The sequence below is a fragment of the Bradyrhizobium sp. USDA 4510 genome (assembly GCF_054059095.1).
Genome location: NZ_JBSSBT010000001.1, coordinates 3,481,665 through 3,592,420 on the forward strand (window position 1 = coordinate 3,481,665; position 110,756 = coordinate 3,592,420).

107 protein-coding genes, 2 tRNA genes and 3 pseudogenes (2 of these 112 cut by a window edge) are annotated in these 110,756 nt (G+C 64.6%); 73 read left to right on the forward strand and 39 right to left on the reverse strand.

Features of this window, described 5'->3' with window-relative positions; all coding sequences use genetic code 11:
* From sufB to ACVMDN_RS15760, 7 genes are all read left to right on the forward strand, one after another.
* Positions 1–363, forward strand: partial view of a Fe-S cluster assembly protein SufB gene (gene sufB, locus ACVMDN_RS15730; protein WP_038380064.1) — the end only. 1,134 nt of this gene lie to the left of the window's left edge; 363 of the gene's 1,497 nt are visible here — the last part of the coding sequence; its start codon lies off the left edge, out of view; it ends in the stop codon at positions 361–363.
* A gap of 57 nt (positions 364–420) precedes the next feature.
* A complete protein-coding gene (gene sufC, locus ACVMDN_RS15735; protein WP_028332213.1) occupies positions 421–1,173 on the forward strand; it encodes a Fe-S cluster assembly ATPase SufC in 753 nt (250 codons plus the stop codon).
* Positions 1,174–1,190: 17 nt separating this feature from the next.
* The gene (gene sufD, locus ACVMDN_RS15740) at positions 1,191–2,513 is read left to right on the forward strand and encodes a Fe-S cluster assembly protein SufD (RefSeq protein ID WP_141343347.1); all 1,323 of its coding nucleotides are present in this window, start codon (positions 1,191–1,193) and stop codon (positions 2,511–2,513) included.
* Complete coding sequence (locus ACVMDN_RS15745) at positions 2,510–3,757, forward strand: cysteine desulfurase (RefSeq protein ID WP_141343348.1); 1,248 nt, start codon at positions 2,510–2,512, stop codon at positions 3,755–3,757. Before sufD ends, ACVMDN_RS15745 begins: the two co-directional genes overlap by 4 nt.
* Positions 3,754–4,125 carry an SUF system Fe-S cluster assembly protein gene (locus tag ACVMDN_RS15750; protein ID WP_141343349.1) on the forward strand — a complete coding sequence of 124 codons (372 nt, stop codon included), beginning with the start codon at positions 3,754–3,756 and terminating at the stop codon, positions 4,123–4,125. The genes ACVMDN_RS15745 and ACVMDN_RS15750 overlap by 4 nt, the downstream gene beginning before the upstream one ends.
* A gap of 158 nt (positions 4,126–4,283) precedes the next feature.
* Positions 4,284–4,673 (forward strand): HesB/IscA family protein, encoded by a 390-nt coding sequence (locus ACVMDN_RS15755; protein WP_050384272.1) that lies wholly within the window; start codon positions 4,284–4,286, stop codon positions 4,671–4,673.
* 177 nt (positions 4,674–4,850) lie between these two features.
* On the forward strand, positions 4,851–5,333 hold the full coding sequence (locus tag ACVMDN_RS15760) for a TfoX/Sxy family protein (RefSeq protein WP_076828718.1): 483 nt from the start codon (positions 4,851–4,853) through the stop codon (positions 5,331–5,333).
* Between the two features lie 274 nt (positions 5,334–5,607).
* On the opposite strand, the gene ACVMDN_RS15765 is transcribed toward ACVMDN_RS15760, so the two are convergent.
* The 4 genes from ACVMDN_RS15765 to ACVMDN_RS15780 form a co-directional block, all read right to left on the reverse strand.
* A complete protein-coding gene (locus tag ACVMDN_RS15765; RefSeq protein ID WP_141343350.1) occupies positions 5,608–6,675 on the reverse strand; it encodes a GGDEF domain-containing protein in 1,068 nt (355 codons plus the stop codon).
* 418 nt (positions 6,676–7,093) lie between these two features.
* Positions 7,094–8,587 carry a DEAD/DEAH box helicase gene (locus ACVMDN_RS15770; RefSeq protein ID WP_057018600.1) on the reverse strand — a complete coding sequence of 498 codons (1,494 nt, stop codon included), beginning with the start codon at positions 8,585–8,587 and terminating at the stop codon, positions 7,094–7,096.
* A gap of 251 nt (positions 8,588–8,838) precedes the next feature.
* Complete coding sequence (locus tag ACVMDN_RS15775) at positions 8,839–9,531, reverse strand: helix-turn-helix transcriptional regulator (protein WP_309143530.1); 693 nt, start codon at positions 9,529–9,531, stop codon at positions 8,839–8,841.
* Positions 9,532–9,781: 250 nt separating this feature from the next.
* Positions 9,782–10,735: a helix-turn-helix transcriptional regulator gene (locus ACVMDN_RS15780; protein WP_076828710.1), complete on the reverse strand. Its 954-nt coding sequence runs from the start codon at positions 10,733–10,735 to the stop codon at positions 9,782–9,784.
* 230 nt (positions 10,736–10,965) lie between these two features.
* Between ACVMDN_RS15780 and ACVMDN_RS15785 the strand changes: the two genes are divergently transcribed.
* The gene (locus ACVMDN_RS15785; protein WP_141341088.1) at positions 10,966–12,462 is read left to right on the forward strand and encodes a caspase family protein; all 1,497 of its coding nucleotides are present in this window, start codon (positions 10,966–10,968) and stop codon (positions 12,460–12,462) included.
* A gap of 72 nt (positions 12,463–12,534) precedes the next feature.
* Complete coding sequence (locus ACVMDN_RS15790) at positions 12,535–13,779, forward strand: FAD-dependent oxidoreductase (protein ID WP_456816152.1); 1,245 nt, start codon at positions 12,535–12,537, stop codon at positions 13,777–13,779.
* Between the two features lie 36 nt (positions 13,780–13,815).
* Here the strand turns inward: ACVMDN_RS15790 and ACVMDN_RS15795 are convergent, their stop codons facing one another.
* The 4 genes from ACVMDN_RS15795 to ACVMDN_RS15810 all read right to left on the reverse strand — a co-directional run bounded on the left by ACVMDN_RS15795 (position 13,816) and on the right by ACVMDN_RS15810 (position 18,357).
* Positions 13,816–14,586, reverse strand: a complete 771-nt coding sequence (locus ACVMDN_RS15795) for an SDR family NAD(P)-dependent oxidoreductase (protein WP_016842941.1) — start codon at positions 14,584–14,586, stop codon at positions 13,816–13,818.
* A 197-nt stretch (positions 14,587–14,783) separates the two neighbouring features.
* Entirely contained in the window at positions 14,784–15,575 is a 792-nt protein-coding gene (locus tag ACVMDN_RS15800; protein ID WP_076828706.1) for an outer membrane protein, read from the reverse strand.
* A 226-nt stretch (positions 15,576–15,801) separates the two neighbouring features.
* Positions 15,802–17,862, reverse strand: coding sequence for a DNA topoisomerase IV subunit B (gene parE / locus ACVMDN_RS15805; RefSeq protein ID WP_076828704.1), 2,061 nt, complete (start codon positions 17,860–17,862; stop codon positions 15,802–15,804).
* A gap of 126 nt (positions 17,863–17,988) precedes the next feature.
* Positions 17,989–18,357, reverse strand: a complete 369-nt coding sequence (locus ACVMDN_RS15810; protein WP_057018594.1) for a hypothetical protein — start codon at positions 18,355–18,357, stop codon at positions 17,989–17,991.
* Between the two features lie 185 nt (positions 18,358–18,542).
* Between ACVMDN_RS15810 and ACVMDN_RS15815 the strand changes: the two genes are divergently transcribed.
* The 6 genes from ACVMDN_RS15815 (at position 18,543) to ACVMDN_RS15840 (ending at position 23,972) form a co-directional block, all read left to right on the forward strand.
* Positions 18,543–19,073, forward strand: a complete 531-nt coding sequence (locus ACVMDN_RS15815; RefSeq protein WP_028332199.1) for a DedA family protein — start codon at positions 18,543–18,545, stop codon at positions 19,071–19,073.
* 148 nt (positions 19,074–19,221) lie between these two features.
* On the forward strand, positions 19,222–20,211 hold the full coding sequence (locus tag ACVMDN_RS15820; protein ID WP_076828702.1) for an MBL fold metallo-hydrolase: 990 nt from the start codon (positions 19,222–19,224) through the stop codon (positions 20,209–20,211).
* Positions 20,212–20,548: 337 nt separating this feature from the next.
* On the forward strand, positions 20,549–21,223 hold the full coding sequence (locus tag ACVMDN_RS15825) for an FMN-binding negative transcriptional regulator (RefSeq protein WP_076828700.1): 675 nt from the start codon (positions 20,549–20,551) through the stop codon (positions 21,221–21,223).
* A complete protein-coding gene (gene argC, locus ACVMDN_RS15830) occupies positions 21,220–22,266 on the forward strand; it encodes an N-acetyl-gamma-glutamyl-phosphate reductase (RefSeq protein ID WP_057018591.1) in 1,047 nt (348 codons plus the stop codon). The genes ACVMDN_RS15825 and argC (ACVMDN_RS15830) overlap by 4 nt, the downstream gene beginning before the upstream one ends.
* Positions 22,267–22,386: 120 nt before the next feature.
* The gene (gene argC / locus ACVMDN_RS15835) at positions 22,387–23,367 is read left to right on the forward strand and encodes an N-acetyl-gamma-glutamyl-phosphate reductase (RefSeq protein WP_076828697.1); all 981 of its coding nucleotides are present in this window, start codon (positions 22,387–22,389) and stop codon (positions 23,365–23,367) included.
* Between the two features lie 14 nt (positions 23,368–23,381).
* Positions 23,382–23,972, forward strand: coding sequence for a class I SAM-dependent methyltransferase (locus ACVMDN_RS15840; RefSeq protein WP_057018589.1), 591 nt, complete (start codon positions 23,382–23,384; stop codon positions 23,970–23,972).
* Positions 23,973–24,022: 50 nt separating this feature from the next.
* Here ACVMDN_RS15840 and ACVMDN_RS15845 read toward each other — a convergent pair whose 3' ends face one another.
* On the reverse strand, positions 24,023–24,421 hold the full coding sequence (locus tag ACVMDN_RS15845) for an MAPEG family protein (RefSeq protein ID WP_076828695.1): 399 nt from the start codon (positions 24,419–24,421) through the stop codon (positions 24,023–24,025).
* A gap of 73 nt (positions 24,422–24,494) precedes the next feature.
* The gene (locus ACVMDN_RS15850; RefSeq protein WP_076828693.1) at positions 24,495–26,303 is read right to left on the reverse strand and encodes a PHA/PHB synthase family protein; all 1,809 of its coding nucleotides are present in this window, start codon (positions 26,301–26,303) and stop codon (positions 24,495–24,497) included.
* Between the two features lie 290 nt (positions 26,304–26,593).
* Between ACVMDN_RS15850 and ACVMDN_RS15855 the strand changes: the two genes are divergently transcribed.
* The 7 genes from ACVMDN_RS15855 (at position 26,594) to ACVMDN_RS15885 (ending at position 34,421) form a co-directional block, all read left to right on the forward strand.
* Positions 26,594–26,869, forward strand: coding sequence for a hypothetical protein (locus tag ACVMDN_RS15855; protein WP_057018586.1), 276 nt, complete (start codon positions 26,594–26,596; stop codon positions 26,867–26,869).
* A gap of 216 nt (positions 26,870–27,085) precedes the next feature.
* Positions 27,086–28,306 carry an LL-diaminopimelate aminotransferase gene (locus ACVMDN_RS15860; protein WP_016842955.1) on the forward strand — a complete coding sequence of 407 codons (1,221 nt, stop codon included), beginning with the start codon at positions 27,086–27,088 and terminating at the stop codon, positions 28,304–28,306.
* Between the two features lie 38 nt (positions 28,307–28,344).
* Entirely contained in the window at positions 28,345–29,664 is a 1,320-nt protein-coding gene (locus ACVMDN_RS15865; protein ID WP_057018585.1) for a homoserine dehydrogenase, read from the forward strand.
* A gap of 79 nt (positions 29,665–29,743) precedes the next feature.
* Positions 29,744–30,742 carry a class II fructose-bisphosphatase gene (gene glpX, locus ACVMDN_RS15870; RefSeq protein ID WP_050420275.1) on the forward strand — a complete coding sequence of 333 codons (999 nt, stop codon included), beginning with the start codon at positions 29,744–29,746 and terminating at the stop codon, positions 30,740–30,742.
* Positions 30,743–30,869: 127 nt separating this feature from the next.
* Positions 30,870–31,589, forward strand: coding sequence for a haloacid dehalogenase type II (locus ACVMDN_RS15875; RefSeq protein WP_057018584.1), 720 nt, complete (start codon positions 30,870–30,872; stop codon positions 31,587–31,589).
* Positions 31,590–31,742: 153 nt separating this feature from the next.
* Positions 31,743–33,584 carry a single-stranded-DNA-specific exonuclease RecJ gene (gene recJ, locus ACVMDN_RS15880; protein WP_253639863.1) on the forward strand — a complete coding sequence of 614 codons (1,842 nt, stop codon included), beginning with the start codon at positions 31,743–31,745 and terminating at the stop codon, positions 33,582–33,584.
* A gap of 18 nt (positions 33,585–33,602) precedes the next feature.
* Complete coding sequence (locus ACVMDN_RS15885) at positions 33,603–34,421, forward strand: SDR family NAD(P)-dependent oxidoreductase (protein ID WP_076828684.1); 819 nt, start codon at positions 33,603–33,605, stop codon at positions 34,419–34,421.
* A 98-nt stretch (positions 34,422–34,519) separates the two neighbouring features.
* Here ACVMDN_RS15885 and ACVMDN_RS15890 read toward each other — a convergent pair whose 3' ends face one another.
* Positions 34,520–35,755 carry a lytic murein transglycosylase gene (locus ACVMDN_RS15890; protein WP_141341091.1) on the reverse strand — a complete coding sequence of 412 codons (1,236 nt, stop codon included), beginning with the start codon at positions 35,753–35,755 and terminating at the stop codon, positions 34,520–34,522.
* 55 nt (positions 35,756–35,810) lie between these two features.
* Positions 35,811–36,275: a MarR family winged helix-turn-helix transcriptional regulator gene (locus ACVMDN_RS15895; RefSeq protein ID WP_246786882.1), complete on the reverse strand. Its 465-nt coding sequence runs from the start codon at positions 36,273–36,275 to the stop codon at positions 35,811–35,813.
* On the opposite strand from ACVMDN_RS15895, the gene ACVMDN_RS15900 reads away from it, so the two are divergent.
* From ACVMDN_RS15900 to ACVMDN_RS15915, 4 genes are all read left to right on the forward strand, one after another.
* Positions 36,274–36,444, forward strand: a complete 171-nt coding sequence (locus tag ACVMDN_RS15900) for a hypothetical protein (RefSeq protein ID WP_456814398.1) — start codon at positions 36,274–36,276, stop codon at positions 36,442–36,444. The genes ACVMDN_RS15895 and ACVMDN_RS15900 overlap by 2 nt on opposite strands.
* A 37-nt stretch (positions 36,445–36,481) precedes the next feature.
* Entirely contained in the window at positions 36,482–36,961 is a 480-nt protein-coding gene (locus ACVMDN_RS15905) for a carboxymuconolactone decarboxylase family protein (RefSeq protein WP_057018579.1), read from the forward strand.
* 41 nt (positions 36,962–37,002) lie between these two features.
* Positions 37,003–37,509 (forward strand): cupin domain-containing protein, encoded by a 507-nt coding sequence (locus tag ACVMDN_RS15910; RefSeq protein WP_141341094.1) that lies wholly within the window; start codon positions 37,003–37,005, stop codon positions 37,507–37,509.
* Between the two features lie 148 nt (positions 37,510–37,657).
* Positions 37,658–38,551, forward strand: a complete 894-nt coding sequence (locus ACVMDN_RS15915; protein WP_141341095.1) for a dihydrodipicolinate synthase family protein — start codon at positions 37,658–37,660, stop codon at positions 38,549–38,551.
* A gap of 21 nt (positions 38,552–38,572) precedes the next feature.
* Here the strand turns inward: ACVMDN_RS15915 and ACVMDN_RS15920 are convergent, their stop codons facing one another.
* The 3 genes from ACVMDN_RS15920 to efp all read right to left on the reverse strand — a co-directional run bounded on the left by ACVMDN_RS15920 (position 38,573) and on the right by efp (position 41,623).
* Positions 38,573–38,995: a DUF805 domain-containing protein gene (locus tag ACVMDN_RS15920; RefSeq protein WP_159109549.1), complete on the reverse strand. Its 423-nt coding sequence runs from the start codon at positions 38,993–38,995 to the stop codon at positions 38,573–38,575.
* Between the two features lie 328 nt (positions 38,996–39,323).
* Positions 39,324–40,928 (reverse strand): M23 family metallopeptidase, encoded by a 1,605-nt coding sequence (locus ACVMDN_RS15925; RefSeq protein WP_141341097.1) that lies wholly within the window; start codon positions 40,926–40,928, stop codon positions 39,324–39,326.
* Positions 40,929–41,056: 128 nt separating this feature from the next.
* Positions 41,057–41,623, reverse strand: a complete 567-nt coding sequence (gene efp / locus ACVMDN_RS15930) for an elongation factor P (protein ID WP_016844580.1) — start codon at positions 41,621–41,623, stop codon at positions 41,057–41,059.
* Positions 41,624–42,039: 416 nt separating this feature from the next.
* Between efp and epmA the strand changes: the two genes are divergently transcribed.
* Genes epmA through ACVMDN_RS15950 form a run of 4 tightly spaced genes read left to right on the forward strand, consistent with a single transcriptional unit; the run spans position 42,040 to position 44,689 of the window.
* Positions 42,040–43,092, forward strand: a complete 1,053-nt coding sequence (gene epmA / locus ACVMDN_RS15935; RefSeq protein WP_141341098.1) for an EF-P lysine aminoacylase EpmA — start codon at positions 42,040–42,042, stop codon at positions 43,090–43,092.
* Entirely contained in the window at positions 43,089–44,180 is a 1,092-nt protein-coding gene (locus tag ACVMDN_RS15940) for a lysine-2,3-aminomutase-like protein (RefSeq protein ID WP_141341099.1), read from the forward strand. Before epmA ends, ACVMDN_RS15940 begins: the two co-directional genes overlap by 4 nt.
* Entirely contained in the window at positions 44,149–44,400 is a 252-nt protein-coding gene (locus ACVMDN_RS15945; RefSeq protein ID WP_225644190.1) for a hypothetical protein, read from the forward strand. Before ACVMDN_RS15940 ends, ACVMDN_RS15945 begins: the two co-directional genes overlap by 32 nt.
* Positions 44,401–44,443: 43 nt before the next feature.
* Positions 44,444–44,689 (forward strand): hypothetical protein, encoded by a 246-nt coding sequence (locus tag ACVMDN_RS15950; RefSeq protein ID WP_225644401.1) that lies wholly within the window; start codon positions 44,444–44,446, stop codon positions 44,687–44,689.
* A 66-nt stretch (positions 44,690–44,755) separates the two neighbouring features.
* On the opposite strand, the gene ACVMDN_RS15955 is transcribed toward ACVMDN_RS15950, so the two are convergent.
* From ACVMDN_RS15955 to ACVMDN_RS15970, 4 genes are all read right to left on the reverse strand, one after another.
* Complete coding sequence (locus ACVMDN_RS15955) at positions 44,756–45,841, reverse strand: 3-deoxy-7-phosphoheptulonate synthase (RefSeq protein WP_057018573.1); 1,086 nt, start codon at positions 45,839–45,841, stop codon at positions 44,756–44,758.
* Positions 45,842–46,077: 236 nt separating this feature from the next.
* On the reverse strand, positions 46,078–46,650 hold the full coding sequence (locus ACVMDN_RS15960; protein ID WP_057018572.1) for an HdeD family acid-resistance protein: 573 nt from the start codon (positions 46,648–46,650) through the stop codon (positions 46,078–46,080).
* Between the two features lie 88 nt (positions 46,651–46,738).
* On the reverse strand, positions 46,739–48,598 hold the full coding sequence (locus tag ACVMDN_RS15965) for an acyltransferase family protein (RefSeq protein ID WP_141341100.1): 1,860 nt from the start codon (positions 48,596–48,598) through the stop codon (positions 46,739–46,741).
* Between the two features lie 79 nt (positions 48,599–48,677).
* Positions 48,678–49,715 (reverse strand): PrsW family glutamic-type intramembrane protease, encoded by a 1,038-nt coding sequence (locus tag ACVMDN_RS15970; protein ID WP_028342108.1) that lies wholly within the window; start codon positions 49,713–49,715, stop codon positions 48,678–48,680.
* Between the two features lie 351 nt (positions 49,716–50,066).
* Between ACVMDN_RS15970 and ACVMDN_RS15975 the strand changes: the two genes are divergently transcribed.
* A complete protein-coding gene (locus tag ACVMDN_RS15975; protein WP_057018569.1) occupies positions 50,067–50,972 on the forward strand; it encodes a sulfite exporter TauE/SafE family protein in 906 nt (301 codons plus the stop codon).
* A 7-nt stretch (positions 50,973–50,979) separates the two neighbouring features.
* On the opposite strand, the pseudogene ACVMDN_RS15980 reads toward ACVMDN_RS15975, so the two are convergent.
* A pseudogene (locus ACVMDN_RS15980) lies at positions 50,980–52,213 on the reverse strand (hydantoinase/carbamoylase family amidase).
* A gap of 153 nt (positions 52,214–52,366) precedes the next feature.
* Between ACVMDN_RS15980 and ACVMDN_RS15985 the strand changes: the two are divergent.
* The 5 genes from ACVMDN_RS15985 (at position 52,367) to ACVMDN_RS16005 (ending at position 53,982) form a co-directional block, all read left to right on the forward strand.
* Positions 52,367–52,711 (forward strand): hypothetical protein, encoded by a 345-nt coding sequence (locus ACVMDN_RS15985; RefSeq protein WP_141341101.1) that lies wholly within the window; start codon positions 52,367–52,369, stop codon positions 52,709–52,711.
* An 84-nt stretch (positions 52,712–52,795) separates the two neighbouring features.
* A complete protein-coding gene (locus ACVMDN_RS15990) occupies positions 52,796–52,945 on the forward strand; it encodes a hypothetical protein (RefSeq protein ID WP_016844593.1) in 150 nt (49 codons plus the stop codon).
* A 158-nt stretch (positions 52,946–53,103) separates the two neighbouring features.
* Positions 53,104–53,178 (forward strand) — tRNA-Glu (locus ACVMDN_RS15995).
* Between the two features lie 167 nt (positions 53,179–53,345).
* Positions 53,346–53,603, forward strand: a complete 258-nt coding sequence (locus tag ACVMDN_RS16000) for a PilZ domain-containing protein (protein WP_057018566.1) — start codon at positions 53,346–53,348, stop codon at positions 53,601–53,603.
* Positions 53,604–53,733: 130 nt separating this feature from the next.
* Positions 53,734–53,982 (forward strand): hypothetical protein, encoded by a 249-nt coding sequence (locus ACVMDN_RS16005; protein WP_057018565.1) that lies wholly within the window; start codon positions 53,734–53,736, stop codon positions 53,980–53,982.
* 18 nt (positions 53,983–54,000) lie between these two features.
* Here the strand turns inward: ACVMDN_RS16005 and ACVMDN_RS16010 are convergent, their stop codons facing one another.
* The 5 genes from ACVMDN_RS16010 to ACVMDN_RS16030 all read right to left on the reverse strand — a co-directional run bounded on the left by ACVMDN_RS16010 (position 54,001) and on the right by ACVMDN_RS16030 (position 57,145).
* Entirely contained in the window at positions 54,001–54,642 is a 642-nt protein-coding gene (locus ACVMDN_RS16010) for a glutathione S-transferase family protein (protein ID WP_456835870.1), read from the reverse strand.
* 346 nt (positions 54,643–54,988) lie between these two features.
* Positions 54,989–55,441: a VOC family protein gene (locus tag ACVMDN_RS16015; RefSeq protein WP_016844600.1), complete on the reverse strand. Its 453-nt coding sequence runs from the start codon at positions 55,439–55,441 to the stop codon at positions 54,989–54,991.
* Between the two features lie 841 nt (positions 55,442–56,282).
* Positions 56,283–56,462 (reverse strand): hypothetical protein, encoded by a 180-nt coding sequence (locus tag ACVMDN_RS16020; protein WP_141341102.1) that lies wholly within the window; start codon positions 56,460–56,462, stop codon positions 56,283–56,285.
* A 213-nt stretch (positions 56,463–56,675) separates the two neighbouring features.
* Complete coding sequence (locus tag ACVMDN_RS16025) at positions 56,676–56,903, reverse strand: hypothetical protein (protein WP_076828658.1); 228 nt, start codon at positions 56,901–56,903, stop codon at positions 56,676–56,678.
* A 68-nt stretch (positions 56,904–56,971) separates the two neighbouring features.
* Positions 56,972–57,145, reverse strand: a complete 174-nt coding sequence (locus tag ACVMDN_RS16030; protein WP_018271496.1) for a hypothetical protein — start codon at positions 57,143–57,145, stop codon at positions 56,972–56,974.
* A 75-nt stretch (positions 57,146–57,220) separates the two neighbouring features.
* Between ACVMDN_RS16030 and ACVMDN_RS16035 the strand changes: the two genes are divergently transcribed.
* Entirely contained in the window at positions 57,221–57,661 is a 441-nt protein-coding gene (locus tag ACVMDN_RS16035) for a GrlR family regulatory protein (RefSeq protein WP_244558847.1), read from the forward strand.
* A 254-nt stretch (positions 57,662–57,915) separates the two neighbouring features.
* Positions 57,916–58,101: a hypothetical protein gene (locus ACVMDN_RS16040; protein ID WP_057018561.1), complete on the forward strand. Its 186-nt coding sequence runs from the start codon at positions 57,916–57,918 to the stop codon at positions 58,099–58,101.
* 435 nt (positions 58,102–58,536) lie between these two features.
* On the opposite strand, the gene ACVMDN_RS16045 is transcribed toward ACVMDN_RS16040, so the two are convergent.
* Positions 58,537–58,698 (reverse strand): hypothetical protein, encoded by a 162-nt coding sequence (locus ACVMDN_RS16045; RefSeq protein WP_162832435.1) that lies wholly within the window; start codon positions 58,696–58,698, stop codon positions 58,537–58,539.
* A gap of 252 nt (positions 58,699–58,950) precedes the next feature.
* Between ACVMDN_RS16045 and ACVMDN_RS16050 the strand changes: the two genes are divergently transcribed.
* The 5 genes from ACVMDN_RS16050 to ACVMDN_RS16070 all read left to right on the forward strand — a co-directional run bounded on the left by ACVMDN_RS16050 (position 58,951) and on the right by ACVMDN_RS16070 (position 62,969).
* Entirely contained in the window at positions 58,951–59,712 is a 762-nt protein-coding gene (locus tag ACVMDN_RS16050) for an SIR2 family NAD-dependent protein deacylase (protein WP_076828654.1), read from the forward strand.
* A gap of 209 nt (positions 59,713–59,921) precedes the next feature.
* Entirely contained in the window at positions 59,922–60,584 is a 663-nt protein-coding gene (locus tag ACVMDN_RS16055; RefSeq protein ID WP_057018559.1) for a cold-shock protein, read from the forward strand.
* A gap of 122 nt (positions 60,585–60,706) precedes the next feature.
* Positions 60,707–61,186 carry a DUF192 domain-containing protein gene (locus ACVMDN_RS16060; RefSeq protein ID WP_057018558.1) on the forward strand — a complete coding sequence of 160 codons (480 nt, stop codon included), beginning with the start codon at positions 60,707–60,709 and terminating at the stop codon, positions 61,184–61,186.
* Positions 61,187–61,306: 120 nt separating this feature from the next.
* Positions 61,307–61,383 (forward strand) — tRNA-Pro (locus ACVMDN_RS16065).
* Positions 61,384–62,192: 809 nt separating this feature from the next.
* The gene (locus ACVMDN_RS16070) at positions 62,193–62,969 is read left to right on the forward strand and encodes a cyclase family protein (RefSeq protein WP_076828652.1); all 777 of its coding nucleotides are present in this window, start codon (positions 62,193–62,195) and stop codon (positions 62,967–62,969) included.
* 339 nt (positions 62,970–63,308) lie between these two features.
* Here the strand turns inward: ACVMDN_RS16070 and ACVMDN_RS16075 are convergent, their stop codons facing one another.
* Positions 63,309–63,590, reverse strand: a complete 282-nt coding sequence (locus ACVMDN_RS16075; RefSeq protein WP_076828733.1) for a hypothetical protein — start codon at positions 63,588–63,590, stop codon at positions 63,309–63,311.
* Positions 63,591–63,956: 366 nt separating this feature from the next.
* Here ACVMDN_RS16075 and ACVMDN_RS16080 point away from each other — a divergent pair, with 366 nt between their 5' ends.
* Complete coding sequence (locus tag ACVMDN_RS16080) at positions 63,957–65,774, forward strand: carbamoyltransferase family protein (protein ID WP_076828650.1); 1,818 nt, start codon at positions 63,957–63,959, stop codon at positions 65,772–65,774.
* A gap of 187 nt (positions 65,775–65,961) precedes the next feature.
* Here ACVMDN_RS16080 and ACVMDN_RS16085 read toward each other — a convergent pair whose 3' ends face one another.
* Positions 65,962–67,125, reverse strand: a complete 1,164-nt coding sequence (locus tag ACVMDN_RS16085; RefSeq protein ID WP_050384313.1) for an OpgC domain-containing protein — start codon at positions 67,123–67,125, stop codon at positions 65,962–65,964.
* Between the two features lie 243 nt (positions 67,126–67,368).
* Between ACVMDN_RS16085 and ACVMDN_RS16090 the strand changes: the two genes are divergently transcribed.
* Positions 67,369–67,674, forward strand: a complete 306-nt coding sequence (locus tag ACVMDN_RS16090) for an ETC complex I subunit (protein WP_016846428.1) — start codon at positions 67,369–67,371, stop codon at positions 67,672–67,674.
* Between the two features lie 33 nt (positions 67,675–67,707).
* On the opposite strand, the gene ACVMDN_RS16095 is transcribed toward ACVMDN_RS16090, so the two are convergent.
* A complete protein-coding gene (locus tag ACVMDN_RS16095; RefSeq protein WP_057018554.1) occupies positions 67,708–68,202 on the reverse strand; it encodes an Lrp/AsnC family transcriptional regulator in 495 nt (164 codons plus the stop codon).
* 2 nt (positions 68,203–68,204) lie between these two features.
* Positions 68,205–68,858, reverse strand: a complete 654-nt coding sequence (locus ACVMDN_RS16100; protein ID WP_076828648.1) for a TetR/AcrR family transcriptional regulator — start codon at positions 68,856–68,858, stop codon at positions 68,205–68,207.
* A gap of 192 nt (positions 68,859–69,050) precedes the next feature.
* Here ACVMDN_RS16100 and ACVMDN_RS16105 point away from each other — a divergent pair, with 192 nt between their 5' ends.
* The 4 genes and pseudogenes from ACVMDN_RS16105 to ACVMDN_RS16120 all read left to right on the forward strand — a co-directional run bounded on the left by ACVMDN_RS16105 (position 69,051) and on the right by ACVMDN_RS16120 (position 74,905).
* Positions 69,051–70,223 (forward strand): isovaleryl-CoA dehydrogenase, encoded by a 1,173-nt coding sequence (locus ACVMDN_RS16105; RefSeq protein ID WP_028332150.1) that lies wholly within the window; start codon positions 69,051–69,053, stop codon positions 70,221–70,223.
* Between the two features lie 141 nt (positions 70,224–70,364).
* Complete coding sequence (locus ACVMDN_RS16110; RefSeq protein ID WP_038386820.1) at positions 70,365–71,969, forward strand: carboxyl transferase domain-containing protein; 1,605 nt, start codon at positions 70,365–70,367, stop codon at positions 71,967–71,969.
* A 14-nt stretch (positions 71,970–71,983) separates the two neighbouring features.
* On the forward strand, positions 71,984–73,993 hold the full coding sequence (locus ACVMDN_RS16115; RefSeq protein WP_076828731.1) for an acetyl/propionyl/methylcrotonyl-CoA carboxylase subunit alpha: 2,010 nt from the start codon (positions 71,984–71,986) through the stop codon (positions 73,991–73,993).
* A pseudogene (locus ACVMDN_RS16120) lies at positions 73,990–74,905 on the forward strand (hydroxymethylglutaryl-CoA lyase). The gene ACVMDN_RS16115 and the pseudogene ACVMDN_RS16120 overlap by 4 nt, the downstream one beginning before the upstream one ends.
* Before the next feature lie 252 nt (positions 74,906–75,157).
* Here ACVMDN_RS16120 and ACVMDN_RS16125 read toward each other — a convergent pair.
* Positions 75,158–75,340, reverse strand: a complete 183-nt coding sequence (locus tag ACVMDN_RS16125; protein ID WP_016846867.1) for a hypothetical protein — start codon at positions 75,338–75,340, stop codon at positions 75,158–75,160.
* Between the two features lie 477 nt (positions 75,341–75,817).
* On the opposite strand from ACVMDN_RS16125, the gene ACVMDN_RS16130 reads away from it, so the two are divergent.
* The 3 genes from ACVMDN_RS16130 (at position 75,818) to ACVMDN_RS16140 (ending at position 80,241) form a co-directional block, all read left to right on the forward strand.
* Complete coding sequence (locus ACVMDN_RS16130) at positions 75,818–77,470, forward strand: sensor domain-containing diguanylate cyclase (protein WP_253623902.1); 1,653 nt, start codon at positions 75,818–75,820, stop codon at positions 77,468–77,470.
* A gap of 223 nt (positions 77,471–77,693) precedes the next feature.
* A complete protein-coding gene (ilvD, locus tag ACVMDN_RS16135; protein WP_018271516.1) occupies positions 77,694–79,418 on the forward strand; it encodes a dihydroxy-acid dehydratase in 1,725 nt (574 codons plus the stop codon).
* Entirely contained in the window at positions 79,405–80,241 is an 837-nt protein-coding gene (locus tag ACVMDN_RS16140; protein ID WP_026192730.1) for a tetratricopeptide repeat protein, read from the forward strand. The genes ilvD and ACVMDN_RS16140 overlap by 14 nt, the downstream gene beginning before the upstream one ends.
* 21 nt (positions 80,242–80,262) lie before the next feature.
* On the opposite strand, the gene xth is transcribed toward ACVMDN_RS16140, so the two are convergent.
* Both xth and ACVMDN_RS16150 read right to left on the reverse strand, forming a co-directional pair.
* Positions 80,263–81,060, reverse strand: a complete 798-nt coding sequence (gene xth / locus ACVMDN_RS16145; protein WP_076828641.1) for an exodeoxyribonuclease III — start codon at positions 81,058–81,060, stop codon at positions 80,263–80,265.
* 45 nt (positions 81,061–81,105) lie between these two features.
* The gene (locus ACVMDN_RS16150; RefSeq protein ID WP_057018546.1) at positions 81,106–81,531 is read right to left on the reverse strand and encodes a GNAT family N-acetyltransferase; all 426 of its coding nucleotides are present in this window, start codon (positions 81,529–81,531) and stop codon (positions 81,106–81,108) included.
* 237 nt (positions 81,532–81,768) lie between these two features.
* Between ACVMDN_RS16150 and ACVMDN_RS16155 the strand changes: the two genes are divergently transcribed.
* Entirely contained in the window at positions 81,769–82,902 is a 1,134-nt protein-coding gene (locus ACVMDN_RS16155; protein ID WP_057018545.1) for an efflux RND transporter periplasmic adaptor subunit, read from the forward strand.
* A gap of 3 nt (positions 82,903–82,905) precedes the next feature.
* On the forward strand, positions 82,906–86,034 hold the full coding sequence (locus ACVMDN_RS16160) for an efflux RND transporter permease subunit (protein ID WP_141340441.1): 3,129 nt from the start codon (positions 82,906–82,908) through the stop codon (positions 86,032–86,034).
* A 63-nt stretch (positions 86,035–86,097) separates the two neighbouring features.
* On the opposite strand, the gene erpA is transcribed toward ACVMDN_RS16160, so the two are convergent.
* Entirely contained in the window at positions 86,098–86,427 is a 330-nt protein-coding gene (gene erpA / locus ACVMDN_RS16165) for an iron-sulfur cluster insertion protein ErpA (RefSeq protein ID WP_016846874.1), read from the reverse strand.
* A gap of 138 nt (positions 86,428–86,565) precedes the next feature.
* Here erpA and ACVMDN_RS16170 point away from each other — a divergent pair, with 138 nt between their 5' ends.
* From ACVMDN_RS16170 to surE, 12 genes and pseudogenes are all read left to right on the forward strand, one after another.
* Positions 86,566–87,774, forward strand: coding sequence for a deoxyguanosinetriphosphate triphosphohydrolase (locus ACVMDN_RS16170; protein WP_141340440.1), 1,209 nt, complete (start codon positions 86,566–86,568; stop codon positions 87,772–87,774).
* 9 nt (positions 87,775–87,783) lie between these two features.
* Complete coding sequence (gene argS / locus ACVMDN_RS16175) at positions 87,784–89,580, forward strand: arginine--tRNA ligase (RefSeq protein WP_141340439.1); 1,797 nt, start codon at positions 87,784–87,786, stop codon at positions 89,578–89,580.
* Between the two features lie 118 nt (positions 89,581–89,698).
* Positions 89,699–91,165, forward strand: a complete 1,467-nt coding sequence (locus tag ACVMDN_RS16180) for an SPOR domain-containing protein (protein WP_456835108.1) — start codon at positions 89,699–89,701, stop codon at positions 91,163–91,165.
* 46 nt (positions 91,166–91,211) lie between these two features.
* A complete protein-coding gene (nagZ, locus tag ACVMDN_RS16185; protein ID WP_141340438.1) occupies positions 91,212–92,234 on the forward strand; it encodes a beta-N-acetylhexosaminidase in 1,023 nt (340 codons plus the stop codon).
* Complete coding sequence (locus tag ACVMDN_RS16190; RefSeq protein ID WP_050420355.1) at positions 92,231–93,052, forward strand: segregation and condensation protein A; 822 nt, start codon at positions 92,231–92,233, stop codon at positions 93,050–93,052. Before nagZ ends, ACVMDN_RS16190 begins: the two co-directional genes overlap by 4 nt.
* A 22-nt stretch (positions 93,053–93,074) precedes the next feature.
* Positions 93,075–93,965, forward strand: a pseudogene (gene scpB, locus ACVMDN_RS16195) (SMC-Scp complex subunit ScpB); the annotation flags it as partial.
* A 156-nt stretch (positions 93,966–94,121) separates the two neighbouring features.
* A complete protein-coding gene (locus ACVMDN_RS16200) occupies positions 94,122–94,355 on the forward strand; it encodes a twin-arginine translocase TatA/TatE family subunit (protein ID WP_016846882.1) in 234 nt (77 codons plus the stop codon).
* 160 nt (positions 94,356–94,515) lie between these two features.
* Positions 94,516–95,037 carry a Sec-independent protein translocase protein TatB gene (tatB, locus tag ACVMDN_RS16205; RefSeq protein WP_141340437.1) on the forward strand — a complete coding sequence of 174 codons (522 nt, stop codon included), beginning with the start codon at positions 94,516–94,518 and terminating at the stop codon, positions 95,035–95,037.
* Positions 95,034–95,831 (forward strand): twin-arginine translocase subunit TatC, encoded by a 798-nt coding sequence (tatC, locus tag ACVMDN_RS16210; RefSeq protein ID WP_038381092.1) that lies wholly within the window; start codon positions 95,034–95,036, stop codon positions 95,829–95,831. The genes tatB and tatC overlap by 4 nt, the downstream gene beginning before the upstream one ends.
* Before the next feature lie 202 nt (positions 95,832–96,033).
* Positions 96,034–97,365 (forward strand): serine--tRNA ligase, encoded by a 1,332-nt coding sequence (gene serS, locus ACVMDN_RS16215; protein ID WP_141340436.1) that lies wholly within the window; start codon positions 96,034–96,036, stop codon positions 97,363–97,365.
* Positions 97,366–97,465: 100 nt separating this feature from the next.
* Complete coding sequence (locus ACVMDN_RS16220) at positions 97,466–98,422, forward strand: hypothetical protein (protein ID WP_456814399.1); 957 nt, start codon at positions 97,466–97,468, stop codon at positions 98,420–98,422.
* A gap of 70 nt (positions 98,423–98,492) precedes the next feature.
* Complete coding sequence (surE, locus tag ACVMDN_RS16225; protein WP_028332131.1) at positions 98,493–99,260, forward strand: 5'/3'-nucleotidase SurE; 768 nt, start codon at positions 98,493–98,495, stop codon at positions 99,258–99,260.
* A 108-nt stretch (positions 99,261–99,368) separates the two neighbouring features.
* On the opposite strand, the gene ACVMDN_RS16230 is transcribed toward surE, so the two are convergent.
* Positions 99,369–99,746: a response regulator gene (locus ACVMDN_RS16230; protein WP_026192734.1), complete on the reverse strand. Its 378-nt coding sequence runs from the start codon at positions 99,744–99,746 to the stop codon at positions 99,369–99,371.
* A 536-nt stretch (positions 99,747–100,282) separates the two neighbouring features.
* Here ACVMDN_RS16230 and ACVMDN_RS16235 point away from each other — a divergent pair.
* Together ACVMDN_RS16235 and ACVMDN_RS16240 are read left to right on the forward strand one after the other, a co-directional pair.
* Positions 100,283–100,939: a protein-L-isoaspartate(D-aspartate) O-methyltransferase gene (locus tag ACVMDN_RS16235; protein WP_057018533.1), complete on the forward strand. Its 657-nt coding sequence runs from the start codon at positions 100,283–100,285 to the stop codon at positions 100,937–100,939.
* A gap of 110 nt (positions 100,940–101,049) precedes the next feature.
* Positions 101,050–102,441 (forward strand): LysM peptidoglycan-binding domain-containing M23 family metallopeptidase, encoded by a 1,392-nt coding sequence (locus tag ACVMDN_RS16240; RefSeq protein ID WP_076828627.1) that lies wholly within the window; start codon positions 101,050–101,052, stop codon positions 102,439–102,441.
* Between the two features lie 242 nt (positions 102,442–102,683).
* Here the strand turns inward: ACVMDN_RS16240 and ACVMDN_RS16245 are convergent, their stop codons facing one another.
* A complete protein-coding gene (locus tag ACVMDN_RS16245; protein ID WP_141340434.1) occupies positions 102,684–103,667 on the reverse strand; it encodes an ATP-binding protein in 984 nt (327 codons plus the stop codon).
* A gap of 190 nt (positions 103,668–103,857) precedes the next feature.
* Here ACVMDN_RS16245 and yajC point away from each other — a divergent pair, with 190 nt between their 5' ends.
* The 5 genes from yajC to ACVMDN_RS16270 are packed head-to-tail and all read left to right on the forward strand — an operon-like array spanning position 103,858 to position 108,150.
* The gene (gene yajC / locus ACVMDN_RS16250) at positions 103,858–104,214 is read left to right on the forward strand and encodes a preprotein translocase subunit YajC (protein ID WP_026192737.1); all 357 of its coding nucleotides are present in this window, start codon (positions 103,858–103,860) and stop codon (positions 104,212–104,214) included.
* Between the two features lie 39 nt (positions 104,215–104,253).
* Positions 104,254–105,855: a protein translocase subunit SecD gene (gene secD, locus ACVMDN_RS16255; RefSeq protein WP_141340433.1), complete on the forward strand. Its 1,602-nt coding sequence runs from the start codon at positions 104,254–104,256 to the stop codon at positions 105,853–105,855.
* Positions 105,856–105,865: 10 nt separating this feature from the next.
* Positions 105,866–106,900, forward strand: coding sequence for a protein translocase subunit SecF (gene secF, locus ACVMDN_RS16260; RefSeq protein ID WP_141340432.1), 1,035 nt, complete (start codon positions 105,866–105,868; stop codon positions 106,898–106,900).
* Between the two features lie 6 nt (positions 106,901–106,906).
* On the forward strand, positions 106,907–107,290 hold the full coding sequence (locus ACVMDN_RS16265) for an Mth938-like domain-containing protein (protein WP_141340431.1): 384 nt from the start codon (positions 106,907–106,909) through the stop codon (positions 107,288–107,290).
* Entirely contained in the window at positions 107,287–108,150 is an 864-nt protein-coding gene (locus tag ACVMDN_RS16270) for a phytoene/squalene synthase family protein (RefSeq protein WP_141340430.1), read from the forward strand. Before ACVMDN_RS16265 ends, ACVMDN_RS16270 begins: the two co-directional genes overlap by 4 nt.
* On the opposite strand, the gene ACVMDN_RS16275 is transcribed toward ACVMDN_RS16270, so the two are convergent.
* The 3 genes from ACVMDN_RS16275 to trmFO all read right to left on the reverse strand — a co-directional run.
* The gene (locus tag ACVMDN_RS16275) at positions 108,147–108,431 is read right to left on the reverse strand and encodes a DUF1488 family protein (RefSeq protein WP_057018527.1); all 285 of its coding nucleotides are present in this window, start codon (positions 108,429–108,431) and stop codon (positions 108,147–108,149) included. The two genes, ACVMDN_RS16270 and ACVMDN_RS16275, sit on opposite strands and share 4 nt — an antisense overlap.
* Before the next feature lie 87 nt (positions 108,432–108,518).
* Entirely contained in the window at positions 108,519–109,622 is a 1,104-nt protein-coding gene (locus ACVMDN_RS16280) for a serine/threonine protein kinase (RefSeq protein ID WP_141340428.1), read from the reverse strand.
* Between the two features lie 5 nt (positions 109,623–109,627).
* Positions 109,628–110,756 carry the 3' portion of a methylenetetrahydrofolate--tRNA-(uracil(54)-C(5))-methyltransferase (FADH(2)-oxidizing) TrmFO gene (trmFO, locus tag ACVMDN_RS16285; RefSeq protein ID WP_141340427.1) on the reverse strand. 305 nt of this gene lie beyond the right edge of the window, so only the last 1,129 of its 1,434 coding nucleotides appear in the window; its start codon lies off the right edge, out of view; it ends in the stop codon at positions 109,628–109,630.

Sequence of the window (110,756 nt, forward strand, 5' to 3'; positions counted from 1 at the left end):
GGCATCGCCGCCGGCAAGTCGCAGAACACCTATCGCGGCCTGGTCAGCGCGCACCGCAAGGCCACCGGCGCGCGCAACTACACCGCCTGCGACTCGCTTCTGATCGGCGACAAGTGCGGCGCGCACACCGTGCCCTATGTCGAGGCCAAGAATTCCTCGGCGACGTTCGAGCATGAAGCGACGACGTCGAAGATTTCCGAGGACGTGCTGTTCTACTGTATCCAGCGCGGGCTCTCGCAGGAGGAAGCCGTCGGCCTCGTCGTCAACGGCTTCGTGAAGGACGTGCTGCAGCAACTGCCGATGGAGTTCGCGGTGGAAGCGCAGAAGCTGATCTCGATCAGCCTTGAAGGTTCGGTTGGCTAATCCATCCCGCCAACGGCGCGGCCGACGCGCCTCGTGGTGATGCTCAGGAAAAATCAGATGTCTCTGCTTGAAGTGAAAGATCTGCAGGTTCGTGTCGAGGAGCGTGAGATCCTCCACGGGCTGTCGCTCACGGTGAACCCGGGCGAGGTGCACGCGATCATGGGGCCGAACGGCTCCGGCAAGTCGACGCTCTCCCACGTCATCGCCGGCAAGCCGGGTTATGAAGTCACCGGCGGGCAGATCCTGTTCAGGGGCGAGGACCTGCTGGAGATGGAGCCGAACGAGCGCGCCGCCAAGGGTGTGTTCCTGGCGTTCCAGTATCCGGTCGAGATTCCCGGCGTCACCACCTGGAATTTCCTGCACGCGGCGCTCAACGCCCAGCGCAAGGCGCGCGGCGAGGACGAGATCTCGTCGCCGGCCTTCCTCAAGAAGGTCCGCGAGGTCGCCAAGTCGCTGAACATTCCGCAGGACATGCTGAAGCGCGGCGTCAATGTCGGCTTCTCCGGCGGCGAAAAGAAACGCAACGAGATCCTGCAGATGGCGCTGTTCGAGCCGGCCGTCTGCATCCTCGACGAAATGGATTCCGGCCTCGACATCGACGCGCTGCGGATCGCGGCCGACGGCGTCAACGCGCTGCGCTCGCCGGAGCGCGCGATGGTCGTGATCACCCACTATCAGCGGCTGCTCAACTACATCGTGCCGGACTTCGTGCACGTGATGTCGAAGGGCCGGGTGGTGAAGAGCGGCGGCAAGGAACTGGCGCTGGAGCTGGAAGAGTCCGGTTACGCGCAGTTCGAAGACGCTGCCTGACAAACGCGGGTTTTGTGATGAACGTTGTTGCAAAGACCGAGACCGGGCGCGCGCTGGGCGATGCATTCGCCGTGGTGCGCAACCGTCTGCCGGGCGAGGGCAAGATCGCCGATCAGCGGCGCCAGGCCTTCGAGGCTTATGAACGATCAGGCCTGCCGCATCGCCGGATCGAGGACTGGAAATACACCGACCTGCGCGCGTTGATGCGCGAGGTGCTGCCGCTCGCGGCGGCACCGGATGATGCCGCGCTGAGCCGCGCCAGGGCCGTCGTACAGGCCCGCGCGATCGAAGGCGTCCGGCGTCTGGTGCTGGTCGACGGCGCGTTCGCGCCTGATCTCTCCGATTGGCGAGATCTGGAGAAAGGGCTCTCGATCAATCCGCTGCGCCTCGCGCTGGAAGCCGGCGACGAGATCGTCGCGACACAGGCTCTCGCGTCTGATGTCGCCAACCCCATGATCGCGCTGAATGGCGCGATGGCGACCGACGGGGTCGTCATCGACGTCGCCAACGGCACGGTGCTGACCCAGCCGCTGCACATCGTGCATGTCGCATCCGGCACTGCGCCGGCCTCGACGTTCACGCGGTCGCTGCTCCGGCTCGGCCGCGATACCGGCGTGACGCTGGTGGAGAGCTATCTCGCCGCCGACGGCGCCAAGGCCTACCAGACCCATGACGGACTGGTTGTTGCGATCGGTGACAATTCACGGCTCGATCACGTGCGCCTGGTCGAAGACAGCGTCGATGCCTTCAACATTTCCTCGGCGACGGTGTCGCTCGGCGCGCATGCCCATTTCAACACCTTCGGCCTGACCTCGGGCGGTCATGTCAGCCGCTATCAGCTGGCGGTGACCTGCGCCGGCGAGGGCTCGACGGTCGAGACCAACGGCGTCAATCTGATCAACGGCAAGCAGCACGCCGACACCACGCTGTTCATGGATCACGCGGTGCCGCACTGCGCGAGCCGCGAGATCTTCCGTGCCGTTGTCGACGACCGCGCCCATTCGGTGTTCCAGGGCCGCATCATCGTCCGCCCCGACGCGCAGAAGACCGACGCCAAGATGATGACCCGTGCGTTGCTTCTGTCCGACGACGCGGAGGCCGACAACAAGCCCGAACTCGAGATCTTCGCCGACGACGTCACCTGCGGTCACGGTGCGACCACCGGTGCGCTCGACGAAAGCCTGCTGTTTTACATGCGCGCCCGCGGACTGCCCGAGAAGGAAGCGCAGGCGCTCCTGATCCAGGCCTTCGTCGGCGAGGCGATCGAGACCATCGCCAGCGAAGCGTTGCGCGAGGTCGCAATTGCCACCGCGCAGCGCTGGCTTCAGGCGAGGGCGTGAGCATGCACAAGGCGGTCGCCAACGGCAGTTACGACGTCGCGCTGGTGCGGCAGGATTTCCCGGCGCTCGCCATGCAGATCTACGGCAAGCCGCTGGTCTACCTCGACAACGCGGCCTCGGCACAGAAGCCGAATGCGGTGCTCGACCGCATGACCGAGGCCTACAAGAGCGAATACGCCAATGTGCATCGCGGCCTGCATTACCTCGCCAATGCCGCGACCGAGGCCTATGAGGGCGCCCGCGGCAAGGTCGCGCAGTTCATCAACGCCCGCCGCAATGAAGAGATCGTCTTCACCCGCAACGTCACCGAGGCGATCAACCTGGTGGCGTCGTCCTGGGGCGGGGTGAACATCAAGGAGGGTGACGAGATCGTCCTCTCGATCATGGAGCACCACTCCAACATCGTGCCCTGGCATTTCCTCAGGGAGCGCCATGGTGCCGTGATCAAGTGGGCACCGGTCGACGACGAGGGCAACTTCCTGATCGAGGAGTTCGAGAAGCTTCTGACCCCGCGTACCAAGATCGTCGCGATCACCCAGATGTCGAACGCGCTCGGCACGCTGGTTCCGGTCAAGGAGGTGATCCGGCTGGCGCACGCTCGCGGCATCCCGGTGCTGGTCGACGGCGCACAGGGCGCGGTGCACCTGCCGATCGACGTCCAGGACCTCGATTGCGATTTCTACGCCTTTACCGGTCACAAGGTGTACGGACCGACCGGCATCGGCGCGCTCTATGCCAAGCACGAGCATCTGGTGGCGATGCGGCCGTTCAACGGCGGCGGCGAGATGATCCGTGAGGTGGCCAAGGACTGGGTCACCTATGGCGATCCGCCGCACAAGTTCGAGGCCGGGACGCCGCCGATCGTCGAGGCGATCGGGCTGGGGGCTGCGATCGACTACGTCAATTCGATCGGCAAGGAGCGCATCGCCGCGCATGAGCATGAGCTGCTCACCTATGCGCAGGAGCGCCTGCGCGAGATCAACTCGCTGCGGGTGATCGGAACCGCTCGCAACAAGGGTCCCGTGATCTCGTTCGAAATGAAGGGCGCGCATCCCCACGATGTCGCGACCGTGATCGATCGTCAGGGCATTGCGGTGCGCGCCGGCACGCATTGCGTGATGCCGCTTTTAGAGCGGTTCAACGTGACGGCCACCTGCCGTGCATCCTTCGGGATGTATAATACCAGGGAAGAAGTCGACCATCTGGCGCAGGCGCTGATCAAGGCGCGGGAATTGTTCGCATGACCGATACAGCCGAAGTCAAGACGGCCACCATGGAAACCACCTCGGCACTGCCGGTGGAGGAGACCGAGCGCATGAGCGGCGAGATCGTCGCGGCGCTGAAGACGGTGTTCGACCCGGAAATCCCGGCCGACATCTACGAACTCGGCCTGATCTACAAGGTCGATCTCAAGGATGATCGCTCGGTCGACATCATGATGACGCTGACCACGCCGAACTGCCCGGCCGCCGGCGAGTTGCCGCAGATGGTGGAGAACGCGGTCGCCAGCGTTCCCGGCGTCGGCGTCGTCAACGTCAACCTGGTGTGGGATCCGGCCTGGACGCCGGACCGGATGTCGGACGAGGCGCGCCTCGTCCTCAATATGTGGTGATGCGTCGCAGCGTTTTCGAGCGAAGTGGATGCCGGTTCGCGTGAAGAAAACGCGTCAGAACAAGAGGTAAAGGTTCTGATCAAGAACCTTTACGGATTGGACTTAGGCTCAAGAAGATCGGCAATTGATTTGCCGCTGGGACTGACCACATGAGTGACATGACGCAAGCTTCACCAACCCCGGCCAAGCCGAAGCGGCCGCGCCCGCAGGTCATGAAACTGACCGATGCCGCCGCGGAGCGGATCACCGAGCTGACCAAGCGCGCGGATTCCGAGATCGTCGGGCTGCGCGTCGGCATCAAGAATGGCGGCTGCGCCGGACAGTCCTATACCGTCGAATACGCTCACGAGATCCGTCCGACCGATGAAGTGGTCGAGGACAAGGGCGTGAAGATCCTGGTCGATCCGAAGGCCGTGCTGTTCCTGCTTGGAACCGAGATGGACTATGTGGCCGACAAAATGCAGGCCCAGTTCGTGTTCAACAACCCGAACCAGGTCTCCGCCTGCGGCTGCGGCGAATCGGTGCAGCTCAAGCCGGCCACGGTCTAGAGACGTCCGCATATCGATTGTTGTGTGATCGGCACCTGTGTTGCCCGTCATTGCGAGCGTGGCGAAGCAATCCATGTTTCCGCTTGTTGCGCGATGGATTGCTTCGCTACGCTCGCAATGACATGGATGGAGACGTGCTCCTTACCATGAGGCGACAGAAACGGGGGCGATCGGCACATGGACCGCGAATTCCTCACCGACCTGTTCGCCGATTTCGGCCCGGTCACGCTGCGCCGGATGTTCTCCGGCTACGGCATCTCCGCGGACGGCACTAACTTCGCGCTCGCCTTGCGTGCCGGGCTCTACTTTCGTGCCGACGAGCAGACCATCCCGCAATTTGAGGCGGAGGGCTGCGGGCCATTCCAGTATCAGACACGGTCGAAGACCGTCACGGTGAACTCCTACTGGCAGCTGCCGGCACGGCTGTTCGATGATTCGGAAGAACTCGCAGTCTGGGCACGGTCGGCACTCGGCGCCGCCCAGCGCGCCGCCCTGCGCAAGCGGCCGAGGAAACGAGCGGCTGCGCGAAAGTCGAAGGCGCCTGCGAAGAAGACTGCAGGCAGGAAGACCGCAGGGAAGAAGGTGGCCGCGAGCAAGGCGACTGCGAAGCAATCTTCGGCTCGGAAGAAGCGCACAGGAAAGAATCGGTCCCGATCCTGAGAGACCGTGAATGTATGCCTCTCGATGACGCAACATGCTCGATGTCGTCCCGGCGAAAGCCGGGACCCATAACCACCGAAGGTCATTGTTGCACGACGCTGGGGCCACAACCTTCTAACAACTCAACCCTGTGGTTATGGGTCCCGGCTTTCGCCGGGACGACGAGGGGAGAGATTGCGCTGCATCCCCATCACCCTGAAAGGATGAGCGAATTTGTCCATGTCATTGCGAGGAGCATGGGCGACGAAGCAATCCGCAGACCCGCATATGCGGCTCACGCCACGCGGGTCTGGATCTCGGTGCTGTATTCCGGATCGGCCTCGCAGATCACACGGTTGCGGCCGGCGCGCTTGGCGGCATAGAGGCAGGCGTCGGCGCGCTCAATCAGCGAGTCGGTGTCGTCAGTCGGCTTCAGCATGGAGACGCCGACCGAGATCGTGACGCGGCCGAGGATCTCGCCGGTCGACTTCTTCTTCAGCTCCTTGGCCATCACGGCGCGGCGGATGTGGTCGGCGACCGTCAGCGCCTGCCGCAGCGCCGTGTTGGGAAGCACCACTGCGAATTCCTCGCCGCCATAGCGGGCGGTGATGTCCTGGCCCTTGATGTTCTGCTTCAGCGACTGTGCCACCAGCCGCAGCACCTGGTCGCCGGTGAGATGGCCGTAGGAGTCGTTGAACGATTTGAAGTGGTCGATGTCGAACATCAGGAGCGACAGCGGCTCGCCGCTGGCGAGCGCGGCTTGCACCGCCATGTCGATCGAGCGGTCGAAATATTTCCGGTTGCCGAGGCCGGTGAGCGGATCGGTCAGGCTCTCGGCACGGATCGCCTCGAGGCTATGCTGCAGGTCGCTGATCTCCGACTTCGACAGCGCGAGCCGGTTCTCCAATGCCTGATTGGTCTCGCGCATCTCGCGCGTCGATTTCGCCAGGCTATCGACGATTGGCTTGATGTGATCGCGGGTGGTCGCGCTCGCAAGCTTATCGCTGGCGCCGACGAGGCTGGCGTCATAGGTCGCGGACACGCCGAGCGCATCGGTGATCAGCTTCATGACGGCGTCGATCTCGCCGATGACGCGCGCGCCGACCTTGTCGATGCGGTCCGAGGTCTTGATGTGCGAAAGGTAGGTTTCGTAGATCTGCTCGAGATCGGATTCAGAGAGCTTGCCACTGCGCGCCAGCGTCTCGTTGATGACCTTGTTGAGCGGCGCGTTGTATCCGGTCGCGTAGACGTACCAGATTTCATAGTTGCGGGGGACTGCGGTCTGGCGAAGCGAGCGGATCTGGCCAAGCGCCACTTCGGCAAAGGCCAACGTACGTTCGTGTTCGTCCAGCAGCTTGACCACTGTCACGTCCTCAATGCACGCAATGCCGATTAAACCCGGCAGCAATGACTAAACTATTGGGGCGAGGGTACGGGACGAGAGTGAAGGCAAGGTAAACAGTGGAACTACGGGGAAGCCGGCTGCGGCGACCATGCGGCGCGCCCGATGTTTGTCCGCCTTGAGCGCCACTTTCGGGCGCTTTTCGTTTGCTCGCTACAGCATGATCCGGAAAAGTGCGCAGCGGTTTTCCGAAAAGATCATGCACAAACAACGAGCTAAGGCGCGATGACGCTTCGCGCAAATCTCATCGCGCTTTGGTGCGAGGCGCAAACTGGGCGCATTTGCTTCAAACGCTGAGGAATCAGCGCGTGCGCCGGTCGTGGGCGGTAACAGAAGTGTCCGGAATACCGCCGCTGGCGCGGCGGCATCAGAGCAGGCCTTATGCGCGTGCGCGCACAGGTCGTAGCAGGAAGGCGGGCAGGTGCGAATGATCGGCGGGCTCATGGTCCACCTCGCGCTGCGGCCGCCGTGGCTCGGCACGCCCGATCGACGGCACGTGCGACGGAGCGGCCTGCGGAGCCGAATTGCGGCCGTGGCGCGGTTCACGCTCCGGCTTCGCTGCGCGCTCCTCGCGGGGCTCCCGCTCGTGACGCGCTTCGCGTTCACCGTGACGCGGCTCGCGTTCACCGTGGCGCGCCTCGCGCTCGCGGCGCGGCTTGCGGCCGCCGCGGGCACCATCGCGCGAACCTTCGCGGCCACGCGAGCGGCGCGGCGCGGCGTCCTCGTCGGAGGCTTCGCTGTGAACGGTGTAGTCGCCCTCAGCGCGCGGGATCGGCTGGCCGATCAGCTTCTCGATCGCGGTCATCGACTTGCTATCGAGCGAGGTGACGATGGAGATCGCAGTACCGGTGCGTCCGGCGCGGCCAGTACGGCCAATGCGGTGGACATAGTCGTCGGGGTGGTGCGGTACGTCGAAATTGAAGACGTGGCTCACCGCGGGAATGTCGAGACCACGGGCGGCGACGTCGGAGGCGACGAGCAGCGGAATCTCGCCCTTCCGGAATTGATCGAGGGCCGCGGTGCGGGCGGATTGATCCATATCGCCGTGCAGGGCACCGACGCTGAAGCCGTGCTTCTGGAGTGACTTGTGAAGGACGGCGACTTCGCGCTTGCGATTGCAGAAGATAATCGCGTTGTTGAGATCCTTGGCATCGCGCAGCAGGCGGCGGAGGATCTCGCGCTTGTCATGCGCTTCGCGACCGGCCGGGACCTGCAATTGCGTCACGGTGACGGCGGTGGTCGCGGGCCTGGAGACTTCGATCCGCGCAGGATTGTGCAGGAAGGCCTCGGTGATGCGGCTGATCTCCGGAGGCATCGTCGCGGTGAAGAACAGGGTCTGCCGCGTGAACGGGACGAGCTTGCAGATGCGCTCGATGTCGGGGATGAAACCCATGTCGAGCATGCGATCGGCTTCGTCGATCACCAGCAGCTCGACGCCGGTGAGCAGCAATCCGCCGCGTTCGGTGTGGTCGAGCAGGCGGCCGGGCGTAGCGATCAGGACGTCGACGCCGCGCATCAGCTTGGAGTCCTGGTCGCCGAACGAGACGCCGCCGATCAGGAGCGCCACGTTCAATTTCTGACCGGCGCCGTATTTGTCGAACTGCTCCTTCACCTGCGCGGCAAGCTCGCGGGTCGGCTCGAGGATCAGGGTGCGCGGCATCCGTGCCCGGGCGCGGCCCTTCTCGAGCAGGGTAAGCATCGGGAGAACGAAGGCAGCGGTCTTGCCGGTGCCGGTCTGGGCAATGCCGAGGACGTCGCGCCGGGCGAGAACGTGCGGGATTGCCTGTTCCTGGATCGGAGTGGGATTGGTGTAACCGGTGGCCGCAACTGCGGCGAGGACCTTATCGGACAGGCCTAGATTGGAAAAAGACATTGAGCCTCTGGTCGAAACCGCCGTTCGGCATCGCAGGTAAAAGGCTGTCGCGTTCGGCCCCGAAACGGCTCGCTTTTCTATAAAGCTCGGGGGCTCTGACTAACGCCGACGGACGGCAAACCTGACGAATCGCGTTTCGATCCGAGGGCCGCGTTGCCCGCAACATAGGGGCGAAAGCGGTAAAGTCAATCTTGGAACCAGCCGGATGGCCGAAAAAGCTTAACGTTTTGACTGAAATACGCGTCTTTTCGTCATTTGGCGGTCAAATGAATCACGACCCCCGCCCCGGACGGCGAGGTCACAGCGGGGGCCTCCGCGCTGTTTTTCATCCTGAATCCGCCGGGCGTCAGGCCTTCGGAATCGCCGAATATCCGGTAGAAGGTGGCGAGGCTGCCGAACCCGCAGGTGAGGGCGATGTCGGCGATCGGCCGCGGCGGCTTCTCGCAAAGCAACCTTCGGCTCTCGCTCAGGCGCTGGGCGGTGACGGTCTGCGAAAAGCTTGCCCCGGTCGCCTCGAACAGGACGTGCAGGTAGCGGACCGAGACGCCGAGCATGCCGGCGACCATCCCTGGCGACAGGCTTGGCTTGGCAAGATGGCGCGTGATCAGGTGGCGCGCGAGGCTGAGCCGGCCGACGCGCAGCGCCTGCTGCGCCCGGCGGCTGCCCGGCCTGATCACACCGCGCTCGATCAGCGCAAGGTCCGCCACGATCTTGACCAGCGCAGGAATGCAAGCGGTATCACCGGCCTTCGTCGCTTCCTTGAAGTCGGCGAGGCAAGCTTCGAGCAGCGGCGTCCAGCCGTGATTGCCGGTCGCCGCTGAGCCCTGACGGGCTGGCTCAGATGCCGGGATTTGATCCGCTCGCAGGTCCGCGGCATCGAGATAAATGCGCGTCGCGCCTGTAGCTGGCGTTTCCTGGCTGTGATCCCCGTGCTTACCGCGCATCGTGACTGATCCCTCGCTCTGCATGAGCGCGCGCGTCGTCGGTAAGGAAATTTGCGGTGCCGAACCCGGGCGAAGCGCCGCAGTGGTTCTGGCGAAATGGCCGGAAAATATCTTCTCAATGCGCGCAGGCTGATCACTTCGGTTCAACGAACGTCGGATCGCGCGGCGGTGTGAAGTTCAAGGAGTGAAGGGGGCGCGGCGGAGCTCGGCAAACTGCGAGCGCGGTGTCCCGGCCGGTCCGGACGGGCGCTCAGGCCGTTCGCGCGCGGTAGTCGCCCGGTGTCATGGATTCGGATGCATTGAAGAGGCGGTAGAACGTCGCAAGGCTCTCGAAGCCGCAGGCAAAGGCGACCTCGGCGATCGTCTGCCTGGGCTGCTCGCGGAGCAGGCGGCGGCTTTGCTCGAGCCGGAGCGCGGTGACGGTCTCCGAGAAGCTCATCTCGGTTTCCTCGAACAGGATGTGCAGGTGACGGACCGAGATGCCGAGCAGGCCGGCAATCAGGGTTGGCGACAGCGCCGCACGCGCCAGGTGGCGCCGGATCAGGCGCCGGGCCAGCGACAAATGGGCGGTTCGCAAGGCCTGCTGCGCGAGCCGGCTCTTCGGCCGCATGATGCCGCGCTCGATCAGCGCGATATGCGCCAGCGCCTGCACCGTCGGCGCCGTGCCCGCCGCCGCGGCATCATTGCTTTCGATGAGGTCGCGGAAGCATGCTTCCAGCAGGGCCCGCAGCGCGGTCTCATCCTGCACGGGCCTGGGGACGAGTTCGCCGAGCTCGGCGCCCGGCGGGACGATGTTGGCCACCGGGACCTTGATGATGCGCAGGTGGAAGCCGTCATCGTGCAGGGGGACAGTGCGATAGGGCAGGTCCGAATAGCTGGTCGCGAACATGCCGTCGCGAACGGCAAATTCATCGAGCCGCGCGCCGCCGAACCAGCCGCCGCCGCCAAGCTGCTGGTAGATGCACAGGCTGTCGCTGGCCGCATCGGCGATGTCGCCCGTGCGCCGCTCGACGCGGTACGGCGAGGCCCGCAGCTCGACCAGCCCGGCATCGCCGAGCTTGCGCAGCGAGAACTCGCCGAAGAAGTCGCGGCGCCGGTCGGCTTCCAACTCGGCGGTGACGCCGAACAGCCCCTTGGCGCGGACCTCGCGCCAATAGTCGAAGCGATCCTTGGGATCGACTTGATCAGTAGACCATGTGTGCACGGAAAAGCCGTTGCGACGTGCGGAGAGCTCGAACCGGATGGAGCTTCGAATCTATCACGCGGGCCGTAAAAAGAAACTTGACCTAAGACAAATCGGATCCCTCATTTCGGCCTGGCGTGGCCGGCCGGAACGGCCGTCCGCGGCCGGCCTTGAACCGGCGAAACGGCTGGTCCGACTATTAGACGGCGGTCGCACGGGCGGCGCATTTGTCGTGCAGGCGGGGAAACGGGATGAAGAGCTGGCTTTCGAGACTTTCGGCGATCCTTTGGGCGGTTGCATTTGTCGCATCGGCCGCACCCGCCCAGGCCGAAAAGCGCGTCGCGCTGGTGATCGGCAATAATGACTACAGGAACGTGCCCAGGCTGCAGAAGGCGGTCAACGACGCCCGCACCATGGGCGACACGCTGAAGCAGCTCGGCTTCAGCGTCATGGTAGCCGAGAACCTCAACCGGCAGGCGTTCTCCGAGACGCTGCTCGCGTTCGACCGCGCCGTCGAACCCGGCGATACCGCGTTCTTCTTCTATGCCGGCCACGGCTTCGAGATCGCCGGCCAGAATTTCCTGCTACCGACCGACGTGCCGGCCGCCACCGAAGGGCAGGAGGAATTGGTGCGCGACGCCTCTGTTCTCGCCGACCGCATCGTCGAGCGCTTGCAGAACAAGAAGGCGCGCACCTCGATCCTGGTGTTCGACGCCTGCCGCAACAATCCGTTCGAGCGCGCCGGCACGCGCGCGGTCGCCGGCGGCGGTGGCCTCGCGCCGATGACGCAACTGCCGGAGGGCGTGTTCTCGGTGTTCTCGGCGGGGCCGCGCCAGACCGCGCTCGACCGTCTTTCGAACGATGATGCCAATCCCAATTCGGTATTCACGCGGACCTTCGCCAAGGAGCTGCTGCAGCCCGGCGAGAATCTCGTGCAGGTCGCGCAGCGCACGCGGCGCCTGGTCAGTGAGATGGCCGAGACCGTGAAGCACAAGCAGATCCCGGTCTATTTCGACCAGATGGTCGACGATGTCTTCCTGAACGGGATCGCGAAGGGGCAGGCCGAGGCGACCAAGCCGTCCGCGCCGCCGCAGCAGGTGGCCGCGCTGCCGCCGGTCGCGGTGCCGAAGCTGCCTAAGGAGGATTCGATCAACGCGCCGATCGCGAGCTTCTCGCGGCACAATGGCGGCTGGACCGTGGTGTTCTCGATCGCCGATCCGACGCTCGGGATTTCCTGGCGGATCGGCGACAGCGGCGATTTCCGCGAAACCGGCTTCATCGACACGCTCGATCCGCGCACGCGCAAGCGGATGCCCAATCCGTCGGTCGAGCTGCCGGCCGATGCGCCGGCCGCAACGATCGAGATTCGCTATGTCGATACGCAAGGCATGATGCAGGGGCCGTTCCCGATCAAGTTCGATCCCGACGCCGCGCTGATCCGCGACCAGCGCAAGATCCTCGACATGACCGCGACCAGCTGGCTGTCATTCCGCGAGTTCAACGGGCTGCTGGTCTACTATACGCACCTGATGTCGTATCGCTGCGCGATCCGCGAGGTGCGCATCGGCATCGACACCGCGGTGCCGGACAAGGTCCTGAAGATGCCATCCTGCAATTCGCGCGATCCCAGCGCGATCCCGTCTGACGCGCAGCCTTATCTGAAGCTTGCGCCGCAGACCAGGGCGGTCTCGGTCGAGCTGACCTATCGCGACGGCAGCGTGTCGGAAATCAAGACCTTCAGGCGATAGCCTTGCATCCTTGCCGCCAGATCCGCGTTACAATCGGATTCTGAGGGGCGAGGCAGCGGTGAGGACGGCATCATGGATGCAGGCAATCCGGCAGGACCGAACACGCGTCAGATCAGGGCGCGCTGCTGCGTGGTCGGTGGTGGGCCGGCCGGCATGATGCTTGGCTATCTGCTCGGACGCGCCGGAGTCGATGTCGTGGTGCTGGAGAAGCACGCCGACTTCTTCCGCGACTTCCGTGGCGACACCGTGCATCCGTCGACCCTGCAGGTGATGGACGAACTCGGCCTGATCGACGGCTTCCTGAAGCTGCCGCATCAGGACATCCAGACGCTCGACGGCATGTTCGGCGGCACCTCGGTGCGGATCGCCGATCTCCGCCGCCTCAGCGTCAAATACCCCTTCATCGCGATGATGCCACAGTGGGACTTCCTCAATTACCTGCGCGAGAGCGGCAAGCGCTTCCCCTCGCTGAAGGTGCTGATGAAGGCCGAGGCGACCGATCTGATCCGGCGCGGCGATGCTGTCGCGGGCGTGCACGCGAACACACTCGACGGCCCGGTCGAGATCGAGGCGGATCTCACCGTCGGCTGCGACGGACGTCATTCGATCGTGCGCGAGCGCGCCGGCCTCGACGTCGAGGAGATCGGCGCGCCGATGGACGTTTTGTGGTTTCGCGTCGGCCGGCGTCCGGATGAGACCGAGAATTTGTTCGCCCGCGTCGAGCACGGCAAGATGATGGTGACGTTCGATCGCGGCGACTACTGGCAATGCGCCTATGTGATCGCCAAGGGCCAATACGAGGCGGTGAAGGCGAGGGGATTGCCGGCGCTGCTCGACGACGTGCTGCGGCTGGCGCCGATCCTCAAGGCCGGCCTTGCCGACGTGAAGAGCTTTGACGACGTCAAGCTGCTCACGGTCGCGATCAATCGCCTGACGCGCTGGACCCGTCCCGGCCTGCTTTGCATCGGCGACGCCGCGCATGCGATGTCGCCGATCGGCGGCGTCGGCGTCAACCTCGCGGTGCAGGATGCGGTCGCGACCGCCAACATCCTGGCGGCGAAGCTCGTTCACGGCGTGCCGTCGGAAGACGAGCTCGATGCGGTGCGGCGGCGCCGCGAATTCCCGGTGCGCGTGACGCAGCGCATGCAGGTGATTGCGCAGAACAACATCATCAGCGCGGCGCTGAAGGCCGGCGATCAGCCGGTGCCGTTGGCGCTGCGGTTGATCACGGCAATGCCCTGGCTGCAGGGCCTCACCGCACGTCTGGTCGCCGTCGGGGTGCGGCCGGAGCACGTGCATTCGCCGGCCGCGGGCTGAACTGCGCGCCGCGCGACCGGAAGAGCGCCCGTGTTTTCAGGCCATCACCGAATAGCCGCCGTCGACGGGGATCGCGGTGCCGGTGACGAAGTCCGACGCCGGCGACGCCAGGAACACGGCGATGCCGGCGAAGTCGTCGATCGCCCCCCAGCGTGCCGCCGGCGTGCGCGCAAGCACGCGCTCGTGCAGCCCGGCCACCTGCTGGCGCGCGCCTTTGGTCAGGTCGGTATCGATCCAGCCGGGCAGGATGGCGTTGACCTGGATGTTGTCGGGAGCCCAGGCGTTGGCGCAGGCGCGGGTGTACTGTACGATGCCGCCCTTGCTCGCGGCATAGGCCGCGGCGAAGCTCGCACCGAAGATCGACATCATCGAGCCGATATTGATGATCTTGCCGTGCCCCGACGCCTTGAGCGCCGGATAAGCCGCCTTCGAGCACATGAACGCGCTGGTGAGGTTGGTGTCGATCACCTTGCTCCACTCCTCCAGTTCGAGCTCGTGCGGAGGCTTGCGGATGCTCATGCCGGCGTTGTTGACGAGAATGTCGATCCGGCCGAGCTCGCGAACGACCCGTTCGACCATGGCCGCGACGGCGGCCTTGTCGGTCACGTCGGTTGCCACCGCGATCGCCTTGGCGCCGCGCTTGCCGAGATCCTCGACGGCGGCCTTTGACTTCGCCTCGTTGCGGCCGACCACGGCAACCGCCGCGCCGGCGTCCGCCAGGCCGCGCGCCATGCCAAGCCCGATGCCGCCATTGCCGCCGGTGACGATGGCGACCCGGCCCGAGAGATCAAACTGTCCGTTTTTCATTGTTGTTGTCCGTTGAGGTTTGAACCGGGCGCGAGAGTGCCCGATCGTCACGGCGCTGACCAGATCGGCCACAGCCGGTCCGCCCTGCGCCGGCGGGCTTGCGCGTCGGGCGATTTCCATGACGTTCGGGCAACAAAAAAGCCCCGGACAATGCCGGGGCTTTTGCTCTGCTATCTCAGCAGGGATCAGTACGCAGCTCAGTACTTGGCGACAACCGGACCGGTCCAGTTGAAACGGTAGACCAGCGAGGTGCTGATGGTCTGGACAAGCGGCTTGAAGGTGATGTCGCGGCCGTTCGAGAGGTTGGTGCCGTCGACCAGCTCCGAGATGTTCTTGTTGTCGTAGTAAGCGGCGCGATACTCGGTCTTCATGAACCAGCCCGGCGCGGTGATGCCGAAGATGTTCAGGTTGTTCTCGACGCCGCCGCCGACGAACCAGCCGCCGCGATCGAAGTCGTTGGTGTGCAGACCCGAGGGAAGCGCGCTCGCGGTGTTGAACAGCGTGGTGCCCTTCCAGTGCGAGCTGGAGTAACCGGCGTTGACGTAGGACAGGACGTTCGGCGCGATCAGGTAGCCGAGGCGCGCACCAGCCGCCCAGCTGTAGTCGTTCTTGATGTTGCCGGCGACGAACGGACCCTGATCCTGGATGGTGCCCTTCAGGCTGCCGAACTGACCGTCGGCGAACACGCCGATGACCCAGCTGTTGGCGGTCTGCCAGTCATAACCGGCACCGACGGTGCCGTACCAGCCATCGCCGCCCTGGCGCTGGTTGAAGCCGAGGATCGGCGCACCCGTAACGGTCGACTGGACGCCCGTGTCAGCATCCCAGACGCCGCCGCCGCCGCCGCCGAAGATGTAGAAGCCGGTCCAGCTCGGAGCGACCGGAACCGGGGCAGGAGCCTTGGTGTAGGGGCGGGCGGCCAGATCGGCAGCCGACGCCGATGCCGTCATCGCAGCAACCGCGGTCAGAGCGAGCAAAATCTTCTTCATATCCAAATCCTCGACTAGCGTTCGATCAGGTCGCTCAGGGGAGTGCGCTGGCACCGATTCCCGAAACTCATGGTCGAACTATACGTGGTTCCGCCGGAAATGCTGTTGCTGGTGAGACACATCCGGCCGAAAACGAAGCCACTGGGGCTCTCCGAACGGGCAAAATGGCAACGCCCGCCCCAATCTGGGGGCGGCCGGAAATTCATTTCAGATCAATCGGTTGGGCCTAGACGTCGAGTAGGTCGTCGCTGGCGAATTCGGCCTTGTCGGAAATGAAGGCGAAGCGGGCTTCGGCCTTGGTGCCCATCAGCCGCTCGACCGAGTCGGCGGTGCCCTCGCGATCGTCGGCCAGCAGCACCACGCGCAGCAGCGTGCGCTTGGCCGGATCCATCGTGGTTTCCTTCAGCTGCGCCGGCATCATCTCGCCGAGGCCTTTGAAGCGGTTCACCTCGACCTTGGCGTTGGCGTTGAACTCGCTCTTCAGCAGCTCGTCCTTGTGCGCGTCGTCGCGGGCGTAGATCGACTTGGTGCCGTGCTTCAGCTTGTAGAGTGGCGGAACCGCCAGATAGAGGTGCCCTTCGTCGATCAGCCGCGGCATCTGCCGGTAGAAGAAGGTGATCAGGAGCGATGCGATGTGCGCCCCGTCGACGTCGGCGTCGGTCATGATGATGATGCGCTGGTAGCGCAGATCCTCTTCGCGGTAATGCGCGAGCGTGCCGCAGCCGATCGCCTGCACGAGGTCGGAGAGCTGCGCGTTGGCGGTCAGCTTGTCCTTGCCGGCAGAGGCGACGTTGAGGATCTTGCCGCGCAGCGGCAGCACGGCCTGCGTCTTGCGGTCGCGCGCCTGCTTGGCGCTGCCGCCGGCCGAGTCACCTTCGACGATGAAGAGCTCAGAGCCTTCGGTACCGGCGTCGGAGCAGTCGGCGAGCTTGCCGGGCAGACGCAGTTTCTTGCCGGCCGTCTTGCGCGCGGTCTCCTTTTCCTGGCGGCGGCGCAGCCGCTCCTCGGCGCGATCGATCACGAAATCGAGCAGCCGGTTGGCCTGGTTCGGATTGCCTGACAGCCAGTGATCGAACGGATCCTTCATCGCCTGTTCGACGATGCGCTGCGCTTCGGCGGTGGCGAGGCGGTCCTTCGTTTGGCCCTGGAATTCAGGCTCGCGCACGAACACCGAGAGCATCACGGCCGCGCCCACCATCACGTCTTCCGAGGTGATGGACGCCGCGCGCTTGCCCTGGCCCGCGCGTTCGGCGTGGTCCTTCAGACCGCGCAACAATGCGCTGCGCAGGCCGGATTCATGCGTACCGCCATCGGGCGTCGGCACCGTGTTGGTGTAGGACGACAGGAAGCCGTCGGCATCGGCCGTCCAGGCCACGGCCCATTCGCAGGCGCCATGCGCGCCGCTGCGGCCGGATTTGCCGGAGAAGATATCCTGATGCACCAGCGTATCGGCGTGGATCGCCGCGGCCAGATAATCCTTCAGTCCGCCGGGGAAGTGGAACTTGGCTTCCGACGGGACGTCTTCGACGCCCTTCAGGAGCTCCTGGTCGCAGTGCCAGCGAATCTCGACGCCGCCGAACAGATAGGCCTTCGAGCGCGTCATCTTGAACAGACGCTGCGGCTTGAAAGCCGCCTTGGCGCCGAAAATGTCGGTGTCCGGCTTGAAGCGGATGCGCGTGCCGCGGCGGTTGTTGACCTTGCCGAGGTCTTCGAGCTTGCCCTTGGGGTGGCCGCGCTCGAAGGTCATGCGATGCAACTGCCCGCTGCGCGCAACCTCGACCTCGAGCCGCGAGGAGAGGGCGTTGACCACGGAGACACCGACACCGTGCAGGCCGCCCGAGGTCTCGTAGACCTTGGAGTCGAACTTGCCGCCCGAGTGCAGCGTGCACATGATGACTTCGAGCGCCGACTTCTTCGGGAATTTCGGATGCGGGTCGACCGGAATGCCGCGGCCATTGTCGGTCACGGTCAGGAAGCCGTCGGCGGTCAGCTCCACGTCGATGAAGGTGGCGTGGCCCGCCAGCGCCTCATCCATGCAGTTGTCGATCACCTCGGCGAACAGGTGGTGCAGGGCCTTCTCGTCGGTGCCGCCGATATACATGCCGGGGCGCCGGCGGACCGGTTCCAGCCCTTCCAGCACCTCGATGTCAGCCGCCGTATAACCGGCTTCGGCGCTTCCAGCGGATCGCGAAGCAGCCTTCGCCGGGGCGCGTCCCTTCGGTTCCGGGGCTCCGAACAGATCGTCGGCAGATTTACTTTTGGCGTTCGACTTCAATGATTTGGCCATGGTTCTTCAAGTGACGCGCCGGTCACGGCGCGGCGAATCGGTTGCTCTGACTATGCCACGGATGGGCTGCCAATGGGGACGGCCGCGCCCTGGAGCCCGGCCATCCCCATAGATAGGAAACCGCGATTACGCCTGCGAGGTGCGGATTACAATGACCGTGAACAGGGCCATGGCGGCGACCACCAGCAGTGACCCGACGATCGGCGCCGCCTCGAACGACGGTCCCTTCAGCAGCACGGCGGCCACGCCGGCCGGGAACAGGACGCCGCCGACGATATGCAGCCAGCCCTGGATTCTGGCGAGCAGCATGCTGCCCGCTTCCGGCACCAGCCGGTAGTAGAGGCCGAACAGGAACAGCAGCACGCCGCCGACCAGATTGAGATGCGCATGCGCCGGTCCCAACGTGAAGTCGTGCTGGATACCCATGGCGATGCCCGCGAGCATTCCGAACAGCAGGACGAGAACGCTCACGCACATCATCAGCGATCCGATCATCCAGTAATTCCTTTTTCTTGTGAGGGAGATGCCAACCTGGACCTCAGGGGCCTTACGGGAAATCACGGTCGATCCCCGCCTTTGTGACTTGATGTCACGCAATCGGCTGGCTTACCTGTTCTTAGGCTGCGTGCCGCTAGAAAGGTTCATTCGAGGTTCAACGGAGCGGGAAGGCACACGACGAGATGGAAGACCTTGCGCGGGCCCTGGCCGAATTCGTGCGGCACCACCAGGCCTGGGCCGCTCCGATCGTCATGCTGCTGGCGTTCGCTGAATCGCTCGCCTTCATTTCATTGCTGGTTCCGGCCTGGGGCGCGCTGGTCGCGATCGGCGCCCTGATCGGCGTCAGCGGGATCAGCTTCTGGCCGATCTGGATCGCGGGCGGCGTTGGTGCCGCGCTCGGCGACTGGGTCTCCTACTGGTTCGGCTATCGCTACAAGGAGCAGGTCGCGCAGATGTGGCCCCTGTCGCGCTACCCGGAGATCCTGCCGCGGGGCGAGGCCTTCGTGAAGAGCTGGGGCGTGCCCAGCATCTTCATCGGCCGCTTCTTCGGTCCACTGCGCGCCTCGGTGCCGCTTGCGGCCGGCATTTTCGAGATGTCGTACTGGCAATTCCAGATCGCCAATTTCGTCTCCGCGCTGGTCTGGTCGGCGGCACTGCTGCTGTTCGGCGACGTCATTGCCCATGCCATCGAGTGGGTGTGGCGGGTGGTGTAGCAAGCTCCGGAATAAGGCCGACCTGCAGGGGTTAGGCGGGAGGGTAACCGCTCGAGCTGTCGGCATCGCGCGAGTATCGAAACGCTGATACAACCGCGCCCACCGGGCGCGAATTCATCGGGCGCAGTTTCACTTGGAAGGACAGCACATGGAATTGACACGACGTCATGCTCTCGCCGGCGCTGCCGGCATCGCCGCCGCACCGTTGCTATCAACCGTTCCTGCGGGCGCTGTGGCGCCGGTTGCCGACAAGCAGGCGCCGAGCTTCTATCGTTACAAGGTCGGCGACATCCTCGTCACCGTTGTGTCCGATGGCAAGAATGTCTTCAAGCTGGAAGACTCCTTCATCTCCAATGCAAAGCGGGACGACGTCAACGCGGCGCTTGAGAAGGCGTTCATGCCGCGCGACATGATGACGATCTGGTTCGCACCGCTGGTGCTCAACACCGGCGGCAAGCTGGTGGTGATCGACACCGGCAATGGTGCGCTGGCGAAGGCCAGCACGAAGGGCGCCAATGGCCTGTTCGCCGACAATTTCGTCGCCGCCGGCTTCGATCCCAGGAATGTCGACATGGTCGTGATCTCGCACTTCCACGGCGACCACGTGAACGGCCTCTTGACCGCCGAAGGCACGCCGGCATTCCCGAATGCCGAGGTGCTGGTGCCGGCGACCGAGTGGAAGTTCTGGATGGACGACGGCGAGATGAGCCGGGCGCCGGCCGGCCGCATGCAGGGCCTGTTCAAGAACAACCGCAATATCTTCGAAGCCGGCCTGAAGAAGAAGGTCACGCCGTACGAGTGGGGCAAGGAGATCGCGCCGGGCCTGACCTCGGTCGAGACCGTCGGCCACACGCCGGGCCACACCTCCTACGTGCTGGCCTCGGGCCCGGACAAGGTCTTCATCCAGTCCGATGTCACCAACAATCCGAACCTGTTCGCGACCAACCCCGGCTGGCATGCGTTCTTCGACCAGGACGGCGACGTGGCGGAGAAGACCCGCCGGCGCATCTACGACATGGTGGTTGCCGAGCGGCTCCAGGTGCAGGGCTTCCACTATCCGTTCCCGGGCCTCGGCCATGTGGTGAAGGACGGCAGCGGCTATCGCGTCGTGCCGGCACCGTGGAATCCGGCGATCTAGCCAGTCATTCCCCGGTGCGCCATTGCGCACCTGAGGGCGCGCGGAGCGCGAACCCCGGAATCTGGAGGTCCTAGCGCGAGATTCCGGGTTCGATGCTGTGCATCGCCCCGGAATGACAAGCAACAACTTGACGTCAAGGGGGCGCGGCCTTATAGCCGCGGCCATGATCAACGCCGCGACCATCATCATTGCCCGCCGCCGCCGCATTATCGCGGTATGGGCGGTCGCTCGCGTTTAAGACCATCGCCTCTGCCGCCGGACCCGATCCCGCGGCGCTCTCCTGAAAAAGACACGCGGTTCGATCTGGCGGCTCCTTCGTCATGCAGGAGCTTTGACCATGTATACGCCACCGCCCTTCAAGCCTGACCGTGCCGCGAGCCTTGCCTTCGCGGAAGCGCGTGGTTTCGGCATGGCCTGCGCGTGGGACGGCGGCAAGCCGATCGCCTCCGCGCTCCCGTTCTACTTGACTTACGCCGCCGACGGGACGCCGCGGGCGCTGTTTCATGTTGCCCGTCACAATCCGCTGGTAAAGCTGGCGGGCGGGTCACCTTGGCTGCTGGCCGTTACCGGCGCCGACGCCTATGTTTCGCCGGACTGGTACGTGTCACCCGATCAGGTGCCGACCTGGCTCTATCAGGCGGTGCATCTGACCGGGCCGGTGCGGACGTTGTCGGATGACGAGCTTGCCGTTCAGATCGACGCGCTGAGCGCCAAGTTCGAGGACCGGCTGCTGCCGAAAAAGCCGTGGGTGTCGGGCAAGATGACCGCCGCGAGGCTGGAAACCATGAAGAAGGCCATCGTGGGTCTCGAGATGATGGTGGAAGAGGTGGAGGGCAGCTTCAAGCTGAACCAGCACAAGTCTGAAACCGATTTCGCGGCGGTCGGCAACACGCTCGCTTTGCAGGCCGAACCCGGTGCCCAAGACATCGCGGCCTTGATGCGCGAGGTGCGCCCGCAGGCTTTCGCGCTGATACAGACCGAGATGACTACGCTTCCGAGGAGCGAGCAATGACGAAGAAGAAAATCGGAATTTTGGGCGCGTCCGGCTACACCGGCGCCGACGCGGTGCGCCTGTTGGCGCGGCACCCGAATGCCGAAATCACCGCGCTTACCGCTAACACCCATGCCGGCAAGACGATGAGCGAGGTGTTTCCTCACTTCTTCATGCTCGACCTGCCAAAACTCGTGGAATGGGAAAAGGTCGACTGGACGCGGCTCGATGCCGTGTTCTGCGGACTGCCGCACGGGACGACGCAAGAGATCATCGCCGCGGTGCTGAAAGCCAATCCCAGAATCAAGATCCTCGATATGTCCGCGGATTTCCGGCTGCGCAACAAAGACAGCTACGCGCAATGGTACGGGCATGAGCACCGGGCGCTCGAATTGCAGGACGAGGCGGTCTATGGGCTGACCGAACTCTACCGGGAGGAGGTCACGGCCGCGCGGCTGGTAGCCTGTCCCGGCTGCTATCCGACGGCGGTGCTGCTGGCGCTTGTTCCGCTGGCGAAGGCAAAGCTGATTGACGTCGACGACATCATCATCGACGCAAAGTCGGGCGTCACCGGCGCCGGACGCGGACTGAAGCAGAACACGCTGTTCAGCGAGGCCGGCGAAGGGTTGTCGCCCTATTCGATCGGAAGCCATCGACACTCGGCGGAGATTGAGCAGGAGATTGGCGCGGCCGCTGGCTCGGCTGTGACGGTGAACTTCACCCCGCATCTCATTCCGATGGCGCGGGGTGAGTTCTGCACATCCTATGTCAAGCTCAACGGGGCTACGCCGGACGATTTGCGCGCCGAGCTGGAAAGGGCCTACGCCAACGAGCCGTTCGTATATGTGACGAAGAAGGGTGTGCTGCCACAGACGCAGAACGTGCGTGGTTCGAATTATGTTCAGATCGGCGTCGTCGCCGACCGGATCAAGAACCGCGCCATCGTGCTCTCGACGCTCGATAATCTTGTGAAGGGTTCGGCCGGACAGGCGATCCAGAACATGAACCTGATGTTCGGCTTGCCCGAAACCACCGGACTGGAGCAGATCGCGCTGTTTCCATGAGCGGGGGTTGTTGTCGCTGGCGAGGGGCGCTCAATCTAAGGATAACTGCTTATCCCCGTTGGCGGCGCAGGCGCGGCCAGATGTGTTAAACGAAACGAACGAGCTCGAAAGGAACGTGCCATGACCCTCACCGACACCAACCAACCGAAAACCAGGAGCGGTGCGACCAAGGCCACCGTGTTCGTCGATGGCGCGTCCGGCACGACCGGCCTCGGCATCCAGGAGCGGCTGCTCTCGATCGGCGACGTTGCGGTGAAGCACATCGCCGAGGACAAGCGGAAGGATGCCGGCGCCAAGCGCGCGCTGATGGAGGAGGTGGATCTCGTGATCCTCTGCCTGCCTGACGAGGCCGCCAAGGAGACTGTGGCGCTGATCGACACGATGGGCAATGCCGCGCCGAAAGTGCTCGACGCCTCGACGGCCTATCGCGTTGCGCCCGACTGGGCCTACGGTTTTCCTGAGCTCGCGCCCGACCAGGCCGACAAGATCCGTAACGCGAAGAAGGTCTCCAATCCGGGTTGCTATCCGACCGGCGCGATCGCGCTGCTGCGGCCGATCGTCGATGCCGGCGTGCTGCCGGCGGATTATCCCGTCACCGTCAACGCGGTGAGCGGCTATTCGGGCGGCGGCAAGTCGATGATCGCCAGCTTCGAGGACGGCTCGGCGCCGGCCTTCGAACTCTACGGCCTCGGCTTCGAGCACAAGCACGTTCCGGAGATGCAGCTCTATTCGCACCTGACGCGAAGGCCGATCTTCATCCCGTCGGTCGGCAACTACCGGCAGGGCATGCTGGTCTCGGTGCCGCTGCAACTCGACGCGCTGCCGGGCAAGCCTGATGGTACCGATCTGCAAGCGACTCTGGCGAAATGGTACGCCGGCAGCAAATATGTCTCGGTGATGCCGCTGCAGAACGAGGCCGCCAAGGGCGGGCGGCTCGAGCCGGAGGCGCTCAACGAGACCAACCAACTCGAGCTCTACGTCTTCGCCAGCGACAAGCACCACCAGGCGGTGCTGGTCGCGCGGCTCGACAATCTGGGCAAGGGCGCCTCGGGTGCCGCGGTCCAGAACATGCGGCTGATGCTCGGGCTGGCCGACAGCTGACGGCGACGCGGATCGTGGACGACGCCACGCTGCAGTTCTATCGGCGCAATGCCGAGGCCTATGCCGGGTGGGCGAAAGCCCCGTCCACCCGGCTGATCGGCTTTCTGAAGCTGCTGCCGCCGGGCGGCGCGATCCTCGAACTCGGCTGCGGCGCCGGCAATCATGCCGCCGTCATGCTCGCCGAAGGCTTTGTGCTGCGTGCGACCGACGGGTCGCCCGAGATGGCCGAGGTCGCGGCGCGCCGCATCAAACATCCCGTCGAGGCGATGCTGTTCGATGAGCTCGAGGACCGCGAAGCCTATGACGGCGTCTGGGCCAGCGCCTGCCTGCTGCACGTGCCGCGCGACGAATTGGCCGACATCATCGGCCGCATCCATCGGGCGCTGAAACCCGGTGGCGTTTTCTACGCGAGCTACAAGATCGGCCATGGCGATGGCCGCGACAGCATCGGCCGCTACTACAATTATCCCGCGGCGGACTGGCTCGCTGCGACCTACGCCGCGTCAGGGGCGTGGACGCAAGTCTCGTCCGACACCAGCGAGATCAAGAGCTTTGACGAGGCGCCCGCGACGATGCTGCACATCGTGGTGCGCAAGGGCGGGTAGTTGAGGCCGCGCCGGCGCGGCTGTCGCCGCAACCGGCGGGAATATCTGGATCAGAGGACCTTGAAGATCGCGAGCGCCAGCACCGCCTGGGCGAGGAAGCCGACCGTAAAAGCCAGGGTGCGGAACACCGGCAGGCCGAGCGTGTACACGATCAGGTGTGCGACGCGCGCCCAGAAATAGACGGCGCAGGCGAGCACGGTCCACTTGGTGGAATAGTCGGCCGCATTGAGGATCAGGACCAGCGGCGCGAAGATCACGAGGTTCTCGACCGCGTTGTCATGGGCGAACATCAGCCGGTTGGCCCATTCCGCGTGCGGCTTGTCGTTGCGCGAGGGGTTGCCCATGGCGGCGGAGAGGCCGCGCACCTGGCAGCGGTTGATGATGTAGGGGATCCACAACAGCCCGGTCAGGATCACCGTCAGTGACAGCCAGAACAGTTCGCGCGTCATCGTCTCCCCCTCACGTGAATTCGATTCCCGACCGTCGGGACCGTCTGTTTATAGCTGAGCGGAAGAGTTGGCGCTACGCGCGGACGCGGACATAGCTGCCCGGGGCGTCCTCGAGCACCTGCGTGCCGTTGGAGCCGACCATGCGCGCCGGGACCGTCTCCGGGTCATGGCTTTCCAGCCAGCCGCGCCAGTCGGGCCACCACGAGCCCTTGTGCTCCTCGGCTCCCTTCAGCCAGTCGGCGAGCTTCATGTCCTTGATGTTGTCGTTGGTCCAGTACTGGTACTTGTTCGACGCGGGTGGATTGACCACGCCGGCGATATGGCCGGAGCCGGACAGCACATATCTCACCGGGCCGCCGAAGAACTGCGAACCGTAGAGCACCGATTCCGCCGGCGCGATGTGATCCTCGCGGGCGGCGAGGTTGTAGACCGGCACCTTCACCTTCGACAGATCGAGCAGCGTGTTGTCCAGCACCATGGTGCCGGTCGACAGCCGGTTCTCCAGATAGCAGTTGCGCAGGTAGTAGGAGTGGTTCGACGACGGCATCCGCGTCGCATCCGAATTCCAGTGCAGCAGGTCGAACGAGGACGGCGTCTGGCCTTTCAGATAATTGTTCACGACATACGACCAGATCAGGTCGTTCGAGCGCAGCATGTTGAAGGCCATCGCCATCTTGCTGCCCTCGAGCACGCCGGATTCCTGCATGTCGCGTTCGAGCGCCGAGATCTGGTCCTCGTCGACGAACACCAGGAGATCGCCGGCATGGGTGAAGTCGACCTGCGCGGCAAAGAACGTCGCCGACGTCACGCGCTGGCGGCGCTTCTCGGCGAGATAGGCGAGCGTCGAGGCGAGCAGGGTGCCGCCGACGCAATAGCCGGCGGTATGCACCTTCATCTCGCCGGTGACCTTCTCGATGACGTCCATCGCCGTCAGCGGGCCTTCGGTCATGTAGTCGGCCCAGGTCTTCTTGCCGAGCTCCTTGTCCGGATTGACCCAGGAGATCACGAACACCGTGATGCCCTGGTCGACGCACCATTTGATGTAGGATTTCTCGGGGCGCAGATCGAGGATGTAGAACTTGTTGATCCAGGGCGGCACGATCAGCAGCGGCGTGCGCAGCACGTTCTCGGTCGCCGGCGAATACTGGATCAGCTGCATCAGCTCGTTCTGGAAGATCACCTTGCCCGGCGTCGTCGCCATGTTGACGCCGACCTCGAGATTGCTCGAGTCGGACTGGCGGATCCGCAGCGTGCCGTGGCCGGCCTCGATATCCTCGGCCAGCATCTTCATGCCGCGCACCAGATTGTCGCCATTGGTCTCGACGGTGGCGCGCAGCACCTCCGGATTGGTCAGCACGAAATTCGACGGCGCCAGCGCGTTGGTGATCTGCTGGACGTAGAATTCGGCCTTCTTGCGCGTGTGGGGATCGATCCCGTCGGCGTCATGGACCAGCTGCTGCGCCCATTTCGCGGTCAGCAAATAGAGCTGCAGGATGAAGTCGAAGAACTGGTTCGACTTCCATTCCGGATCCTGGAAGCGCTTGTCGCGCGGGGCCGGGGCGATCGCCGGCTTGGCATCGGCCTCGCCGGCCATGCGGCGCACCGCCGAGCCCCAGAGATCGAGATAGTCCTTGCCGAGCTGCATCTGCAGCGACGAGGCGCGCTCCTTGTCGGACAGCCAGTATTCGGCGATCACGCTGAAGGTCTTGATGACCTCACCGAGCTCATTCGGCGGCTTGTCGCGGACTTCTCCGGTCTGGCGCGGCTTGAGATAGGCTGCCAGCGCCTGGCCGCTGCTCTCCATCGCCCGCGCGATGTTCATGGCGAAGGCTTCGGCGTTGAATTTCGGGGTGGCCTGGGTGTCGGTACTAACGTTGCTCATCTGAGGTACAATATCGCGTCGTTTGGAGGGCGTCATCGCGCGGTGCGGCAACGCAAATCAGTCAAAATCCAGCATTTCGCTCTGTTGCGGTGCGAGAAAAAATCTTTGTTCCGTCATATTGAAGCCTCAGGGGTCGCTTTTGGTGTTCCCGCTTTAAGCGTTTCGGGCGACAATGGTTTGAAACGCTAAAGTCGAAATTAACGCAGCGGGACGCTGCAAGGCTCGTACCAGTGCGACCCGTGTCGGCAACGTGCGACGTGCGCGCTAGCTTGTTGGGGACAATTCGGCGCATGCCGATCGATCGAATGAACAGGGGGCTCGCGGCCGCAGTGCTGCTCGCGTCGTTGGTGGCGCTGAGCGGGTGCTCGAGCACGATCGCCGATATGACGATGCCGGCCGATGCGCCGGCGCGCGAGAAGGACGCCGCCGGCTACCTGCCGGTCCATGATCTTCCGCCCGACCGCGCCGACCCGACGATCAAGCCGGCGGACCAGGCCAAGATCGAGCAGGAGCTCATTGCCGCGCGCGCGCGCCAGGCCTCGACGGCTGCCCAAAGCGGGAAGTAGCGCCCGACAAACGGCCGATCAGCGCTGGCGCCGCCCGGTGTCCGTGCTAAAAGAAACCCAGTTCAACCGCAGATCCGGCCGCAGCCCCCAGATCGTGCGCCTGAATTCGCTCTAAGTCATTGATTCAGTGCGATTTCTGTCAGAGGCCGAGCCGGCTTCCGCAAACTACGCCAAGGGGGTCGATTCTGGCATCGCGGTTGTCGGAGCAAGGGTCCCATGGAAGATTTTTACCGCATTCGCCGTCTGCCGCCTTATGTCTTTGAGAAGGTCAACCAGGCCAAGGCGGCCGCGCGCAACGCCGGGGCCGACATCATCGACATGGGTATGGGGAACCCGGACCTGCCGACCCCGCCGCATGTGATCGAGAAGCTCAAGGAGACGCTGGGCAAGCCGCGGACCGACCGCTACTCGGCCTCGCGCGGCATCAACGGCCTGCGCAAGGCCCAGGCCGCCTATTATGCGCGCCGCTTCGGCGTCAAGCTCAACCCCGACACCCAGGTGGTTGCGACGCTCGGCTCGAAGGAGGGGTTTGCCAACGTCGCGCAGGCGATCACGGCGCCGGGCGACGTCGTGCTGTGCCCCAATCCGAGCTACCCGATCCATGCCTTCGGCTTCCTGATGGCGGGCGGCGTGATCCGCTCGGTGCCCTCGGAGCCGACGCCGCAGTTCTTCGAGGCGGTCGAGCGGGCGATCATCCATTCGATCCCGAAGCCGATCGCGCTGATCGTCTGCTATCCGTCGAACCCGACAGCCTACGTCGCGGACCTCGACTTCTACAAGGATCTCGTCGCGTTCGCGAAGAAGCACGACATCTTCATCCTGTCCGATCTCGCCTATGCCGAGGTTTATTTCGACGAGAACAATCCGCCGCCGTCGGTGCTGCAGGTGCCCGGCGCGATCGACGTCACCGTCGAGTTCACCTCGATGTCGAAGACGTTCTCGATGGCCGGCTGGCGCATGGGCTTTGCGGTCGGCAATGAGCGGATCATCGCGGCGCTGGCGCGGGTCAAATCCTATCTCGATTACGGCGCGTTCACGCCGGTCCAGGTGGCGGCGACCGCGGCGCTGAACGGTCCCGACGACTGCATCCGCGAGATGCGCGACACCTACCGCAAGCGCCGCGATGCGCTGGTCGAGTCATTTGGTCGCGCCGGCTGGGACATTCCGCCGCCGCAGGCCTCGATGTTCGCCTGGGCGCCGCTGCCCAAGGCGTTCGAGGCGGTCGGCAGCATGCAGTTCGCGACCCTGATGGTGGAGAAATCCGGCGTCGTGGTGTCGCCCGGCGTGGCGTTCGGTGAGCATGGCGAGGGCTATGTCCGCATCGCGATGGTGGAGAACGAGCAGCGCATCCGGCAGGCTGCGCGCGGCGTGCGCCGCTTCCTTGAAAGCGGCATCGAAACGTTGCACAACGTCGTTCCTCTCGCCAACCGACGCTAATCCTTCCAGGTTGCTTAATCTCCAGGTCCCTTAAATCCATGGTCGCACCCCTGAACGTGGGCATAGCGGGGCTCGGCACCGTCGGTGCCGATGTCGTCCGCCTCATCGAAACGCAAGGACGTGCGCTGGCCGAGCGCAGCGGCCGCGGCGTTCGCGTCGTCGCGGTCACGGCGCGCTCGAAAGCCAAGAAGCGCGGCCTCGACCTGCGCGGCATCGCCTGGGCGAAGAGCCCCGAGGCGCTCGCCGAAGATCCCGATATCGACTGCTTCGTCGAATTGATGGGCGGCGCTGGAGATCCCGCGCTGTCCGCGATCGAGACCGCGCTGAAGGCCGGCAAGTCGGTCGTCACCGCCAACAAGGCGCTGATCGCCAAGCATGGACTGCGTCTCGCCGCGGCTGCCGAGAAGCATGGCGGCGCGCTGAATTTCGAGGCGGCGGTCGGTGCGGCGATCCCGGTCATCAAGACGCTGCGCGAGGGCCTCGCCGGCACCAGCGTCAACCGCGTCTACGGCATCCTCAACGGCACCTGCAATTACATCCTGACCCGGATGGAGCAGGAGGGCCTATCGTTCGAGGAGTGTCTGAAGGACGCCCAGCGTCTCGGCTATGCCGAAGCCAACCCGTCGTTCGACGTCGATGGTCATGACACCGCGCAGAAGCTCGCGATCCTGGCCAGCCTCGCCTTCGGAACCAAGGTTGCGGAAAGCGCGGTTTACGTCGAAGGCATCTCCTCGATCACGCCGGAAGACCTCAAGGCCGCCGCGGAACTCGGTTACCGCGTCAAGTTGCTCGGCGTCGCGGTGCGCACGGCAAAGGGCATTGAACAGCGCGTGCATCCGACCATGGTGCCGAAATCATCCTCGATCGCGCAGGTGATGGGCGTCACCAACGCTGTCGCGATCGACGGCGAGGGGATTCCGCCGATCACGCTGGTGGGGCCGGGCGCCGGCGGCGGCGCGACGGCCTCCGCCGTGGTCGCCGACATCGCCGACGTCGCCCGCGGCATCCGCGCCAAGCCGTTCGGCCGTCCGGTGGAGCGGTTGCGCGACACCACCAAGGCGCCGATGGAACGCCATGAGGGTGGCTATTATATCCGCCTGATGGCGCGCGATCTTGCAGGCACTGCCGCAACAATCGCCACCCGGCTGGCGGAACAGAAGATATCTCTGGAATCCATCGTGCAACGGCACCCGGATGGCGTCGATGTGAACGGTGCGGCCAAAAAACCTTCACCGGTCCCGGTCATTCTGATTACCTATGCGACCAGCGAGGATGCCGTGCATCGTGCGCTGGCCGCAGTGCAGCGCGATAAGGTCATCAGCGGCCGGCCGCAGGTGATCCGGATCGAGAAAAACTAGCGCATGGCCTGAACGGGTCGGGCGTGAGACGATTGATGCGGGCAGGCTGGCCTGTCCCAGAGGCTTAAGGAGTACGCCGATGTCGACCCATATTTCCGTTCCGCCGCAGATGCTGCTCGAGCGCATCCTGACGCTCGAAATCGTGCGCGTGACGGAGCGCGCGGCGGTGTCGGCCGCGCGGCTGCGCGGCCACGGCCAGGAGAAGGCCGCCGACAAGGCCGCGGTCGACGCGATGCGGCGCGAGCTCAACAAGCTGCCGATCGAGGGGACGGTCGTAATCGGCGAGGGCGAGCGCGACGAGGCGCCGATGCTGTTCATCGGTGAGAAGGTCGGCCTCAATGCCGGCCCCAAGGTCGACATCGCGGTCGACCCGCTCGAGGGCACCACGCTGTGCGCCAAGAACATGCCGGGCTCGATCGCCACCATGGCGATGGCCGATGGCGGCACGCTGCTGCACGCGCCCGACGTCTACATGCAGAAGATCGCGATCGGCCCGGGCTACGCCAAGAACGTGATCGAGCTCGACGCGCCGCCGGCCGACAATGTCCGCCGGCTCGCCAAGGCCAAGGGCGTCGACCCGACCGCCATCAACGTGCTGGTGCTCGATCGTCCGCGCCATGCCGACATCATCAACAGCGTGCGTTCGACCGGCGCTGCCGTGCAACTAATCACCGACGGCGACGTCGCCGGCGTCATTCACTGCGCCAAGCCCGATGAGACCGGTGTCGACATGTATATCGGCACCGGCGGTGCGCCCGAGGGCGTGCTCGCGGCGGTCGCGCTGCGCTGCATTGGCGGCCAGATGCAGTGCCGCCTGATCCTCGACACCGAGGAGAAGCGCGAGCGCGCGCACAAGATGGGCGTCACCGATCCGAAGATGATCTACGGCATCGAGGACATGGCCAAGGGCGACTGCCTGTTCGCCGCTACCGGCGTCACCACCGGCTCGCTGCTGACCGGCGTGAAGTTCAAGAAGGACGTGATCGAGACCGAGACGGTCGTGATGCGCTCGGTCACCGGCACCGTGCGCTACATCAAGGCCGAACATCGGCAGCTTGAGAAATTCCACCTGGATTGAGGACGAGCCTACAACAACCGTCATTCCGGGGCGCGCGAAGCGCGAACCCGGAATCTCGAGGTTCCGGGTTCGATGCTTCGCATCGCCCCGGAACGACGGACCAAAAACAACAACAAGGGAGACGCGCATGTCCGATCTGTCCGGGGTCAAGGCGCTGGTGTTCGACGTGTTCGGGACCGTGGTCGACTGGCGCACCAGCCTGATCAACGACTTCACCAGATGGGGCGAGACGCGCGGTATCAAGGCCGATTGGACGGCGCTGGTCGACGGCTGGCGCGCGGTCTATGCGGCCTCGATGGACGAGGTGCGCAAGAACCCGCAGAACGGCTACGTCATCCTCGACGTATTGCACCGCCGCTCGCTGGAAAAACTCGTCGCGCAATTCGACATCAAGGGGCTGAGTGAGGCCGATTTGCAGCATCTGACGCTGGGCTGGCATCGCCTGCACGGGTGGCCCGACAGCGTCGCCGGCCTGACCCGGCTGAAGACCAAATACATCATCTCGCCGCTCTCCAACGGCAACGTCGCGCTGCTCACCAACATGGCGAAGTTCGCAGGCTTGCCCTGGGACCTCGTGATGTCGGCCGAACTGTTCGAGCACTACAAGCCCGATCCGGAAACCTATCTCGGCGCCGCGAAGCTGCTCTGCCTGCCGCCGGAGCAGGTGATGATGGTCGCCGCCCACAATTACGACCTGAAGCACGCGCAGAAGCTCGGCCTGAAGACCGCCTTCGTGGCGCGTCCGACCGAATACGGTCCGCTGCAGAAGTACGATTTCGAGGCCACCGGCGAGTGGGACATCGTGGCCAAGGATTTCGGGGAAATCGCCAGCCGAATGGGCTGCTAGAACTGGTCCACAAATCATCGAAGCGTTACGATTCCTGCCGGACGCATCGGCCCTGATTGGATCAGGACCGATGTTCCGGATTTTTGTTTGACGCGTTTTCTTCACGCGAACCGGTGCCCACTTCGCTTGAAAACGCTCTGTTCGGAAGGGCTCATGACGCTGCACGCATCCGCACTGCCCGTCGAGGCGCCACAGGCGTTCCTCGGCGTGACGCGGTCGCTGACCGGAAAACTCTGGCGCGACCGGCTGGATGCGCGCGGGGCGGCGCGGGCGCTCGCGATCGTGCAGCGCTATCAATTGCCGGAAATGCTGGCGCGCGTGCTGGCGGGGCGCGACGTCGGGATCGACGAGGTTCCCGACTTCCTCGACCCGACCATCCGCAAGCTGATGCCGGATCCTCACACGGTCACCGAGATGGAGCACGCGGCCAAGCGCATCGCGGATGCCGCGGTGCGCGGCGAGAAGGTTGCGATCTTCGGCGACTATGATGTCGACGGTGCGACGTCGGCCGCGCTGCTGACCTGGCATCTGCGCCATTGCGGGCTGGACCCGCTGATCCACATTCCCGACCGCATTTTCGAAGGCTACGGGCCGAACGTCGACGCCGTGCGTGCGCTGGCGGCGAAGGGCGCGACGCTGCTGGTCACGGTCGATTGCGGCACCACCAGCATCGAGCCGCTGGCGGAAGCCAGGAAGCTCGGGATGTCGGTCGTCGTGATCGATCATCACCAGACCGGCGATGTGTTGCCCGAGGTCGATGCACTGGTGAATCCGAACCGGCCCGACGATCTCTCCGGGCTCGGCCATCTCGCAGCGGTCGGCCTCGTGCTGGTGACCTTGGTCGCGGTGAATCGCGAACTGCGCCAGCGCGGCTTCTGGACCGGCGAGATGCCGGAGCCGGACCTGCTCAGCGTGCTGCATCACGTCGCGCTCGGCACCGTGGCCGACGTCGCGCCGCTGATCGGGCTCAACCGGGCCTTCGTCGCCAAGGGCCTGATCGCGATGCGTCGCCGCGACCATGTCGGCCACACCGCGCTGATGGATGTCGCGCGCCTGAACGGCCCGCCGGAGGCCTGGCATCTCGGCTTCATGCTGGGACCGCGCATCAATGCCGGCGGCCGGATCGGGCGCGCCGATCTCGGCGTGCGGCTATTGCTCGAAGGCGATATCTCGGAAGCTGCGCGGATCGCGGCCGAGCTCGATCGCCTCAATGCCGAACGGCGCGTGATCGAGCAGGCGGCCGAGGCGCAGGCCGAGGCCGAGGCGCTGGCTTCGCTCGGGCTCGAGGACAAGGGCGCTGTCATCGTCACCGCGGCGGAAGGCTGGCATCCCGGCGTGGTTGGGCTTGTGGCGGCGCGGCTGAAGGAGAAGTTCGCGCGTCCTGCGTTCGCGATCGCGCTGGAGCCCGGCGGCATCGGCACCGGATCGGGCCGCTCGATCGGCGGCGTCGATCTCGGGAAGGCGGTGCGGCAGGCGGTGCACGACGGCCTTTTGATGAAGGGCGGCGGGCACGCGATGGCGGCCGGCGTCACGCTGCGCAAGGAGAAGCTCGCCGAATTCCGCGCTTACATGGAGAGCGCGCTGGCGGCCGACGTCGCCAATTCGCGGCACGAGAACGAGCTGTTCATCGACGGCGCCGTGACCGCGCGCGCGGTGACGCCGGAGTTCGCCGCGACACTCAATCGTGCTGGCCCGTTCGGCAGCGCCAATCCGGAACCGGTGATCGCGCTGCCGTCGCATCAGCTGGTCTATGCCGACGAAGTCGGGCAGGCGCATCTGCGGCTGCGCTTCAAGTCAGGCGACGGCTCCATCGTCAACGGTATCGCGTTCCGTTCCGTCGGACAGAAGCTCGGCAGCGCCTTGACGCAAAATCGCGGCCAGCAATTGCACGTGGCGGGCTCTCTTGCGGTCGACCGTTGGCAAGGCACCGAACGTGTGCAATTCCGTGTCCTCGACGTCGCGGTGCCGGATCAGGGCCCGACGGTGATCCGATAAGAAACGTTGGGAGAGGACATGTCAGGACAGGTTGAAGGCAAGGTTGCGCTGGTGACCGGCGGCGCATCGGGCATTGGCGAGGCCATCGTTGAATTGCTCGCGCAGGAAGGCGCGACCGTTATTGCGACCGATATCGATGAGTTGAGGGGACCCGAGCTCGCCGCGCGGCTCACCAAGGCCGGGCGGAACGTGACCTTCTTGCCGCAGGACGTCACCAGCGAGGAGCGCTGGATCGAAATCATCAGTGAGATCGGCAAGCGCCATGGCCGCCTCGATATCATGGTCTCGAATGCCGGCATCGGCATCGGAGCGCCCTCGATTGTCGAGATGTCGCTCGCGGACTGGCGCCGCCAGACCGCCATCAATATCGATGGCGTATTCCTGTCGGTGAAGCACTCGCTGCCGCTGATGCGCAAGCATGGCGGCGGCTCCATCATCATGATGTCGTCGCTGGCCGGCCTGCGCGGCGCGGCGACGCTCTCCGGCTACAGCGCGACGAAGGGCGCGGTGCGGCTGTTCGCCAAGTCGATCGCGATGGAATGCGCGCAGATCGGCGACGGCATCCGCGTCAACTCGGTGCATCCCGGCATCATCGACACGCCGATCTGGGGCAAGATCCCGACCGGCGCGACCGGCGCCGGCCAGAACGCGCCGATCGATCCGGAGGAGCGCGCGAGGTTCGCCACACCGCTGGGCCGCGCCGGCCAGGCCATCGAGATCGCCCAGGGCGTGCTCTATCTCGCTTCCGACGCGTCGCGTTACGTCACAGGCAGCGAGCTCGTGATCGACGGCGGCATGAATGCCGGCGGCGTCGTGCGGCAGCCTGCGAGCCGGTAGGAGCGAACTGTCGTAGCCCGCATGAGCGGAGCGATATGCGGGAAATGCGTCCCCGGGTATCGCTTTCGCTCACCCGGGCTACGCGGATCGCATGATGGCTAGCCGCCTTGGCGCAACCGCGCCAGCACCTTGAGCCCGCCGTAACCATCGGCGGGCAACAGGCCCGTCTTGATTTGAAAATCCTTGATCGCCTTCATGGTGTCGTTGCCGACGCGGCCGTCGGTGCCGCCGGTGTCGAAGCCGGCCTTGGTCAGCCGCGTCTGCATCTCCTGCACCTCGGCGAGCGTCAGCGCGCGCTCCGAGCCCGGGAAGGGTTGGATGAAGGGCGGCCCGCCGAGGCAGCGATCGCCGAGATGGCAGATCGCCAGCGCGTAGTTCATCGACGGGTTGTAGCTCTTCACCGAATTGAAGTTCGGACCGAGCAGGAAGGCCGGGCCGCCCGAGACGGGGATCCACAGTTGCGCTGATGCGTTCGGCTGCGGAAACGGCTGGCCGTCGGCTCTGACGACGCCGGCGCTGGCCCAGGCCGCATAGGTGCGGCTGCCGCTGCCGCCGCCGCCGGGCGCGCGGACCTCGTAGCCCCAATGCTCGCCGCGGTGCCACTTGCCGCGGTTGACGAGATATTTCGCGGTCGAGCCCAGCGCGTCGTCGGGCCGGCCGAACGGCGAGACCTTGCCGTCGCCGTCATAGTCGAAGCCGACATTGAGCCAGACTTCCGGCATCCACTGCGAATGACCCATCGCGCCGGCCCAGGAGCCGTTCATCTCCTGGGGCGTGCTCCAGCCGCGCTGCACGATCTTCATCGCGTTGATCAACTCGGTCTCCCAATAGGCCTTGCGACGCGGCTCGTTCCAGGCGAGCGCCGCCAGCGAGGGAAACACCGGCGTCATGTGGTTCTGCTGCACCAGCGGATCGCCATAGGCCGACTCGACGCCCCACAGCGCGAGCAGCGTGCCGCGCTCGACGCCGAAATCGCGTTCGATCCGGCCGAACAGCGCCTCGTTCTTCTTCAGCGCCTCCTTGCCGTGAATGACCCGCCAGTCGGAGACGCGGCGGTTGATGTACTGCCAGATCTGCTCGTGGAATTCAGGCTGGTTGCGCATCTGCCTGAACACGCTCATGTCGGGCTCGATCCGCCCCATGCAGCGATTCCAGGTCGCCTCCGAAATGCCCTTGGCGAGCGCGCGAGCGCGAAAATTGTCGCGCCACTGGTCGAAGCCCGGAGGGGCGGCCGCGAGCGCGCCGAGCGGATTGACGAGCACCACGCCGGCCGCGAGCCCGGCCTTAAGGGCGGCGCGGCGGGCAGGGGATTTCGGAGAATCAGGCTGTTTCATCGGGCCAGTGTAGCGGCGCCGATCGGGTGAGCCAAAAGCCACGCCGCCGCAGGAGCTATGTGTCTTGCAAATCTGTGGCGATTTTTGACAGCCATTGCCGGACAATTTGCTCCGACCTCGCGTCGAGGCTAGCGGCGAGCCGCCGCTCCTGGGCCTGGGCGATCTGCCGGCATTTCTCCAGCAGCGCGGTTCCATGGCCGGTCAGGGTCCATTGCAACACGCGGCCGTGGACGGGGTGCGGCGTCTTGCCGATCGCGCCGTCGCGCTCGAGGTTGCGGATGATCACGCTCACGGTCTGCGGGGTCAGCAGCGCGACGCGAGCCAGATCGGCGCCTGAGAGCCCCGGATAGGCTTTCAGCATCGTCAGCACGACGAATTGCGGCGAGGTGACGCCGAGCTGTCCCAGCTGGCGCTCCATCGACAGCCGCGAGGCCGCGTGGGCCTGACGCAGCAGATAGGCGAGATAGCCCTGCTCGCCGCGCTTGCCTTCGCCCGGCGCCGGAACGGAAGGGGCGAACATGACGTCGCCTGCGCTCGATCCCGCATTCGCTGCGGCCCGTCGACCGGCGGCTTTTCCGACCGGGCGCCGCTCGGCGGTGCCCGATTTGCCTCGTTTCCGCATTGCCGCCATGTCGCGTGCTGCCGCCTTTGCCGATGCCCGCATCTTGCCGACGATATCAGAGCTCTGATAATATCTCAGTACACTGATAACATGAGGCCAGGCCAATGTCACATGCCCGCAAGGAATACACCGACTTCGAGAAGCTCGCGCCCGACGTCTTCGCCGCGGTGCGCGCGCTCGGCCAGTTCGCGGCGAAGGCCGGCCTCGACAAGCAGCTGCTCGAACTCGTCAAGCTGCGCGCCTCGCAGATCAACGGCTGCGCGTTCTGCGTGCAGTATCACATCCTGCAGGGCGAGAGCCTCGGCGTGCCCGCCGACAAGCTGAATCTCGTCGTGGTGTGGCGCGAGGCACCGCAGTTCACGCCGCGCGAGCGCGCCGCGCTGGCCTGGACCGAAGCGTTGACGACCCTGCCGAACGGCGTCAGCGACGAGGTCTATGCGCAGGCCACCACCGAATTCTCCGAGCAGGAGCTGACTTACCTGACCTCGGCGATCGCATCGATCAATGTCTGGAACCGGTTCGGCGCGGCCTATCGCTGGACGCCGCCGCCGCGCCGGCAGCGTGCGGACGCGGCGGCTTCGTAACGTCGAGGCGGATCAAACGGCAACCGACAGGGAGAAAAGCAATGACCTCGATGGCAATGACACCATCCCTTCCATTCGCGCGGCCGCCGCGGCCGGTCGCGCTGGCCGTGATCGCGGGACTGGCCTCCGCCTTCGTGATCGGCAAGGCAGTGCCGACCCCGATGGACGCGATCTCTTCTGTGATCGCGCCGCTGTGCGCCAGCGCCAATGCGGCGTCACCGCTCGACAAGGTCGAGGTCATCACCTCGCACGCGCTGCCCAATGTGGCGGGCAAGCGTGTCACGGTGGTGCGCGTGTTCTATGGTCCCGGCGGCTTCACGCCGCCGCACCGCCATTCCGGTTCGGTGACTGCCTACATCACCAAGGGTGAAATCCGCTCCCAGCTCGGCGACGGGCCGGTCGAGACCTTCAAGGTCGGCCAGTCGTTCTTCGAGCCGCCGGGCTCGACCCACATGGTCTCGGCCAATGCGAGCACGACGGAGCCGGCGGAACTGATCGCGGTGTTCGTGGCGGACGAGGGCGCGCAGCTGACCACGATGCTCGAATAGCGATCGGTTGGGCGCTCGTTTCTGCAAGACGTGCGCACTGGACCAGTTTGGTGCCCAGTTCGCGTGAAACTGGACCTTGCGCGCAACGGGGCGTGTCGATTGATTGCACGACACGTTGCGGCGACGGTTGCCGACGAGGGACAAATCGATGATCAGCCTGAAGGGGCTCTCTGCCTTCCCGATAACACCTTCGAGCCGGGATGGGCGGGTCGATGTAGGCGCGCTCCGCGCCTTGCTCGACCCCTTGATTGCGGCGAAGGTGGATTCGGTCGGGCTGCTCGGAAGTACCGGCTCATATCCCTATTTCAGCCGTGATGAGCGGCGGCGCGCCGTGCAAGCGGCCATCGCCTCGGCGGCCGGCAACACACCAATACTGGTTGGCATCGGCGCACTGCGCACCGACGATGCGGTGCGGCTGGCTCAAGATGCGCGTGATGCCGGCGCGACGGCGGGCCTGTTGGCGGCGGTTTCCTATACCCCGCTAACCGATGACGAGGTCTTTGAGCATTTTCAAACCGTGGCCCGCGAGAGCGGGTTGCCGATCTGCATCTATGACAATCCCGGAACGACTCATTTTCAATTCACGCCGGCTCTCATCGGCCGTCTGAGCCGGGTCGAGGGAATCGTCGCGGTGAAAAGTCCGGCGCTGGATGCTTCGACCGTGGCGGGCCATCTCAGGGAATTGCGGGCTGTGGTTCCGGACGGCGTTGCGTTGGGTTACAGCGCCGACTGGAATTGCACCGAGGCGCTGCTGGCGGGCGGAGATACCTGGTACAGCGTTGTCGCAGGAATCTTCCCGAAGGTCTGCGTGGACATCGTTCGCGCCGCGAGGAGCGGCGATGCGGCCCGGGCGCGAGAGTTCAACGCGCGTCTGCAGCCGATTTGGGATCTGTTCAGGACATATTCCAGTCTGCGTGTTGTCTACGCACTTGCCAATCTCAGAGGGGTCTGCGCGGCCGAGCCTCCACGTCCGATATTGCCGCTGCCCGCGGACGCTCAGAGGCGCGTCAAGGAGGCGTTGGCTGCGATGGAGATCGACTGATCGCAACCACGGCGGAGGGCGCTAGATGCCGGCGCGCGCCAGCGGGTCGCGGCCGAACCGGTTGTCACCCTTCGATCCCGGCAGCACGCTCAGCGTTGCGACGAGCGCCAGATAGGGGACCCAGTATTTGACGTGCAGCGCGGCGGCGAGGTGGGGAACGGCGAGGATCGTCAGCGCCCACCAGCCCGAGACGTTGAGGTCGTGCAGCCGCTTCACCAGGATCGCGGCGAACGGCCACAACGACAACATGAGCAGCAAGCGCAGGACGGACAGGTCGTCGGCGGGCGGGCTGCTGTCATAATACCGCGGACCGTGGTCGAGCCTTACGCCGATGCGAATGATGAGCATGTCGACCAGCACGAGACCGAAAAATCCCAGGCCGAATTCCTGCCGGCTGATGCGGCCTTTCACCGAAAGAAAGAACCAGCGGAAGGTCGAGAGCATGCTTGGTTGTGGTCCAGCCTGAATGGGCATCTGATAGAGACTTGCGTCCGACGGTCAAAGCGGGACAGGTTCCCGCGGATTGCTGCTTCCATCATGATCATTCAAGCTGGCAATTGTCGCCGCGACATGGCGCGCATCGATGCGATTCCGAATGGAACCTGCGGTGGGCGTTTGCACAATTTCGGAATAATGGAATAATGCCGCTGATTTGCCCGACGTGTCAAGTTGTCGTGTCGAACGACGGCAGCCGCCGGCTACTTTGCATGGGGTTGTTTTCGATATTTTGGCAGTGCGCCCCGAACCGGTGTCCCCTTCGCTCGACAACACTCTAATTGCCGCCGCCTTCCTGGGTGTCGATGCGATGCACGACGTCGTCGGGCAGGGCATGGGCCACGGCGGCTGCAAGCCCGGGCTCCGGTCCGATCTCGCGGCCGCGGCCACGGATCAGCCGCTCATAGGCCGACACCAGCGTGGTGTAGGGATTGACCCACAGCCAGCCGTCGCGCGTAAACAGCTGGACGTCGAAATGCAGATGCCGCGATGTGCCGTTGGGGTGGTCGAGATAGTTCGAGACCACGCCGATCTTCTCGCCCTCGCTGACGCGGCGTCCGTTGAGCAGGCCGTCTGCATCCATCACTGACGGGTTCATGTGCATGTAGCGGAAGCGGACATGCTCGGTGCGGGTGTTGACCTGCAACGTCGCGGCCTGCTGCTGCGCCGAGCGGATCACGATACTGTCGCGCACCGCAACGACCGCCTGCTGCTTGGGGTCGCAGCCATCTTTGCTGTCGACAGGACATGCGCCGGGGCGGATGTCCTGGCCCTGATGGCCGTAGCCGCTGGCGCATTGGCCGACCTCGAAGCTGCGCGCCTCGCAGAAATTGTCTTGCCAGGGATACGTGTCGATGGCCGCGCCGGGCTTGCGCTTGGCGAAGGATTGCGAGTGGGCGAAGGCCGGCGCCTTCTCGAGCGGAAAGCGGATCTGCGAATAGACGGTGAAGTCGGCGTGGCCGCCTTGTTGCCTGCGGCCGCCGCTGCCCGCGACGATGTCGCCGCTCGGGTGGTAGGTGAAGTCGGCGGATTGCGCGGCCGGCCGCTCGGCGATGTCGGAGGCGACGTCGCTGCGTGGCCGTGACGGCTGGCCGCCGACAATGCGCAGGGCCCTCAGAAACCGCTCGGCGACCGGATAGGCCTCGCGGCAGGCCAGCCGCTTCGGCCGCGGCGCGCTGTCGAGGCACTGGATCGAGACGACATAGGGAATTCCGAAGCGGGTGAAGGCGTAGCGGACATAGCCCTCGCGAATGAAGCGGCGCAGGTCCGGAAACTGCGCGGCCAGCGTCCTGACCGGCTCGCCCTTGCCGCCGAGCCGGTCGGCGAGGTCGTAAACCAGGATCGAGCCGGAAATCTGCACCTCGACCGGCTTTGCAAATGTCCGCGGCGGCAGGCCGTCGCCGGCGCCGGGGTCGAGCGAGAACACGGCATCGTAGCCCGATGCACCGGCATGGAAGAAATCGACCGCGCGGAAGTCGGCCTGGTAGCGCGCGATCGACAGGCTGTCCAGCGCACCGTTTTGCCGCGCGTCGAGATAGCTTGCGGGGTCGAGCGGCAGCAGCACCGGGATCGGGCTCTGCGCAATGCCGGGAAACAGCGGCGCTGTCACCGCGTTCAACTGCACCAGCGCAGGCGTCGCCCGCGGATCGGTGGCGGGCACGCGGCGCTGGCCTGCGAAAGTGAAGCCGGCGGCGATGGCCGGGCGGCTGCCGATCTCCTGCCGCAGCTGGTCGAGCACGGCGCGCCATTCGACCCGCATGGCCGAGATCGATGGCGTTCGGAATTCGTCGGCATGGGCGCCGGGAAGAGGCGAGAGCAGGGCTGCCAGCCAGCAACTGACGAAGCTGACCACCTTCCTGTTCACTGCACACCCCGGGCTCATGTCGGATCGCCCGTAAGACTAAAGCAAGTTCCGGAAAAGTGTGTAGCGGTTTTCGCTAAAGTTGATGCTTAACCAACAAGTTGAGGCGCGGTGACGATTCATTTCAAATCCCACCGCGCCTCAAGCGCTCAGTCCTTGGCGCGTTCGACGTAGGAACCGTCTTCGGTCATGACCACGATGCGCGTGCCCGTGGTGATGTGCGGCGGCACGCCGGTGCGCAGGCCGTTGGACAGCATGGCCGGCTTGTAGGACGAGGAGGCGGTCTGGCCCTTGGTCACAGGCTCGGTCTCGACCACTTCCAGCGTCACGCGCTGCGGCAGCTGGATCGCGACCGGGTTGCCCTCGTGCATCGAGAGCTTCACGGTCATGTTCTCCTGCAGATACGGCGCGGACGAGCCGACGATCTCCTTGGAGACCTGGACCTGGTCGTAGTTGTCGTTGTTCATGAAGTGGAAGCCGTCGCCATCTTCATAGAGGTAGTTGTAGTTGTGGTCCTCGACGGTGGCCTTCTCGACCTGGTCGGTGGTCTTGTAGCGCTCCGAAACCTTCACGCCGTCGCCGATGCGGCGCATTTCGATCTGGCTGACCGGGGTGCCCTTGCCGGGATGGATGTTCTCGGCGGACAGGACCACATAGAGCTTGCCGTCCTGCTCGATGACGTTGCCCTTGCGGATGGAACTGGCGATGACTTTCAAAGGTGTTTTCCTGAATTTGAGAGCCTAAGGGCGCCAACCGGATCGGCAGCCCCTCGGCCATGGCGGCGATTTCGGGCTGCAACATACTGATTTGTCCCTGAGATGCCAGTCTTTTGCGGCCGAATTCGCAAGGTTGCCAACCGTCCCGGCCGTCCCGATCGGCCCTATTTTTCGGCCATGGGCTCATCCGTTTCAGCGAAACTGCGGATGGGACGCGCGAGCCGTGGTTCAGGTTCAGCCACGCGCGCGCATGGACAAGGTGCGCGTCTTTCGACAAGAAGGGATCAGCCTCGCTGCGTTCCGCGGAGGCTCGGGCTGTGTAGGCTTATGAATTTGTGTGGAATCAATCGGTTGCGCGGGACTCTTGAGTGCGGATGGCGGCTCGTTGATGTTGAATCCGTGAGGATGCTCTGGCGATGACAGCTCATGACCGGCCGTCGCCCTGGTGGATGCCGCAGCGCTATGCCGACCGCAGGCCGTTCCTGCAGGCGCGGACGGCGATCACGCGAGCGCTGCGCGCCTGGTTCGAGGAGCAGCGATTTGCCGAGGTCGAGACCGCGATCCTGCAGATCTCGCCGGGCAACGAGACCCATCTGCACGCTCCTCGCACCGAGCTCAGGCAGGCCGATGGCTCACATGCGCCCCGCTATCTGCGCACCTCGCCGGAGTTCGCCTGCAAGAAGCTGCTCGCGGCCGGCGAGCCGAAGATCTACGAGTTCGCGCGGGTGTTCCGCGACCGCGAGCGCGGCGACCTGCATCTGCCCGAATTCACGATGCTGGAATGGTACCGCGCCAATGCCGGCTATGACGCCATCATGGCCGACACGATCGTGGTGATCGCCCATGCGGCTCAGGCGACCGGGATCGGCCGGTTTTCATTCCGCGGCAGGACGGCCGATCCGTTTGCGGAGCCGGAGTTGTTGACGGTCGCGGCAGGTTTCGAGCGCTTCGCCGGCATCGATCTCCTGGCGACGATCTCAGGCGGCGAAGGCGACCGCGAAGCGCTGGCGTCGGCTGCAGCAGCGCGGGTGCGGGTTGCAGATGACGACACCTGGTCCGATATCTTCAGCAAGGTGCTGGTCGAGCATATCGAGCCTCATCTGGGACAGGGCCGTCTGACGGTGCTGTTCGAATATCCGTCGCCAGAGGCCGCGCTGGCGCGCACCAAGGCCGGCGATCAGCGCGTCGCCGAGCGTTTCGAGGTCTATGCCTGCGGCGTCGAGCTCGCCAACGGCTTCGGCGAGCTGACCGACGCGGCCGAGCAGCGCCATCGTTTCACCGCAGCGATGGATGAGAAGGCCCGCCGTTATGGCGAGCGCTATCCGCTCGATGACGATTTCCTTGCCGCGGTCGGCCAGATGCCGGAGGCCAGCGGCGTCGCGCTCGGCTTCGACCGGCTGGTGATGCTCGCGAGCGGCGCGCCACGAATTGATCAGGTGGTCTGGACGCCGCCTGCGGGAGAGACATGAACAGGATCGATCCAAAACTGGCGGCGACGCTGCGACAGCCGCGCGAGCTGGTCGATGCCGGGCTCGCGCCGGTCGCAGCACTGGCCGGGCTCGAGCGGGTTGCTGCGCGCTACGCGGTCGCGGTGACGCCGGAGCTCGCCGCGCTGATTGATCCGGCCGATCCCGCCGACCCGATCGCGCGGCAGTTCATCCCGAGCGCCGACGAACTCGTCGAGCAGCCGGGCGAGAACGCCGATCCGATCGGCGACGAAGCGCATTCGCCGGTCGCCGGAATCGTGCATCGCTATCCCGATCGGGTGTTGTTCAAGCTCGTCCATGTCTGCGCGGTGTATTGCCGGTTCTGTTTCCGGCGCGAAATGGTCGGGCCGGGAAAGGCCTCGGCCTTGTCCGATGACGCCTACCGTGCGGCGCTGGATTACATCCGCAGCCATCCGGAGATCTGGGAAGTCATCCTGACCGGCGGCGATCCCTTGATGCTGTCGCCGCGCAGGCTGACCGAGATCATGGCCGATCTCGCCGACATTAATCATGTGAAGATCGTTCGCCTCCACACCCGTGTTCCGATCGCCGATCCGGGCCGTATCAATCCCGAGATGATCGCGGCACTGCGGGTCGAAGGCGCGACGACCTGGATTGCGATCCATGCCAACCATCCGCGTGAGCTGAGCAACAATGCCCGCGCAGCGTGCGCGCGCCTTGCAGACGCCGGCATTCCCTTGGTAAGCCAGTCCGTCCTGCTGCGCGGCGTCAATGATGATGCTGCGACGCTCGAGGCGCTGATGCGCGGCTTCGTCGAGTGCCGGATCAAGCCCTATTATCTGCATCACGGCGACCTTGCGCCCGGCACAGCGCATTTGCGCACCACGATCGAAGCCGGGCAGGAACTGATGCGGGCGTTGCGCGGGCGTGTGTCCGGACTTTGTCAGCCGGATTATGTGCTCGACATCCCCGGCGGCCACGGCAAGGCGCCGATCGGCCCGAGCTATTTGTCGCAGCCGGCTTCCCGCGAACGTGAAGATCCGATGGAACGGCGCTACCGTATCGTCGATTATTGTGGTGACGTTCATCTTTACCCGCCGCAATCCTGAGGCGGCGATGAGCGGGGCCGGGGACGGACGGCAGGAGCCGCCCGAGGATGAGGGCAACCGCAGCATCGAAAATGCTGTGATGTTCGGCTTCTTTGTGGTGCTGGTCGCCGCGGGAATCTGGCTCCTTGGCACGATGGCCGATATACGGAAGGTACAGGATTGCGCAGCGCAGGGGCGACGCAACTGTGCTACCGTCGAGGTGCCGGAACGGGCGCGATAGGGTTGAGAAGCGGAGACGCGAGATGCGGAAGACAGTTTTGTTGATGGCTCTGATGATGGTTGCGGCCGGAGCGCCCCAGCTTGGCATCTCCCAAGCCTGGGCGCAGCAACAGGGCGGATCGTCCTCCATGCAGAAGGGCGGGACGGTCCCGGAGGCGCCGATCGGACATCGTCAGCCGCGCCGCGGCGACGTTGGCAGCGAGAAGAATATCAGCGATCCGAACAGTCAAGCCAACAAGGAAGACGCGGCGCTCGACAGGAAGATCAAGAGCATCTGCCGCGGTTGCTAACCCACGCAGCTGACCGGCGAGGCGCGATATTCGCCCCGCCGGCAACGCTCAATCCGTTCGGCCGCGTCAGGCCGAACGCTCCTGCAGGCCGTCACGCCGCACGCTGCGCCTTGCGTCGACGGCATCGGCCAGCTGCTTCAACACGTCAGCCGTCGTCCCGAGGTCGATGCAGCCATCCGTGATGCTCTGGCCGTAGGTCAGCGCCTTGCCTGGCACGACGTCCTGGCGTCCCGCGACAAGATTGCTCTCGATCATCACGCCGATGATGCGCTGTTCGCCGCCTGCGACCTGGCGCGCGATGTCGGAGGCAACCGCTGGCTGGTTCTCCGGCTTCTTGCTGCTGTTGGCGTGGCTGGTGTCGATCATCAGCCGCGCCGCGACACCGGCGCGGCCGAGCTCGGCGGCGGCAGCATCGACGCTCGCGGCATCATAGTTCGGCGCCCGGCCGCCACGCAGGATGACGTGGCAGTCTTCGTTGCCGCTGGTCGCGGCGATCGCTGAACGGCCGCCCTTGGTGACCGCCATGAAGTGATGCGGGTGCGAGGCCGACTTCACCGCGTCCGCCGCGATCCGCACGCCCCCGTCGGTGCTGTTCTTGAAGCCGACGGGGCAGGACAGGCCGGAAGCCAGCTCGCGATGGATCTGGCTCTCGGTGGTGCGCGCGCCGATCGCGGCCCAGGAAACCAGATCGGCGATGTATTGCGGCGTCGTCATGTCGAGGAATTCGGTGCCGGCCGGCAGGCCGAGATTGTTCACCGCCGACAGCACGTTGCGGGCGAGCCGCAGGCCCTTGTTGATGTCGAAGCTGCCGTCGAGATCGGGATCGTTGATCAGCCCCTTCCAGCCGACGGTGGTGCGCGGCTTCTCGAAATAGACCCGCATCACGATCTCGAGGCGGTCGGCGAGCTGTTCGCGCAGGCTGGCGAGGCGCTCGGCGTAATCGACGGCCGCCGCGGGATCGTGGATGGAGCAGGGGCCGACGACGACCAGCAGGCGGTCATCGGTGCCGTTCAGGATCGCGTGGACGGCGTTGCGGGCGCCCATCACCACCCGGGTCGCCGTCAGGGTGCGCGGGACCTCCCGCATCACCTCCTCGGGCGTACTGAGCTCTTTCAATTCCTTGATGCGAAGATCGTCTGTCGTACTCAACACGGCTGGCTCCTTTGGATTTCGGGACCTGCCGGCACACAAAAAAGCCGCCAGGTCTGGCGGCTTGTTTTGGACGTTTGCTGCAATTCTTCAGATTGAGCGCGATCCTCCTGCCGCCAGCGAGCTGTCGTAGCTAAAGTACCAAAAATAGCTGGTGGCGACGGTGATCATGGGGCGGCTCTATAGCGCAGGGATTTGGGGCTGTCACCCCCCAAATGCAAGCCCCCCGCGGTTCGGCGTCAGGTGTTGCGCGCCGCCAACGCCATGCCGATCAGGGTCGCCCCGCCGAACATCAGATTGAGGCCGACGAGGAGGCCGATCGCCCATCCCGCGGATTCCGGCAAGCCCGCGATGATGAAGAAGGCGATCACGATGTCCATCAGGCCGGCGATCAGCAGCCAGGACCAGCGTCCCGACAATTCGCGGCGGTGCTCCAGCGCGTACATGACGGTGGCGACGCCCTCGGCGACGAAATAGGCGCCGACCACGATGGTCAGCGTCAGCACACCCTGCATCGGACGGGCGAGCAGCACCATGCCGGCCAGCACGGCGAGCGCGGCCGAAATCAGCGACCACCAGAAGCCCGGCATGTTGCGCGCCCAGAACGTCACGATCAGCCCGCCGATCCCTGAGATCAGGAACATCCAGCCGAGGAAGATGGTGACGGCGAGGCTCGCGAAGGTCGGCACGATCATCGCGGCGATGCCGAGGATCACCAGCAGGATGCCTTCGAACAGGAACGCCTTCCAGTGCGCCTTCACCGCGGCCTGCATTTTCGATCGCAGCTTGTCGAGGTCGTTGGACAGGGTCATCGCGGCTCTCCGGATCTGCGCGTGTGCAGTCTATCCTAACCGGTTATAAATGGTCAGCCCGTCAGTTGCGGCGGCAATAGCTGTGCGCTCATCTTTCTGCATGGCGGTTTTCGACAGCCAGAATCCTTGGCACAAGCCTGGCCGCCAGATATCGCGAGGCGCGCGGCGACAGATGCAGGAAGTCGGCCGATACCAGGTCGTTTGCGCTGGTCCCGACCCTCGTCAGACATCCGTCCGCGTTGCAGAGCTCGTCATAGGGCGACAGATATTCGATCCCGAGATCGGCGGCGAGCTGCCCAATCCTGTCGTCAGTCTGCTTGGTCGATCGCACATCGTGGCTGCGTTCCGGGATCAATGTATGATGGCGCAGGAAATATTGCACCGTCAGATGGGGCACCGTGTCGGTCCAGACGGGGACAGGGCCGACCAGGATGACACGGGCGGCGCCGGCCTGTCTGAGGGCGACAATCGTCGGGCGGAGATCGTCGGCGGTGGGTTCTTTGCTCCACGCCAGGTGCAGAAGCACGACATCGGGGTGCGAGCGGGCAACCGCAGCAACGATGTGGCGATTGGTTTGAACACAAAACGGAATGGTCTCGGCCTGCGCGGTGAAGAGTGGCGGGCAGGAATTGACGGTGAGCTGGGCTAACCCGAATTGATCGCCCTGGACTTGCCGCAGCCCGGCGGCAAGCATGCCGGCGGTCGAATCGCCCCATACGAAAACAAGCGGGCGCTTGCTGGCGTCAACGCAACTCGGATCAAACGCGGGATCGGCGGAAGCGGAGATATGACATTCGCCGTATCTCAGGAAGTCCCTGGATACGGTCATGGCGCCGGCTTCGCGAACGATCGCCGGAAGCCGAAAGGCAAAGCCGTCGACGATCGCCAATGCTCCCACCGATGCAACGGCCACCATCGATGCCGCAAGGACCGGCGCCACCCGCCACTGCCCGAACCTGATTGGGCGCTCGACGTAGCGATAGGTTGCCCAGGCCAGAATGAAGCTGGCCCCAACGGCCAGCCCGTTCTCGGCCAAAGTCAGGGGACGACCTTTGAAGCTCGCCGCAAAAACCAGGATCGGCCAATGCCAGAGGTAGAGCGGATAGCTCATCAGCCCGATCGCGACCGCGGTACGCGTCGAGAGAAATCGATTGCGACCTGACATGATGAGGGCGGCAGCTGCGGCGACCGGCGCCACCGCTGCGATCCCGGGGTAGGTCATGGAGGGCGAATAGAATGCGGTTACCGCAGCGATCACCGCGAGCGCGAACCATCCGAGAAGGTCGCGCGCCGCGGAGAATCCGTTGGGCAGGCAGACGGCCACCAATGCTCCGGCCGCGAGCTCCCACGCCCGCGTGAACGGCTGGTAGAATGCGGCTTCAGGGTTGGTTCGAACGACCAGGATATTTGCGACAAGCGATGCGATGAAGATCAGGGCAAGGGGAGCGGCGGCGGCGATCCGCCATCGCATCAGCGCCCACAGCAGCAAAGGCCAGACAAGATAGAACTGTTCCTCGATGCCGAGCGACCAGAGATGGAGCAGCGGCTTCGTTTGCGCGGCCGCATCGAAATAGCCACCCTCCGAATAGAACAGCAGGTTTGCCGAGAAACCCGCGCCTGCCGCAATCTCCTTTCCAAGGGCCACCAACTCGCTCGGCATCAGAAGTTGCCATCCGGCGATGAAGGCGGCGATCAAGACGACGATCAGGGCGGGAAAAATCCTGCGAATGCGACGCGCATAGAACGTCGCAAGGCTGAAGCTCCCGTTCTGAATGTCGCTATAGATGATCCCGGTGATCAGGTAGCCGGAAATGACGAAGAAGATGTCGACCCCGACGAAACCGCCGGGAACATATTGCGGGAACGCGTGGCCGAGCACGACCAACGAGACGGCAACGGCCCGCAGGCCGTCGATATCCGGCCGATAATTCTTGTAGTTGTGCCCCATCGTCCTCTCGCGCCTGGTCTGTGTCTCTCCCTGAACCCGCCGAGGTTGTTTTGCAAGGGGAGCGGTGCCGGCCGGGGCGCTAGCTTTGACCGGGAGCGGACGGAAAGCCCTCCGAGGCGGTCCGCATCCGGTTGCGGCCGAGGAAGTAGACGGCGGTGGTCGCGATGAGCAGCGCCAGTCCGATCAGGATCGAGGTGAAGCCGATCGGGACCAGGATGAACGACGCATTGCGCTCGGGATTGACGTACCAATGATGCAGCGAGGTGAGCAGGAAGGAGACGCCGGCAAAGCCGGCGCCGCCGCCGATCAGCAGCAGCGCCCACATCCGCCGCAGCTGGCTGAGCCGCTCGCGCGCAACGTCGGTGCGCGGCGCATGATGCTTGCCGAGGCGTCGCACCAGGCGGATTGCAAAGCCGATCGAGGAGAAGCCGATCAGCACGCTGGCCGAGCCGAGCAGCAGCCGCGTGGTCGAGCCGAGATCGGGGATGCGCTGGAGCGCGAGCAGCGGAAAATCGAACGCCGCGTGCAGCGCGACCGGCGCGACCAGCACCAGCGCCCAATTCGTCATGCGCGCCCAGTCGCGGTGACCCCGGTAAGCGCCGAGCGCGCCGCCGGAGCGCGCGATCGCAAGATAGGCGCCGGCGATGATGCCGAGCGCGCCGTGGAACGGCACCGTGAGCACGCTGCGCAATGCCGCGAGCGCGCGCCACATGTCCTTGTGCTGGACCAGATAGGCGAGGTTCTCATAGGCGGCAAATCCAAGTCCGGCGGCCGCGCCATAGACCACCGTATCCATCGGATCGGCGAAGGCGCGGCGCCGCGTCGAGATGACGACGATGACGAGCACCTTGACGATCTCCTCCGGTGCCGCGACTCCGAAAGCTGCACGCACCGCCTGCGTCGCCCAGGGATTGTCGGGAATGGCAAGCAGCGCATTGAACGGAATTCGCGCCAAGCCGAGCAGGGAGATGCTGGCCGCGCCGAGCACGAAGGCGAGCCACACCTGAACCGGCGGTCCGGGGCGCTCGTCAGCGGCGATGACCAGCCACAACACCAGCAATGCGGGGGCAATGGCGGCGGCGCCGATGACGGTTGGAAGCGACTCAAGCAACAACATGAGCCGGACGGGCCCCTTTAATGGCACCAAAGCGATGCGTGCCGAAGAAATGGCAGCAAGTTCAGCGGATTGCAAATCGGTCTGATGCCGTTCTCGTGACCAATATGCCACGGTGCCTTACGAAAGCGGGTTGGAAAGTGCCGTTGCGGACCTTGATCAGCTAAGGGCCGAGGGCGGCTCCCGGACAGGTTCCTGCCAAGCGCCAGGTCCATGGCGTTCCAGGCGCAGGAGCTTTGGTAGCCCGACGATTCCGGGATCGCGGCCTGTGGGTCCGATCAGCTTTCGGCACCGCGTCCCCGTCGTTGGGCTATAATGCGGTGGGCAAGGCGACCGATCCGGTAAAAGCCAGAGATGCTTTCGATTGATTTTGCTGTGATCGTTCTTGCCGTGATCGCGCTGTTTGCGGCGTTTGTAAATGGCGCGCTTGGTTACGGGTTTTCCTCGCTCACGGTGCCGGTCGCACTCGTCTTCTACACCAACCGCGTCCTCAATCCCGCGGTGGTCATCGTCGAAGTCTTCGTCAATCTGTATGTCCTGTGCATCAATCTGAGCGGCGTTCCGGCCGTGTGGCGGCGCGTGCTGCCTATTCTCATCGGCATGCTGCCCGGCATCGCGGTCGGAGCCTTTGCGCTGACGTCGCTTCAGCCCGGCTGGACCAAGTTCGCCACCTACTCGATCATTCTGCCGCTCATTCTGCTGCAGGCGGCCGGTTGGCGGAGGCCGATCCAGTCGAAATGGCTGGTCGGTTTGCCTTTCGGAACGATGCTCGGGATCTTGTACTCGGTCACGACCATTTCGGGCCCGCCGCTGGCGATCCTCTTCAACAATCAGGGCCTCGTCAAAGATGAGTTTCGGGCCGGTCTCGCACTGGTTCGGGTGACGGAGTCCAGCCTTACTGCAATCGCGTATTACAAGCTCGGTCTGTTCATCGACGAGAGCCGGAGCATCCTGTTTGTGCTCGTTCCCTGCGTTGTCCTCGGCATACCGCTCGGTGCCTGGCTGATCCGGCGGCTGGACGCCGAGACGTTTCGCCGGATCTGCATGAGCTTTGATGCGTGGGTCGTGGGATTCGGCCTGTCGCGCGTATTGATCGAAGTGAAGCTGATGGAAAGCCCGTGGGCCTACAGCGTCATGGCCGGCACGATCCTGATCGACATCTGCTTGCTGTACGTCTTCTTCACCGCAAGGAGAAGCACCGTGCAGGACTCGCACGCGTTGGCTTCGCTGAAGTCGGGCAACCGGGGCGGTCCGACCTGAAGGCGATCTAACCTGCGAGCAGGCGCCGGCAGGTTTCGACAAAGACCTCGGCACCCGTGACGATATCGGCGTCGTCGGTGTTCTCGCTCCAGTGATGGCTGATGCCGCCGATCGACGGCACGAACAGCATCGCCGCCGGCATGATGGTGGCGAGGACCTGGGCGTCATGGCCGGCGCCGCTCGGCATGCGGATCGATTTGCCGCCGGCGCAGGCTGCGCTCGCGGCTTCGATCGCATCCTGGAATGCAGGCGTCATCATCGCGGGCACCCCGGTGCGGATGCGCTCAACCTTCACACCCGCAACGGCCCTGAGCGGTGGCCTCGGCCGCCAGGCGATGCAGCTGTTGTTCGAGGCGGCCGATCACTTCGGGATCGTCGTCGCGAATCTGGAATAGCATCTCGGCGCCGCCTGGAATGATGCTCGGTGCGCCTGGGTCCAGCGTGATGCGGCCGGTGGTCCACACCGTGCGCGGTCCCGACAGGGCAGGGAAGCTGTCGTCGATCGCGACGCAGAACCGCGCCAGCCCGAGGCCGGCGTCCCTGCGCACCGCCATCCGCGTGGTGCCGGCGTGGTTCTGCTCGCCGGCGAACGTGATGCGGTACTGCCAGATGCCGACGATCGAGGTGACGACGCCGATCTTGAGTCCGCTGCTTTCCAGCGTGTCGCCTTGCTCGATATGCGCTTCGAGATAGCCGATATGGCGGCTGGCCTCGGCATTAAGGCGCGGGCGGCCGGCGAAGCCTGCGTCGCGCAATGCATCGCGCATGGTGCGATCGCTGGAGCGGTCGCGGGCTGCGTCGATGTCGGCTTCGGTCACCGCGCCGACAAACGACCGGCTGCCGAGGAAACTGCCGAAATGTCCTTCCTCGTCGCACCACGCGGCGACCTCGACCGCGCCGTTCGCGTCCGGGTCGGTGTTGATGACGCGCGCCGCCTCGAGCGCGTAGATCACGCCGAGCGGCCCATCGAGCCAGCCCGCATGGTTCTGGCTCTCCAGGTGCGAGCCGGCGAGCAGTTTTGGCCCCGCCTTCGCGCTGGAGCCGAGCACATTGCCGATGCCGTCGATCGTTGCGGTGAGATTGGCGTCGGGCAAACGCGTCGCGAGCCAGTCGAGCGAGCGCAGATGCGGTTCCGAGAATGTCGGCTTGTGCACGCCGGTCTTGTAGGCGCCGATCGCGCGCAGCGCGTTGAGATCGGCGAGCACGCGCTTGCCGTCGAAGCGACCGTTGATGCCTGGCATGATTGGACTCCGGATTGCCGTCTTGATTTGCGCCTTGGCGCCTCAATCCCGTCTTGATGCCGACGCGGTTGGATGCGACGGAACAATCAGGGCAAACGATTTCTTAGCGGTTCTGCTCTTAGGTCGCAGTACGAATAGCGTGAGAGTGTGATCATGTCTGCATTCCGGAACTGGGCTCGCAAGGCCGCTGTGCTGTTTCTTCCGATCGCTGTCGGCGCCTGCGCGCAGGTCTCGCAGCAATACAGCATGACCACGCCGCCGCCGGGGACAGGTCCGCTGGCCTGGGACGGTGCCGGACAGGATCCCAATCTCCCGCAGCCGCGGCGCCATGCGCGGAATGCGTCGCCTGCGGTGGCGGAGACATCGCCGGCGCGACTGTCGGAAGCGGATGCCGACGACCGGCTGGCGCGCAAGCTCGTGATCTGCAGCACCTGCATCAAGCGGACGCCTGTGGCGGCGCAGCCGAATAATCGTCAGGACGTCGCCAGCAATCACTAGCGGCTGGCGCTGAGCGCTGTTCCTGGACATCCAGCCGGCTCGCAGGCCTTAGTTAGGCCACGATGTCGGTCGATGCGCAGGCCCATGTCGATCCGAAGATTCATTGTTCCCGTCGTCGTCGTCGCGCTTGCTGCCGCAATCCTGATTCACGTCGGGGGCTCGCGGGCGCATGCGCATGTGCCGACGCATTGCGGCTTCTGGACCTCGATCGAGGCCGGATTGTCCTGCAGGTGATCTCCAGATGTCCTTCCCTGTGACCTGCAAGCCGGGAAAAGCGTTCTGAACGCTTGCCCGCCCGGCCAATCGCCACTATACGTTCGCCCGTCGCGGCTTGAGGGCCGTGGCCAGTCCGGCGCATCTCACGTCTAACGTATTGATTTGCCGGGAGTTTTGCTCCCTTCGTCTATCGGTTAGGACGCCACCCTTTCACGGTGGAGAGAGCGGTTCGATTCCGCTAGGGAGCGCCATCATGGCCAGCCGGAAATCCAGCCAACTCAACGCATTGTGCTCGGACGGACGCTTTCGCCGCGCCGTCTCGTCCGTTGTGCACGGGTCGGCGGATCGCTGCAATCCGCAGCTGTTTCGCAACCCTTTGGTAAGTTAGCGGCGATACGGCTAGGCTCGGGATGATGTGATGTCTCCAGGGACCAGGAAGCGCGAAACGCGCAAATCGCTGCGCCAATCCGGCTGGATCACGCTCGACGGCGGATTTGCCGCGCGGCCCTGCGTGGTCGAGGACATGTCCTCGTCGGGCGCCAAGATCACGGTCCAGGACAACAACACGCTGCCGGCAAAGCTGCGGCTGGCGTTCTCGCGCGACGCCCGCACCGGGCGCGCCTGCGAAGTGGTGTGGCGCGAGGGCAGGACGTTCGGCGTCAAGTTCGTGCGGTAGAGCATGATCCGGAAAAGTGGATCCGGTTTTCCGAACAGATCATGCTCAAGAAAAGAGCTAGCTCATGCTGCGATCCTTCCCGATCGCATCATGAGCTAGCCTCGTCCGGCGGCGTGGGATAAAAGGCCGGATGCGCAAGACCTGCATTGCCATCATCGCCGTCCTGCTTCCCGCCGCCGCGTTCGCGCAGCAGGGCGACCGCCGCAATTTCCAGATGCCCACGGACGCCGGCAAAACCTTGCCGTCGAAATCCGCGACGCGGAGCAATCCATGCGCATCGTACGGACCCGGCTTCGTCAAGGTGGAGGGCTCCGACACCTGCGTGAAGCTCGGTGGCGCCGTCAGCGTCGGTGGCGGGATGTCCAGCGGCGGGCGTTGAGCGGCTTGCCTCCCGCGCTCACGACATCGGCGGCGCGATGAAGCGCACGAAGGCCGGCCGCCCCGCGATCTCACCGAACCAGCGTTCGAGATGGGGCAGCTTCGGCTTGGTGACGCCCTCGACGCCGAGCCAGCGCCGCGCAAAGGCGCCGAGCGCGATGTCGGCGATCGTGAACTGATCGCCCTCGATGAAGCGGCGCCTTGCAAGCTGCGCCTCGACGACGCGCCACACCACGCCCTCGGCATCGGCGTCCTTCTGGAGCTGGACCATATCGCGCTTCTCCGGCGGCGTGCGCACCAGCCGCCAGAACACCGGCCGGTCGACCGGCTGCAGCGTCGACAGCGTCCAGTCGAGCCAGCGGTCGACGGCGGCGCGCGCCTTCGGCGCTTGCGGATAGAGCGGCGCGCCATGACCATAGGCCATGCAGAGATAGCGCATCACCGAATTGGATTCCCACAGCACATAGTCGCCGTCGACCAGCGTCGGGACGCGGCCATTCGGATTCATCGCGAGATAGTCGGGCTGATCGTTCTTGCCGAACTGCATGCCGGCATCGATGCGCTGATAGGGGAGGTCGAGCTCGGCGAGACACCAGAGCACCTTCTGCACGTTGACCGAGTTGGCCCGACCCCAGATCGTCAGTTGCGGCTTACCGTCCATCACGCGTTTCTTCCCGCTGTTGTGCTTTGCGCGCGTTCATAGCTGAAGCGTCGGGGAAAAGCGCGGGGTGAATTGTACCGAGAGCAAAAAAAGGCTCCACCGCATAGCGGCAGAGCCTTGTTGATAGCGATGCATCAAGACGCCGTCAGTGACCGAACAACAACCACAACACGATGATCACCGGGATCGGCACACCCAACAGCCAAAGCAAAATTCCTCTTCCCATCGTTGCCTCCTCGCATGCTTGTGAGGGAGCAACGTCAACGATCGTGTCGCGTTCCTCGCGATCGTTCGGCGCTTCAGCAAGGGCGAAACGCCGACAGGAACGTAGGAGCGGGCGCGGTGTTTACCAATGGCCGGTGTTCGGCATCGATGCCCACGGCTCGGCCGGGGCTTTCGGCTCGCCCTTTTGCAGGATCTCGATCGAGTGCAGGTCGGGCGAACGCACGAACGCCATGTTGCCGTCGCGCGGCGGACGATTGATGGTGACGCCCATCTTCATCAGCTTCTCGCAGGTCGCGTAGATGTCGTCGACCTCGTAGGCGAGATGGCCGAAATGGCGGTCCTCGCCGTATTTCTCCTCATCCCAATTGTAGGTCAGCTCGACAAGCGGCGCGCCGCGGGTCTGCGGCAGGGACTTGAGCAGATGGAGGTCTTCCTCTGCGCAGAGAAACACCAGCGTGAAGCGGCCCTTCTCATTGTCGATGCGGCGCACTTCCTTCAGCCCCAGCGCGTCCTGATAGAATTTCATCGCGACATCAAGATTGCGGACGCGCAGCATGGTGTGCAGATAGCGCATTTTCTTATCCTCCTGCAGATTCAGAGATTTTGTTTGGGCTCGGGCGAGACGGGGCAAGGAATAGCAGCAAAACGCGACGCGGGGCAGGGGTTAGCGCGAGTTTTGCCGATCGCATTTCGCCTTTGCATGCTCACGCCTTCGCGAGCGTTGGCTCCGGTTGCGCCGCGCGATCACGCGGCCGGATATGGACGGGACGTGCCGCGACACGCTTGCGCAGCAGCGGATGCAAGAAAGCCCCGCCCAGCGAAATTTCTGGGACGGGGCTTGTGGTCGAGCCTTGGAGGCGCGGCCTCTATCGCACCGATTGCCGATCACGGCCAATCAAGGACGCGCGAGGTTGGACGGCCTCTAAAGCGCAAAACCCCGCGAGTGGGCTCGCGAGGTCTATGCCGACCGGCCTTGGGGAGATCGTGCCGGCAACCGGGCAGACAATGTCGCTGCGCGCGGAAGGTTCCTGGGTCCGGAAAATAGAAAGCCCCGCAGGCTGGATGCGGGGCTTTCCCAGCTGACGGACTGGGGATCTCTCAGGGCGTGAGCCGTCAACTGTTGGACACCAAACTTAAGGTTGAATTTGTAAAATGCAACAGCGCCGCGTAGACGGAGTATGTTCGTCCCACAGCGCTGCGCCGGATGCTGGGCCCTGAAATCCCCCAGCGCCCTTTATGTCTTCGCGGCGCGCGAAAGGTTCAAAAGAAAGACCCCGCGAGGGGGATTCGCGGGGCCTTCCAAAGCCGACAGGGCGGTGAGCTGTCGGCACCACGCGCGATGTGCATGTCGTTTCGGCCGGCTGGTTCCTCCAATTGGCTGACCGGCGTCAGGAACGTCCGGGTTTCCAATCGGGCTACGGCTCGTATTCATCGACCCGCTCGACGCGATAGCCGGCGGGCAGGATCTGGCCACCGAGTTCGTCTGCGACCGGAACATCCTCGACAAGACCGTCGATCAGCGCCGCCTCCCAAACTTCCTTCTCCGTCGCGAACGATCTTCCGAGCTGAGTCTTGCCGCGGAACAGGGCGTACATGGGCGCCTCCACAAAACAAAACCCCGCCAGTTACCGAAGTAAGCTGACGGGGCTTGTTGAGCTGATATTTCCGGTGGATTTCTCCCTCGTTGTACCGCTCGCCAAAATAACGGCGGAACGAGAGACTCGTTCCTTCCTTTTTTTGATGGTCGCGTCTTTTTTTCAAGGTCGTTTTTTAAGGTCGCAGCTTCCCGGACGTTCCGTCGTGGGAACCTACTTTTTTGCGTCGTCCCTTTTTGCCGCGCCCTTTGCCGTGTTCTTCATCTCGGATTTGTTGGCCCGCTTCACATCCATCCCCGTGGTGTCCATCGCGCCGCTCTGAGTGGCTCCGTTGGTGTTTTCAGGCCGTTCCATGCCGCTCTGCGGCGCTGGACCAATATCCTGGGCAAAGGCCCCGCCGCATATCAGGGTGAAGACGGTGACCGCGATCAGCTTGCACATGGGTGCCTCCTGGCGTCACCAGGATGACCCGTGCGCAGTCGAGAGGTTCCTGTCGGCTACTGCCGCTCTCACACCTTGATGTCGAGGATGGTCTCGACCGCTTCACGGTCGGCCTGGTTCTTCGCGGCGAAGACATCCAGCACATCCTCATTGATGATGCGCGGCTGCTCCTTCGCCGTCTGGTCGACGACGAGCTGCACTCTGGCTTGCGTCACTTCGACAGGTACGGGGTATACGAGCATGGCTCTCTCCCTCCGGAGGATCGAACCTTGTCAGGGGTTTCTTAACGATTTGTAAGCGCCCGGGGAGCTGCCTTTTTGCGCCGATTCGGAGGGCCGGGCGGTATCGGCCTCGCACGCCGGCCGGATTGGAGCCATACTGCGGGCCGCCAGGACCGGGCGGCGCGATCGATGAAGAACGGGCTCTATTCGATCCACATCCACATGACCGACGGCGTGAGGGGCCGCGACAGCGGCATCCTGATCCTGCGCGACGGTCTCTTGATCGGCGGCGGGCCATATTTCTGGTCAATCGGGGCCTATACGGCCGGCGAGGGCACCTGGAAGGGACATCTCAGCACCAACCAGCATTCGCCCTTCGCGGACCCGTTCACCCGTCCGCTGTTCGCCGGACAGGAAGTGACGAGCGGGTTCTCCGGCACATTCAGCGGCGACGAGGCTGAGGTGTTCGGAACCGTGCTGGTTGGAACCCGCAGCCTGGGTTTCCGGGCCACCCTGAAATGGCTCGCCGATGCCTGAATGCGCGCACGCGGCGCGAGGCTGTGGACAAGCGCGCAGCAAGATGCGTATTTCGTTGGATAATTGGACCCGCTGGCGTTGTGGATTTGCTGCGGACAAGCAGGGGATATCGCTGTGAATCCCGCTGCGGCCGCCGATCGGGAGATCCGGACGAGGCGTTACCCGGCCACCGCTAACCCTACCTGGTTAGGTTAAGAGCAGCATCGTGTTGTCTCCACCTGCGATTGCGATTGGGATGGCTGCGGGTGACAGCCATGATGCCATCGTTCCACAGTGCTGATCGACCGACCCACCGGCGCGTGATGGTGGTGGGGCTGCTGTTCTGCTCGGCTTTTGTCGTGATCAGCTTCTGGCTGCGGCCGCAGCCGGAGAGCGGCAAAGTGCTGGTGAAGTCGGACCGGTTGGTCCGGACCGCGGGAGAGGCCCGGAAGGCAAACTGAAGACGGCAAGCCGGGGGAGCGGCAAGCCGAGACGCGCCGCCGACGCTCAGTCGGGCAGCTTCCCATTCGGATGCTTGTGATACATCGCGATGCCGATGAAGCCGGCAAAGCCCATCACGTTAAGCAGCAGTTCCATCCATGCCGGCATTGATGCCAACCTCGTTCACCGCCAAGCTAATCTCTGAGGTTGTATTTTTGTTCCAGCGCTAACCGATGGTAGCTTTGCGCTATCGTATGGCTGGCGCGTTTTCGAGCGATCCGATCGGAACGGAAAACGCTCGAGGGAACCGGAACTGCGTTTGCGGCAACCATCGCACGGCGGCACTGGCAATAGCCATAAGCCCGGAGCACGCCGCTCGGGGCTTTCTCACTTGCGCCTCATGGCGCCCGGACCATGAACGCGGTCGCCTGGCAAGGACATCAAGCGGTCTTGCGTCAAGCGGTCTTGCGTTGAAATCCACTCCAGGCATTGCCGAGCGTGTTGTCGTAATATTCCTGGCGATCGCGCTCGAACTTCTGCTGCGTCGCCCTGAAGCTGGCAACGCGTGCGACGATCTCCTCGCGCTCGCGCGCGACGCGGTCTTCCTGATCGGTCATGCCCATCCTCCTGGCCGTGGTCCTGTCCCGGGCGCATTGGCGTCGGCGAATTGGGCGTCAATGCGGAGCAGCCAGTGCAGGAATGTGATGATGCTGAGGCGCTGGAAGAGCGACCAAGCGGAGGCGCCGACGCAGCTGATCGCAAGCCGATCGATCAAGACACGCCGCTCGCAGCCGATCGCTCGCGCAACGGTTGAGCTCGCAATCGGTCGGGCCGTGCTATAGTCGCTGCGGCCAACCGGATTGTTTTTAGTGATCGCAAAAGACTTGCGCAGCGGCGTCGAGCAGCTCGGCAACATGATTGCGGAGGCGTCGTCCATCGTGCCCTTCACCGGGGCGGGCATCTCCACCGAGTGCGGCATTCCCGATTTCCGCTCGCCCGGCGGGTTGTGGACCCGCAACCGACCAATTCCGTTCGACGAGTTCGTCGCCAGCCAGGACGCGCGCGACGAGTCCTGGCGGCGCCGCTTTGCGATGGAACAGACGTTTGCGGCGGCCAAACCCGGTCGTGGGCATCGCGCGCTTGCGTCGCTCTACCGGGCCGGCAAGGTTCCCGGCATCATCACGCAAAACATCGACAATCTGCATCAGGCGTCGGGCTTCAAGGCCGACGACGTGATCGAGCTGCACGGCAACACGACCTATGGCCGCTGCATCGGCTGCGGCAAGGACTACGAGCTGTCGTGGGTGAAGCAGCAGTTCGACAAGACGGGCAGCGCCCCCGACTGCGCGGACTGCGGCGATCCGGTGAAGACCGCGACGATCTCGTTCGGGCAATCGATGCCCGAGGATGCGATGCGCCGCGCGGCGGAACTCTCCCGGCACTGCGACCTGTTTCTGGCGATCGGATCATCGCTTGTGGTGTGGCCCGCCGCAGGCTTTCCGATGATGGCGAAGGAGAGCGGTGCGCGGCTCGTGATCATCAACAACGAGCCGACCGATCAGGACGACATCGCCGATCTGGTGATCCGCCACGACATCGGCGACACGCTTGGTCCTTTCGTAGGCAATTGATGCCTGATTGATTCGCGGCTCTGCAAGTCTGTTCATAGTTCCCGCAAGAATCGTTTTTTAGCTATGCCCCGCAAGCGGGAGTGTTATCTTTTGGTTGAGAGATTCGCGCCGCGTCCAAATCAGTCCGAGTGAGTTGGTCATGGAGAGCAGCGTGTACAGGGTGCGCCGCAACGACGGCGATCTGCATTTGATGTGTGGGGTCCGGGGTCATGGGGTCGGACGGATTTGAGTCCAAGAAGCTCGGCGGACCGCCGATGGGCGGAGTTGGGCAAAGCAGGATTGGTCAAGGCGAGTATGGAAGCGCGCCACGCGATCCGGCGATGGATGCTTTCTCAGGCCTCGGCGACGCAGCGGCCAACCTCGTCGAAGTTTCCGGCGTCATCAAATGGTTCGACGCCTCGAAGGGATACGGCTTCATTGTCCCCGACAATGGCTGGCCCGACATCCTGCTGCACGTGACCGTGCTGCGGCGCGACGGTTATCAGACCGCCTATGAAGGCGCGCGGCTGGTCGTCGAATGCGTGCAGCGCGCGAAGGGCTACCAGGCTTTCCGCATCGTCTCGATGGACGAATCGACGGCAATCCATCCGGCGCAGATGCTGCCGCCGCGCACCCATGTCACGGTGACGGCAACAAGCGGGCTCGAGCGCGCGCAGGTCAAGTGGTTCAACCGGCTGCGCGGCTTCGGCTTCGTGACTTGCGGCGAGGGCACGCCCGACATCTTCGTGCATATGGAGACGCTGCGCCGCTTCGGCATGACCGAACTGCGCCCCGGCCAGTACGTGCTGGTGCGGTTTGGGCCCGGCTCCAAGGGCATGATGGCCGCCGAGATCCACCCGGAGACCGGTCCGTCGGCGCTGTCCTCGCACTGATCCGGGTCTGATCCTCCCTGACGGAAACGTGAGCCGCCGGCGAGCATTCTCGGCTCTGGCATTTGCCGCAATCGTCGGGTTAGGGTCCGCCGGAAAATCTTCCCCGGTGTGAGTATTTGTCGATGAATTTCGTTCGCATTGTTGGGCGCCATCGTTCGTGGCTGATGGCCTGCCTCGTGATCATGTTCGGTGCGCTGCTGGCTCCGGCCGCGCAGGCTGCCAGCGTCCAGCCGCTCGAGATCGTCACCAAATCGGGCGTGCACGTCTTCTCGGTCGAAATGGCAACCACAGAGCAGGAGAAGGAGACCGGCCTGATGTACCGGAAGGAGCTCGCGGACGGCAAAGGCATGCTGTTCGACTTCTCACCGGAGCAGGAAGTGTCGATGTGGATGAAGAACACCTACATCTCGCTCGACATGATCTTCATCCGCGCCGACGGGCGCATCCTGCGGATCGCGGAAAACACCGAGCCGCTCTCGACCCGGATCATTCCGTCGCGCGGGCTCGCCAAGGGCGTGCTCGAGGTGATTGCCGGGACCGCGCAGAAATACGGCATCCAGCCCGGCGACCGGGTTGCCCATCCGCTGTTCGGCGGCCGTTAGCAGCCGGTTTCGACGCGATTTCCGGGCGGAAACCGATGCCGGATTCGCCGCACGAAGCCCCGCACCGGTGCCTTGCTGGCGCTGGCTGAAGCGTGTATCCACGGGGCTTCTCGGAAATGTCGGGGTATAGCGCAGCCTGGTAGCGCGGCAGTTTTGGGTACTGCAGGTCGTTGGTTCGAATCCAGCTGCCCCGACCATCCCAATCAAAGACTTAACAGAGACGCTCCGTCGGTAGATGAGGCGGACGCGATGTTTATGGTCGGCGCGTGCTCGGCACTCGCGCCTGACCTGGTCCACAAATCGCGGTCAGTTGGCACCCTGAAATAGCAAGCGCGGGACCGAAGCCCCCGCGCTCCACTGCTCGCAACTTCAGCCGCCCGGGCGCTGACCAGATCAACGAGCCGGCGGGTTGTAGCGATCGAGGATCACGGTTCTTGAGCCACCCTCCGGCGGTCGCGAGATGGGGTCGTCGAATTTGTGATAGCGGTCGAACTGCTGCTGCTCATCGCGCAGATGTGGCGCTTCGGCGGACGAGTAGGCTCTATTTGCACCGTTCCAGTGATCAAATCCCGACACGACGCAACCCCGTCTTGGTTCAGATGCAGGTTGGTTAGCATCGTTGCGGGGGTATCTCTGTATCGGCGTGGCAACACCACCAGCAATCCGCGCGAAATGAGCACACGTATTGTTTCTGTGGCTCTCTGTGCGTGAACAGCGTTCCGGTACGGGTAACCAAGCTTCGGCCGAGATTGTCTCGCCTGAGGCAACAACGCCGCCTGGACGGAATATGCTCGTCCAGACGGCGCCGTCGAAATACTGGGCCCTGAAATCCCCAGTGCCAATGGGTCGTGCCGGCGGGGGATAGGTTCAACGTTGCGCCGCCTTGCCGCAGTCCAAGCCACGACATCGTGAGCTGCGCGATCTCGAGCGGATGTGGCTTGCCGATAACGCGCGCGCGCTGGCAGGGTAGTTCGGCCCGACAAGACCAATCCGCGAGAAAAGCACCATGGCGCGCAGACTGATCGATATCTCCGTTCCCCTGCAGAACGACGTTCCGGCCGATCCGCCCGGCAACCATCCGACCATCCAGTATATCGATCACCAGCAGGGGCTGCCGCGCATGCTGCAGTTCTTCGATGGACTGAAGGCGGAGGACCTGCCCGACGGACAGGGCTGGGCCGTCGAGCAGGTCTCGCTCTCCACCCACAACGGCACGCATCTCGATGCGCCCTGGCATTTCCATCCGTCCATGAACCGCGGCGAGCGATCCTGGACCATCGACGAGGTGCCGCTGGAGTGGTGCTTCCAGCCGGGCGTGAAGCTCGACTTCCGCCATCTGCCTGACGGTTATGTCGCGACCGCCAAGGATGTCGAAGCCGAGCTGAAGCGCATCGGCCACACGCTGTCGCCGCTCGAGATCGTCGTCGTCAACACCAGCGCGGGCGCGAAATATGGCCAGCCCGACTACGTCAATTCGGGCTGCGGCATGGGCTACGAGGCGACGATGTATCTGCTCGAGCGCGGCGTGCGGCTGACCGGCATCGACGGCTGGAGCTGGGACGCGCCGTTCGTCTTCACCGCGAAGAGATACGCCGAGACCAGGGACGCCAGCCTGATCTGGGAAGGCCACAAGGCCGGGCGGCACATCGGTTACTGCCACATCGAGAAGCTGCACAATCTCGAGCAGCTGCCGTCGACCGGATTCATGGTGTCGTGCTTCCCGGTGAAGATCGAGCGCGCGTCGGCGGGCTGGACGAGGGCGGTCGCCATCCTCGACGGCTAGGCGCGCCGGGGTTGTGATCGGCCAGCTTCGGGAACCGGTGGACAGGCTGTGCATTACGGCGGGTTGTTGCGGCACGGCTACAGCCTGAGGCAGCCGAATCTGCTTTAATGCACGCAGTAGATGCATTGGGTGATCGGGCCGCCGGCTCGTCCTCGCGTCCCGATTTCGGAAGCGTTCTCTCCCGTGACTAGAGCCCCGGCGTCTCCGGGGCTCTTTCTTGCGTGCCGCAGCTGAGCCAAGCCCGGCAGGTGAACCAACCCCAAAAAGCAAATCAGGTGCGTCGGGAACGACGCACCTGATTTCATGTCTTTAATATCGCTTGTGTCGACCGGGCGGTTGTTACCACCGGCAAACGCGAACGCCACGCGGGGTCCACCAGCAACGGGGCCCACCACCGTAGTAGCCATAGCCGCGTCCGTATCCATAGCCGCGACCATAACCCCATCCGCGGCCGCGACCCCAGCCGCCGCCGCGATAGCCCCAGCCGCCGCGTCCGCGCCATTGCGCTTGCGCAGACGACGTAGTGGCGCCGACCAGGATGGCGGAGGTGCTTGCGACATAGACGAACAACAAAGCGACTGCTGCCAGGCAACGAGTCAGGATATTGTAGCGTTTAGTCATTCTGAAGATCTCCAGTCCACTTCCAAACATCTGAACTGATGCTGGCTGTCTCGCTTAGACGCGCGACACCGGCATTCGGTTCGTGCATGCTAAGACAATATTTTCACTAAGGTTCTTGCGAGCTTTAACGACTCTATTGAGACCAACAGGTAAGGTCAAGTTACAGTCCCGCCTGCAGAGGATGCTGTCGTTGCTGCGCTCATCTTGTCGTTCATCCGCCGTTCATTCTGTTCATCTTGCGTTGCGCCGATTTGATTTGTGCATCGCAGAAGCAGAGGTTTGAGAACCTCGGAAAATGCCGGCGAGAACTTGAAGTCGACACGATCCTGTTCTCTGAGCGTTGCTGTATCCTTCCAAAGAGTGCCCATGCCGAAACAACACACTTACGTCCTTGGTCTCAACGTCTACGACCATGACGTCAGCGCCTGCCTGCTGCGTGACGGCGCGATCGCCTACGCGATCTCCAAGGAGCGCATCACCCGCGAGAAGCACGCCTCCGGCTTCTACAAGGAAGTCGTCGACTACTGCCTGTCGGCCGAGGGCATCACCCTCGACGACGTCGATCTCGTGGTGCGCAACAGCTACATCCTGCCGGTGCCCGAGATGGAGGAGCGGATGCTCCACCAGGATATGCCGGGCTTCTTGCCGATCGCCGAACGCAACGAGGCAATCAAGCACCCGCTGTTTCGTTCCAAATCCGACAAGGTGGTGTCGATCTCGCACCACCTCGCGCATGCCTACAGCGCGTTCGCGGTGTCCCCATTCAAGGACGGCGTCGTGATGATCGTCGACGGCGTCGGCAATTATCGGGCCGACGCGATGGAGTCCTGCTCCGAAGATGAGGCGTCGCCGCTGGCCCGCGAGTCCGAGAGCTACTACAGGTTCGACGACGCCAGGCTCGAATGCCTGAAGAAGGTCTGGATGGAGCCGGCGCGGGGGCTGTTGTCGGACGAGTTCTACAACATGCCGGGACTGGGGGCGCTGTACAGCCGGGTCTCGACCTATGTGTTCGGCGACTGGAACAAGTGCGGCGAGTTGATGGGGCTGGCGCCCTATGGCCGCCATGAGCAGGTCGGCCATCTGCTCGAGATGAAGGACGGCAAGCTGCACGTGCCGTTCTGGGGCGCCGAGAACCAGCAGCCCTTCGTGCTCGACAGCGGCAGCTGGGACAAGAGCCCGACGATGCGGCACTGGGAGGACATCGCCTGGCGGGTGCAGGACGATACCGAGAACGTGCTGCTGGCGCGGGCGCGCTGGCTGCGCGAGACCACGGGGGCGAAAAATCTCTGCATCGCCGGCGGCGTCGCGCTGAACTGCGTGGCCAACGGGCGCATCGCGCGCGAGTCGGGTTTCGAAAACATCTGGATCCAGCCCGCCGCCGGCGACGACGGCATCGCGATTGGTTGCGCTTATTACGGCTGGCTCGAGGTGCTCAAGCAGCGCCGCTCGTTCGTGATGGACCACGCCTATGTCGGGCGGCGCTACAGCGACGCCGAGGTGGCCGCCGCGCTGCAAAGCTTCCTGGTGCGCATCCAGGTCGACGCGAAGCGCAGCGACAATATCTGCCGCGACACCGCAAAGCTGCTCGCCGACCAGCGCGTGATCGGCTGGTTTCAGGACCGTTCCGAGTTCGGTCCGCGCGCGCTCGGCAACCGCAGCCTGATCGCCGATCCGCGCAGGGCCGAGATGAAGGATATCCTCAACAGCCGGGTCAAGCACCGCCAGGCCTTCCGGCCGTTCGCGCCGATCGTGCTGGCCGAGCGCATGAAGGAGATCTTCGAAGGCGAGGAGGACTCGCCCTACATGCTGATCGCAAAGCCGGTGCGGCCGGAATGGCGCGACAAGATCCCGGCGATCGTGCATGTCGACGGTTCGGCGCGGGTGCAGAGCGTGCGGGAAGAGACCAACCCGATGCTCTATCGCCTGCTGAAGGAGTTCGAGGCGCTGACCGGCGTGCCGGTCCTGATCAACACCTCGTTCAACGTCAAGGGCGAGCCGATCATCGAGACGCCGCAGGACGCGGTGAGTTGCTTCCTCACCACCGGGATCGACAACCTCGTGATGCATGACACGCTGGTGTCGAAGACCGCCATGCACAAGGTCGTCACGCCCGTGATGACGACGTTCGGCGACGTCGCCACCATCGTCTCCTCGACGACGCAGGATACCAGTCGCGGCGGCTAGAGAGCGTTTTCGAGCGAAGTGGGCACCGGTTCGCGTGAAGAAAACGCGTCAAAACAAGAATCTAGAGCTTCGGTTCTGATTCAATCAGAACCGAAAATGCTCTAGAGCATGGCCCGGAAAAGTGCGAAGCGGTTTTCCCCGCGACAAACGCGAAGCGTTTGCGCGGCCTTGCTCAAAAATAAGGGACTTACGCCGCCTTCGCCGGCGCCGTGGGTTTTGCCGCCGGCGGCTTGACCGGCTTGTCCTGCCGCTTCGACCACGAGATGTAATAGGCCACGATCGTCATGATCGCGATGCCGGAGATGCTGACGAAGATCTGCGCGAACAGCGAGCCCGAGCTCATCGAGAGCTCGAAATGTCCGACAAAGGACAGGAACACGCCGACGCAGAACACCGCCAGCGACTGCTGGCCGCAGACGATCAGGGGATCGAACACCTTCCACTCCAGCGCCGCCCAGTCCTTCGGGATGAAGCGGATCACCAGCACCGTGATCACCACGAAGTGCAGGAAGCGATACGGCGCGAGGTTGGTCTTGTCGTTCGGGTTGAAGGCCGAATAGAGCCAGTCCGGGAACATGGCGCCGAAGTCCGGGAAGCGCCCGGCCATCGTCATGATCAGCGCGAAGATCATATAGGCGATGCAAAACCACAGCGTGTAGCGCGAGTTGATGATGCGCATGTTGTTGCGGGCGCCGCCCATCGCGCACCATGAGCCGAACACGAACAGCACCTGCCAGGCGAACGGATTGAAGTACCAGCTGCCGGCCGGGTAGGCCGGCAGGTTCCAGCCCTGGTGGCGCGACACCAGCCACAGCACGAGCGAGGCCGCCATGGTCCAGTTCGGCCGCCGCAGCATGAACCACAGCACCGGGGGGAACAGGCCCATCAGCACGATATAGAGCGGCAGCACGTCGAGATTGACCGGCTTGAATTTCAGGAACAGGCCCTGGCGCAGCGTCTCGGTGGCGTTGTCGACGAGGCCGGCGACGTTGAACTCGTTGATGATCTCGGAATCGCCGAAGCGCAGCGCCAGATAGCTGATCGAGGCGATGTAGATCACGAACAGGATGATGTGGGCGACATAGAGCTGCCAGACCCGCTTGGTCAGCCGGGTGGCGCCGACGATGAAGCCGCGCTCCAGCATCATGCGGGCATAGACGAAGGAGGCGGTGTAGCCGGAGATGAAGACGAACAGGTCCGCGGCGTCGCTGAAGCCGTAATTCCGCGTCGTGATCCAGTTCACGACGTTGTCGGGGATGTGATCGAGGTAGATCGCCCAGTTCGCGACCCCGCGGAACAGGTCGAGCCGGAGGTCACGTCCTTTTTCGGGCAGGGTAGCGTGGATTTCCATGGCGCGCCGTTTCCTCGAGGTGATGCTTGTCGAGAAGATCGCGCCGCGGGCCCGGGGGACTGCTAAGGGAAGCCTCCCGAGGCCAGATTGTCACAGCGCGGTAGAATGACTATACCGGTCCGGCGAAGGCTGCCTCCGAGATCGAGGAATCACCGATCAGATCGTTGATAGGTGTCTCTATACTATCCCGGCGGTTTCCTTCAAATCGCTTCCATGTCGCACATCCCACGGGGCCGACCATCCATGACCGCACGCATTTTTAAGCCCGCCAAAAACGCGATGCAATCGGGACGTGCCAAGACCAAAGAGTGGCAACTGGACTACGAGCCGGAGCAGCCGCGCTCCGTGGAGCCTTTGATGGGCTGGACCTCGTCCACCGACATGAAGCAGCAGCTGACGCTGCAGTTCGAGACCAAGGAAGAGGCGGTCGCCTATTGCGAGCGCAAGGGCATCGCCTACCAGGTGATCGAGCCGAAGGATTCGGCGCACCGCCAGATCGCCTATGCCGACAATTTCGCGTTCCGCCGCTGGGAGCCTTGGACCCACTAAGGTTGGACCCACTAAGTCCAGACTAGCGCCCGATCAGCTCGCCGCGGGCGCGGCGAGGGCGCCCGGGATCGGCAGCGGCGCGTCCTTGGAGACGCCGAGCACCGGAAAGCTTCTGATCTTACGCACATTGGGCAGGCCGGCGAATTGCAGCAGCTGCTGGCGCATCTCGTCGACGCTGGGCGCGACGCATCGGAGCATGAAGTCGGCATCGCCCGAGATCCGCCAGCATTGCAGGAAGCGCGGCACGGCCGCCACATCAGCCTCGAACGCCTCGATCGCGCTCAGGGTCTGGCTGTCGAGCTGGATCAGCACGAAGGTCGTCACCTCATAGCCGAGCAGCCGCTCGTCCAGCGTGGCGCGGATCGCCTGGATCACGCCGCGGCTGCGCAGGGCGCGAACCCGGCGCAGGCAAGGCGGGGCAGTGATGCCGACCCGCTCGGCGAGCTCGTTGATCCTGATCCGGCCGTCCCGCTGCAACTCGGACAGGATCCGCAGATCGATGTCATCGAGCTGTGGGCGCTCGGTCACGGTCACGAGCCCGCCACGGCGGCGCGCCGGCTGTCGCTGCCGTGGCTCGCCTGGCCGATCGCAGCCCGCGGCGCCACGCCCGACAGCACCAGCTTCTCATGCGCCGCGATGATGGCGTCGCGGGTCAGCCGGCCGCCGGGGCGGTACCAGGTGCACAGCCCGGTGAGCAGCGCCAGGATCGCGAAGGTCGCGACCTGGATGTCGACCACCTCGAACGCGCCGTCCGCCACCCCGTCGGTGAGGATCTGCGCCAGCCGCTGCTCATAGGCGCCGCGCAGCGCCACCACCGCGTCGTAGTTCTTCGCATCGAGGCTGCGCAGCTCGGAATTGGCGATGAAGACCTCGCGCTTGCGGGTCATGTGATAGGTGACGTGGAACGCGACAAAGGCGCGCAGCTTCTCGCCCGGATCGGCCTTGCCCTCGAGCGCAAGGTCAAGCTCGCGCAGCAAATCGTTGATATGGTCCTGCACCAGATCGAACAGCAGGTCCTGCTTGGTTGAGATATGGTTGTAGAGTGAGCCCGCCTGGATGCCGACCTCGGCGGCGAGCTGGCGCAGGCTCATGGCCTCGTAGCCGTGCTCGAAGATCAGGCGCACGCCGGCCTTGCGGATCGCCTCCAGCGTGGTGGGGCCGTGTGAGCCGATCGTGCGTGCCATCGGGGCCTCGGAGGGTGTTGGCTTGCCAGGGAGGACCAGGAAACAAGCGAACGACCGTATGTATATCGCATGAAATCCCAGTGAATTCAATGAACTGCGGATTTCGCGCACAAACCATAGCACGATTGCTTGCGAAGCCAAGAAAAAAACGTATGATCGTTTAATTGCAAGATGAATCTCACGGGAGGGATCATGGCCTCGAACCAGGCGGCAATCTTCAATTTCGACCTTGGCGAGACCGCAGATGCGATCCGCGAGACGGTGCATGATTTCTCGACCAACGAGATCGCGCCGCGCGCCGCCGAGATCGACCGCAGCAACCAGTTTCCGCGCGACCTCTGGCCCAGGATCGGCGCGCTCGGCCTGCACGGCATCACCGTCGAGGAGGAGTATGGCGGCTCGGGCCTCGGCTATCTCGAGCACTGCATCGCGGTCGAGGAGATCTCGCGGGCGTCGGCCTCGGTCGGCCTGTCCTACGGCGCGCATTCCAACCTCTGCGTCAACCAGATCCGCCGCAACGGCAACGAGGCACAGAAGCGCAAATACCTGCCGAAGCTGATCTCGGGCGAGCATGTCGGCTCGCTCGCGATGTCGGAGCCGCAGGCGGGCTCGGACGTGGTCTCGATGAAGACGCGCGCCGACAAGAAGGGCGACCGCTTCGTCCTCAATGGCAACAAGATGTGGATCACCAACGGCCCGGTCGCCGATACGCTGGTGGTCTACGCCAAGACCGATCCGAACGCCGGCCCGCGCGGCATCACCGCGTTCATCATCGAAAAGGGCATGAAGGGATTTTCCACCGCGCAGAAGCTTGACAAGCTCGGCATGCGCGGCTCCGACACCTGCGAACTGGTGTTCGAGGATTGCGAGGTGCCGGAGGAGAACGTGCTCTCCGAGGTCGGCCGCGGCGTCAACGTGCTGATGAGTGGTCTCGACTATGAGCGCGCGGTGCTGGCGGCCGGGCCGATCGGCATCATGCAGGCCTGCATGGACGTCGTGCTGCCCTACGTGCACGAGCGTAAGCAGTTCGGCGAGCCGATCGGCTCGTTCCAGCTGGTGCAGGGCAAGGTCGCCGACATGTACACCACGATGAACGCCTCGCGCGCCTATGTTTACGCGGTGGCGAAGGCCTGCGATCGCGGCGAGACCACGCGCGAGGACGCCGCCGGCGCCATCCTCTATGCCGCGGAGAAGGCCACCCAATGCGCGCTGGATGCGATCCAGCTGCTCGGCGGCAACGGCTACATCAACGATTATCCCACCGGCCGCTTGCTGCGCGACGCAAAGCTCTACGAGATCGGCGCCGGCACCAGCGAGATCCGCCGCATGCTGATCGGCCGCGAACTGTTCGCCAAGACAGCCTGATGTCTTCTCCCTCGCCCGCGCTTGCGGGGAGAGGGGCGGGGTGAGGGGCTGTCACCGCACCAGTGGTGGCAGTTGTGCTCACCCCGGCACGATGATTGACCTTGAACCCCACCGATACTCCAACGAAACGTGCAAACACCGATGCCGCTTCATTCGACGATCGATCCCACATCTTCTGAATTTGCCCGCAACGCCGAGGTGATGCGCGGCCTGGTCGCGGAGCTCCGCGGCAAGCTCAACCAGGTGGCCGGCGGCGGCGGCGAGACCTCGCGCAAGCGGCACACCTCGCGCGGCAAGATGCTGGCGCGCGATCGCGTCGATCTCCTGGTCGACCCCGGCACCGCATTTCTCGAGCTGTCGCCGCTCGCCGCCAACGGGCTCTATGGCGGTGACGTGCATTCGGCCAGCGTGATCACCGGCGTCGGGCGCATCGCGGGCCGCGAATGCATCATCGTCGCCAACGACGCCACCATCAAGGGCGGCACCTATTACCCGATGACGGTGAAGAAGCATCTGCGCGCCCAGGACATCGCGCGGCAGAACAATCTGCCCTGCGTCTACATGGTGGATTCCGGCGGCGCCTTCCTGCCGCTGCAGGACGAGATCTTTCCCGACGAACGGCATTTCGGCCGCATCTTCTACAACCAGGCCCAGATGTCGTCGCAGGGCATCCCGCAGATCGCGATCGTGATGGGCTCCTGCACCGCGGGCGGCGCCTATGTGCCGGCGATGTCCGACGAGAGCATCATCGTACGCAACCAGGGCACGATCTTCCTTGGTGGTCCGCCGCTGGTGAAGGCCGCGACCGGCGAGGTCGTCACCGCCGAAGAACTCGGCGGCGCCGATGTCCACTCCCGGCAGTCCGGCGTGACCGATCACTACGCCCAGAACGATGCCCACGCGATCGGGATCGCGCGCCGCATCGTCGGCACGCTGAAGCAGCCGGTGAAGGCACAGCTCAACATGCGCCCTGCGCAGGAGCCGCTGTTTCCGGCCGAGGAGATCTATGGCGTGGTCTCCGCCGACGGCAGAAAACCGTTCGACGTGCACGACATCATCGCGCGGATCGTCGACGGCTCCGAATTCGACGAGTTCAAGAAGCTCTACGGCACCACGCTGATCTGCGGCTTCGCCCATATTTTTGGCTATCCGGTCGGCATCATCGCCAACAACGGCATCCTGTTCAGCGAGAGCTCGCTGAAGGGCGCGCATTTCATCGAGCTGTGCTGCCAGCGCGGCATTCCGCTGGTGTTCCTGCAGAACATCACCGGCTTCATGGTCGGCAAGAAGTACGAGGCCGGCGGCATCGCGCGCGACGGCGCCAAGCTGGTGACGGCGGTCGCCACCGCCGGGGTGCCGAAATTCACCGTCGTGATCGGCGGCTCCTACGGCGCCGGCAATTACGGCATGTGCGGCCGCGCCTACAGCCCGCGCTTCCTCTGGCTGTGGCCGAACGCGCGCATCTCGGTGATGGGCGGCGAGCAGGCCTCGATGGTGCTGAGCCAGGTGCGGCGCGACGGCATCGAGGCCAAGGGCGAGAGCTGGTCGGCGGAAGAGGAAGACAAGTTCCGCGAGCCGATCCGCGCGCAATACGAGAAGCAGGGCAATCCCTATTACGCCACGGCGCGGCTGTGGGATGACGGCGTGATCGATCCCGCCGATACGCGCCTCGTGCTCGGGCTCGGCCTCTCGGCGGCGGCGAATGCGCCGATCGAGCCGACGAAATTCGGCCTGTTCAGGATGTGACCCAGGATCTGATCATGGACCGCTCAAAACTCACCCGGCGTTTTCGCACGCTTCTGATCGCCAACCGCGGCGAGATCGCCTGCCGCGTCATCCGCTCGGCGCGCGCCATGGGGCTGCGCTCCGTCGCGGTTTATTCCGAGGCCGACCGCGACGCGATGCATGTCGCGCTCGCCGACGAGGCCGTGCTGCTCGGGCCTGCCCGGGCGCGCGACAGCTATCTCAACATCGAGCGCGTCATCGCCGCCGCCAAGGAGACCGGCGCCGAGGCGGTGCATCCTGGCTACGGCTTCCTGTCTGAAAATGCCGAGTTCGCGCAGGCCTGTCTTGAAGCAGGTTTGGTGTTCGTCGGTCCGACCGCCGAGATGATGACGGCGATGGGCTCGAAGTCCGGCTCGAAGGCGCTGATGGAGAAGGCCGGCGTGCCCTTGGTGCCGGGCTATCACGGCGAGGCCCAGGACGAGGCGACGCTGGCGGAGGCCGCCAACCGGATCGGCTTCCCGGTGCTGGTGAAGGCGTCCGCCGGCGGCGGCGGCCGCGGCATGCGTGTGGTCAATTCGGCGGCTGAGCTCACGGCCGCGATCACCAGCGCCAAGCGCGAGGCCAAGGCGGCGTTCGGCGACGACCGCATGCTGATCGAGAAATACGTGCAGAACCCGCGCCACATCGAGGTGCAGATCATCGGCGACAGCCACGGCAATCTGCTCTCGCTGTGGGAGCGCGAATGCACGCTGCAGCGCCGCCACCAGAAGGTGATCGAGGAGGCGCCGTCGCCGACGCTGAACGCCGCGCAACGCGAGACGGTTTGCGAGGCCGCCCGCAAGGCCGCCGGCGCGGTCAACTATATCGGCGCCGGCACCATCGAGTTCGTCTCCGACGGCAAGGACGTGTTCTTCATCGAGATGAACACCCGCCTGCAGGTCGAGCATCCCGTCACCGAGCTGATCACCGGCGTCGATCTCGTTGAATGGCAGCTCCGCGTCGCTTTCGGCGAGGCGCTGCCGCTGAAGCAGGACGAGATCAGGCTGAACGGGCATGCCATCGAGGCGCGCGTTTACGCGGAAAACCCGCAGAAGAACTTCATGCCCTCGGTCGGCCGCATCAAGACCTGGCGCACGCCACAGGAAGGCGACGGCCTGCGCATCGATGCCGGCTATCGCAGCGGCGATAACGTCTCGCCGTACTACGACGCGATGCTCGCCAAGGTGATCGCCTGGGCGCCGACGCGCGAGGGCGCGATCGACAAGCTCAATCGCGGACTGCAGGAGACCGATGTCCGCGGCATCGTCACCAATATCCCGTTCCTGTCGGCGCTGGTGACGCACAAGGATACGCGAGCCAATGCGATCGACACCGGCTTCATCGAGCGCGAGCTGAAGAACCTGACATCGAGCACGGGCACGGCCGGCGAGTTCGAGCTTTGCGCGGCGGTGGCCGCGATCGTCAACGACGAGCAGAAGGCGGCGCGACGCGAGGCCAACTCGCCCTGGCAGGCCTTCGGCTGGATGCCGGTCGGCCGCCGTCAGCGGGTGTTTTCGTTCCGGCAGGGCCATGAGCCTGCCCAGACCATCACGCTGCACTATGGCAACGGACCGTCGACGCTCTCCGTCGGCGGGCGCGAACTCGTCTTCGCCATCTCGTCAGCCGGCGATGACGGCTTCGACCTGACGCTCAACGGCCTCAAGTCGAGTATAGCCTCGGTCATCGAGGGCCACGAGCTTTACTTGCGCACCCGCAACGGCCGCTTCGACCTGCACTGGGTCGATCCGTTCGGCGGCGAGAGCGAGGAGCAGGTCGGCGAGGACAAGATCGTGGCGCCCTTGCCGGGCACGGTGGTGGCGCTGCTGGCCGAGGAGGGCGCGACACTGGAGAAGGGCGCCCCGATCCTCACCCTGGAAGTGATGAAGATGGAGCAGACCCTGCGCGCGCCCTATGCCGGGCTGCTGAAGAAGCTCAAATGCAAGGTCGGCGACATCGTCGGCGAGGGCGTCGAGCTTGCCGAAGTCGAACCTGCGGCCGCATCATGAGCGATCAGATCCAGCTCGTCGAGATGGGGCCGCGCGACGGCCTGCAGAACGAGAAGACGCCGGTCAGCGTCGAGGCGCGCATCGCCTTCGTCGAGGCGCTGGTGGCGGCCGGGCTCAATACCGTCGAGGTCGGCGCCTTCGTGTCGCCGAAGGCGATCCCGCAGATGGCGAGCTCTGACCAGGTGCTGCGCGGCGTCAGCCACATCAAGGGCGCCGAATTCCACGTGCTGGTTCCGAACGAGAAGGGCTATGACGCCGCGCGCGCGGCCGGCGCCGCGGTGGTCTCGGTGTTCGCGGCGGCCTCCGAAGGCTTCTCGCGCGCCAATATCAATTGCTCGGTCGCGGAATCGATCGAGCGTTTCAAGCCGGTGCTGGCGCGCGCCAAGGCCGACGGCGTCAAGGTGCGTGGCTACATCTCCTGTGTGCTCGGCTGTCCGTTCGACGGCGAGATCAAGCCGAAGGCGGTCGCCGACCTCGCGGTGACGCTGTGGGATCTCGGTTGCTACGAGATCTCGCTTGGCGACACCATCGGCGTCGGCACGCCGCTGAAGGCCAAACAGATGCTGCGTGCGGTCGGTTCCGAGTTGCCGGTCGGCAACCTTGCGATGCACTTCCACGACACCTACGGCCAGGCGCTGGCCAATCTCTATGCCGGCATGGAAGAGGGTGTTCGCGTCATCGATGCCGCCGCCGGGGGGCTCGGCGGCTGCCCCTACGCCCCCGGCGCCACCGGCAACGTTGCGACCGAGGACGTCGTCTACATGCTCGAGGGCATGGGGCGTGAAGACCGGGATCGATATGGACAGACTGCTGGCCGCGACCAACGAGATGGCCGGCTTGCTCGGCCGTCCGCCGGTCAGCCGTGTTGCGTCCGCGCTCAACGCGAAGCGCACGCGGCTCGCCAAATCGTAAATTGTGGGATGCTTGGAGCGATTTGGGATCGTAGCCGCCTCAATCGTCGGCGGTCGCGTTGGGAGTTATGCGCTGCGAAGCGCAGATTCAAGGCTCATAGTCGCGCCTCTGGCTTGCGCAGTCTGGGCTCCCGATGCTGGACTCTCAACCCATATGCGTAGCGTGCGACAGCGCCTCGCGCTATCGCCGCCCTCCTTGAGGGCGTTTCCTCCCTAGACTTGGGCCGCTTGTTGTTTCGAGCGGCCCTTTTTCTTACGCCGCAGGAGCATTGATCGTCGCGATCACGGCCCTCATATCGGTCGCCAGCTCGCGATAGTGCCCGCCCAGCCGCTGGTATAGCTCGCGGTTGCTCCCATCCAGCGTCCTGCTAGCGATCAGCTCGCATTCGTCGGCGAGGATCTCAAATCGTTCCAGCTTTGCTTGGAGAGCAGACATGGCGGGCGTTTCCCTGACACTGTTACTGAGGGAGTTGCGACGCTACTACTCGGACTGTGTCTAACACAGCATAATTATGGGGTAGAACTAAATTCTTCCCGGCAGTGACTTTGACCGATTGATGGGAGCGACTTGTCCGCCGTAGCTCGAACAGCGAAGGCGGAAGCGCATGAGCGTTTCGAGGAATTCCGGAGGCAAATCGAAGCGCTCGGATATGAGGACGATGCGGCGGAGCCGTAATCGGATCGGTAGCGCGCAGCGAAGCCCATCAATTCAGTATCCGCGGCGCGAATGATGGGTATCGCTTCGCTCCACCCTACGAGCGAGTCCTTTCCACCGAATGGAACCCGTTTTGCGGCGCACACAGCCGGCGTCATCGGCTCGGCTCCCGATAAACCCTCCGGAAAGCGTTCATGGCTTGGTGACTCAAACGTGCTGAGGTGAGGGGCTCGCAATTGCTCCAGGTGGATTCTCGCTATGTCCGGACAGGTGTCAGCTTCCCGCGGCCGAACGTTTCTGGCCGGAAAGATCGTCTTCAACTTCGGCCGGTCGGCCTTCGACTGCACGGTCCGCCAGCTCACGGAGACGGGCGCCACCGTGGAACTCGAAAGTGTCGTTGGCATTCCCGATCACATTCAACTGTTGCTCGTCGGCAGCAATCAGGTGAAGCCATGCAAACGGCTGTGGCAATCGGACCGCCAGCTCGGCCTGGCTTTTGAAGAGCAGCAGGCCAACGCTGCGGCGCCCACGCCTGCCGCTCCTGCGCCGGCCGCCATTCCGGAGCGGCGCAGCGGCGATATTCTGCGCGGGCACATGCTGGCGCTGCGCGCGGCGCTCGATCAGATACCCGTCGGCATCCTGCTGTTGGACGTGGAGCTGAAGGCCCAGTTCATCAACCGCGCGTTTCGGAACATGTGGCGGCTTCCGGACGAGGTGGCCGACCGCAACCCCAGCTTCACCGACCTGATGCATCACGGCTGCAAGACGATGGCCTACGAGCTGCCGGCCGCGCAACTCGAAGCCTATGTTGCCGAGCGCGTCCGCCTCGTGAACGTCGGGGACCCGAGCCCGATCGATCTCAGGCGCAGCAATGGCGACGTGGTTCGATGTCAGTGCACGCCGCTGCCCGACGGCGGCCGGATGGTGAGCTACACGCCCGTGACCGACATCGTGCGCGCGTCCGACAAGCTGAAGGTGCTGACCGGCGCGCTCGAGACTGTGGAGGACGGCGTCGTCCTGCTCGACCGCGATCTCAATGCGATCTTCCTCAATCGGCGAATGCGGGAATTCTGGGAGGTGAGCGAGGAGGAGGTCGCGCGGCATCCGGCATACATCACGCTGCTCACGCGCAACCGCCGCGCCGCTCCGACGGGCGCGACCCCGGAGCAGATCAGGGCCTTTCCTGCGAAGCGGATTGCGGAGATCAAGGCAGGCGATCACAAGCGCGACGTGCAGACGCCGGACGGTCGCCATATCAGGATCCATTGCTCGACGATGGCAAACGGCGGTCGCATGCTGACCTTCGTCGACGTGACCGATCTCGTACGCAACGCACGGCAGCTGGAGGTGCTCGCGACCACCGATCCGCTCACCGGATTGTTCAACCGCAGGCACTTCCTGACGACGCTGGATGCGGAGTGGAGCCGGTTCCAGCGCTACTATCGTTCGGTATCCGTGCTGATGGTCGATATCGATCACTTCAAGAGCATCAATGACCGCTTCGGACATGCGGTCGGTGACGAGGCCATCAAGGCTGTCGCCGGGATATGCATTCGGGGCAAGCGCAAGTCCGACGTCGTCGGCCGCGTTGGAGGCGAGGAGTTCGCCGTCCTGCTGCCGGAGACCACATTGTCGCGCGCCCGAACCGTCGCCGAACGCATCCGCAAGAGGGCGGAAGCGCTGACGGTGGGTGCGGATGATCGGCCGGTATCACTCACGGTGAGCATCGGCGTTGCCGAGGCGCTCACAAGCATGCCGGGGATCGATGCCCTAATGAAGGCTGCCGATGCGGCGCTCTACCAGGCCAAGGAGCACGGCAGGAATCGCACGGAGTGCTGGTCACCTCCGTCGCCACCGAAGCTGGCCGCCGGGCAAATTGCAGGTGGTCGGGTCCCCGTCAGGTCCCTATAAGGACTGATAATACATGGTTGCGCGGCGGCCACGATTGTTGCGATGTTGCAACGATGCCTGAACATTTAACCTTAAAAGCACCCGGTCCGTAGTCGCGCCGCTTTTTAGCCACACCCCGACATGAAAGGATATTCACGTAGCTGAATAGCCAGCGCTCCGACGGCGGGACATTTTTTCGGGTTCCGGCGTTGATGGAGGAAAGAGCGCCGGGAACAGGGTCGCGATGGACGCCAAGACGAACATCAAGGGCAGGCTGCCCAGCCGTCACGTGACGGAAGGGCCCGAACGCGCTCCGCACCGGTCCTATCTCTACGCGATGGGGCTGACGACAGCCCAGATTCATCAACCCTTTGTCGGCGTTGCTTCATGTTGGAATGAAGCCGCTCCCTGCAACATCTCGCTGATGCGCCAGGCGCAGGCGGTGAAGAAGGGCGTGGCCTCGGCCGGTGGCACGCCGCGCGAGTTCTGCACCATCACCGTCACCGACGGCATCGCAATGGGCCATGACGGCATGCGCTCGTCGCTGCCGTCGCGCGAATGCATCGCCGATTCGGTCGAACTGACGGTCCGCGGCCACTCCTATGACGCGCTGGTCGGGCTCGCCGGCTGCGACAAGTCGCTGCCGGGCATGATGATGGCGATGGTCCGCCTCAACGTTCCGTCGATCTTCATCTATGGCGGCTCGATCCTGCCCGGCAACTTCCGCGGCCAGCCGGTCACCGTCCAGGACATGTTCGAGGCGGTTGGCAAGCACTCGGTCGGCGCCATGTCGGACGAGGACCTCGACGAGATCGAGCGGGTGGCGTGCCCGTCGGCCGGCGCCTGCGGCGCCCAGTTCACCGCCAACACCATGGCGACCGTCTCCGAGGCGATCGGCCTCGCGCTCCCGTATTCCGCCGGGGCTCCGGCGCCCTACGAGATCCGCGACTCCTTCTGCGCCGCCGCCGGCGAGAAGGTGATGGAGCTGATCGAGAAAAACATCCGGCCCCGCGACATCGTCACCCGCGAAGCCCTTGAAAATGCTGCGGCCGTGGTTGCAGCCTCAGGTGGTTCGACCAATGCTGCGCTGCACCTGCCGGCGATCGCCCATGAGTGCGGCATTAAATTCAATTTGTTCGACGTTGCCGAAATCTTCAAAAAGACTCCTTACGTCGCGGATTTGAAGCCGGGCGGCCGTTATGTTGCCAAAGACATGTTTGAAGTAGGTGGCATTCCGCTGCTGATGAAGACGCTGCTCGACAATGGCCACCTGCACGGGAATTGCCTAACCGTCACTGGCCGAACGATCGCCGAAAACCTCAAAAGCGTGAAATGGAATCCGCACCAGGATGTGGTGCGGCCCGCCGACAATCCGATCACCGTGACGGGTGGCGTTGTCGGGCTAAAGGGTAATCTCGCTCCGGAGGGTGCGATCGTGAAGGTCGCGGGAATGTCCAACCTGAGGTTTACCGGTCCGGCCCGGTGCTTCGACCGCGAGGAAGACGCCTTCGAGGCGGTGCAGAAGCGCACCTACAGGGAAGGCGAGGTGATCGTGATCCGCTATGAGGGGCCGAAGGGCGGTCCCGGCATGCGGGAGATGCTGGCGACCACGGCGGCACTGACCGGGCAGGGGATGGGCGGCAAGATTGCCCTGATCACCGATGGCCGGTTCTCCGGCGCCACCCGTGGCTTCTGCATCGGACATATTGGACCTGAAGCGGCCGTCGGCGGGCCGATCGGGTTGTTGCAAGACGGCGACATCATCGAGATCGATGCGGTCGCCGGCACCCTTAACGTAAATTTGAGCGACGCCGAACTCGCAAATCGTAAGACCAAATGGGCCCCTCGCGCGACGAACCATACATCTGGTGCGCTGTGGAAGTACGCCGAGCAAGTGGGGCCGGCGGTGGATGGCGCAGTCACCCATCCGGGTGGCGCGTACGAGAAACAGTGTTATGCGGACGTTTAGGCGTACGATATTGGCGTTTGCGTTAGGGGCCATCCCGGTGGCGGGCCCCGGATTCGGATTCGACGGCGCACCGGTCAACCCACAAGATACGGTTCTTCCTGTGGTTTCCCCGCAGCCGGGGACCGCCGGCGCGCTGAAACGGGCCGCCACTCCAGTGGCGCCTGCGGCGACCTCGCCGACCTCGTCGTTCAGCACGCTGCAGTACCAGGCCGAAGGCGGCCACCCCGTCGCGCAGTGGAAGCTCGGCAAGATGTACGCCGAGGGCGACGGCGTCATCCAGGACGACATGCGCGCCTTCGAATATTTCAGCCGGATCGCCAATGCGCATGCCGAGGATTCGCCGTCGGCACCGCAGGCCTCGATCGTGGCCAACGCCTTCGTCGCGCTCGGCCGCTACTATCTGAGCGGCATTCCCAATTCCAAGGTGAAGGCGGACACCGAGCGGGCGCGGGAGATGTTCTCCTATGCCGCGTCCTATTTCGGCAATGCCGACGCCCAATACGACCTTGCCCGGCTCTACCTGAAGACGCCGGACGCCTCGCGGGACGACTTCCGCTACGGCGCGCGCTGGCTCGGGCTTGCCGCCCAGAAGGGCCAGCATCAGGCGCAGGCGCTGCTCGGCCAGATGCTGTTCAACGGCGACCGCCTGCCGCCGCAGCGGGCCCGCGGCCTGATGTGGCTGACGCTGGCGCGCGACAGCGCGACGCCGGATGAGGCCTGGATCAAGGAAAGCTACAACCGGGCGATCGCCAAGGCCTCCGAGGACGATCGCGCGATGGCGCTGCAGATGCTCGAGCACTGGGTGCAGGGCCGCCGGGATTGATCTTCCCGCCGGCCGGCGGGGTCAGGCGATCTCGAAATCGAGATCGGCCCAGACCGGGACATGGTCGGACGGCTTCTCCCAAGCCCGCACATAGCTGTCGATGCCGACGTCGATCAGCCGGTCGCTCGCTTGTGCCGACATCAACAGGTGGTCGATGCGCAGGCCCCAGTTCTTTTGCCAGGCGCCGGCCTGGTAGTCCCAGAAAGTGTACTGGCCCGGCTCGTCATTGACCGCCCGCAGCGCGTCGGTCAGGCCGAGGCCGAGCAGCGACTGGAAGGCCTCGCGGGTCTGAGGCCGAAACAGGGCGTCATCGGCCCAGGCGGCGGGATTGTAGACGTCGCGCGCGGCCGGGATGACGTTGAAATCGCCGGCCAGGATCAACGGCTCCTCGGCCTTCAGCCGCTCCTTCGAATACTCAAGAAGCCGCGACATCCACTTGAGCTTGTACGGATATTTGTCGGTATTGGCGGGGTTGCCATTGGGCAGATAAAGGCACGCGACCCGGATCACGCCCTGCTTCAGCGTGACGACGCCCTCGAGGAAGCGGGCATGTGCGTCCTCGTCGTCACCGGCGAGGCCCGATTTGGTTTCGTCGAACGGCAGCTTCGACAGCAGCGCGACGCCGTTGAAGGTCTTCTGGCCGTGGGTGACGACATTGTACCCGAGCGCCTCGACCTCGAGGCGGGGAAACGCATCATCGACGCATTTGATCTCCTGCAGACAGACGATGTCGGGGGAGCACTCCTTCAGCCAGCTGACCAGAAGCTCGATCCGTTGCCGGACCGAGTTGACGTTCCACGTAGCGATGCGAACTGCCATCGGACTTCCTTCATTGTGGGGGCACGTGACCGAGCGCCGCCCCGCTTAGACCAGGCGCTTCCGCATCTCGATGTGCGGGATGCCGGCCTCCTCGAATTCCGCGCCGATGCGCTCGAAGCCGACGCGTGCGTAGAACGGCTCCGCGTGCGTCTGCGCGTTGAGGATCAGTTCCGGATAGCCGAGTTCGGCCGCCTTGGCCATCAGCGCGTCCAGCACGCGGGCGCCTACGCCTGTGCCGCGCGCAGCTTTGAGCACGGCCATGCGGCCGATATGACCGTCCGGCAACAGCCGGCCCGTGGCCAAGGGCGCACCGTCGTCGGCGAACGCCAGCGCATGCCAGCTCGATGCGTCCATGTCGTCCCATTCCAATTCTACCGGCACCCGCTGTTCCTCGACGAAGACGCTGTAGCGGATGGCACGGGAGCGTTCGCGAGCTTCTTCCCAGGGGCAGACAAGGACGGAGGTGGACATAAGGTCGCGATTCGAAAGCTCAATGAAGCAGAACGGATGCGGCCCGGTTACTCAAAACGTCCGGCGATGCGCATGCAAATCACCGGATTGAAGCCGCACTATTTCACTTAGGTGGCATACCATGGGCGGTCCGCCTGTGCTAACCCTCTCAGGAAACAAGGCGCAACAATTGCCGATGGGGGAGTGACGACGCGCACCCGGCCTTCAAGGGAAGCCGGCGGCGCGCGTGCAAAACTTATGAAAAAACGCAATTTGGTTCTGACTGTCGCTGTTCTCGGCATTGCGGCCGGGGCGGCTTACATGACCCGCACTTCATGGATGGGTGGCGGCGCCGCCACCGCGCAAGGGACGGCGCGGCCGCGCGTGGTGTCCGTGGATCTCGCTAAGGCGGAACGCAAATCGGTTCCGGTCGATGTCGATGCCATTGGACAGGTCACGCCGATCTCCAGCGTGGCGCTGAAGTCGCGGCTGGAGACCACCATCGTCTCGGTGCATTTCGAGGACGGCGCCAGGGTCAATGAAGGCGACCTGCTGTTCACCCTCGACGCGCGGCAGATCGACGCGCAGATCGAACAGGCCGAGGGCGTCCTGGCCCGCGACCAGGCCCAGCTCGAGGGCGCGCAGCGCGACCTCCGCCGCTACACCGAACTGGTCGGCAAGGGTGCGACCACCCAGGTCAACCTCGACAACGCCAAGACCCAGTCCGACGTCCTGATCGGCACCATCAAGGCCGACCGCTTCGCGCTGGAGAACCTCCGCGTCCAGAAGAGCTACACCGTCATCCGCGCACCATTCGCGGGACGGATCAGCGCCGCCAACGTCAAGGTCGGCAACTTCGTCCGCCCCGCCGACACCCAGCCGCTCGCGGTCATCAACCAGATGGCACCGGTCTACGTCACCTTCGCGATTCCGCAGCGGGCGCTGGTCGATCTGCGCGACGCCATGGGGAAGGGCGATTCAAAGGTGATCGCGACCATTCCCGGCCACCAGCGCTCCGAGCGCGGCAAGGTCGCGATGGTGGAGAACGCCGTCGACGCGACCACCGGCATGGTGACCGTGCGCGGCATCATGAACAACGAGAGCGAGACGCTCTGGCCCGGCACCATCGTGCAGACCAAGCTGATCATCCGCAGCGAAGACGCGGTCGTGGTGCCGACGGTCGCGGTGCAGCGCAGCCAGAACGGCAATTTCGTCTTCGTCGTCAAGGACGGCGTTGCCAAGGTTCGGCCGGTCAAGGTCGATCGCACCTTCCAGGGCAGCTCGGTGATCTCAGACGGATTGGCGGGCGATGAAAGCGTCGTCGTTGACGGCCAGCTGCTGCTCTCGGAGGGATCGCGGGTTGAACTGCGGGCGCGCAAGGCCGGAGCCTGACCGATGACGCTCTCCGAGCTTTGCATCCGCCGCCCGGTCATGACGACGCTGATCACGGCGTCGATCATCGCATTCGGCGTGTTCGGCTTCCGCCTGCTGCCGGTCTCGGCGCTGCCCAAGGTGGACTTCCCGACCATCGCGGTGACCGCGACCCTGCCCGGCGCCAGCGCCGACACCATGGCGGCCTCGGTCGCCGGCATCATCGAGCGCCAGCTCTCGACCATTGCCGGCATCTCCTCGATGTCCTCGAACTCCTCGCAGGGCACGAGCGTCATCACCATCCAGTTCGACCTCAACCGCAACATCGATGCCGCCGCGCTCGACGTGCAGACCGCGTTGACGATCGCGCAACGACGGCTGCCGATCGAGATGACGATCCCGCCGAGCTTCCGAAAGGTGAACCCGGCGGACTTCCCGGTGCTGTTCGTCTCGCTCGGCTCGGCGACGCTGCCGCTGTCGAGCGTCAACGAATACGGCGACATCACGATCGGGCAGGCACTGTCGCAGCTGCCGGGCGTCGCCCAGGTCTTGATCTACGGCGCGCAGAAATTCGCCATCCGCGTTCAGGCCGATCCGGAGGCCGCCGCCGCGCGCGGCGTCTCGATGGAGGATATCCGCGCCGCGGTGTCGCGCGCCAATTCGTCGACGCCGGTCGGTACCTTGAATGGCCCCAAGCAGGACGTCGCGCTGCAGGCCTCCGGCCAGATGGACAAGGCGGCCGACTACCGCCAGATCTATGTCGCCTGGCGCAACGGCTCGCCGGTCCGGCTCGACGAGATCGCCAAGGTCTATGACAGCGTCGAGAACGACAAGATCGCGACCTGGATGAACGACGAGCGGGCGATCGTGCTCGCGATCCAGAAGCAGCCCGACGCCAACACCGTGGCGGTGGTCGACGCCGTGCTGGCCAAGCTGCCGGCGCTGCGCGCCGCGATCCCGCCCTCGGTGACCATGCAGGTCATGATGGACCGCTCGGTCTCGATCCGCCAGGCGGTCAGCGACGTCGAGGAGACCCTGCTGATCGCGATCGGCCTCGTGATCCTCGTGATCTTCCTGTTCCTCCGCTCGGCCTCTGCCACCTTCATCCCGGCGCTCGCGGTGCCGATCTCGCTGTTCGGCACGTGCGCGGCGATGTACGCGCTGGACTACTCCATCAACAACATGACGCTGCTGGCGCTGACGCTCTCGGTCGGCTTCGTGGTCGACGACGCCATCGTCATGCTGGAGAACATCGTCCGCCACATCGAGCACGGCATGAAGCCGTTCGAGGCGGCGCTGAAGGGTGCCCGCGAGATCGGTTTCACGATCATCTCGATCACCTTCTCGCTGATCGCCGTGTTCATCCCGGTGCTGCTGATGGGCGGCATCGTCGGCCGCGTATTCCGCGAATTCGCGGTGACGATCTCGGTTGCGATCATCGTCTCCGGCTTCGTGTCGCTGACCCTGACGCCGATGCTGTGCGCCCGTGTGCTGCGCGCGCATGACGCGACCAAGCGGCCGAACGTCGTGCTGCGGGCGTTCGAGGCGATGTTCGAGGCCTGGCTGCGGGCCTATGAATGGGCGCTGGATTGGGTGCTGGCCAAGAAGGCCCTGATGCTGGTGGTGACGCTGGCTACGCTGGGCGGCACCGTCTACCTCTACATGATCGTGCCGAAGGGCTTCTTCCCGCAGGAGGACACCGGCTTTCTGATCGGCGTGACGGAGGCTGCGACCGACACCTCGTTCGAGGCGATGAAGGTGCGCCAGCAGGCGCTGGTCGAGGTGCTGCGGACCGATCCGGCGATAGAGTACATCAACTCTACGGTCGGCTCCGGCGGTCCCAATCCGACGGCGAATTACGGCCGTCTGTTCATCGCGCTGAAGCCGCAGAAGATGCGTGACAACGCCACCGTGGTGATCGGCCGTCTGCGGCAGAAGGCGCGCGAGATCCCGGGCATGCAGGCGTTCTTCCAGAGCATCCAGAACCTCAGCATCGGCGGGCGCATCTCCAAGAGCCAGTATCAGTATGTGATGCAGAGCGGCGATACCGAGGCGCTGTACCGGCTGGCGCCCGAGATGCGCGACAAGATCGAGAAGATTCCGGGCTTGCTCGACGTTACCACCGACCTGTACATCAAGAACCCGCAGATGACGGTCGACATCGACCGCGAGAAGGCGGCGGTCTACGGCGTCACCGTCGATCAGGTCCGCAACCAGCTCTACAACGCCTATGGCGCGCGGCAGGTCGGCACCATCTACATGCCGTCGAACGACTACCAGATCATCCTCGAGGTGCAGCCGCAGTTCCGCGTCGATCCGTCCGACCTCTCGAAGCTCTACATGAAGACCGCGAACAACCAGACCATTCCGCTGGATGCGGTGGCGAGGCTGGTGCCGACGGTCGGGCCGTTGCAGATCAACCACCAGGGCCAGCAGCCGGCGGTGACGATCTCGTTCAACCTCGCGCCGGGCACCTCACTCGGCTACGCGGTCGACAAGATCACCGAACTCGAGCAGACCGCGAACCTGCCGCCGACGATTGTGACCGGCTTCTCCGGCACCGCGCAGGTGTTCCAGGATTCGCTGCGCGGGCAGGGCGTGCTGATCCTCGCCGCGGTGTTCGCAGCCTTCGTGATCCTCGGCATTCTCTACGAGAGCTTCATCCACCCGATCACCATCATCTCCGGCCTGCCGTCGGCCGGTATCGGCGCGATCCTGACGCTGATGATGTTCGGGATGGAGCTGTCTGTGATTGCGATGATCGGCATCGTGATGCTGGTCGGCATCGTCAAGAAGAATGCGATCATGATGGTCGACTTCGCGCTGGAGCGTCGCCGCGTCGGCCTCAGCGCCGAGCACGCGATCCGCGAGGCGGCACTGCTGCGCTTCCGTCCGATCATGATGACGACGTTCGCGGCGATCTTCGGCACGCTGCCGATCGCGCTCGGCGCGGGTGCCGGCGCCGAACTGCGTCAACCGCTCGGCGTCGCCGTGGTCGGCGGCCTCTGCGTGTCGCAGCTGCTGACGCTGTTCATCACGCCGGTGATCTACATCTATCTCGACCGCATCGACCGCAGGCTGCGCCGCAAGCTCGACCCGCAAGCCGAGGCGGGCGGCGACGTCGAGCGGCCGCAGGTGGTCGCGGCGGAATAGCCGAGCATTCGGCGCGAGCCGGAAACCGGCGCGCCGGGAGAAACCGCCCGGGATCGCGAAGCGTTAGATCGAGAAGCTGGTGCCGCAGCCGCAGGAGGCGGTGGCGTTCGGATTGACGACGCGGAACGAGGCGCCGATCAGGTCGTCGACGAAGTCGACCTCCGAGCCCGCGAGGAACGGGACCGAGGCGGGATCGATCAGCACCACCGCGCTGTCGCGTTCGATCACGAGGTCGTCATCGGCCTGGGTGCGCTCGACGTCGAACTTGTACTGGAAACCGGAGCAGCCGCCGCCCTCGACCGAAATGCGCAGCTTGGCGCCTTCGCCTTCCTTGCTGAGGATCTGCCCGATCCGGCGGGCGGCCCGTTCGCTGACGGTGATGGCAGCAGTCATGTCGGTCTCCGAAACCCTATTTGAGCATGATCCGATCCGGATCAGGCCCGGCGTCATCCCCAATTCATTTGGTCGGCCGCCTCAGTCATAGTTAAGTGCGTCGGACCATGGAATCAAATGGATAAGGACTAAAATACAGTGTCGGTCGGAATGGCTGCCCCCCGCGCGCCTTATGCCTGCGACCCCGATCGCAGCCGCGGCCGGCTGGTCGCGGAGCCGCCGAGCCGGACCCGGAGCCCGTTCCGGCGCGACTGCGACCGGGTGATTCATTCCACCGCGTTCCGCCGCCTCAAGCACAAGACGCAGGTCTTCGTCTTCCACGAAGGCGATCACTACCGCACGCGGCTGACCCATTCGCTGGAGGTCGCGCAGATCGCCCGGGCGCTGGCCCGCCAGCTCGGGGTCGACGAGGACCTGACCGAGACGCTGGCGCTGGCGCATGACCTCGGCCATCCGCCGTTCGGCCATGCCGGGGAGCGGGCGCTCGACGAATGCCTCAGGGATGACGGCGGCTTCGACCATAATGCGCAGGCGCTGCGGGTCGTCACCTCGCTGGAGCATCGCTACCCCGAATTCGGCGGGCTGAACCTGACCTGGGAATCGCTCGAGGGGATCGTCAAGCACAACGGTCCGCTGACCGAGCGCGGTGGCGCACCCGCCGGCCGCTACCTGGTAAGTGGAATCCCGATCGGGATTGCCGACTACAACAAGGGCCACGACCTCGAGCTCTGGAGCTATGCCTCGCTCGAGGCGCAGATCGCGGCCTTCGCCGACGACATCGCCTATGACGCGCACGATATCGATGACGGCCTGCGTGCCGGCCTGTTCGCGGTCGACGACCTCAAGGAGATGCCGCTGACCGCTGAGATCATCGCCGAGATCGACCGCCACTATCCCGGGCTCGACGAGGTCCGGCGCGGCGCCGAACTGGTCCGTGAGCTGATCTCACACTTCATCAGCGCGGTCTTCAACGAGGCGAGCCGGCGCCTCGCGGCCGCGCAGCCGCAATCGGCGCACGACGTGCGCCACCACAATACCCCGCTGATCGCGTTTCCGTCGGAGGTGGCGGAGCAGGAGGCGGCGATCAAGGCGTTCCTGTTCCGGCGGATGTATCGCCACAAGCGGGTGATGCTGGTGATGGGGGAGGCGGAGGAGGTGGTCCGCAATCTGTTCGAGCGCTACCAGCAATCGCCTGAAGACCTGCCGGCGGAATGGATCGAGGGCAGCGTGCAGGAGACCGGAAGCGCTCGGAACAGGCGGATCGGCAATTTCATTGCCGGGATGACCGACCGTTTCGCCCTGATCGAGCACCAAAGGCTTTTTGACTCGACCCCGGATTTGCGTTAGCGCCCTGCCATGGCCGACACCACTACTTCACCACACCTTTTTGCCGACATGCTGACGCGCGTGCATGCGATCTGTGCCGCTGTCGCAGCCGAGGACAATTGGCCCGCCGGCATCGATCTGTCCCGCGTCGTGGTGGAGCCGCCGCGCGACGCCAGCCATGGCGACATGGCGACCAATGCCGCGATGGTGCTCGCCAAGGATGCCAAGGCCAAGCCGCGCGAGCTCGCCGACAAGATCGCCGAGCGGCTGCGCGCCGATGCGCTGGTGGCCTCGGTCGATGTCGCCGGGCCCGGCTTCATCAACCTGACCTTGAAGCCGCAGGTCTGGGCGGACGCGCTGCGTGCCGTGCTGGCCGCCGGCTCGGCTTACGGGCGCAGCGACATCGGCAAGGCCGAGAAGGTCAATGTCGAATATGTCTCGGCCAACCCGACCGGACCGATGCATGTCGGCCATTGCCGCGGCGCCGTGTTCGGCGACGCGCTGTGCAGCCTGCTGCAATTCGCGGGCTTCGACGTCTGCCGCGAATACTACATCAACGACGCCGGCGCTCAGGTCGATGTGCTCGCGCGCTCGGCGTTCCTGCGCTACCGCGAGGCGCTGGGCCAGGACATCGGCGCGATCCCGGAAGGGCTCTATCCCGGCGATTACCTCGTGCCGGTCGGCGAGGCACTCGCCAAGGAATATGGCAAGAAGCTGCTCGACATGAGCGAAGCCGAGTGGCTGCCGATCGTGCGCGACAAGGCCATCGCGATGATGATGGAGATGATCAAGGGCGATCTCGCCGCGCTCAATATCCATCACGACGTGTTCTTCTCCGAGCGCTCGCTTATCACGTCAGGAAACAACAAGGTCGCCGAGACCATCGATTTCCTGCGCGCCAAGGGCGACATCTACGAGGGCCGCCTGCCGCCCCCGAAGGGCAAGCCGGTCGAGGACTACGAGGACCGCGAGCAGTCGCTGTTCCGCGCCACCGCCTATGGCGACGACGTCGATCGTCCGCTGATCAAGTCGGACGGCTCCTACACCTACTTCGCATCCGACATCGCCAACCACCGCTACAAATTCGAGCGTGGCTTCACCAATCTGATCGACGTGTTCGGCGCCGATCATGGTGGCTACATCAAGCGCATGCAGGCCGCCGTGAAGGCGGTGACCGCGGGCAAGGCTGTGCTCGACGTCAAGATCGTGCAGCTCGTGAAGCTGCTGCGCGACGGCGAGCCGGTGAAGATGTCGAAGCGGTCCGGCGAATTCGTCACGCTGCGCGAGGTGGTCGACGAGGTCGGCTCCGACGCTGTCAGATTCATGATGCTGTTCCGCAAGAACGACGCGGTGCTCGATTTCGACCTCGCCAAGGTGATCGAGCAGTCAAAAGACAACGCGGTGTTCTACGTCCAGTACGGCCACGCCCGCGGCCATTCGATCTTCCGCAACGCGCGGGAGGAAGCGGTTCCCGATCTGCCCGAGACCGATGAGGCCCGGCTGGCCTATCTCCGTAATGCTACGGTCGAGCGGCTGACCGACCCGGCCGAGCTCGAACTGCTCAAGCGGCTTGCGCTTTATCCGCGGATAATCGAGGCTGCCGCGGTGGCACATGAGCCGCACCGAATCGCTTTTTATCTCTATGATTTGGCCAGTGAATTTCATGCGCTTTGGACCAAGGGGCGCGATTTGCCCTATTTACGCTTCATTATCAATAATGATGCAGAGATCACGAGGGCGCGACTGGCAATGGTTCAGGGCGTCGTCTCGGTTCTGGCATCGGGCTTAGCTGTTCTAGGCGTCCACGCTCCGACCGAGATGCGGTAGGCAGGGGCATTAGGCCCTCACGAGTGGGGATTTGTGAGGGCATCTGGCAGGGGCCAACTCGTTCGGACCGGCTGTGCCGGCGATCTTGGCGCTGTCCCGAAGGGGATGCATGATCACAATGGCTGATCGATATCAGGACCGACATTTTCCCGCCGACACGGCTTCCAAGGCCGACAGCGATCCGCTTGCCGAACTGGCACGGCTGATCGGCCAGACGGATCCCTTCGGCAGCGCGAACAAGCCACCGCCGCGACCGCTGCAGTCGCGCGCCAACGCGCGGCCGCAACAGTACGAGCCGCAGGCCGCGGACGAGGATGCGCCGCCCGCGGGCCCGCCGCCCTGGATGCAGCGCGCGCGGCAGGAGGCTGTCGCTCCGCCTCCCGTGCAGAACATCGAAGACGAAGAGCCCGAGCAGGACTACCAGCCGAAGCCGGTGCATCCGTTGCATCGCTACGCGGCTCAGCAGGCGCAGCCCGCGCCCGCGCCGGTGGCGCAGTATCGGCCGGTCGAGGCCCCTCGGCAGCCGGAGGCATTTGACGAGAAGCCGCACTATCAGAGTGGCGGTCAGAGTCAGGATCCGTCGCGCTATGACGACGCGCTCTACGGCCAGCTGGAAGCCGGCGAGCAGGACCTGCAGCGCGATCCCGCCTATCCGGACGATCCCTATGCCTATGAGGAGGCCTACGAGGAAGAACCCGAGCCCCGCCGGCGGCGCAGCGGCCTGATAACGGTCGCCGCGGTGCTGGCGCTCGGCGTGTTCGGTGTCGGTGGCGCGTATGCCTACCGGACCTACGTCGGTTCGCCCCGCAGCGGTGAGCCGCCGATCATCAAGGCTGACAACACGCCGACCAAGGTGATCCCGGCCCAGGCCGACGCGCCGGCCAAGACGCCGGACCGCATGGCGACGGGCGACGGCACCGAGAAGATCGTGTCGCGCGAAGAGACGCCGGTCGACGTCAATTCGAAGACCGCCGGACCGCGCGTCGTGTTTCCGCCGCTGAACGCCAATGCGAATCCACCGCCGCCCGCCAGCGTGCAGACGGCACAGCCGGCGCCGGCGCCGATCACCGCGAACGGCACGTTGCCGAACAACGAGCCGCGCAAGGTCCGCACGCTTTCGGTCAAGGGCGATACGTCCGATGGCACGCAGGCCACCGCAACCGTGCCGGCGAAGCCTCCGGCGGCGGCGAAGTCTCCGGTGTCGCGCGGCAACCCGGCTGCGGCCAACGCCAGCGTCAACTCGCCAATGTCGCTTGTTCCCGGCCAGGCTGAGGCGGCTCCGGCCGCACCTCCGACCCGGGTGGCCTCGACCTCGGCGGCTCCGGTTGGGGGCGGCGGATATCTGGTCCAGGTCTCCTCGCAGAAGAACGACGCGGACGCCCAGGCGTCGTACCGGACGCTGCAGGGCAAGTATCGCAACGTGCTCGGTTCGCAGCCCTTGGTGGTGAAGCGCGTCGATCTCGGAGAGAAAGGCGTCTACTACCGCGCCTTCGCGGGCCCGTTCGCGTCCTCGGAAGAGGCGAGCCAGCTGTGCAAGAGCCTGATGTCGGCGGGTGGACCGCAGTGCCTCATCCAAAGAAATTAAAGGCCGTTTCCTTGACCCGTGAGCTGCATACGGCCTAATCGGCCGAATGACGAACCGCGCATTCATCACGGGCATATCCGGGCTGATCCTCAACGACGCCGAACGCGAATTCATTCGCGCCGAGCGGCCATGGGGCTTCATCCTGTTCAAGCGCAACATCGAGAGTCCTGCCCAAGTGGCGGCTCTTGTTGAGGAACTCCGGTCCGCAGTCGGCGTTTCCGATGCTCCGGTCCTGATCGACCAGGAAGGCGGGCGGGTGCAGCGGCTCGGCCCGCCGCATTGGCCGGCCTATCCGCCGGGCGCGAGCTTTGGGGCGCTCTACGACATCGATCCGAAGCTCGGGCTTGCGGCAGCCCGGCTCAGTTCACGGCTGATTGCGGCCGATCTGACCGATCTCGGAATCACCGTCGATTGCCTGCCCTTGGCCGATGTTCCCGTGGCCGGGGCGGACGCGGTGATCGGCAACCGGGCCTATGGAACTGAACCCGGCAAGGTCGCGGCAATCGCCCGCGCGGTCACGGACGGGCTGGAACAGGGCGGGGTACTGCCGGTTCTCAAGCATATTCCCGGCCATGGCCGGGCCACAGCGGACAGCCATTTCCGGCTTCCGACCGTTGATACCGCCAGGGCCGAGCTGGAACGGACCGATTTTGCCGCGTTCCAGCCGCTTGCGGACCTGCCGATGGCCATGACTGCACATGTTGTGTTTAGCGCGCTGGACCCCGTCCATCCGGCGACGACTTCTGCGACAATCATCGAACAGGTGATTCGCGGCCTGATCGGGTTCCAGGGTTTGTTGATGAGTGATGACGTGTCGATGAATGCGCTGGCCGGATCGATTGCCGAGCGGACCCGCGCCATCGTCACCGCCGGTTGCGACATGGTTCTGCACTGCAACGGCAATATTGACGAGATGCGCGAGGTCGCACGCGAAACGCCGGAACTGACCGGCAAGGCGCTTGAGCGCGCCAAGGCGACGCTCGCCGCGCGCAAGCCGCCTGAGCCGCTCGACCGGCAGGCGGCACGGGCTGAACTGGATGCGTTGTTGGATCGGGTAGGGACGGCATGACCGCTGAAATTCTTTCGTTTGATACCGGGCGGCCGGCCGACCTCGCCGAGGGCGAACCGGCGCTGGTGGTCGACGTCGAGGGCTATGAGGGCCCGCTCGACCTGCTGTTGACGCTGGCGCGGCAGCAGAAGGTCGACCTGTCGAAGATCTCGATCCTTGCGCTTGCCGACCAGTATCTTTCGTTCATCGAGGCTGCCCGCAAGATTCGCCTCGAGCTTGCGGCCGACTATCTGGTGATGGCGGCGTGGCTGGCGTTCCTGAAGTCGCGGCTCCTGCTGCCCGAGCCGCCGAGCGCGGAGGGGCCGAGCGCCGAGGAAATGGCGACCGCGCTCGCCAACCGGTTGCGCCGGCTGGAGGCGATCCGCGAGGCGGCGAACCGGCTGATGAACCGGCCCCAGTTCCAGCGCGATATCTTTCCGCGCGGCAATCCGGAATCGATCGCCGAGATCAAGCATCCGAAGTTCACCGCGACCCTGTACGACCTGCTGTCGGCCTACGCCACGCAGCGCCAGTCGCGCGTGCTGACGACGGTTCATCTGCAAAAGCGTACCGTATGGTCGCTGGCCGAAGCGCGTGCGTCGCTGGAGCGGCTGGTCGGCATCGCCGAGGACTGGAGCTGCCTCGACGAGTATCTGATGAATTACGTCGCCGATCCCACCCAGAAGGCGACGGTGTTCGCATCGAGCTTCGCTGCCGCCCTCGAGCTGGTTCGCGAGGGCGAGATGGAGATCAACCAGAAGCAGGCGTTCGCGCCGATCTATTTCCGAAAGCGTCAAGCGCAGGCCGCAATGGCAGCGCCGGACCTGTCGGTTGAGTAAGTGGAAGAAGGAGAGCAAGCCCATGGCAAGCTTGGCGGAAGTGCGCAGAGAAGAGCCCGAGGAGGAGGTTTCTCCTATGGATCCGGTGGCGCGTCCTGAGGAATTGCGGCTCCTGGAAGCCCTGTTGTTTGCATCGGCCGAGCCGATCGATCAGGCAACGCTGGCAAAGCGGATGCCCGACGGCGTCGACGTCAAGGCGGCGCTCGCGCAGCTGCAGGCGGAATACGCGCCGCGCGGCGTCAACCTGGTGCGTGTCGCCAACAAGTGGACGTTCCGCACCGCCGGCGATCTGTCGTGGCTGATGACGCGCGAAAGCACCGAAACCCGAAAGCTGTCGCGTGCCGCGATCGAGGTGCTTGCGATTGTCGCCTATCACCAGCCGGTGACTCGCGCCGAGATCGAAGAGATTCGCGGCGTGGTCACGTCGAAGGGCACGATCGATGTGCTGCTCGAGACCGGCTGGATCCGCCCGCGCGGCCGGCGCAAGACGCCGGGCCGTCCGCTCACCTTCGGAACCACCGACGCGTTCCTGTCGCAGTTCAGCCTGGAAGCGCTCGGCGACCTGCCGGGGCTCGAGGAGCTGAAGGGCACGGGTCTGCTCGACTCGCGTCTGCCGACCGGATTTTCCGTTCCGTCGCCGTCGGATGACGCGACGCTGCGGGAGGACGAGGAGCCGCTCGAGCCGGGTGATACGCTGGAACTGCTGCTGGCGCCGGCCGTCGAGCTGGAAGCCGAGGAACCGAAGGCCGACGCAGAAACGACTGATGAGGTCGGGACTGCTGAGGTCGAAACGACCGCCCAAGCGGAGGTCGAGGCGGACGTTCCCTCTGACGCGGATGCGGCCGAACCTGACACCGGCGAGCCGGAAGACCGCGCCGACCACGCGGGTGATGACGCCGCCACCGAGGACAAGGGCGAGAAGGCCTGAATATTCCCGGTTAAGCCTAGCAATATTACGTAGCCGCGACAGCGATTTGCCGCGGCCGAGGTCCTTGTTTTTGACACCCCGCGGGCCTACCTTCCGGCAAAGTTCAGGCCGGTCCGCCGGCCATTTCTGGAGGGTTGCAGGATGGGTTCGTTGAGCATTTGGCACTGGATCGTCGTGATCGCAGTGGTCCTGCTGCTGTTCGGACGCGGCAAGATTTCCGATCTGATGGGTGACGTCGCCCAGGGCATCAAGGCCTTCAAGAAGGGCATGCAGGACGACGACAAGGTCGCCGAGAAGACCGAGCCCACCAAGTCGATCGATCACAATGCGGCGACGTCGGCCGCGCGCCAGGACGTCGGCAGCAAGGCCGTCTAACGCGCTTGTACTGACGCATATTTCGACGTTTTTTCTTGCGCGAAACGGTGACGCCGTCGCACAGACGCGCTATGGACGCCGATTGAGAAAAGGCGCCGGCAGCCCCAGATCCTGTTAGGAGCGATGGGGCCGATGGCGGCGCGCTTAGGCGGAAGAATTCATGTTCGATATCGGGTGGAGTGAACTGGTCGTCATCGCGGTCGTCGCGCTGATCGCCATCGGCCCGAAAGAACTGCCGGGCGTGCTGCGCATGGTCGGGCAATGGATGGGCAAGGCCCGCAAGATGGCCTCCGAATTCCAGGGCCAATTCCAGGAAGCCATGCGCGAGGCCGAGATGGCCGACCTCAAAAAGAGCTTTGACGAGGTCAAGGAGGCCGCAACCGGCATCACCAACGGCAACATTATGACCTCGCTGCAGAAGGACGTCAGCGACGCCCTGCAGATCGACAAGCCGGTCGATGCGCAGGTCGCGTCCGCAATCGACGCACCGGTGGCGTCAAGTGACACACCGGTGACGCCCACGACTCCCGTCGAGCCGACGCCGGAAACCTTCGTCGAGGCCGAGGCGCACGCGGCAGCCAGCGAGCCGCTTGCGATCACCAATGAGGTGAAGGCCGAGCCTGCGCCGCAGGACGTGACGCCGGTACAGCCCGACGCGCTCAAGGACGCGAGGGCGTCATGAGCGCCGAAGACATCGAGGCCAGCAAGGCCCCCTTGATGGATCACCTGATCGAGCTGCGCTCGCGGCTGATCAAGGCGCTGCTCGGCTTCGGCGTGGCCTTCATCATCTGCTTCTTCTTCGCCAAGCAGATCTACAACGTGCTGGTCTGGCCGTTCGTCTGGATCGCGGGGCCGGAGAATTCGAAGTTCATCTACACCGCGCTGCTGGAATATTTCATCACCCAGCTGAAGCTCGCATTGTTCGGCGCCGGCTTCATCTCGTTTCCGATCGTCGCCACCCAGATCTACAAATTCGTCGCGCCCGGTCTCTACCGGCATGAGCGCAACGCGTTCCTGCCGTATTTGATCGCCACTCCGGTGTTCTTCGTGATGGGCGCGGCGCTCGTCTATTTCGTTGTGCTGCCGATGCTGGTGCGGTTCTCGCTCGGCATGCAGCAGGCCGGCGGCGCGGAGACCGCGCAGATCCAGCTGCTGCCCAAGGTCGGCGAATATCTTTCGCTGATGATGTCGCTGATCTTCGCCTTCGGCATCGCGTTCCAGCTGCCGGTGATCCTGACGCTGCTCGGCCGCATCGGCATCGTCACCTCGAAGATGCTGAAGGAGAAGCGGCGCTACTTCATCGTGATCGCCTTCATCATCGCCGCCGTGCTGACGCCGCCCGACGTGCTGAGCCAGGCCTCGCTCGCGATCCCGCTGCTCGCGCTCTACGAGGGCGCCATTATCGCGGTCCGGATCGTGGAGAAGAAGGCCGCGACCTCGAATGCGTCGTCCGGGGCGACCAATCCGGCCGAATAGGGTGATTTCACCTCACAGTCGGTGTCATACCCCGCGAAAGCGGGGTATCCCGTACGCCGCGGCTTCTCGGTGACACGCCGACGTCTCTGGAATGCTGGATCACCCGCTTTCGCTGACGATGACGGTCGTGGTAGTGGAACTGCAAACCGTAGTTTGCCAACGCAATGTTGGTTGCTTACGCATAGCCTGCCAGGACTGACTTATGCACGACATCAAAGCGATCCGCGACAACCCGACAGCCTTCGACGCCGGCCTGAAGCGCCGCGGGTTAGAGGCCCTGTCGCCGTCGCTGCTGGCGATTGACGAGAAGCGGCGGGCGGCGATCCTGGCGTCGGAGAAGGCCCAGGCGCGGCGCAATGCGGCCTCGAAGGAGATCGGCGAGGCCAAGAAGGCAAAGGACGAGGCGCGCGCGGCCAAGCTGATGGCTGAAGTTGCCGAGCTGAAGACCACGATGCCAGAACTCGAGGCGGCGGCGAAGACGGCCGATGAACAGCTGACCAAAGAGCTGTCGTCGATTCCGAACCTGCCGCTCGACGAGGTGCCCGACGGTACCGACGAGCACGGCAACGTCCAGCACCATGTGTACGGCAAGACGCGCGACTACGGCTTTGCGCCGAAGCTGCATGACGATCTCGGCACCGCGCTCGGCTATATGGATTTCGAGGCGGCGGCGAAACTGTCCGGCGCACGTTTCGTCGTGCTGAAGAAGGGGCTGGCGCGGCTCGAGCGCGCGATTGGGCAATTCATGCTCGACCTGCACACCGGCGAGCATGGCTATACCGAGATCAATCCGCCGCTGCTGGTGCGCGACGCCGTGATGTTCGGCACCGGACAGCTGCCGAAATTCGAGGACGACCAGTTCTGGGCGATCAAGGGCGAATTGCTCGCGTCGCCGAATGCCGATCTGCGCAGCGAGCGCCTCGGCCTGATCCCGACCGCCGAAGTCTCGCTGACCAACCTCGCGCGCGAATCCATCCTCGACGAGAAGGAGCTGCCGATGCGGCTCACCGCGCTGACGCCTTGCTTCCGTGCCGAAGCCGGCGCGGCGGGACGCGATACGCGCGGCATGATCCGCCAGCACCAGTTCACAAAGGTCGAGCTGGTGTCGATCACGACGCCGGAAGCCGGCAAGGATGAGCTCGAGCGCATGCTGTCCTGCGCCGAGCAGGTTCTGCAAAAGCTCGACCTGCATTATCGCGTAATGACGCTGTGCGCCGGCGACATGGGCTTCTCCGCGCAGAAGACCTACGACATCGAAGTGTGGATGCCGGGGCAGGGCGATGGCGGCGCCTATCGCGAGATTTCGAGCTGCTCGGTGTGCGGCGATTTCCAGGCCCGTCGCATGGACGCGCGCTATCGCGGCCCCGACGGCAAGCCGCGCTTCGTGCATACGCTGAATGGCTCCGGCACGGCGGTCGGGCGGGCCTTGATCGCCGTCATGGAGACTTATCAGCAGCAGGATGGTTCGATCGCGGTGCCCGATGTGCTGCAGCCCTATATGGGCGGGCTCAAGGTCATCGAGCACGGCATGTGAGGCGAGGGCCAGTGCGATGCCGCTGCACCGTGACATCCACTGGCTAGGTCGACAATGGGCCGTCACGGGCCACGGTCTGCAGCTGATCAATCAGAAGCAGATGGGCTATTACGACATCGAGGCCGCGCGCCTGTGGGACGCGCGCGTGACCGAGGTGCAATCGAAGGCCTGGATCGACAGGCCCGACTTCGACAAGGCGCTGGAGATCGCGCGCGGCAAGTTCGCCCAATTGGCGCCGGCAGATCTGCCGCCACCACCTGCACCGATTGCGTCGCCGCCACCGCCGGTCCGGGCGACGCCGCCGGCCGCGCCGCGCGCGCCGCTTGACGCGACATCGGTGCCCTCGATCGAGGAGCTGCTGGCCAGGCTGAAATCGAAATCGGCTGCGACGGCGCCGGGCGAAGCGCTCGCTCCGGTGCCGCTCAAACCCGAACCGCTCGGGGTTGAGCCTCGGAAGGTCGAGCCGGCGCGGTCCGAGCTCCCCCAAGCGGCTTCGGTCGCCCCCGAACCGTCCAGGGCTGAGTCTCGCGCGTTACAAGCTCCGAAGGCTGAGTCGCTCACGACCGCGCCGGCCAAGGCCGATCCCATCACGGCCGATCCCATCAAGTCCGAGCTCCCCACGTCGGAGCTTCCGAAGCCTCCCGAGCCCGAGCCTCGCCAAACCGCACCAATTGCTCTTGAGCCGGCCAGGCCGGAAGCTCGGAGGGTTGAGCCGCCCAAGGTTGAAGCTCCCAAGGTTGAAGCTCTCAAATCTGAAGCTCCCAAGGTTGAAGCAAAGCCTGAACCTGCCAAGCCTGAACCTGCCAAGCCCGAGCCTCCAAGGTCAGAAGCTGTCGCGTCCCGGGGGCTCGGGGCCGAACTGCGTCAGACCCCACGGGTCAAAGTGCCGGAGGCGCCGCGGCCAACGCCCGTGATCGCGGTTGTTCGGCGGCCGGCCAGAGCAGCCTGGCCGGTGTTCGAGCGCAAGATCGCCGGCAGCGCGCGATTTGTCCGTCCATGGCGCGTGACGTCGGCACGATGGCGCGGGCCATCGCCAGGTTTGCCTCCGCGGCCCTAGCCGGTTAAGACGACAGTCAACTCAAGAAGCCGATACCCGCGCCGAATCGGAACAAAAGGCACTTTGACGGATGCGAATTCTCTGCACCAATGATGACGGCATTCATGCTCCAGGCCTGCAGGTCGTCGAGCAGATCGCACGCGCGTTGTCCGACGACGTCTGGATCGTTGCCCCCGAGCTCGATCAGTCCGGCGTCTCGCATTCGCTGTCGCTCAACGATCCGCTGCGTCTGCGCGAGGTCAGCCCGCGTCACTTCGCGGTGCGCGGCACGCCGACCGATTGCGTCATCATGGGCGCGCGCCACATTCTCGGAGACAAGCTGCCCGATCTCGTGCTGAGCGGCGTCAACAAGGGCCGCAACGTCGCCGAGGACGTGGTCTATTCCGGCACCATCGCCGGCGCGCTCGAAGGCACCATTCTGGGCTTTCCGTCATTCGCGCTGTCGCAGGAATTCTCGATTGAGACGCGCAATGCGCCGCTGTGGGACACCGCGCTGAAATTCGGGCCCGACATCATCCGCAAGGTGATCGGCGCCGGCGTCCCCAGGAACACCGTGATCAACGTCAACTTCCCGTCCTGCATGCCCGATGACGTGAAGGGCATCCGGATCACGCGGCAGGGCAAGCGCAATCAGGGGTTCCTGAAGATCGATCGCCGTCACGACGGACGCGGCAATCCGTATTTCTGGATCGGCTTCGAGCGCGCGGCGATGATGGATGCGCCGGCCGAAGGCACCGATCTCGCCGCGCTTGCGGCGCGCTACGTCTCGGTCACACCGCTGCGGCTCGACCGCACCGATGAAGCATTTTCGGAAACGCTGATTGATACGCTGAAGTAATCCTCGGGGAATCTGTAGCCCGGATGGAGCGAAGCGAAATCCGGAACCCGTATTGTGAAGTCCCCGGATTACGCTTCGCTCCATCCGGGCTACGCGCGCAACTTGCGGCTAGACCGGCGCGCCCTTCATCGCGCTGGAGATCACCTGGGCCAGCGTTTCCAGCTGGAAGGGCTTTTGCAGCGCCGGACGGTCGCGATACTCCGGAGGCAGGCCGGACGAGCCATAGCCGGTCGCGAAGATGAAGGGGCGGTTGCGGGCGTTGATCAGTTCGGCGACCGGGGTGATCACCTTGCCATTGACGTTGACGTCGAGGATCGCGAGGTCGAATTCGGTCGATTGCGCAAGCTTGACCGCTTCGCCGATCTCGCCGGCCTCGGCCGCAACGCTATGGCCGAGTTCCTCCAGCATATCGGCGACCATCATCCGGATCATGACCTCGTCCTCTACGAGGAAAACTGAACAGCCCGCCGGCCGTATCGCTGTCATGATGGAATCCTTGCCCTTCCCTGAATCAGGCTCGCAAATAACATTACAGCGCGCAATGCAAACGTTCGGGAATTGGTCCTTTTCCGGCGCGCCACAGCGTTTTCCGCATCTCGCTGGCGGGCTTTGCTGCGCAAGATTTGCCCAACAGCCAACGAGGTGTGTTGGCCCTACGAGCGCCCTGATCTGCGCCACCCAGACGTTAACTGCGCATCGCCGCCAATTATATGTGAGGGGGCCGGGCCGGCGCCAATGCCAAATCTGGCGATGGTTCCTGGCCGGGAACAAAACGCGACGGGAAATTTTTCCTTAACGCGGTATTTCGGATTTCAATGGCATCTAGTGTCCCGAATCCGAAGTTCGCATCATTTGCCGCACCTTCGGAGCGAACTTCGGATTCGATAAGGACACTAGCAAACTTATGATTCTAGTGTGCTTTATGAATGCGAAGTTCGTGAAAGTGGCTGCCGCGAAATCGCACGAACTTCGCATTCAGCACACTAGAGGGCAAGATTCCGCGCTGCCGCCCAGAGACGCTGATGAACATGGCCGTGAACCCCGATCCGACCGAGAAAATGATGTTTCAGCTGACCCTGCGGCGGCGTGGGGTGAGCGATCAGGCGGTGCTGCGTACGATGGAGGAGGTGCCGCGCGAGGTCTTCGTCGATCCGCGCGATCGTAACGAGGCCTATCGCGACAGCGCGCTTGCGATCGCCTGTGGGCAGACCATCAGCCAGCCTTTCGTCGTGGCCTACATGACCGAGCAGTTGAAACTGCAGAAGGACCATCGCGTGCTCGAAATCGGCACCGGCTCGGGCTATCAGGCGGCCGTGCTGTCCCGGTTGTGCAAGCAGGTGCTGACCATCGAGCGCTACCGGACGCTGGCCGACGGCGCCCGCAAGCGCCTCGAAAAGCTGGGTTATTACAATATCGAGGTGCTGCTCGGGGACGGCTTCGACGTTCCGGCTGGGGCAGGCGACTTCGACCGCATCATCGTCACCGCGGCGATGGAGCAGATCCCGGAGAAGCTCTTGGAGCGGCTCGAACCCGGCGGCATCCTGATCGCCCCGGTCGGGCCGCATCAGGGTATCCAGACCCTCGTCCGCGTGGTGCGGACCGAGAACCGCTTCGACCGCAAGGAATTGGTCGACGTCCGCTTTGTGCCGGCGTTGCCGGGAATCGCGCGCGAATTGTAAATTTGGCGATTTGCTGCTTGGCACCAACGCCTTATTCGCAGGGTTAAGCGGTTATTTACTCGGTACGTGTTTACTCAAAACAGTCTTTTGTTGCGTACGAGTGAGTAACCATGTCTGGGGTTGTTGAGTTGCTTCGCTCGCGTCGCGTACCGCAGGTTGCGGTGCTGACGCTGATGTCCATGGCTTTTGCCGGTTGCAGCGCCGATATGTCGTCGCGCTTCTCGCAAAACTCCTACTCGCAAAATCCGTTTGCGTTTGATCCGCAGCCGACCGGCACCGTGCAGCAGGCGCCGCCGCCGCGCGAGTTGCCGCAATACGCGCGGCCGCGAACGCAACCGCAGTATTCGCAATACCAGTCACAGCCGTTGCCGCCGCCGGTCGCAGCGGCGCCGCAGTCCTATCCGGTCGCCAATGGCAATGCCGGCGTCTCCGGAGGAGGGCGCGGGGTCTCGTCCTACACGCCGCCGCCCGCGCGTCCGCAGATCGAATCCACCGGCACCGTTCCGCATTCGGTCGCCGCAGCCCCTGCCGGGCACAACGGCACCACCATCATCGTCGGCACCAGCGATACGCTGGAAGTGCTGGCACGCCGCTACAACGTCTCGACCGCCGAGATCCTGCGCGCCAACGGCTACAAGGGACCGCGCGCGCTGTCGCCCGGCCAGCAGCTGGTCATTCCGCGTCCGACCGCATCGGCCGCGGCGCCGGCAATGGCCGCACCGGCCGCGCGCCCTGTCGCCGTGGCAGCCGCGCCCGCCGGCGTCCACTATGTCAATCGCGGCGACACGCTGCACAGCATCGCGCGTCAGCACCACATCCCGGTGGCCGAGCTCGCCCGCGCCAACAACCTCGACCAGTCGGCCCGGCTGAGCCTCGGCATGAAGCTCGTGGTGCCCGGCGCCAAGACGGCGATGGCGGCACCCGCGCCCGTTGCGCAACCTGTTGCCGCCGCGCCGGTTGCTGCCGTGGCTCCGGCGCCGGCGGTCGCGGCCCCGAAGGTTGTTGCAACCGCGTTGCCGCAGCAGAGCGCGCGGCTGGTCCAGCCAACCGCGACGGTCGAGCAGCCGGCGGCCGCCGCTGAAGCGCCCGTCGTCACCAAGTCGAGCGAGGCCACCGGCGCGTTGCCGACCTTCCGCTGGCCGGTGCGCGGCAAGGTCATCACCGCCTACGGCTCGAAGACCAACGGCAAGGTCAATGACGGCATCAACGTCGCGGTGCCCGAGGGCACGCCGGTGAAAGCGGCCGAAGACGGCGTCGTCGCCTATTCGGGCAATGAGCTGAAGGGCTACGGCAATCTCGTGCTGGTTCGCCATTCCAACGGCTACGTCACAGCCTACGCCCATGCGAGCGAAATCCTGGTGAAGCGCGGCGATACCATCAAGCGCGGTCAGGTAATTGCCAAGTCGGGCCAGTCCGGCGAGGCGGGTTCGCCGCAGCTCCACTTCGAGATCCGCAAGGGATCGTCGCCGGTCGATCCGCTCCAGTTCCTCAACGGCGCGTAAGCTACGCGTCGGGACTTCAAGGGACTTCCAAGTCTCACAACAAAGACAGCGGGGGAGGCGCAAGCATCCCCCGTTTTGTTTTGACGATTGCAGCGACGATTACTTGCCGCTCAGCCGCGTAGCCCGGATGGAGTGAAGCGAAATCCGGGAGCTCACCCGCGGCGTGCACCGATCCCGGATTGCGCTGCGCTTCATCCGGGCTACACAGGCGATGACGGGAGGGCTATGCCTCCCATTTCCTGTTAATTGCCACTAAGCCGCACGCCGAGCCGGCCTGCGAGTTCCTGCGTGTACTGCCAGGCGACGCGGCCCGAGCGCGAGCCGCGGGTGGTCGACCATTCGAGCGCCTCGCGCTCGAGTTCGTCCTCGGCGATCTTGATGCCGTAATGGTCACAATAGCCCCTCACCATCGCGAGGTATTCGTCCTGGCTGCAGCGGTGGAAGCCGAGCCAGAGGCCGAAGCGGTCCGACAGCGACACCTTTTCCTCGACCGCTTCGCCGGGATTGATCGCGGTCGAGCGTTCGTTCTCGATCATCTCGCGCGCCAGCAGATGCCGCCGGTTCGAGGTCGCATAGAGGATGACGTTGTCGGGGCGCCCCTCGATGCCGCCTTCCAGCACCGCCTTCAGCGACTTGTACGAGGCATCGTTGCCGTCGAAGGAGAGGTCATCGCAGAACACGATGAAGCGGAAGGAGGAGCTGCGCAGCAGCTCCATCAGGCCGGGCAGGCTCTCGATGTCCTCGCGGTGGATCTCGATCAGCTTCAGCCGGTCGGCCGGCTTGCGGTCGAGATTGATGCTGGCATGGGTGGCCTTGACCAGCGACGACTTGCCCATGCCGCGGGCGCCCCAGAGCAGCGCATTGTTGGCGGGCAGGCCGTCGGCGAAGCGCTCGGTGTTCTCCATCAGGATATCGCGCATCCGATCGACGCCCTTGAGCAGGCCGATCTCGACGCGGCTGACGCGCGGCACCGGGGCGAGGCGCCCGTCCGGATGCCAGACGAAGGCGTCCGCGGCGCCGAAGGTCTCGGCCGGATCGAGGGCCGGGGAGGCGTCCGCGAGGCGGCTGGCGATGACCTCCAGGGCGTTCGCGATCCGCTCGGCCGCTGCGCCGTCGAGCGCCGTTACCGGGCGTTTTGTCGCGGCGTTTTCAGCGCGCTTGGCAGCAGCCTTGGGGGTGGTTTTGCGGGTTGTTTTACTGGTCGTTTTCTTGGCTTTTTTCGGCATTTGTCCAGTTCCTGACGGCGCAGCCTTATCGGGCTGGCGGCGGTCCCGCAAGCGCCCTAAATGAAGGTCCGTTAACGTTGCAATTGGGACCGCGGCCGCTATAGTCCGCGCGAATTTGTCCGGACCGCCATACCGCCCCGAATCCGAGGCCGCTGCCGGTTCTTTCCCGTCTTATCCGAGGATCGTCCGAATGCTGATTACTCCTGCGTTTGCCCAGGCTGGAGCGACTGGTGACACCAACAGCATGTTGATGTCGCTGCTGCCATTCGCGCTGATCTTCGTCATCATGTACTTCCTGATTCTGCGCCCGCAGCAGAAGAAGGTGCGCGACCATGCGGACCTCGTGAAGAACATCCGCCGCGGCGACACCGTGGTGACCTCGGGCGGCCTGGTCGGCAAGGTGACCAAGGTGGTCGACGACGACCAGATCGAGTTCGAGATTTCGGACGGCGTTCGCGTGCGCCAGATGCGCCAGATGATCTCTGGTGTGCGTACCAAGGGTGAGCCGGCGAAGGGCGACGCCAAGGACGAGGCGTCCGCGAGCTGATTGCCGCGGCGCCTTTTTGGAATCTGACGGGTCAACTCGATGTTGTATTTCACGCGGTGGCGAGCGCTGGGGATTATCCTGACAGCGCTGGTGGTCTGCCTGTGCGCCGTGCCCAATTTCTTCCCCGAAGCGCAGGTGAAGACCTGGCCGGCCTGGGCGCAGCGGCGCCTGGTCCTCGGCCTCGATTTGCAGGGCGGCTCCTATCTGCTGCTCGAAGTCGACTCCAACTACGTGAAGAAGGAGAAGCTCGACCAGATCCGCGACGATGTCCGGAAGGTGCTTCGTGAAGCCAAGATCGGCTACACCGGCCTCAACACGCGTAACGACGCGGTGGAAGTCCGCATCTCCAAGGAAGGCGACCAGGCGACGGCGTTGTCGAAGCTCCGCGAGCTGTCGCAGCCGCTCGGCGGCCTGCTCGGCTCCAGCGGCCAGCGCAGCCTCGAGGTTGCCGATGCCGGCGGCGGCCTGATCCGTCTGAGGGTCCCGCAGGCCGCGATCACCGAGCGCATCCGGCAGACCATCGAGCAATCGATCCAGATCGTCGAACGGCGCGTCAACGAGCTCGGCACGGTCGAGCCGGTGATCCAGCGTCAGGGCACCGACCGCATCCTGGTCCAGGTGCCGGGCCTGCAGGATCCGACGCGCCTGAAGGAGCTGCTCGGCAAGACCGCCAAGATGGAATTCCGCATGGTCGACAGCTCGGTGTCGCCGGACCAGGCCCAGCAGGGCCGCCTGCCACCGGACTCCGAGCTCTTGATGAGCGCGTCACCGCCGCCGGTTCCGTATGTCGTCAAGAAACAGGTTCTGGTTTCCGGAGGCGAGCTCTCCGATGCCCAGCCCGGCTTTGACCAGCGCACCGGCGAGGCGATCGTCAGCTTCAAGTTCAATACGTCGGGAGCGCGCAAATTTGCGCAGGCGACCGCCGAAAACGTCGGCCAGCCGTTTGCGATCGTGCTCGACAACAAGGTGATCTCGGCACCCGTGATCCGTGAGCCGATCACCGGCGGACAGGGCCAGATCTCCGGCAGCTTCACCGTGCAGTCGGCCAACGATCTGGCGATCCTGATGCGTGCCGGCGCGCTGCCGGCGCCGCTGACCGTGATCGAAGAGCGTACCGTCGGTCCCGGCCTCGGGCAGGACTCGATCGAGAAGGGCGAACTCGCGGCCTATGTCGGCTCGATCCTGGTCATCGTGTTCATGCTGATCACCTATCGGCTGTTCGGCGTGTTCGCCAACATCGCGGTGGCGATCAACGTCGCCATGATTTTCGGACTGCTGTCGCTGCTCAACGCCACGCTGACGTTGCCGGGCATCGCCGGCATCGTGCTGACCGTCGGCATCGCGGTCGACTCCAACGTGCTGATCTACGAGCGCATCCGCGAGGAATTGCGCGGCGGCCGCAACGCGATCTCGGCGATCGACGCCGGCTTCAAGCGGGCATTGGCGACCATCCTCGACTCCAACATCACCACCTTCATCGCCGCCGCCGTGCTGTTCTACATCGGCACCGGACCGGTCCGCGGCTTTGCCGTGACGCTCGGCATCGGCATCATCACCACGGTGTTCACCGCCTTTACCCTGACGCGCCTGATCGTCGCCGGCTGGGTGCGGTGGAAGCGGCCGCAAACCGTGCCGATCTGAGAGGCCTGTTGTGACCCATACCGTTCTCATTGGCCTTGGCATCCTGATCGCCGTCCTGACCGTGGTCGCGGCGCTCGGCCTGCTGCCGCCGCTGCGCATCGTGCCGGACGACACGCATTTCGATTTCACCCGCTTTCGCCGCATCAGCTTCCCGATCTCGGCGCTGCTCTCGATCCTTGCCATCACGCTGTTCTTCACCCACGGCCTGAATTTCGGCATCGACTTCAAGGGCGGCACGCTGCTGGAGGTGCAGGCGAAATCCGGCACCGCCGACATCGCCGCGATGCGCACCACCTTGAACGGCCTTGGCCTCGGCGAGGTGCAGCTTCAGCAGTTCGGCGGTCCGGCGGAAGTCCTGATCCGCGTCGCCGAGCAGCCCGGCGGCGACAAGGCGCAGCAGGATGCGGTGACGAAAGTGCGCGGCGCGCTCGGCGAATCCGTCGATTACCGTCGCGTCGAGGTGGTGGGACCGCGCGTCTCCGGCGAACTGCTGGCCTACGGCATGATCGGCCTGATGTTCGCGATCATGGGCATCCTGATCTACCTTTGGTTCCGGTTCGAATGGCAGTTCGCGCTCGGCGCCATGATCGCCAACGTCCACGACATCGTGCTCACGATCGGCTTCATGTCGATCACCCAGGTCGATTTCGACCTCACCAGCATCGCGGCGCTGCTGACGATTCTCGGTTATTCGCTCAACGATACCGTTGTCATCTACGACCGTATCCGCGAGATGCTGCGGCGCTACAAGAAGATGCCGATGCCGCAGCTGCTGAACGAATCGATCAATTCGACGCTGTCGCGCTCGATCATCACCCACGTCACCGTGACGCTGGCTTTGCTCGCGCTGCTGCTGTTCGGCGGCCAGGCGATCCACAGCTTCACCGCGGTCATGATGTTCGGCGTGGTGCTGGTCGGCACCTACACATCGATCTTTATCGCGGCGCCGATTTTGATCTATCTCGGTGTTCACACCACGCGGGGTGGAGACGCGGCGCAGGACGCGCCGGCCAAGAAGCCGGACACGGCGGCAGCCAAGAAGTAGCCGGTCATGAGCAACTCCTCGGACGCTCCCCATCTTCCGAGGTCGGCGCCGATCGAGGCCTACGGCAAGGGCGGCTTCGCGTTTGCCGATATGTCGCACCGCGGCTCGCTCTTGTGCCTGCCTGACTCGATCTGGGCCTGGCCGGTCACCAGGCCGCAGGAGATCGACGAATACTCGCTGCAAAAGGTGTTCGCGGCCGCCAATGCGATCGACACGCTGATCGTCGGCACCGGCACCGACGTCTGGGTCCCGCCAAAGGGCCTGCGCGAGGCCCTGCGGGCCGTGCAGGTGGTGCTCGATCCGATGCAGACGGGACCCGCGATCCGCACCTACAACATCATGCTGGGCGAGCGGCGTCGCGTCGCGGCGGCGCTGATCGCGGTGCCATGAGCGCGACAGAGGCACCGAAGGACGGCGCGGCCTTCTGCGCCGATCTGGTGCGGAGCCATGACTTCGTACGCTACGCGTCGACCCTGTTCTTGCCGGGTCCGGAACGGCGGGCGATGCTTGCGATCTATGCCTTCAACATCGAGGTCTCGCGCGTGCACGAGCAGGTCAGCCAGCCGCTGCCCGGCGAGATGCGGCTGCAATGGTGGACCGACATGCTGGCCGGTGCGGGCCATGGCGGCGTCGAGGGCAATCCGGTCGCGGCAGAACTGCTGCACACGATCCGAAATCACCGTCTGCCGGTCTCGCCATTCTCGCAGCTGGTCGAGGAGCACCAGTTCGATCTCTACAACGACCCGATGCCGTCGCTGGCCGCGCTCGAGGGCTATCTCGACGCCACGGCCTCAGTGCTGTTCTCGCAGGCTACGCGCGTGGTGGCGCGACCGTCGGAGGCGATTGATCACCTGGCCCGTCATGCGGGTCTTGCCCAGGGCATGGCGCAGGTCATCGCTTCGTTCGGACGCGACGCCTCACGGCATCAGCTGTTTCTGCCGTTACAGCTGCTGCAGCAGCACGGCGGCAGCAAGGAGGAGGTGTTTGCCGGCAAGGTGACGCCGAACATCCGTGCCGCCATCGATCAGCTTGCGGATGAGGCCCAGGGCCATCTCAAGACCGCATTCGGGCTGCTTGCGGATGTCCCGTCCGGCGTGAGGCCGATCTTCCTGCCGCTCGCCCATGTCAGGCGCGAGCTGAACCGGGCGAGGAGGGACGACTACGACCCGTTCCTGCCGAAGCCGGTTTCACGCCTGCGCACACTCTGGACGTTGTGGCGAGCCGCGCGCACGGAGGAGTTCGGTCGCTAGCTTTGCTCCTTCGAGATGTGCTTGGTGAAGATCCGGATCGTTCTGCCCTTGACCATCGGGCCGCTGTCATAGATGTCGGATGCGATCTGTTCGACCGCGTCGCGCAGCGCAACGAACTGGGCTTGCCGCGCCATGCTCGCCGTTCCACGCGTGCCGGCCAACTCGTCCAGTGCGGCGTCGCTGATCTGGCATTCGATTTCCTGGTCGCCGTTCATCATGGTGAATCCGAACGCCAGTCGTTCGGAATCGTATCCCCCGATCCGGCCACGGGTGAGTGGCATTAAACTTGTCCCTTGAGCGCGCTACCCCTCGCAAAGAGTGAAGCTTCGCGCCACGTTTGTCGAGGGCCACGCGCCGACAAGCGCGCTCTAACCCGCCGGCCGGTCCATCTCGGCGACTTCAAAATTGAAGCGGTCGCGCAAATTCTTGCGTTGCTCGAGGATGTCCTTGAGGAACTCGCGATCGGCGTCGCTGCGCATCATCGGTTCGATCAGGTCGATCTGGTTCATGGCGACGAGCTGCAGGATTTCGGTGCGCGGCTTGCCGGCGGCATCGCGCGGCAGCGCGTGCACGATCTGGATGTGTTCGGGCGGCTTGACGCCCCTGGCCGCGGTAAGCTCGTTGCGCAGCGTCTTTTCCAGCGCGGACTGGTCCGCCTCGACGAAGGCGTAGAGTCCGACGCCGACGCGCCGGTCGGCAAAGGCGACGATCGCGGTGTCGCGCACCTGCGGATTCTTGCGGATCAGATCGATCAATACCGGGGCGTCGTTGACCAGCCTCCGGCCGCCGCCTTCGCGGTCGGTGAAATTGAAGATGCCGCGCGTGATCGCCTGATAGACCTTCTTGCCGGTCTTGAGCCAGATGCTGGCGACCGCGGACTTCTTTGCGAGCACCTTGCGCTCTTTCGGCGTCAACGCCTCCGGCGCGTAGCTGCGCTTGTGCTTCAACAGATGCCGCAGATCCTCATAGGCGGCGATGCGGAACAGTCGGCTGCGGGTCTTGAAGCAGGCGGCAAGCTGGAAGTCGGTGAGGTAGGCGCGGCCATCGCGGCCGACCAGCCAGTTCTGCTCCTTGGCGAGATCGTTGTGGCAGATGCCGGCGCGATGCAGCTTGCGCAACGCGGCCTTGGCGGAACGAAAATAGGCGACGTCGCCGTGCGGCTTCGCCAGATGCAGCGCCGCGCCGTCGATGAAGCCACGGACCAGCGCGCGACGGCCGGCCCACAACAGCTTCGGCCCGACGTCGAGGTCGCGCGCCAAGGTCAGCGCGCGGCGCTCGCGGGAGAACAGATGCAGCGCCAGGGCGAACGACCAGAACGGCACCTGATCGAGCCGGCGCAGCACGCCGTCGACCTCGCCGTCATCGGCGCGGAAGCGGCCGCGCTCGACGGTCGAGAACACGTCGCGCTTGAGCAGCACGCCCTGGCTCCACCGCACCGACAGGGTGGCGTCATCGTCTTTCGGCAAGCTCATGACTGTCAGGCCGCTGCCGCAACGCGCAGATGCTCTGCGATCCAGTGGTCGAGATCGGCGAGCGCGCGCGCGCTGATCGCCTGCTTTTTGGCGACGGTCTTCTCGTTGCCGCGCAGCCGCGAGCCGTCCGGCTTCTTGGTCGGCGCACTGGCCAGCGGCGGGAACAGACCGAAATTGATGTTCATCGGCTGGAACGAGCGCGAACCGGCCTCGATCGTTTCGATGTGGCCACCGGTGATGTGGCCGAGCAGCGCGCCGAGCGCGGTCGTCGCCGGCGGCGGCGTCAGCGCGGCACCGCGCATGTCGGCGGCGGCACAAAGGCCGGCGATCAGGCCGACGCTGGCCGACTCGACGTAACCCTCGCAGCCTGTCATCTGCCCGGCGAAGCGCAGCCGCGGCTGCGCGCGCAGACGCAGCTGACCGTCGAGCAGCTTCGGCGAATTCAGGAAGGTGTTGCGATGCAGGCCGCCGAGGCGGGCGAACTCCGCGTTCTCGAGGCCGGGGATCGTGCGGAACACGCGCTGCTGCGCGCCGTGCTTCAGCTTGGTCTGGAAGCCGACGATGTTGTAGAGCGTGCCGAGCTTGTTGTCCTGCCGCAGCTGGACGATCGCATACGGCTTGACCGTCGGGTTATGCGGATTGGTCAATCCCACCGGCTTCATCGGCCCGTGGCGCAGCGTCTCGTGACCGCGCTCGGCCATCACCTCGACCGGCAGGCAGCCGTCGAAATAGGGCGTGTTGGTCTCCCAGTCCTTGAAGTCGACCTTCTCGCCGTCGAGCAGCGCCGCGACGAAGGCGTCATACTGCTCCTTCGTCATCGGGCAGTTGATGTAGTCGGCGCCGGTGCCGCCGGGGCCGACCTTGTCGTAGCGCGACTGAAACCAGGCCACCGACATGTCGATGGAATCCTTGTGCACGATCGGCGCGATCGCGTCGAAGAATGCCAGCGCGCTCTCGTCGGTCAGAAGCCTGATGGCGTCGGCAAGCGGTGCCGAGGTGAGGGGGCCGGTCGCGACGATGACGTTGCTCCAGTCGGCCGGCGGCAGCCCTGCGACTTCCTCGCGGCTGATCTCGATCAGCGGATGTTCGTTGAGCACCTTGGTGACGGCGGCCGAAAAGCCGTCGCGGTCGACC

What these genes read in the sequence shown, in the direction of transcription:
- erpA (WP_016846874.1), bottom strand. Translation starts at nt 86,427, where the DNA reads ATGACTGCTGCCATCACCGTCAGCGAACGGGCCGCCCGCCGGATCGGG.
- ACVMDN_RS16005 (WP_057018565.1), top strand. Translation starts at nt 53,734, where the DNA reads ATGCGCAAGACCTGCATTGCCATCATCGCCGTCCTGCTTCCCGCCGCC.
- serS (WP_141340436.1), top strand. Translation starts at nt 96,034, where the DNA reads ATGCACGACATCAAAGCGATCCGCGACAACCCGACAGCCTTCGACGCC.
- argS (WP_141340439.1), top strand. Translation starts at nt 87,784, where the DNA reads ATGGCCGACACCACTACTTCACCACACCTTTTTGCCGACATGCTGACG.
- ACVMDN_RS15800 (WP_076828706.1), bottom strand. Translation starts at nt 15,575, where the DNA reads ATGAAGAAGATTTTGCTCGCTCTGACCGCGGTTGCTGCGATGACGGCA.
- ACVMDN_RS15890 (WP_141341091.1), bottom strand. Translation starts at nt 35,755, where the DNA reads ATGAAACAGCCTGATTCTCCGAAATCCCCTGCCCGCCGCGCCGCCCTT.
- ACVMDN_RS16270 (WP_141340430.1), top strand. Translation starts at nt 107,287, where the DNA reads ATGAGCGCGACAGAGGCACCGAAGGACGGCGCGGCCTTCTGCGCCGAT.
- recJ (WP_253639863.1), top strand. Translation starts at nt 31,743, where the DNA reads ATGACGCTGCACGCATCCGCACTGCCCGTCGAGGCGCCACAGGCGTTC.
- xth (WP_076828641.1), bottom strand. Translation starts at nt 81,060, where the DNA reads ATGGCAGTTCGCATCGCTACGTGGAACGTCAACTCGGTCCGGCAACGG.
- sufC (WP_028332213.1), top strand. Translation starts at nt 421, where the DNA reads ATGTCTCTGCTTGAAGTGAAAGATCTGCAGGTTCGTGTCGAGGAGCGT.
- ACVMDN_RS15905 (WP_057018579.1), top strand. Translation starts at nt 36,482, where the DNA reads ATGTCACATGCCCGCAAGGAATACACCGACTTCGAGAAGCTCGCGCCC.
- ACVMDN_RS15825 (WP_076828700.1), top strand. Translation starts at nt 20,549, where the DNA reads ATGTATACGCCACCGCCCTTCAAGCCTGACCGTGCCGCGAGCCTTGCC.
- ACVMDN_RS15970 (WP_028342108.1), bottom strand. Translation starts at nt 49,715, where the DNA reads ATGTTGTTGCTTGAGTCGCTTCCAACCGTCATCGGCGCCGCCGCCATT.
- ACVMDN_RS15895 (WP_246786882.1), bottom strand. Translation starts at nt 36,275, where the DNA reads ATGTTCGCCCCTTCCGTTCCGGCGCCGGGCGAAGGCAAGCGCGGCGAG.
- ACVMDN_RS16015 (WP_016844600.1), bottom strand. Translation starts at nt 55,441, where the DNA reads ATGCGCTATCTGCACACCATGCTGCGCGTCCGCAATCTTGATGTCGCG.
- ACVMDN_RS16085 (WP_050384313.1), bottom strand. Translation starts at nt 67,125, where the DNA reads ATGGAAATCCACGCTACCCTGCCCGAAAAAGGACGTGACCTCCGGCTC.
- ACVMDN_RS16060 (WP_057018558.1), top strand. Translation starts at nt 60,707, where the DNA reads ATGAATTTCGTTCGCATTGTTGGGCGCCATCGTTCGTGGCTGATGGCC.
- ACVMDN_RS16045 (WP_162832435.1), bottom strand. Translation starts at nt 58,698, where the DNA reads ATGACCGATCAGGAAGACCGCGTCGCGCGCGAGCGCGAGGAGATCGTC.
- ACVMDN_RS16200 (WP_016846882.1), top strand. Translation starts at nt 94,122, where the DNA reads ATGGGTTCGTTGAGCATTTGGCACTGGATCGTCGTGATCGCAGTGGTC.
- ACVMDN_RS16110 (WP_038386820.1), top strand. Translation starts at nt 70,365, where the DNA reads ATGCCGCTTCATTCGACGATCGATCCCACATCTTCTGAATTTGCCCGC.
- ACVMDN_RS15760 (WP_076828718.1), top strand. Translation starts at nt 4,851, where the DNA reads ATGGACCGCGAATTCCTCACCGACCTGTTCGCCGATTTCGGCCCGGTC.
- ACVMDN_RS16105 (WP_028332150.1), top strand. Translation starts at nt 69,051, where the DNA reads ATGGCCTCGAACCAGGCGGCAATCTTCAATTTCGACCTTGGCGAGACC.
- ACVMDN_RS16230 (WP_026192734.1), bottom strand. Translation starts at nt 99,746, where the DNA reads ATGACAGCGATACGGCCGGCGGGCTGTTCAGTTTTCCTCGTAGAGGAC.
- ACVMDN_RS15810 (WP_057018594.1), bottom strand. Translation starts at nt 18,357, where the DNA reads ATGATCGGATCGCTGATGATGTGCGTGAGCGTTCTCGTCCTGCTGTTC.
- glpX (WP_050420275.1), top strand. Translation starts at nt 29,744, where the DNA reads ATGTCGACCCATATTTCCGTTCCGCCGCAGATGCTGCTCGAGCGCATC.
- ACVMDN_RS16070 (WP_076828652.1), top strand. Translation starts at nt 62,193, where the DNA reads ATGGCGCGCAGACTGATCGATATCTCCGTTCCCCTGCAGAACGACGTT.
- ACVMDN_RS16115 (WP_076828731.1), top strand. Translation starts at nt 71,984, where the DNA reads ATGGACCGCTCAAAACTCACCCGGCGTTTTCGCACGCTTCTGATCGCC.
- sufD (WP_141343347.1), top strand. Translation starts at nt 1,191, where the DNA reads ATGAACGTTGTTGCAAAGACCGAGACCGGGCGCGCGCTGGGCGATGCA.
- ACVMDN_RS15750 (WP_141343349.1), top strand. Translation starts at nt 3,754, where the DNA reads ATGACCGATACAGCCGAAGTCAAGACGGCCACCATGGAAACCACCTCG.
- ACVMDN_RS16180 (WP_456835108.1), top strand. Translation starts at nt 89,699, where the DNA reads ATGGCTGATCGATATCAGGACCGACATTTTCCCGCCGACACGGCTTCC.
- ACVMDN_RS15920 (WP_159109549.1), bottom strand. Translation starts at nt 38,995, where the DNA reads ATGCTCTCGACCTTCCGCTGGTTCTTTCTTTCGGTGAAAGGCCGCATC.
- ACVMDN_RS15785 (WP_141341088.1), top strand. Translation starts at nt 10,966, where the DNA reads ATGAAGAGCTGGCTTTCGAGACTTTCGGCGATCCTTTGGGCGGTTGCA.
- ACVMDN_RS16265 (WP_141340431.1), top strand. Translation starts at nt 106,907, where the DNA reads ATGAGCAACTCCTCGGACGCTCCCCATCTTCCGAGGTCGGCGCCGATC.
- ACVMDN_RS16220 (WP_456814399.1), top strand. Translation starts at nt 97,466, where the DNA reads ATGGGCTATTACGACATCGAGGCCGCGCGCCTGTGGGACGCGCGCGTG.
- tatC (WP_038381092.1), top strand. Translation starts at nt 95,034, where the DNA reads ATGAGCGCCGAAGACATCGAGGCCAGCAAGGCCCCCTTGATGGATCAC.
- ACVMDN_RS15925 (WP_141341097.1), bottom strand. Translation starts at nt 40,928, where the DNA reads ATGAGCCCGGGGTGTGCAGTGAACAGGAAGGTGGTCAGCTTCGTCAGT.
- tatB (WP_141340437.1), top strand. Translation starts at nt 94,516, where the DNA reads ATGTTCGATATCGGGTGGAGTGAACTGGTCGTCATCGCGGTCGTCGCG.
- ACVMDN_RS15900 (WP_456814398.1), top strand. Translation starts at nt 36,274, where the DNA reads ATGACGTCGCCTGCGCTCGATCCCGCATTCGCTGCGGCCCGTCGACCG.
- ACVMDN_RS15940 (WP_141341099.1), top strand. Translation starts at nt 43,089, where the DNA reads ATGAACAGGATCGATCCAAAACTGGCGGCGACGCTGCGACAGCCGCGC.
- ACVMDN_RS16125 (WP_016846867.1), bottom strand. Translation starts at nt 75,340, where the DNA reads ATGTCTGCTCTCCAAGCAAAGCTGGAACGATTTGAGATCCTCGCCGAC.
- ACVMDN_RS15795 (WP_016842941.1), bottom strand. Translation starts at nt 14,586, where the DNA reads ATGAAAAACGGACAGTTTGATCTCTCGGGCCGGGTCGCCATCGTCACC.
- ACVMDN_RS15975 (WP_057018569.1), top strand. Translation starts at nt 50,067, where the DNA reads ATGCTTTCGATTGATTTTGCTGTGATCGTTCTTGCCGTGATCGCGCTG.
- ACVMDN_RS15985 (WP_141341101.1), top strand. Translation starts at nt 52,367, where the DNA reads ATGTCTGCATTCCGGAACTGGGCTCGCAAGGCCGCTGTGCTGTTTCTT.
- ACVMDN_RS16155 (WP_057018545.1), top strand. Translation starts at nt 81,769, where the DNA reads ATGAAAAAACGCAATTTGGTTCTGACTGTCGCTGTTCTCGGCATTGCG.
- ACVMDN_RS16150 (WP_057018546.1), bottom strand. Translation starts at nt 81,531, where the DNA reads ATGTCCACCTCCGTCCTTGTCTGCCCCTGGGAAGAAGCTCGCGAACGC.
- ACVMDN_RS16160 (WP_141340441.1), top strand. Translation starts at nt 82,906, where the DNA reads ATGACGCTCTCCGAGCTTTGCATCCGCCGCCCGGTCATGACGACGCTG.
- ACVMDN_RS16235 (WP_057018533.1), top strand. Translation starts at nt 100,283, where the DNA reads ATGAACATGGCCGTGAACCCCGATCCGACCGAGAAAATGATGTTTCAG.
- nagZ (WP_141340438.1), top strand. Translation starts at nt 91,212, where the DNA reads ATGACGAACCGCGCATTCATCACGGGCATATCCGGGCTGATCCTCAAC.
- ACVMDN_RS16280 (WP_141340428.1), bottom strand. Translation starts at nt 109,622, where the DNA reads ATGAGCTTGCCGAAAGACGATGACGCCACCCTGTCGGTGCGGTGGAGC.
- ACVMDN_RS15910 (WP_141341094.1), top strand. Translation starts at nt 37,003, where the DNA reads ATGACCTCGATGGCAATGACACCATCCCTTCCATTCGCGCGGCCGCCG.
- ACVMDN_RS16030 (WP_018271496.1), bottom strand. Translation starts at nt 57,145, where the DNA reads ATGCTCGTATACCCCGTACCTGTCGAAGTGACGCAAGCCAGAGTGCAG.
- ACVMDN_RS15855 (WP_057018586.1), top strand. Translation starts at nt 26,594, where the DNA reads ATGCCGATCGATCGAATGAACAGGGGGCTCGCGGCCGCAGTGCTGCTC.
- ACVMDN_RS15965 (WP_141341100.1), bottom strand. Translation starts at nt 48,598, where the DNA reads ATGGGGCACAACTACAAGAATTATCGGCCGGATATCGACGGCCTGCGG.
- ACVMDN_RS16090 (WP_016846428.1), top strand. Translation starts at nt 67,369, where the DNA reads ATGACCGCACGCATTTTTAAGCCCGCCAAAAACGCGATGCAATCGGGA.
- ACVMDN_RS16140 (WP_026192730.1), top strand. Translation starts at nt 79,405, where the DNA reads ATGCGGACGTTTAGGCGTACGATATTGGCGTTTGCGTTAGGGGCCATC.
- ACVMDN_RS16245 (WP_141340434.1), bottom strand. Translation starts at nt 103,667, where the DNA reads ATGCCGAAAAAAGCCAAGAAAACGACCAGTAAAACAACCCGCAAAACC.
- ACVMDN_RS16100 (WP_076828648.1), bottom strand. Translation starts at nt 68,858, where the DNA reads ATGGCACGCACGATCGGCTCACACGGCCCCACCACGCTGGAGGCGATC.
- ACVMDN_RS15775 (WP_309143530.1), bottom strand. Translation starts at nt 9,531, where the DNA reads ATGCGCGGTAAGCACGGGGATCACAGCCAGGAAACGCCAGCTACAGGC.
- yajC (WP_026192737.1), top strand. Translation starts at nt 103,858, where the DNA reads ATGCTGATTACTCCTGCGTTTGCCCAGGCTGGAGCGACTGGTGACACC.
- ACVMDN_RS16000 (WP_057018566.1), top strand. Translation starts at nt 53,346, where the DNA reads ATGTCTCCAGGGACCAGGAAGCGCGAAACGCGCAAATCGCTGCGCCAA.
- ACVMDN_RS16055 (WP_057018559.1), top strand. Translation starts at nt 59,922, where the DNA reads ATGGGGTCGGACGGATTTGAGTCCAAGAAGCTCGGCGGACCGCCGATG.
- ACVMDN_RS15845 (WP_076828695.1), bottom strand. Translation starts at nt 24,421, where the DNA reads ATGACGCGCGAACTGTTCTGGCTGTCACTGACGGTGATCCTGACCGGG.
- ACVMDN_RS15850 (WP_076828693.1), bottom strand. Translation starts at nt 26,303, where the DNA reads ATGAGCAACGTTAGTACCGACACCCAGGCCACCCCGAAATTCAACGCC.
- argC (WP_057018591.1), top strand. Translation starts at nt 21,220, where the DNA reads ATGACGAAGAAGAAAATCGGAATTTTGGGCGCGTCCGGCTACACCGGC.
- ACVMDN_RS15790 (WP_456816152.1), top strand. Translation starts at nt 12,535, where the DNA reads ATGGATGCAGGCAATCCGGCAGGACCGAACACGCGTCAGATCAGGGCG.
- ACVMDN_RS16240 (WP_076828627.1), top strand. Translation starts at nt 101,050, where the DNA reads ATGTCTGGGGTTGTTGAGTTGCTTCGCTCGCGTCGCGTACCGCAGGTT.
- surE (WP_028332131.1), top strand. Translation starts at nt 98,493, where the DNA reads ATGCGAATTCTCTGCACCAATGATGACGGCATTCATGCTCCAGGCCTG.
- ACVMDN_RS15990 (WP_016844593.1), top strand. Translation starts at nt 52,796, where the DNA reads ATGTCGATCCGAAGATTCATTGTTCCCGTCGTCGTCGTCGCGCTTGCT.
- ACVMDN_RS16075 (WP_076828733.1), bottom strand. Translation starts at nt 63,590, where the DNA reads ATGACTAAACGCTACAATATCCTGACTCGTTGCCTGGCAGCAGTCGCT.
- ACVMDN_RS16190 (WP_050420355.1), top strand. Translation starts at nt 92,231, where the DNA reads ATGACCGCTGAAATTCTTTCGTTTGATACCGGGCGGCCGGCCGACCTC.
- parE (WP_076828704.1), bottom strand. Translation starts at nt 17,862, where the DNA reads ATGGCCAAATCATTGAAGTCGAACGCCAAAAGTAAATCTGCCGACGAT.
- ACVMDN_RS15865 (WP_057018585.1), top strand. Translation starts at nt 28,345, where the DNA reads ATGGTCGCACCCCTGAACGTGGGCATAGCGGGGCTCGGCACCGTCGGT.
- ACVMDN_RS16025 (WP_076828658.1), bottom strand. Translation starts at nt 56,903, where the DNA reads ATGTGCAAGCTGATCGCGGTCACCGTCTTCACCCTGATATGCGGCGGG.
- ACVMDN_RS16040 (WP_057018561.1), top strand. Translation starts at nt 57,916, where the DNA reads ATGATGCCATCGTTCCACAGTGCTGATCGACCGACCCACCGGCGCGTG.
- epmA (WP_141341098.1), top strand. Translation starts at nt 42,040, where the DNA reads ATGACAGCTCATGACCGGCCGTCGCCCTGGTGGATGCCGCAGCGCTAT.
- ACVMDN_RS15820 (WP_076828702.1), top strand. Translation starts at nt 19,222, where the DNA reads ATGGAATTGACACGACGTCATGCTCTCGCCGGCGCTGCCGGCATCGCC.
- ACVMDN_RS15885 (WP_076828684.1), top strand. Translation starts at nt 33,603, where the DNA reads ATGTCAGGACAGGTTGAAGGCAAGGTTGCGCTGGTGACCGGCGGCGCA.
- ACVMDN_RS15915 (WP_141341095.1), top strand. Translation starts at nt 37,658, where the DNA reads ATGATCAGCCTGAAGGGGCTCTCTGCCTTCCCGATAACACCTTCGAGC.
- ACVMDN_RS16020 (WP_141341102.1), bottom strand. Translation starts at nt 56,462, where the DNA reads ATGTACGCCCTGTTCCGCGGCAAGACTCAGCTCGGAAGATCGTTCGCG.
- ACVMDN_RS16080 (WP_076828650.1), top strand. Translation starts at nt 63,957, where the DNA reads ATGCCGAAACAACACACTTACGTCCTTGGTCTCAACGTCTACGACCAT.
- ACVMDN_RS15770 (WP_057018600.1), bottom strand. Translation starts at nt 8,587, where the DNA reads ATGTCTTTTTCCAATCTAGGCCTGTCCGATAAGGTCCTCGCCGCAGTT.
- ACVMDN_RS15950 (WP_225644401.1), top strand. Translation starts at nt 44,444, where the DNA reads ATGGCTCTGATGATGGTTGCGGCCGGAGCGCCCCAGCTTGGCATCTCC.
- argC (WP_076828697.1), top strand. Translation starts at nt 22,387, where the DNA reads ATGACCCTCACCGACACCAACCAACCGAAAACCAGGAGCGGTGCGACC.
- ACVMDN_RS16130 (WP_253623902.1), top strand. Translation starts at nt 75,818, where the DNA reads ATGTCCGGACAGGTGTCAGCTTCCCGCGGCCGAACGTTTCTGGCCGGA.
- ACVMDN_RS16010 (WP_456835870.1), bottom strand. Translation starts at nt 54,642, where the DNA reads ATGGACGGTAAGCCGCAACTGACGATCTGGGGTCGGGCCAACTCGGTC.
- ACVMDN_RS15875 (WP_057018584.1), top strand. Translation starts at nt 30,870, where the DNA reads ATGTCCGATCTGTCCGGGGTCAAGGCGCTGGTGTTCGACGTGTTCGGG.
- ACVMDN_RS15860 (WP_016842955.1), top strand. Translation starts at nt 27,086, where the DNA reads ATGGAAGATTTTTACCGCATTCGCCGTCTGCCGCCTTATGTCTTTGAG.
- ACVMDN_RS15815 (WP_028332199.1), top strand. Translation starts at nt 18,543, where the DNA reads ATGGAAGACCTTGCGCGGGCCCTGGCCGAATTCGTGCGGCACCACCAG.
- secD (WP_141340433.1), top strand. Translation starts at nt 104,254, where the DNA reads ATGTTGTATTTCACGCGGTGGCGAGCGCTGGGGATTATCCTGACAGCG.
- ilvD (WP_018271516.1), top strand. Translation starts at nt 77,694, where the DNA reads ATGGACGCCAAGACGAACATCAAGGGCAGGCTGCCCAGCCGTCACGTG.
- ACVMDN_RS15960 (WP_057018572.1), bottom strand. Translation starts at nt 46,650, where the DNA reads ATGACCCTGTCCAACGACCTCGACAAGCTGCGATCGAAAATGCAGGCC.
- ACVMDN_RS16275 (WP_057018527.1), bottom strand. Translation starts at nt 108,431, where the DNA reads ATGCCACTCACCCGTGGCCGGATCGGGGGATACGATTCCGAACGACTG.
- ACVMDN_RS15755 (WP_050384272.1), top strand. Translation starts at nt 4,284, where the DNA reads ATGACGCAAGCTTCACCAACCCCGGCCAAGCCGAAGCGGCCGCGCCCG.